Raw genomic sequence first — 115,343 nt, 5'->3', positions numbered from 1 at the left:
ACGATGGTCCTGCAGTACTTCGGACGCGGGCCCGCGCCCGGCGACCTCACCTTCGTCGACCCCGCCGACCCGTGCCCCGCCGTCGACCACGCCGCCCGCGACATGTACGACCACAGCTACCAGGGCACCGGCAACTGGCCGTTCGGGGTCGCCTACGCCGGGCGGTACGGGCTGAGCGGCTTCGTCACCCGCATGCGCTCGCTGGCCGAGGTGGAACGATTCATCCGCGCCGGGATCCCGGTGATCACCTCGCAGTCGTTCAAGGAACACGAGCTCCCGGGCTCGGGGTACTCCACACGCGGCCACCTCATGGTCGTGACCGGGTTCACCGCCGGGGGCGACGTCATCGCCAACGATCCGGCGGCGCAGTCCGACGAGACGGTCAAAAGAACCTATCCGAGGGCCGCATTCGAGAACGTCTGGTTACGCACCACCAGCAGCGGGGGAATCGTCCATGTCATCCACCCGCACGACATCCCACTCCCACCTTCAGAGGGCAACTGGTGATCGACTCTCCTATCACTGCCGTCGACGTCGCACGCGTGGATGACCGCCCGCTCTGGGTGGAGATCGTGCCCGCCCCCACCGGCGAGGAGGTGTGGTGGGACGAGCCGCGCCCGGCCGAGGGCGGGCGGCGCTGCGTCGTGCGGCGCACCCCCGACGGCGCCGTCCGGGACGTCCTGCCCCGGGGGTGGAACGCCCGCAGCCGCGTGATCGAGTACGGCGGGCGGGCGTGGCGCCCGCTCCCCGGCGGCGGGCTGGTGTTCGCCAACTGGGAGGACCAGCGGCTCTACCGCTGCGCGCCGGGAGGCGACCCGGTGCCGCTCACCCCGCCCGGATCGTCCCGCTACGCCGACCTGGTGATCCACGGCGACGAGGTGTGGTGCGTGCGCGAGACCGGCGACGAGCGCGACCTGGTCGCGGTGCCGCTCGGTGGCGGGCCGTCCCGCGTGGTCGTCACGGCACAGCACTTCATCATGAACCCGCGCGTCTCCCCCGACGGCCGCCGGCTGGCCTGGATCGGCTGGGACCACCCGGCCATGCCCTGGGACGGCACCGAGCTCTGCGTGGCCCCGCTGCGGGACGACGGCACCGCCGGGCCGTACCGTGTGGTGGCGGGCGGGCCGCACGAGGCGGTGGCCCAGGCCGAGTGGCGCGACGACGGCGCCCTGTACGCCGTGACCGACCCCACCGGCTGGTGGAACATCCACCTGGTCCCGCTCGACGGCACTCCCCCGCGCAACCTCACCCCCTCGCCCCAGGAGTTCGGCGACGCGGCCTGGAAGCTCGGCTACCAGTGGTTCGCGCTCGCGGGCGACCGCGTCGTGACGATGTACGGCACTGCCGACGGCAAGCGGCTGGGCGTGCTGGACCCCGCCACCGGGAAGATCACCGACATCGGCGGGTCGTACACCTACTGGGCCCCCACGGTGTCGGCCTCCCCCGGCGGGTCGAGCGTGGCCGGCGTGGGCGCCTCGCCGCACAGGTCCTTCGAGGTCGTGCGCGTCGACCTCGCGACCGGCGCCCAGGAGGTGCTCTCCCCCGCCAAGGAGCTTCCCGACCCGGCCGTGCTGCCGGTCCCCGAGGCGATGATCTTCGACGGCGTGCACGCCCACGTGTACCCGCCGGCGGGCGCCGGGACGGGCGCCCCCGCCCCGTACGTGATGTTCGTCCACGGAGGCCCCACGGGCTCCAGCCCGATGGTCTTCGACCTGGAGATCGCCTACTTCACCAGCCGGGGCATCGGCGTCGCCGAGGTGAACTACGGGGGTTCGACCGGGTACGGCAGGGCCTACCGCGAGCGGCTCCGGCACAACTGGGGCGTTGTGGACGTGCGCGACAGCGAGACCGTCGCGCGCGGGCTGGTGGCGGCCGGCCTCGCCGACCCCGAGCGTGTCGCCATCCGGGGCGGGAGCGCGGGCGGCTGGACGTCGGTGGCGGCGCTCGTGCACAGCGACGCCTTCCGCGGCGCGGTCGCCCACTACGCGATCACCGACCCGGAGGGCTGGGCCAGGGAGACCCACGACTTCGAGTCCCGGTACCTCGACGGCCTCATCGGCCCGCTCCCCGAGACCCGCGAGCGGTATCAGGAGCGCTCCCCCGCCCTGCACGCGGCACAGGCGTCCGGGCCGGCGCTGCTCATGCACGGCCTGGAGGACGCCATCGTCGACCCAGGCCAGGCCGAGCGGTTCGTCGCCGCGCTCGACGAGCACGGCGGGCGATGGGCCTACCTCACCTTTCCCGGGGAACAGCATGGCTGGCGAAGAGAGGAAACCATCGTCGCGGCACTCGAGGCCGAGCTCGCGTTCTACGGGCTCATCTTCGGCTTCCCCACTCCCGAAGTGCCGCCGCTGACGCTGAAAGGAAGAACGTGACCGAGGTCGCAAGCATCTGCTCGGACCTGCTCAAGATCGACACGACCAACGACGGGACTCCGGACGGCTCGGGAGAGCGTCCGGCCGCCGAGTACGTCGCGGGGCTGCTCTCCGGCCTGGGCATCGAGCCCACGGTGTTCGAGTCGGCGCCCCGCCGCACGAGCGTGGTGGCCCGCATCCCCGGGGACAGCCCGGAAGCCCTGCTGATCCACGGCCACCTGGACGTCGTCCCCGCCGACCCGGCGGAGTGGAGGCTCCACCCCTTCTCCGGCGAGATCGCCGACGGGTGCGTGCACGGGCGCGGCGCTGTGGACATGAAGGGCACCCTGTCCATGACGCTGGCGCTCGTCAGCGAGTGGGCCCGCAAGGGCCTGCGTCCCAAGCGTGACATCGTGCTGGCGTTCCTCGCCGACGAGGAGGCCACCGGGGAGTACGGCGCGGGCTACGCCGTCACCCGGCACCGCGACCTGTTCGAGGGCTGCACCGAGGCCATCAGCGAGTCGGGCGGCTTCAGCGTGACCGTTCCGGGCGGCACCGGGTCCGCCTCCCGTGAGGGTGACCTGCGCGTCTATCCGGTGGCGGTGGGCGAGCGCGGCACGGCGTGGATGAAGGTCACCGCGCACGGCGTGGCGGGGCACGGGTCCAAGCCGCCGGTGGACAACCCGGTGGCGGAGCTCTGCCGGGCCCTCACGCGCCTGGCCGACCACCGCTGGCCCGTACGGCTCACGCCTGCCGTGGCCTCCCTCATCGACGGCCTCGGCCGGGCCCTTGGGACGACGATCGATCTCGACCGGCTCGACGAGGAGGTCGAGCGCCTGGGCAGGGTCGGCACCCTGTTCAAGGGCGTGATCCGCAACTCGGCCAACCCGACCATGCTGGACGCGGGCTACAAGGTCAACGTCATCCCCGGCACGGCCCACGCGCACGTGGACGGCAGGTTCCTGCCCGGGTTCCGCGAGGAGTTCCTGGAGACGATCGACAAGCTGCTCGGCCCGAAGATCAGCCGGGAGTTCGTCAGCTTCGGCGACGGCGTGGCCTCCCCCACCGAGGGCCTGTTCGACGACCTGTGCTCGGCCCTGCTCGCCGAGGACCCGGCGGGGCGCCCCGTGCCGTACGTCATGACCGGCGGCACCGACGCCAAGTCGTTCGCCACGCTCGGCATCAGGGGGTACGGCTTCGCGCCGCTGCTGCTGGACCCGGCGCTCGACTACTTCGGTATGTTCCACGGCGTGGACGAGCGGGTGCCGGTCGCCGGCCTGGAGTTCGGGGTCCGCGTCCTGGACCGCCTGCTGACGTCCCGCGCGGCCTAGAGGAGCCTTCGCGACCGGCCGGGGCCGGGCGGCGCGTACGCCGCCCGCGCCCCGGCCGGTCGCCCCGGGGAGGCTCAGCTCCCGGGCTTGAGGACCGAGTCGATGATGTAGACGGTGGCGTTGCGGGTCTGCAGGTTGCCGCAGGACACCTCGGCGTTGCCTATCTTGAAGCCGTCACCCGACCTGCTGGTGGTGATCTTGTCGCCCTCCAGGGTGGTGAAGTCGCCCTTCTCCAGGTCGGCGGGGGTCTTGCGCCCCTGGACGACGTGGTAGGTGAGGACCTTGGTGAGCTCGTTCTTGTTCCCCAGCACCTTGTCGAGCTGGTCCTTCGGGACCTTCTTGAAGGCGGCGTTGCTGGGCGCGAAGACGGTGATGTCCGAGGCGGAGTTCAGCGTGTCCACCAGGCCCGCCTTCTTCGCGAGGTCGACGAGGGTCGACAGGTCGGGGATGTGCGTGGCGGCGGTGGCCACCGGCTCGTTGGCGATCTCCGACGGGCTGCCGGGCCCGGAGCTCGGCAGGGACGAGCAGCCCGGGCCGACCGGAGAGGAGGAGGCTGAGGGTGTCGGCGAATGGACGGTCCTTGGCGTCACGGTGAAGCCGTGCGTACCGCTGTCGCTGGTGGCGCCTGCGGTGGTGCCGTAGGCGGCCGTGAGCGACATGGCCGCTACGACCGGAAGGGCGAGAAGACGAGTGTTCATGTGCCTGTCCCCTTTTGTGCTCTTTTGAAGGGCGGTCACCTTGCGGTCCGACTGGTCGCTGGAAGGGTCACCGGGCCTCCATGCCCGTGAAGGGAGGCGGGACGCCGCCCGGCCCGTACGTCCGTGGGACCGCTCGGTCCACCGCGTACCCACGCGACGGCGGCCCCTTGTGAGAAGGCCGGTGCACAGCGGCCCCCGCTCACTCAAGCCGGCCATGGACGGGATCGTTGCCGCACGTCCCCGCACATGACGACCCTCTCATTATCGCCGAGCGCCCACCGCCGCCACCCATGCGCGGGACGGCATGCGACAAAGCGTCGGCCATGTGAACCGCCTGCCCGAGACGAAACCGCCATCCCGCCAGAAGTGGGTCAAGGTTCGGGCGGGGCATGGGCGGCTCACCCTTGTCCGGCCCTGACGGATTCCGACCGATAGTGACTGGACAACGGGTTCCGCGAACCGGCCCGGCGGCCCTGTCAGACAAGGAAGCCGTCCGCGCAGGCGGCCTGGCCAGGCACGTCTTCCCATGGCGCACACCGGTCGCATCCAGTCAGTGAATTGGCTATTTTCGTCCGGACTTGGGCGATGTATGGTCGGCTCACGATCGGATGCAGTCAAGTTCGGTCTTCTTCGGTCTCGGGGGATCCCTTCGTTCCGCCAAGGAGTGAGATGGTCAGACCCTCCGGCTGGGCCCGCCGAGTGATCGCGGCGCTCGTGCTCTCCGCCGCCGCCCTGATAGGGCAGGCTCAGCTCTCACCTCCCGCCGCGCAGGCGGCGCCACCGCTCACCACGCCCTGGACCGCCCAGGTGAGCCAGGACAACCCCCTGCCGGAGTATCCCCGGCCGCAGATGGTCCGCTCCGAGTGGCAGAACCTCAACGGCCTGTGGCAGTTCGCCGGCACCGGGTCGATCGACAGCCCGCCGGTCGGCCAGAACCTCGCCGGGCAGGTGCTGGTGCCCTATCCCATCGAGTCCGGGCTCTCGCGCGTCCAGCGGCACGAGGACCGCATGTGGTACCGCCGCACGTTCACCGTTCCCTCCACCTGGTCCGGGCGGCGCGTACGGGTCAACTTCGGCGCGGTCAACTGGGAGGCGCGGGTCTGGGTCAACGGCACCGCCGTCGCCACCCACACCGGCGGCTACGACCCGTTCAGCGCCAACATCACCTCGGCCCTGCGCGCCGGCTCCAACGAGATCATCATCGGCGTGTACTCGCCCGTCGACGCCGCCGGCGTCCCCATCGGCAAGCAGCGCCGCTCGCCGGGAGGCATCTTCTACACCGCGCACTCCGGCATCTGGCAGACCGTCTGGCTGGAGCCGGTCAACGCCGCCGCCATCACCCGCCTTGACACCACCCCCGACGTCCCCGCCGGGGTGCTCGACCTGGTCGTCCAGGGGGCGGGCGTCTCCGGGCAGGGCGTGCGGGCCGAGGCGCTCACCGGCGGGCAGGTGGTCGGCAGCGCCACCGGCGCGGTCGGCGCGCACCTGCGCGTCCCCGTCCCGAACGCCCGGCTGTGGTCGCCTGACGACCCGTTCCTGTACGACCTGCGGGTGACCCTCACCGGCACCGGCGGCGGGGACGCCGTGACCGGCTACTTCGGGATGCGCTCGGTCGGCAAGGCGATGATCGGCGGCGTGCTGCGGCCGACCGTCAACGGCAGGTTCCTGTTCCAGATGGGCACCCTCGACCAGGGCTACTGGCCGGACGGCATCTCGACCGCCCCGACCGACGAGGCCCTGCGCTTCGACCTCGAACAGCAGAAGGCGCTCGGCTTCAACCTCGTGCGCAAGCACGTGAAGGTCGAGCCGGCCCGCTGGTACTACTGGGCCGACCGGCTGGGCCTGCTCGTATGGCAGGACATGCCCGCGATGCGCACCGGGGTCTCCCCCTCCACCAGCGACCGGGCGAACTTCGAGAGCGAGCTGCGCCGCGTGGTCGACAGCCTGCGCGGCATCACCTCGATCGTGACGTGGATCCCGTTCAACGAGGGCTGGGGCGAGTACGACCCGGCCCGCATCGCCGACCTGGTCAAGAGCTGGGACCCCACGCGGCTGGTGACCAACAACTCCGGCTCCAACTGCTGCGGCTTCGACGGCGGCAACGGGGACGTCATCGACGACCACATCTACGTCGGCCCCGGCGCCCCGCACCGGCCCACCGCCGACCGGGTCGCCGTGCTCGGCGAGTTCGGCGGTCTCGGCCTGCGCAGCCCCGGCCACGAGTGGCCCGGCACGGGCTTCGCTTACGAGATGACGCCGGACGCCGCGACGCTCACCGACCGGTACGTGCAGATCAACGAGCAGCTCAAGCCGCTGATCACGGGCGGAGGGTTGTCGGCCTCCATCTACACCCAGCCCACCGACGTGGAGAACGAGGTCAACGGCATCTGGACCTACGACCGCAAGGTGCGCAAGATGGACGCCGACCGGGTTCGGGCGGTCAACCGCTCGGTGATCGAGTCGGCGGGCGGGCTCACCCTCGACGGGCTGGTCTCCCTGCGGGTGACCACCCCCGGGTACACCGACCGCTACCTGCGCCACAGCGCGTCGCTCGCCCGCACGGACGTGGTCACCTCCACCAGCCCGGACACCCTCAAGCAGGACGCCACCTTCTACGTGCGGCGCGGCCTGGCCGACGGGAGCTGCTACTCCTTCGAGTCACGGAACTTCGCCGGGCACTACCTGCGCCACCAGGACTTCCGCGTGCGCAAGGACCCACGGGACGGCACCACGCTGTTCGACCAGGACGCGACCTTCTGCCTGCGCGACGGCCGCACGGGCAACGGCATGTCGTTCGAGTCCCTCAACCTGCCGGGCTACTTCCTGCGGCACTACTCAGAGGGGGTCTACGTCGCGCGGAGCGGGGGCCCGAACCCCTGGGACGGATCCGCGTCCTTCGCCGACGACACGACCTGGCAGGTGACGGCCCCCTGGTGGCGCAGCGGCGCCGGCCTGACCGTCGGCTCGGCCCTGTCGCTGCGCGTGGCGACCCCGGGCTTCACCGACCGCTACCTGCGCCACAGCGCGTCGCTCGCCCGCACGGACGTGGTCACCTCCACCAGCCCGGACACCCTCAAGCAGGACGCCACCTTCTACGTGCGGCGCGGCCTGGCCGACGGGAGCTGCTACTCCTTCGAGTCACGGAACTTCGCCGGGCACTACCTGCGCCACCAGGACTTCCGCGTGCGCAAGGACCCACGGGACGGCACCACGCTGTTCGACCAGGACGCGACCTTCTGCGCCCAGCCGCCCCGCTTCGGCTCCTCCGGGGTCAGCCTCTCCGCCTCCAACATCACCGGGAACGTCCGGCACTACGCGGAGGAGGTCTACGTCGCCTCCTCCGGCGGTTCCCACGCCTTCGACGCCTCGTCCCACTACGACGAGGACACGACCTGGGTCGTCGCGCCCGCCTGGGCGCCCTGACCCGCCGGGCGGCGGCACCCGGCCCTCCGGCGTGCCGCCGCCCTGCCCTACGTCCAGCAAGTGACCGCGGGCACGCGGACACAGGCATCGCAGGCCGTCAGAACACGGGCATGACACTCCCGCAGGACATCAGCAGGCGGACATCTGGCCCCGGTAGGACATCAGCACGCCGATCAGCGGCACGGTGACCCGCACGGCGACGTGGAAGCGCGGCGGCCTCCGGTCGCGGTCGCCGGCCTCCACCCACGCGTGCGCGAAGACGCGGGGCGAGAACCGGTCGGGCAGCGCGATCTCCCGCCTGCCCGCCCGCAGCACGGCGCCCACCTGCACGACGTTCACCTCGTCCGGCGAGGCGACGGTACGGGTGCGGATCTCCAGCGGTCCGTGCCGCTCCCACCCACAATCGCCGGCGCGGCTCTGGACGCTGATCAGCCTCCGCGCCCCGATGGTGCGCTCCCACCGCTCGGCGACCCGTGCCTCCCCCGTCTCGGGATCCTCCATGGGGGAACGGTGAACGGTCACCAGCGCCGGAACCGCCGTACACGTACGGGGGAACCCGAGCACGGCGCACGCCGCCCTGCCGAGCACCCCCGGACCCCGCCGGACCTCCAGCACCCCCGTGCCCCTGACCGTCTCATCCCCCAGATGAAACCGCCACATCCACGCGTACGCCTCTTCCACCACACCCGCACCCCCTCCGGCCTCCGAAGCCCTCCCTGCGATTCACTTATACGCCCCGGGTTAATACGGGCGCACATTCTCTTTGCCGGAATATGGATATCTGGCTATTTCTATGCGTTCATCGCTCTATAGCCTTTTCGGTTCTCTTGCCCTAGCATTGGCGCCGTGGTCACGATACGTGAGCGACGTCGCAGCGTTCGCAAGCGCCGAAATGGGCAAGAAATACCGCACCAGACGACGACCGGGCCGGCCCCCGTACGGGTGAGCGTTATGTCGGAATCGACTTTCACCGTACGAGGCCACGGCGTGCACAGTGTATTCGAGGAGAGCGTCCGGGCGATAAAGCAAATGCCTGATTTCGAGCACGTTACCGGGATACGCGCGTACGGAAAACGCGTGGTCCTCCACGTGCACACGATGGGCCCGTTCGCGGTCCTGCGGATGCTGGCCCACCGCGGCCCGCGACTGATCAGCGCCCACGTCACCCCCGAGACGCTCGTCGGCAGCATCAAGGGGACCTACCTGGCCATCGGGTTCGTCCGCTGGTACATGAGGAGGGTGTTCGGCCTGGCCACCCTCATATTGTCGGTCAGCGAGGCGACGACGCGAGAGCTCAAGGAGCTCGGCGTGCGGGGCCCGATCATCCCGACGAGCAACGCCGTCGACGAGCGGCGCATCCGGCCGCTTTCCCACCGGCGCGACGAACTGCGCCGCGAGTTCGAATGGGACGACCGGCCGGTCGTTCTCGGGGTGGGTCAGGTGCAGCCGAGAAAGGGCGTCGAGGAATTCGTCTCCTGCGCCAGGAGCCTGCCCCAGCTGAGATTCGTCTGGGTGGGCGGAATTCAGTTCGGCATGCTGTCGGACGCGCGTCACGATCTGACCCGCCTGCGCGCGAGCGCGCCCGCGAACGTGACGTTCACGGGCCTGGTTCCACGGGACAAGGTATTCGAATACTGCGCGGCGGCGGACGTGTTCTTCCTACCGTCCAAGCACGAGACCTTCGGGCTCGCCACGCTGGAGGCCGCCACGGCGGGGCTGCCACTGGTCCTCACGGACCTTCCCTGCTACCACGACTGGCTGAAGGGCGCCTACCTGCACGGGGAGACGGTCACGGAGTTCGTCGGCCTGCTGCGGTGCCTGCAGGACGAGGACGTGCGCGCGAAATGGGCGGAACGGGCCTCGGACACCGCGATGGGATACGACTCCCGGATGCTGATGAACGGTCTGCGCGAGGCCTATCTCCTCGCCGCGACCCGGATCTGAGGCTCCCGGCCGGAAGATCGATGATCAATTCGTGGATCCCCATTTGACTACAGAGAGTGAGGATCGGGGAAGAGGTGGGGCGCGGGCTCCGGCGGGCGGAGGCCGCACCCCACCAAGAAGAAGGGTTCGTCCCCATGGGTTCCACGAAGCGGGCATTCACGCGCTCTGCGCCGGCGCTGACCTCGGCCGTGACGACCGCCGCCCTCCTCTGCGTGTGCGCGCCGGTCGCGCGCGCCGACGCGGCCGCCCCCGAAGAACGCCGGCTCGTCAACCGGATGGACGGCAGCCGCCTGGCCCTGCTGTCCGACGGCACAGGCGAGGGGGCACCGGCGATCACGCTGCGGGCCCCGTCCTGGCAGTACAAGACCGTGAAGTGGACCAACACCTACAAGCCTGACGGCAGCATGGTCATCAAGAACGTCGCCGCCGGCAAGTGCCTCCAGCCCGCCACGGCGAACCCCCAGGCCGGGGACGGCCTGGTGGTCAAGACGTGCGACGGAACGGCCGCGCAGGACTGGACCTACCGGTGGGAGCAGACCGACGGCAACACCGGCGTGACCGCGTGGTTCACCCTCCGTCCCAAGGCGAGCCCGCTGCTGGCGATCACACTCCAGACCTACCAGGGCTCCGGCAGCTGGGACACCCTCTACCTCGACCGCGACCAGAACACCACCGACCGCCTATGGCGCTTCCTCCGAGACGGCTCCACCTGGTGAACCCAGCAAGGAGACCATGACCGGCCGGCTGTCAGGACCTGATGTACCGGCGATGGTCGAGCTCACCGGCTCGGACGCCACGGCGCAGCCTCCCAGTGATCGACAAGCCGTTCCGCAGTGCGGGTCCCTAGCCTCGCACCATGGACGTCGACGAGCGGATCGAGATGTGTCTGAAAGGCTGGTCGAGCGAGCTCGACCTGTCCGGGATCCCTCTGGAGGCGATACCCGAGTCGGTCGGCTCCCTCACCGGATTGAAGGTGCTCCACCTGAGCGGTTGTGAGCTGACCGAGGTTCCGGACTGGGTGCGGAACCTCACCGCTCTCACCATGCTCCTCCTGGAGGGCAACCGGTTGACCGCGATGCCGGAGTGGCTGGGCGATCTCACCGATCTCACCTCGCTCTACCTGGGCGACAACGAGCTGAGCACCCTGCCCGAGTCGCTGGGCCGCCTCACCGGACTCAGGGAGCTCGCCGTGAACGAGAATCGGCTGACCACGCTCCCCGAGTCACTGAGCGGCCTCACCAGGCTCGCCCGGCTCGAACTGAGGAACAACGAGCTGACCGCCCTGCCCGAATGGCTGGGCGGCCTCTCCGCGCTGGTCTGGCTCGATGTGCGCGGCAACGGGCTCACGTCCGTACCGCGACGACGCCGGAAACTCGCCCCGGCCCAGGCCGCTCTTCGCGCGCTCAGCGACGAACTGCGCGCGCTGCGCCGAAGGAGCGGCCAGCCGAGCGTGCGGGAGCTGGCGTCGCGGATCAACGAGCTTCCCAGCGTCGTGCACACGGTGCTGCACTGCCGGTTTCTGCCGAGCTGGGCGCAGGTCGAGGACCTCGCGCGGGCGCTGGACGGGCAGGCCGAGTCGCTGCGGCCACTGTGGACGGCCGCCTACGAGGCATCCCCCGAACGTGCCGTGGTCGACGGGCTGTACCGGCCGTTCGGCGGCGACCCGCTCACCGGCCGAGGCCGGCCACCGGATCCGGTCATCGGCGACTACGCCATCGTCCCTGGGCCGGTGGTGCGAGACGGCCAGGGCCTGGAGTACCTGCTCGGCGGGATCGCCCGCCATCCGGGTGGTGTCTACGCCCTGACCTACCACCCCGACGGTCACCTGCTGGCTACCGCCAACGACAGTCGGGAGGTGTGGTTGTGGGACGCGGATCTCTACAAGGCCGTCACCGGCGCGCTGACCGGGCCCACCCGAGACGTCACCCACCTGGCCTTTCACCCCCACGGCCACCTGCTGGCCGGCGCCGGCGAGGACGGCACGGTGTGGGTCTGGGACGTGGCCACCGGTGACCCCGCCGCAGTTTTCACCTGCGACAACGGCCACGAGGGCGGCATCACGAAGATCGCCTTCCACCCCGACGGTCACCTGCTTGCCGGCGCCGGCGCGGACGGGACGGTGTCGGTGTGGCACCTCGACAGCGGCCGACCGGCCATGAAGCCCTTCGCCTGTCATAACGGACCCGTGTGGGCGATGGCCTTCCACCCCGACGGCCGGGCACTGGTCACCGCAGGCCGCGACCTCGCGGACGAAACCACCGCGACGCTCCGGTGGCACGATCTGAGCACCGGCGCCTCCGAAACCAGTGTCCTGGCAGGTCAAGACATCAGCGACGCCGTGGCGGTCTTCGATCCCGGCGTCACCCAACTCGCCACAGCCGCACCGCGGTGGTACGAGACGCAGGCATCCCGATGGTCCTACACCAGCCTGGTGCGGTTGTGGGACGCGGCCACCGGCGAACCCGCAGGCGACCCGTTCCAGTCCGTCGTCAAGAACGTCTCCGCACTGGCCTTCCATCCCGACGACCGGCAACTGGCCATCGGCGGCTCCAACTACAGCATGTTTGCCCATCGGTTGCAGGTGTGGGATCCGGTCACCGGCGCCTACCGGCTCCTGTTCGCGAGTACGTACGGTCAACCCGATCACGCCTACACACTGGCCTTCCATCCCGACGGCCAGGTCCTGGCCCACGGCGATCTCGAGGCCGGAAACGGCGTCCAGTTCTGGGCCACCACCGCCAAACCGGTCGGCGCCCCTCTCCTTCACACCACTTCGGTGCGGCGGCTGTTCTTCCACCCTGACGGCCGGTCGCTGGCCACCATGGGCTACGCCCAGGCGCTACGGTCGTGGGATCCGATCACCGGCGAACCCCTCAAGGGCCCACCCACCCCGGACCTCCTCGACGTGGCTATCGGGCCAGGCGGCCACCTGCTGGCCACCTTCGACACCGAAGGGGTGGTACGGCTGTGGGACTGGGTCACCCACGAGCCCGTCGGCACCCCGATGGCCGGCCACAGCGTCGACGACTTCGTCATGTCCGAAACGATGATCGCCTTTCATCCTGACGGCCACTTGCTGGCCACCACCGACTTCACCTTCTCCCCGATCACCGGCTACTACGGGATCGTGTGGTTGTGGGACGTGGCCACCGGCGAGTTGGCCGACTTCTTCACCACCGACCCCATCAGGCAGATAGCCTTCCATCCCGGCGGGGAGCTGCTGCTCTACACCAGCGCTGACAGGACGATGATCCGGCATCTGGCCACCGGCGAACTCATCTGCGACCCACTCCCCAGCGGGCCGATCGCCTTCCACCCCGTCAGTCATCTACTCGCCACCAACGAGCACCGCGCGCTGCGGTTGTGGGATCCGTTCACCGGCGAACGTGTCGGCGCTCCCCTCACCGGCGACGTCGACGCCTGCGCGATCGCCTTCCACCCAGATGGCGAAATGGTGGCCACCGGCCACCACGACGGCACACTACGGCTGTGGGACTTGGCCACCGGTGGACTTCTGGGTACTCCCCTCGCCGGACATTACGGCGGTATCGAAGCGCTGGCCTTCCACCCCGACGGCAATCTGCTGGCCAGCTCCGGCGTGGACTGGACGGCACGTCTGTGGATCCGCTGAGGGGCTGACGCTGAGACCTTGGCCGCGACCGCCTGAGCGGGTATGGCGCTGCACGTGGTCGAACCGGGATTGTGAGCACAACCAGGTCCGGTTCCGATTCAAGCGGCGAGGTCAGAACGGTGAAGTCGACCTCCCTGAGCTCAGGGTTGAACGCCCCGGGCTCCACCCCGATCTCTTCGGTGGCGGCGCGGGTCAGAAGTGGTAGGCGAGGATGCGGCCGACCCTGCGGAGGAAGTAGAAGCGGTTCATGACGGCGAGGGCGGCTCGGTAGCCGGTGGGGAAGCGGGACACCTCGGGGACGTCGGAGAAGAAGAGCTCGGAGGCCAGGTGGAGGGCGGGGACGGCGGCGGGCAGCTCGGCGGGGTCGTCGAGACCCCAGCGGAGGGTGGCGCCGGTGGCCCTGATCTGCGGCTGGAAGCGGCTCAGCTTGACCGCGAGGCTGCTCAGCGCGTCGAACACGATGTCCCCCGTGGGGAACCGCTCGGTGACGCGGCGCAGGAGGGTGTGGACCTCCTCCGCGGTGAGGTACATCATCAGGCCCTCGGCGACGACCAGCACCGGCCGGTCGGCGGGGACCTGGTCCAGCCAGGCCGGATCGGTGGCGGGCACGCCGATCATCGTGTAACCGGACCGGGGCGGGAAGAGCCGCTCACGTAGCGCGACGATGTCCGGGTAGTCGACGTCGTACCAGCGGACGGTCTCGGGCGGGTCGAGGCGGTAGACGCGGGTGTCGAGGCCACAGGCCAGGTGGATCACCGTCGTGTCCGGCGCGCGGGCGAGGTGGCCCGCGGTGAGGGTGTCGAAGGTCCTGACGCGGATGGCCACGCTGAGCGCGTCGGTGGAGCGCATCCTCAGCTTCGAGAAGTCGTAGTCGATGCGCTCGACGGCCCGCTCGGCGAGCGGGTCCCGCAACACGGGGTCATCGCCGCGGCTGTGCACGGCCCTGCCGTACAGGGTGGCGAGGAGGGTCTCCTTCTCCTTGGTCAGGTGGACCTTCTCGCTCCCCATCCCTCCAATGTAGACCCGACGCTCACAACGGCCGGGAACGGTCCGGCCGGTGCTCGGGCGGGCCCGCGGGCATGGCCGCATCCGGCCGGGGGCGCTGTCGCCGCCGTGTCTTTACATGCCCATTGCCATGACTGTACGTTGAATTTTGATTACCCACAGTGATCAGGAGGTGAGTCACATGCCGGATGACGGCACCGAGCGAGTGCCCGATCCACGAGTGGCGTTCACGAACGTCACGTCGACCGACACGGGCGAGGTCAGCGAGAGCCCGGGGATGGTCGACCGGGCCGTCGTGGTGGCGGGCGAAGGCGAGCATCTGCCACCGCACTCGGAGCAGGCGATCGACAGCAGGCCGCTCTCCCAGCGGTTCATCGAGCCGGAGGAGTAGTCGACCATGGAGCTGCACTTCCGTAACCAGTACACCTCGAAGGTGTGGGTCGCGATCATGTTCTACAGCCCCGACACCTGCCGCGACTACGGCCAGTGGGGCACCCGGGGCTGGTGGGCGATCGATCCGGGTGGAGAGGCGCACGTCCTCAACACCGGCAACCGGTACGCCGCCTTCTACGCCGAGGCCGCCAACGGCGCGATCTGGACCGGCCCCTACGGCCCGATCTACGTCTACCAGAACGCCTTCGACTCCTGCCTCAACATCGGCAGCACCGCGGCCAGGCGCGTCGGCACCCGCCTGGTCGACATGAACGGCTATTCCGTCTACTACGTGAACCTCACCCCCTGACGGGAGCGCGTCCACGAGCGGCCCCGACACCGTGCCATCGGGGCTCGCCCGCCCGCCGCCACACGTACGCCCTCCTCGCGGGTCACGCACACCACCCCTGACCCCCCGGCCGCGCGTGCCGCGGCCGTGCCCGCCGCGGCGGGGTCAGCGGAGCTTGGGGTCGAGGGCGTCGCGGACGACGTCGCCGAGGAGCAGGAAGCTCAGAACGGTCGCGGTGAGGAACATCGCCGGGAAGACCAGCAGGTGCGGGTACTCCGCGAAGAACACCTGGGCCACGTTCAGCTGGAGCCCCCACGACACGTCCGGATACTGCAGGCCCACGCCGAGGTAGTCGAGCGTGGCCTCCCCCGATATGACGTTGCCCACGTTCAGCATCGCGACCACGAAGACCGGGGCGATGGCGTTCGGCAGGATGTGCTTGATCATGATCCGCCGGTCCCCGGCGCCGAGCGCCCTCGCGGCCTGCACGTAGTCGGTGTCCCGGATGGCGATCACCTGGCCGCGCATGAGCCGGGTCATGGTGGTCCAGCCGAGCAGGACCAGGACGATCGTCATGGCCCAGATCCCGTGCCCGGGGAAGGCGACCAGCACGACCGTCGCCCCGAGGACGAACGGGATGCCGAAGAACACGTCCGTCACCCGGGAGATGATCGCGTCCAGCACGCCGCCGTAGTATCCGCCGAGCAGGCCGAGCACGATGGCGACGAGCAGCGCGGCCACCGTCACCGCGACGCCGATCAGCACGGACGCGCGGGTGCCGTGCACGATCTGCGACCAGTAGTCGCAACCTTGCAGGTCGTACCCGAAGACGGCCCCGCCGCCCGGCCCCTTCTTGGACATCCGCAGGTCGCAGTGCTCGTTCGGGCCGAGCCTTGCGAACAGCGAGGGGAACGCGGCCATCGCGCAGACGACGAGGAGGATGACCACCGAGATCCAGAACAGGACCCGCCCGCGCAGTTCGAGCCAGGCGTCGTACCACAGGGAGCCCCGCATGTTCCGCTCCGGCTTCGGGCCGTGCGAGGTCGCCTCGACGGAGGCCTTCAGGTCAACCACGGCGGATCCTCGGGTCGAGCACGCCGTACAGCAGGTCGACGAGCAGGTTGGCCACGATGAAGATCATCACCAGGAGGGTGGTGACGCCGACGACGACCGGACCCTCCTGGAGCTGGATCGACTGGAAGACCTGCTGGCCGATGCCGGGCAGGTTGAAGATGCCCTCGGTGACCACGGCGCCCGCCATGAGGTTGCCGAAGTCGACGCCGAGGTAGGTGACGACCGGGATCAGCGAGTTGCGCAGGGTGTGCCTGCCGATGATCCTGGACCGCCGCAGCCCCTTCGCCGCGGCCGTGCGGACGTAGTCGGCCCGGAGGTTCTCGACCACGCTCGTGCGGGTCAGCCGGGCGACGTACGCCAGGCCGAAGGAGCCGAGGACCATGCCGGGCAGCAGGTAGCTCGCCGGCCACCCGTCGTCGGTGCCCGCCGTCGGGAAGAGGCCGAGGTCGAGCCCGAGCACGATCTGGGCGGTGTACCCGACGACGAAGACCGGGACGGCGATCACGAACGTCGTCCCGGCTAGCACCGCCGTGTCGGCGAGCTTGCCCCGGCGCAGCCCCGCGATCACGCCGAGGCCGATGCCGACGACCAGCTCGAAGATCCACGCGGTGAGCGCGAGCTGCGCGGTCACCGCCCAGCGGTCCTGGAGCAGCTCGCCGACCTGCTGCCCGGTGAAGGTCTCCCCGAGGTCGCCTCGAAGGAAGACCCCCGCCATGTAGAGGCCGTACTGCACGATGAGCGGGTCGTTCAGGTGGTAGTGCTCGCGCAGCGTCTGGAGCACGGCCTCCGGAACCGGTTTGTCGCCGGCGAGTGCCAGGATCGGGTCGCCCGGAAGGGAGAACACCATGGCGTAGATGAGGAAGGTGGTGGCCACGAAGACCGGGACGGCCTGGAGCAGGCGGTGGACGGCGTACCTCACCGTGCGCCCGGCTCACCGCCGCGGCGGGCCCGAGAGCCCGCGCGAGCTTCGCCGCCGTGCCCGGCCGCGCGGCCGGTGGCGGCACGGGGGGACCCCGGCTGGCCGGGGGCCGTGCGCGGAGTCCCCATCGCGTGCATCCTTACTTGACCGTGATGGTGTCGAGGTTGGGGCTGTACGGGTCGATCAGAACGCCGGTGATCTTGTTGGAGTAGCCGGCCTGATCCTGCCAGTTCCACAGCGGGATCATCGGCATTTCGGCGAGCGCCACGTCCTCGGCCTGCTGGTAGAGCGGGATGCTCGCCTCCATGGTGGACGCCGAGTTGGCCTTGGCGATCAGGTCGTTGAACTGCTTGTTGTCCCAGCCCATGCGGTTGCCCGCGCCCCACATCGACTCAAGGTAGTTCTGGGGGCTCGGATAATCCATGACCCAGTTGTTGCGGTACGGGCCGTCTTCCTTCTTCTCGCGCAGCGTCGACAGGTAGTCGGCGGCGGGGATCTTGCGGAACTGGATGTCGGCGATGCCGAGGTTCTGCTTGAGCTGGTTGGCGACGGCCTGCATCCACTGCTCGTAGCTCGGGTCGGCGTTGGAGAAGTAGAGGTTCAGCGTGCCGGTGAAGCCACCGGCCTTGTCGAACAGCGCCTTGGCCTTGGCCGGGTCGTACGCGCACGCCTCACCGCAGGCGTTCTCGCGGTATCCCGGCACGAGCGGCGCCAGCAGCGAGGCCATCGGTTTGAAGGTGCCGTTGTAGACGGCGTCCACGATGCCCTGCCGGTCGATCGACATCGAGATCGCCTTGCGCATGTCGGGGCTCTGGAACCGCTTGTCGAACGCCGGGAAGCCGAGGTAGTCCATGGTGCCGCTGGCCGTGGGCACGAACCGGTCGCCGAGCAGCTTCTTGGCCTCGGTCGCGCTCTGCGGCGGGATGGTCTGCAGCAGGTCGACCTTGTTCGCCCGCAGGTCGGTGTACGCCGTGTCGCGGCTGGCGTAGATCTTGAACTGGACCGCGTCCGACTTGGCGGGGCGGGGTCCGGCGTATCCGGCGAACTTCTTCAGCTTGATCCGCTGGTTGTGCGCCCAGTCGCCGTCGAGGGCGAAGGGCCCGTTGCCGATCGGCTTCTGGTCGTAGGCCTTGAGGTCGGTGAAGGCCGCCTTCGGCATCGGCGCGAAGCCCGTGTAGGCCAGCGTGATCGGGAACTGGCTGAACGGCGCCGTCAGGGTCACCTCAAGGGTGGTGGGGTCGACGACCTTGAGGCCGCTCAGCTTCTCGGCGGTGGGCTTGGCGCCCTCGGCCTCGGCCTCGGGGTTGAGCTTGTCGTAGCCCTCGATGTTGGCGAAGTAGTAGTTGTTGGTCCACGCGTTCGGGCCGTAGGCGGCGGCGTTCCAGGCGTCGGCGAAGCTCTCGGCGGTGACGGGCTCGTCGTTGTGGAACTTCTGTCCCGGCTTGATCTTGATGGTCCAGGTCTTCTGGTCGTCGCTCGTCACCGACTCGGCCGCCCGCATCCGGGTCTGGCCCTTGGCGTCGATCACGACGAGCGTGTCGAACAGCGCCTGCAGCACCGTGATCGAGTAGCTGCTCGACGTGTTCCCCGGGGTCAGGTGATCGGGCTCGTTGAGCGCCACGGAGAACTGGCCGGCCCCCTGTCCGCCCTGGTCACCGCTGGAACCTCCGCTGGAACCCCCACAGGCGCCCACCGTGAGCGCCGCCGCGAGGAGGACGGCGGCACCTCGCGCCTTCTTCAGGACCGTCACTGTTCCTCTGCCTCTCCGTCGCACCGGCGTGATGCCGGAGAGGCTAAATAGCGTGGCAAGTGTCTGCATCGGCAAACTTACGTATTCCCTGGAAAGATCTGTCTCGGGCAAGCTGAGAGTGGAGGACCGATGGATCAGATCACCCTGAGCGCACGCCACCTCCACGCGTTCACGGAAGTAGGATTCCAGGTGGCGGGCGGATCCGGGGCCCACGGCGCGATGACGGCGCTGCGGAAGATCATCCCGGTGGAGGCGTACGAGTTCGTCGCGTTCGACCCGGCGACGGGGCGCCACCGCAGCCTGGTGTCCTCCGGATACGCGAGGGTCGACGCGGACGCCGCCGAGGAGTACGCCCGCCTCGACCCCTACCGGCGCGCCATGGCCTCCCGCGTCCCGCTGCCCATGGGCTCCCCCGGCACCGAGCTCTACTACCGCAGGCACCTCGCGCCGTACGGCTGGCGCTCGGGGCTGACCGCGCCGCTGTTCGTGACCGAGGGCAGGTACACCGGCCTGCTGCACGTCAACTCCCGCGAGGCGCTCCCGCCCGAGACGACCACCGTGATCAGCGCCGTCTCCAGCGCCCTGGCCCACGTCACCGACCTCACCCGCTGCGTGATCGACCCGCTCGGGCTGCCCCCGGGCTTCCACGCGGTGGCCTTCGAGCGCGGCGGGCGGCGCCGCGCGGTCGCCGGGTGGCCGGCTTCCGAGGCCGTCGGCCGGGAGCCGGCCATGGCCGAGCTGGCCAGGGACTTCATCGACTCGCGTGAGCTGTCGCGGCGCGGGCTGTGGCTCGACTCGTCGGGCCAGTGGCGCGAGGTACGCGTCCACCGCGCCGGGGTGGGCTTCCACGGCGCCATCCAGGGCGCGGTGATCGCCGAGCGGCCGTGCGCCCTGCCGTACGACCTGACGGCCAGGGAGATCGAGGTGCTCACCAGGGTCGCGCTCGGCGACTCCAACCCGCAGATCGCGGCGGTGCTGGTGCTGAGCGTCCGTACGGTGACCACCCACCTGGAGCACATCTTCGCCAAGCTGGGCTGCGACAGCCGTACGCGCCTGACGACCAAGGTCCTGGCCGAGGGACTCTGCCGCCTCGACCTCCCCTGATCACCGAGGGGAGCTCAGCGGGCGACCCGCAGGGCTCCCTGGGGTGTGGCGGGCGAGGGGTTCAGCAGGTCGACGTGCATCTCGAACCACACGTTGTTGGTCCCGGCCTCGCGGATGAAGCCCCAGCGGTGGGCGAGCGCCTCCAGCAGGAGCAGGCCCCGGCCCCCGGTGTCGAGCGGGGAGGAGGGGCGCCATCCGAAGGGAGGGTCGAGAGAGCCGGCGTCCTGGCAGGCGATGCGCACCCAGTCGGCCGCGTAGGACACGCTGAGCGTGAAGGTCCCGCCGCCGCCCGAGTCGGAGTGTACGACCGCGTTGGTGGCGATCTCGCTGGTCAGAAGGACGCAGTCGTCGTGGAGCGGATGCTTCTTCCCGAGCGCGGAGGACACCAGCCGCCGGGCCCTGGCCACCGCGTCGGGATCGCCGGCGAGGTGCATCACGCGATCACTGGCCGAATCCGCCCTGCCGTACCCTGATGAAGTCATGCGACCCCCCCGTTAGTGAGCTGCTCGCGCCCTGTTAAGGACGCCGGGGTCATCTTTAGAGATGTCGCCAAAAGGTAGGAACATGGTCCCCACCGGGAGGGCCTATATGGCCTGCGAGGAGGACTTTTCGGCTTCGGCGCCTTCCGGCGGCGGGGCCGTGTGGTCCTCCTCGACGATGTCGGCGGCGGAGCGCACGATCTGCGGGTCGGGCGAGCCCACGATCTCGTGGTCCTTGTTGGTGTAGTCGAACTGGCTGAGGACATGACGCATGGCCGCGATGCGGCCGCGCTTCTTGTCGTTGCTCTTGATGACGGTCCAGGGCGCGTCCTCGGTGTCGGTGTTGAGGAACATGTCCTCCTTGGCCCGGGTGTACTCGTTCCACTTGTCCAGGGAGGCGAGGTCCATCGGGGACAGCTTCCACTGCCGTACCGGGTCGACCTGGCGGATGATGAACCGGGTGCGCTGCTCGCGGTGGGACACCGAGAACCACAGCTTGATCAGGTGGATGCCTTCCCTGACCAGCATCCGCTCGAAGAGCGGGGCCTGGACCATGAACTCCTTGTACTCCTGCGGCGTGCAGAAGCCCATGACCCACTCGACCCCGGCGCGGTTGTACCAGGACCGGTCGAACAGGGCGATCTCTCCGGCGGCGGGGAGGTGGGCGACGTACCGCTGGAAATACCACTGCGTGCGCTCGCGCTCACTGGGCTTCTCCAGGGCCACCACGCTCGCCCCGCGGGGGTTGAGGTGCTCCATGAACCGCTTGATCGTCCCGCCTTTGCCGGCGGCGTCGCGGCCCTCGAAGAGGATCACCAGCCGGCCCCCGGTGTCCTTGATCCAGTACTGGAGCTTCAGCAGTTCGATCTGCAGCAGCCGCTTGGTCTGCTCGTACTCGGAGCGCGACATCCGTTCGGTGTAGGGGTAGTGCTCCCGCCAGGTGTCCACCACGCGCCCGTCGGCGTACAGCAGCACCGGGTCGTCGTCGTCACTGGAATCGACCCAGAGTCCGGGGGTACGGTCGAGCAGTTCGCTCGACTCGGCGGCCTGAGGATAGAGAACTTCCGAAGGCTCCATACCGCCAGTTTTACATATGTTTGTACCGGTCAGTAGCACAGTGGAGCCGTGCGGGGCCGGAGTCCGGCACCCGCGTCCTGAGTGCCTTTCCGGACCGGCGTCGGCGATACACTGGCGGCCGCAGGTCTCGATCGAAGTACATAGCAGGCGAAAACCGTCCAGGCGCGGCGGCGCGATGCGACCATTGAACCGCAAGGATCACGCGAGTTGAACGCCTCCGTCTTTGACGTTCGGCACAGGGAGCGGCCGGATGGGTCTGAAACTGGCGATCAGCAGTCATCGTGACCCTGATTGCACGCTCGTCGCGATCATCGGCGACCTGGACGCGACCACGTACTCCACCGCCAGGGAACAGCTGCGCGCCCTCGTCGCCGAGGGACGCGACCGCATCGTCATCGACGTCACCGAGCTCGGGTTCTGCGACTCCGGCGGCCTCTGGATCCTGCTTGAGGTCCACCGTCAGGCGGAGAGGGCCGGCGGGTGGGTCCGGCTCGCCGGGGTGAACGGCTTCCTGCGGCGCCTGTTCGCGCTCACCCGGCTGGACGCCGCCTTCACCATCGACGCCGACGTGACCGCCTCGCTGGCCGCCGTGGCCGGTCGGGAGGAACCGGACCTCTAGGGCTTCTCGGCGGCTGCCTTGATCCTCCGCAGGGTGCTGCGCATCCCCTCCACCATGAGGGCCTCGCGGTCCCTGCCGAGGAAGCCGAGGGCGAGCAGCGCGCGCACCGGCGCGACCGGTGACCCGATGTGCTCCCGCCACTCGCACAGCACCGTGCCGTCGCCGTCGGGCATGAGGCGGTAGCCCCAGCGCATCCGTGACAGCTCCACCTCGAAGGTGAACCGGCGGGGGCGCTCCCACTCGACCACGGTGCAGGTGGTCGCCCAGTGGAACGGGCCCCTGCGGTTGCGTCCACGGAACGAGGCGCCCAGCCGCCCGCCCACGCCCGCGAGCCAATGGCCGCCGGTGCTCTCAGGACTCCACTCGCCGTAGCGGGTGACGTCGGTGACGAGGTCCCATACCTTTCTGGGGGGCGCGTCGATCTTCAGGCACACCTCGTCCATGCGGACTCCTCTCGCCTCGATCGGGTCCCACCGCCTTCCCCTCTCCTCCCGGAGCACCCCGGGATGGGCCCGGCCCGGTCGCGACCACGCTCGAAGCGGACGCTCAGCGCACGGTCAGCCCGGCGCTCACTTCCATCATCCATCACTGCGCCGTGCTGAGCAGGCGCACCGCCTCCAGCGCCAGGGCGAGCTCGACGATGTCACGGGGGCGGGACACGGAGCGCCCGGTCAGCTGCTCGACGCGCCGGATGCGGTTGAAGACCGTGTTGCGGTGGCAGTACAGCTGCCCGGCGGCGCGCGCGGCCGAGCCCTCGCATCGCAGCCAGGCCGAGAGGGTGGCCAGCAGCACGTCGCGATCGGCCGGGTCCAGGGCGAGCAGCGTTCCGAGGACCTCGGAGGTCAGGTGGCCCGCCAGCTCGGGCTCGCAGACCACCAGCGCCGAGGGCAGCCGCCGGTCCAGCCGGGCGATCTCCGGCCCGCAGCCCGAGCACGTGCGCATGGCGATCTCGGCGAGCTTCCTGGCGGTGCCCAGCTCGTCGAGCCCCCCGACGACCGGGCTGACCCCCGCCGGGCCGTACACGAGCGGGGTCATCCCCTCGACCAGCTCCTCCAGCGTGCCTTCCCCGAGGGCGACGACGGCCACCTCGTGCTGGGTGCGCATCCGCCACAGCAGCCGCATCGGCCCGAGCGTCGCCGGATGGGCGTCCGCCCCGTGCCGCCCGCCCTCCGTGGCGGGGGCTCCGTGCCCGTCCCTGCCGGGCCTTCCGGGAGCGTGGCAGGCCCGGCCGGTGCGGTGGCCGTAGTGGTCGTGGCGCAGGGGGAGCCTGATTGTGACCACCGCATAACGACCGCGCTCCGGCAGGTCGAGCGCCGCGGCGGCCGACCGGGCCACGGCCGCGTCGCCGGTGCCCTCCAGGAGGTCGTCCAGCAGCGCGTTCACCCGCTCGTTGCTGCGCCCGAGCAGCTCCTTCTCCCGCCGCCTGTAGGTGTCGGCGGCCATCATGGCCTGCCTGTCGATCGCGTGCCAGACATGCGTCGCGGTCCGGACCAGGGCGCCGAGCAGTTCGGGGTGTTCCCGCTCGATCAGCTCCACGAAGCCGGCCCAGGTCACCTGCGCGGACAGCCGGTACATGCGCATCAGTGAGTCCATGGGCAGGCCCTGGTCGGCGCGGCGGCCCGCCATCTTCCTGGCGAACGTGAGGTCGCGGCGCTCCTCGGGCCTCTGCAGGATCGCCTCGATGCCGATCCTCAGGCCCTCCTCGGTGCTCCGCCAGTGATCTTCGAGGGTGACGAGCTTGCGGTACGCCTCGTCGCCCTCGCGCACCCGGGTCACCAGCTCGTCGGTCAGCTCGGGCAGGCGTTCGAGCAGCCGGGCGGCGGCGATGCGCAACACGTGCCGTACCTTCTCGTCGACGTGCTCGTTTCGCTTGGCGGCCATCCTTCAGAGACTGCCACCCGCTCCCATACGGAACAAGGTTCGGTTTCGTTTCGTGACTCGCCGTTGTGCGGGCGCACAACGGCCTTCCCGCGGTGGTGGGCACCGGTCCCGACTTCACCGCCGCATCTGGACGACGGTGCGCATGCGGCGTTTACGTGTGCCTGCACCGACTGTCAGGAGGAACGACATGGACGCCACGGCGCCCCCGCCCGGTGACGCGGGGCTGGCGGTCAGCGAACTGGTGGTGAGCTACGGCCCGGTGCGCGCGCTGCGCGGGGTGTCCCTCCGGGTGCCTTCCGGATCGATCGTCGCCGTCCTCGGCGCGAACGGCGCGGGGAAGACGACGCTGCTGCGGGCGATCTCGGGGACGCTGCGCTTCCACCGGGGAGCCGTGGGCGGCGGGGCGGTCACCTGGGCGGGGACGCGTTTGTCCGGGGTGTCCGCGCCGGGCGTCGTGGCGCGGGGCGTGACGCAGGTCCCCGAGGGGCGGCGCGTGTTCGCGCGGATGACCGTGGAGGAGAACCTCCGCGCCGGCGCGCTCGGCGCCCGTGGCGGCAAGGAGGCCGCGCGGGCACGGGAAGAGGTCCTGAGCCTGTTCCCCGTCCTCGCCGAGCGCGCCCGTCAAAGGGCCGGCCTGCTCTCCGGGGGCGAGCAGCAGATGCTGGCGATCGGCAGGGCCCTGATGGCGCGTCCCGCCCTGCTGCTCCTGGACGAGCCCACCCTCGGCCTCGCCCCTCTGGTCTCCGCCCGCATCGCCGAGACCGTCAAGGAGATCAACGCCCGTGGCACCTCGGTCCTGCTCATCGAGCAGAACGTGGCCCTGGCCCTGTCGCTGGCCTCGCACGCGTACGTCCTGTCGGTCGGCGAGGTGGTGCTCGACGGCCCGACGGCCGAACTGGCGGCGGGGGACGAGGTGAGGCGCCGGTACCTCGGCGTCACCGGCCCGCCGGGCGAGGACCCCGCGCGACCGGCCGGCGAGCCGGGGCGCCGGACGCTGACGAGGTGGTCCCCATGACCACGTCATACCAACCGGACGGTATGCCCCTTCTCGACGTCAGGGACGTCACCGTGCGCTTCGCCGGGCTGACGGCCCTTTCCGGCGTGAGCCTCGCCGTCGCGCCGGGCACCGTACACGCGGTCATCGGGCCGAACGGCGCCGGCAAGTCGACCTTCTTCAACGTGCTGTCCGGGGTGTACCGGGCGACGTCCGGCAGCGTCCGCTTCGGCGACGCCGAGCTGACGGCGCTGCCGCCCCACCGGGTCGCCGCGCTGGGGGTGGCCCGGACGTTCCAGAACATCGCTCTCTCCCGCCACCTGCCGGTGCTCGACAACCTCATGCTCGGACGCCACCGGCTGACCAGGGCCGGTTTCCTCTCCTCCGGCCTGCGCCTGCCGCCGGCCCGCCGGGAGTGGGCGCGGCACCGGGCCCGCGCGGCCGAGATCGCCGCCTTCGTGGGCCTCGGCGACCACGTCGGCACGCCCGTGGGGCTCCTGCCGTACGGCGTGCAGAAACGGGTGGAGCTGGCCCGCGCCCTGTGCATGGAGCCCCGGCTGCTGCTGCTCGACGAGCCCGTGGCGGGGATGAACGGCGGCGAGCGGCTGGACATGGCCGAGCTGATCGTCGCGGTCAGGCAGAGCCTCGGCATCTCGATCCTGCTCGTCGAGCACGACATGGGCATGGTCATGCGCCTCGCCGACCGGGTCACCGTCCTCGACTTCGGGCGCCGCATCGCCGACGGCACACCCGAAGAGGTGCAGGACGATCCCCAGGTCATCCGCGCCTACCTCGGCACGAGCTCCCAGGAGGACATGTGATCACGTTCCTGGAGCTCCTCGTCAACGGGATCTCCATCGGGGCGGTCTACGCGCTGATCGCCCTCGGCTTCGTCGTCATCTTCAAGGCCACCGAGGTGGTCAACTTCGCGCACGCGTCGCTGCTGCTGGCCGGGGGGTACCTCGTCGCCCGCCTCCAGCCGGTGACCGGCTTCTGGGCCGCGCTGCTGGCCGGCGTCGCCTCGGCGGCGGTCATCGGGGCACTGGTGGAGTTCCTCGTCATCCGGCGGGCCGGTGTGACCTCGCACAGCGTGCTGGCGATCGTCACCATCGGCCTCGACATCGTGCTCACCACCGAGCTGACCCGGCAGATCGGCACCGAGATCCTCGCGCTCGGCGACCCCTGGGGCGACTCGGTGGTCCACCTCGGGCCGGTGACGGTCGCCGAGACCCGGATCGTGGCACTGGTCACGGCCGCGGCGCTGATCGCGCTGTTCCTGCTCGCGTTCACGTACACGGGCTGGGGCATCGCGATGCGGGCCACCGCCGAGGACGCGGAGACGGCCTCGCTGATGGGCATCCGGCTCGGCCGCGTCTCCCTGAGCGCGTGGGCGGTGGCGGGGGCGCTGGCGGCGGTCGCCGCGGTGTTCCTCTGCGTGTTCCCGACGCCGGGGCTGGACCGGGGCACCTCCTTCGCGGCGATCAAGGCCTTCCCCGCGGCGATCCTCGGCGGGCTCGACTCCACGACCGGCGCCCTGGCCGGCGGACTGATCGTCGGGGTCACCGAGGCGCTCATGACCGGCTACCAGAACCAGCTCGCCTTCCTCGGGCGGGGCATCGGGGACGTCGCGCCGTTCCTGGTCATGGTCGTCATCCTGCTGCTGCGCCCGGCCGGACTGTTCGGAACCAGGGAGACCGCCCGTGTCTGACCTTCGCAGGAGGCCCGCCGCACGGTTCCGGCTCGCCAGGGTGCCGATCTTGGTGGCGGGGGCGGTGGTGGCGACGGCCGTACCCTTCTACCTGGAGGGGTTCTGGCTGCAGACCGGGTTGTTCGCGATGTCGGCGGCCGTCGGCGCCATCGGGATCAACCTGCTGACCGGCTCCACCGGGCAGCTGTCCATGGGCCACGCCTTCTTCCTGGCGGTCGGCGCCTACGCCTACGTGTACTTCGCCGCCGTCCCCGAGGAGGGAGCGCGGCACGCGCTCGGCGGCCTCGGCCTGCCCACCCCGCTCGCGGCGGTGCTGGCCGTGCTGACGGCGGGGCTCGCGGGCGGCCTGTTCAGCCCCATCGCGGGCCGCCTCAAGGGCGCCTACCTCGGCATCGCCACCCTCGCGCTGATCTTCCTCGGGCAGCACCTGCTGTTCAACGCCGAGTCCGTCACCGGCGGCTACAACGGCCGGGCCGTACCGCCGCTGGAGCTGTTCGGGCTGGTCTTCGCCGACTCCCCCACGCTGGTCATCCTCGACGTGCCGTTCGGTTCCCTGGAGCGCCTGTGGTTCCTCGGGCTGCTCGCGGTGCTGGGCTCCGCCGCGTTCGCGCGCGGCGTGCTGCGCGGCCGTCCGGGGCCGGCCATGAACACCATCCGCGACCACGAGATCGCCGCGGGCGTCATGGGCGTCCCCGTCGCCCGCTTCCGGGCCGGGGTCTTCGTCCTGTCCTCGATGTACGGGGGGCTCGCCGGGGTGATGCTCGCCCTGGTCTTCCAGCGGACCGTGCCGGACCACTTCGGCATGCTGCTGTCGCTGGACTACCTCGCCATGATCGTCATCGGCGGGCTGGGGTCGGTCGGGGGCGCGGTCATCGGGGCGGTCTTCGTCTCGGTGCTGCCCCAGCTCCTCACCCGCTACAGCGACGCTCTGCCGCTGATCGCCGAGCCCGGCTCCGGCGGGGTGTCCCCCGCCGAGGCGGCCCGCATCCTGTACGGCGCGGCCGTGGTCACGGTGGTGCTCTTCCTGCCCGGCGGCCTGGCCGGGCTCCTCGGCAGGCTGCGCGCGACGATCACCGGCCGGACGTCACCCGCCCGCGCCCCGGAGATCCGGCTCTCCTCCTCACCTTCTCCGTCCCCCTCTCCCGACACCAGGAGCTGACATGGGCAAGTTCGGCATCCGTACCGGAGCCGCCACGATGGCGGCGCTCGCGCTGGCGGTCAGCGCCTGCGCGAGCGGCAAGGCCACGGGCGGCGAGCCCGCCACCGGGGGCGACGGGGTGAGGACCGGCCCCGGCGTGACCGCGGACACGATCTCCGTCGGCCTTCTCACGGACCTGACCGGGCCCTACGCGTCGCTCGGCAAGAGCATCACCCAGGCGCAGCAGCTCTACTTCGAGCAGGTCAACGCCGGAGGCGGGGTCTGCGGGCGCAAGATCGCGGGCATCGTGCGCGACCACGGCTACGACGCCCAGAAGGCCGTGGCCGCCTACACCGAGGTGGCGCCGAAGTCCGCCGCGATCACCCAGTTCATCGGCTCGCCGATGGTCACGGCGCTCAAGCGGCGTATCGAGGACGACAAGCTGCTGACGATCCCCATGGCATGGGCCACGAGCCTGCTGGGCGGCCAGGCGATCCAGGTGACCGGCACCACGTACGACCTCGACATGATCAACGGGGTCGACTTCCTCGTCAAGGAGAAGGGCGTCAGGTCCGGCGACAAGATCGGCCACCTGTACTTCGAGGGCGACTACGGCGAGAGCGCGCTCAACGGGTCGAAGTACGCGGCCGGGAAGCTCGGCCTCACGGTGGTGGAGCAGAAGATCAAGGCCACCGACCAGGACATGAGCGCCCAGGTGTCGGCGTTCAAGGACGCGGGCGTCAAGGCGGTCCTGGTGTCGGTCGGCCCCCGGCAGGCGGCCTCCCTGGTCGGCGTGGCCGTCGCCAGGGGGATGGACATCCCGTTCGTCGCCGGCAACTCGGCCTACAGCCCCCAGCTGCTCGGGACGCCCGCCGCCCCCGCGCTGCTGAAGAACTACTTCATCATGACCGCGGCCCCCCCGATGAGCGCGCCGCTCCCCGCCATCCAGAAGCTGGTCGCCGACTACCAGGCCAAGTACGCGGGCCAGCCGGTCGACAGCGGCGTCGGAGCGGGGTACTCGGCGGCGGTGATCGTCGGGGACGCGCTGAAGAAGGCCTGCGAGGCCAGGGACCTCAGCCGGGAGGGCATCGTCAAGGCCCACCGTTCCCAGCCCGCGTGGGAGGGCGGATTCGGGACGCCGATGGACTTCTCGCACGTCGACCAGCCCGCCTCGCGCGCCTCGTACGTGGTCAAGCCGGACAAGTCAGCGGTGGGCGGCGCGGTGATCCTCAAGGAGGCCGCCGTCTCCGGCCTGGCCAAGGACTACCAGGTGCCGGTCGGCTGACCGGCCGCCGCCTGGAGCGGCCCGCCCGGGAAAAAGGCTCCCCCCGGGCGGGCGGCGGCCTTCCCCGCCCCACCGTCAGCCGCCTCGCTCAGCGGAACACTCCGGTGTGGCCAAGGGAGTGAAGTCCGGGCTGCGGGTAGACGGCCAGGCCGTGCGGCCCCGCGTCCACCGGGATCTTCCGTACGAGGTGGCCGTCGTGGGTGTCGAACACGTACACGACGCTGTTGTAGCGGCCGGCGAGCCACAGGCGGCTGCCGTCGGCGGACACGCCGCCCATGTCGGGCGAGCCGCCGCCGGGGATGCGCCAGGTCGCGATCGGCCGGTGCTTGGCGAACGAGACCACCGACACCGACCCTGCCGCACGGTTGGAGACATAGAGGTTCTCGGAGTCCCGGCTGACGTACAGCCCGTGGGCGCCGGCGCCGGTCCTGATGAAGCGCCGCACCTTGAAGCGCTCGGCGTCGACCACCCAGACGCCGCCCTTGGCCATGTCGGCGATGTAGAACATCGTGCCGTCCGGAGAGAGCTTCACATCCTGCGGCATGCTGTGATGCGCCGGCAGGTTGACGACCTCGCTGACCTTCCGCCCGGCCACGTCGACGACCACCAGGTGGCCGGAGAACTCGCAACTGGCCAGGAAGGTCGAGCCGTCGGCGGTGAAGTCCGCGTGGTTGATGCCACGGCACGGCACGTCCACCGACTCGCGCAGCTTGAAGGTCTCCGGGTCGCGGAAGTCGAGCCTGTTCAGCCGCTCGGCCATGACCAGGGCGGTGGTGCCGTCCGGGGTGAAGTACAGGTTGTAGGGGTCCTCGACCTCGATGGGCTTGCCCGGCTTCCCGGTCGCCGGGTCGATCGGCGTGAGCGTGTTGCCGTCGTTGTTGTTGACCCACAACGTCTTCAGGTCCCACGAGGGGACGACGTGCTGCGGGCGCCTGCCGACCCTGAAGTGCCGGATGACCCTGTAGGTCTTGGGGTCGATGACGCTGACCGTGCCGCTCTCGCTGTTGGGCACGTAGACCAGGGACGGGAACCCGGCGACGGCGGGACTGAGCATGCCCGGCCGGTCGTGGGCGTAGACGTCCGCGACCATGGCCTCCTTGGCGCCGCCGTGCGGCTTCCGCTCGGCGGCGGGCGGGGCCTCCGGCGGCGTGGACGGCAGTTCGGCGTCCCGCGGCTGGACCCCGCCGGAACAGGCGGACACCGTCAGCGCGAGGGCGGCCCCGGCGGCGAGCAGCCGGACGACCCCCCGGGTGGTCCTTGTCATCCGCTCAGGGCCTGCCCCTCTGTCATCCCCCCGGCACGTGCCGGCTACGGCCACGCTAGGAGGGGGACGGTCAGGGAACACTCAAACCCGAGTCTGGGGTGGGTTCACCTTCGCCCTGCGGGAGCCCGCCTCGGGGGACACAACACCCGAGCCGGGCCATGCCCGGACAGGAGCGCATACGTACTCCTTGGGAAGGGTTCTCGTGCTTCCTGGAGAGCGCCCGCGCCCGGCTCGGCGGTGGAAAGGCCGGGCGGACGGTTGACACGTTTCAACGCGGTGAACGGAAGTTGAGACCGGCCAGGAGGCCTGTCAACGGATGCGATGAGTAAAACGTTCCACCGAGCCTCGCGCACCTGGCAGCCGTCACCGGGCCGATACCGGCCCTGCGAATGCCTCACCCTTCCCGGAAATGCACGGGGCCGCCGGGCCTCCGCGCCTCCTTACACCCGCGCCTTCGGGAGATCCGGTCATCCAGCCTCGTCGCCCAGTTTCCGACGAGGAGATTGGTCGCTTTGGTCGTTAATATACATATTTCCAGCTGATTGGTTGATTCGGGAGTGATCATAGGAGGTGGCGTTCATCTGGATTCCCGGCGGAACGGCCGGGGCCGCGAGTGGGGCGATCTGGTGGGCGATGACACGGTGGAGTGCGGGCACGAATCCCGGGGCCGCCAGCGCGTGGCGGCGGAGCCTGGACTGCCATTCCGTGACGAATTCGCTCCGGAGATCCGGCACGGCGTCCGCGGAGACGGCCGACAGTTCCCTGCGCGTCTCTTCGAGGGCCGCCTCGACGTCCGGAAGCCGGTCGGGAAGGGCGTCCCGCCACAGGCCGAGCAGCACCGCCCGGGCCTGTCTCCAGTTGTCGCCGGCCATCGCGTTCACCAGCGATGTGGCTTCTGTCCCGTCCAGTCGGTCCACGGTCGCCTCACCCTCCTGACGGCGTGACCTGGCCGCGCCACGCAGGCTCGCGGCCAGTCCCGCGAGCGCGACGACCAGTCCGAGCACGCTCGCGAGCTTGTCGGCGGTGTCGAGGCCCACGACGACGACCACGAGGACGATGGCGGCCGCCGCGCAGAGCGCCGCGCCCACCTTGAACAGCACGCGCCTTGACATGGAGCCATCATCGCCGGGAGACCCCGATCTGTCTCGCACACCAGGCATGGCGTTCTTATCGGGCCCGGGGCCGCGAGCTTTTCCGCGTGCCCGCAACACCATGCCGGCCGATGACCGGATAACGAATCGGCTCATTCTTCCACTCTTTCCTAAAGGTGATTTACCGTTAAGGTTGATGGACGAGCGGGAAGAAGAGCCGCGGATAAACATTCAGGCTCACGCGACGGGTTCGGCGAGCATCAATCAGGCCGCCGGAGATCAGCATTTCCATCTCGAAGACGGCACTCGCGTGCTGCGCCGTACGACGCCCGGCCGGATCACGGATGTCTGCCCCTATCCCGGCCTCGCCGCGTTCGGGCCCCAGCAGTCCGACTGGTACTGCGGGCGCGAGGAGGTGCTGGCCCAGCTCATCGAGCTGCTCGACCGGCGTCGCTCCGGCATCCAGATGATCATCGCGCCATCGGGCGCCGGCAAGTCCTCGCTGCTGGGCGCCGGGCTGCTGCCCAAACTCAAGGAGTCGGCGCTGCCCGGCTCCAGCAGGTGGCCCCAGCTGACGCTGACGCCCGGCGCCCACCCCGCCGACGCCCTCGCCGCGCAGGTCGCCGCCGTCACCGGGACGGTGACGGCGCCCGCCGGCTGCGTCGACGCCCTCGCCCTCCACCTCGCCGGCACACCGGCCATCGTGGTCGTGGACCAGTTCGAGGAACTGTTCACCCTGTGCGCGGAGGAAGGCGAACGGCAGCTGTTCCTCCGCCTGCTCGGCGAGCTCGCCGAGCGCGTCGGCTGGGTCGTCATCGGTCTCCGCGCCGACTTCTACGGCGCCTGCCTGCCTCACCCTCCGCTTCTCGCGGCGCTCCAGGACAACCCGCTCCTGCTCAAGAGCATGACCGTCGAAGAACTGCGCCGGACCATCCTCTACCCCGCACGGCGCGAGGGCTTCGCCGTCGAGTACGGCCTGGTCGAACTGCTCCTGCGCGATCTCGGCGCCGGTCCCGGCGGGGACTACGAAGCCGGCCGGCTTCCCCTCCTCGCCCATGCCCTGCGCGTCAGCTGGCAGCAGCGCGACGGGCACATCCTCACGGTCAGCGGCTACGCGACCACGGGCGGCATCAGCGGGGCGATCGCCACCACCGCGGACCGCACCCTCCGCGAGCTCAGCCCGGCCGGCCAGGCGATGACGCCGGGCCTGCTCGTCCGGCTCGTGAAGCTGGGCGACACCGGCACACCGGACGTCCGCCGCCCTCGCCGGCGCGAGGAGCTCGTCGACGCCAGCCACGACCCCGCGACCGCCCGCGAGGTCGTCGACGCCTTCACCGCCGCCCGGCTGCTCACGTCCGACCTGGAGACCGTCACCATCACCCACGACGAGTTGCTGCGCAGCTGGCCGAGGCTGCGGGAATGGCTCGGCGACAACCGCGAGGACCGGCTGGTCGAGCAGGCGCTCGGCGAAGCCACGACGGCCTGGCACCAGACCAAGGACGTCGACGCGCTCTACCGGGGGGCGCGACTCGACCAGGCGCGCGAGTGGGCCAAGAGGACCGTCAACCCGATCCAGGCGCCCGTCGCGCGGTTCCTGGATGCGTCCGAGCGCCTCCAGCGGAGGACGCTCCGGATCCGCAACGCGATCATCAGCGTGCTCACCGTCCTCAGCCTGCTCGCCACCACGGCCGCGGTGTTCGCGTTCACGCAGGGCAACGAGGCGTTGAGGCAGCGCGACCTCGCCGTCTACAGCCGGGTGCTCACCGAATCGGACCGGCTGCGGAACTACGACCTGTCGATGTCGGCGCAGCTCGCGCTGGTCGCCCACCGGCGGCGGCCCAGCGGCGACACCACCCAGCGCCTCCTCGGCACGCAGTTGTCCGCGCTGTCCATCCCGTTGATCGGGCACACGGACTCGGTGGCGTCGGTGGTCTTCAGCCCGGACGGCCTCACCGTGGCCAGCGCCGGCAAGGACAAGACCATCCGGCTGTGGGACGTCTCCGACCCCGCTGCCCCTGCTCCGCTCGGCCGGCCGCTCACCGACGGCCAGAACGGGGTGACCACCGTCGTGTTCAGCAGCGACGGCAAGCTCATGGCCAGCGCCGACTGGGACCGGGTCTTCCGGTTGTGGGACGTGTCCGACCGGTCGCGCCCGATGCTGCTCAGCCGTACGGACAACGGGGGAAAGCCCGAGGACGACAGCGCGGTCGCGCTGAGCCCCGACGGGAAGACCATGGTGAGCACCGGGGTGGGCAGCGCGATCGACCTCTGGGACATCTCCGACCCGCGCAGGCCCGCCAGGCTGAAGAGCCGGTTCACGAGCGACGCCACGACCGCGGCCCACAGCATGGAATTCAGCGCCGACGGTAACACCCTGCTCGACACGCGCGAGTTCGGCGGGACCGAACTCTGGGACCTCACCGACCGGGAGCACCCGAGGTTGCTCGACAGCCTCGACGCCGGCACCGCCACCTTCAGCCCTGACGGCCGATTCCTCGCGACCAGCGGCAGCCGTAACACCATTCAGCTCCTCGAACTCAAGGGCCGTGCGAAGCCCGAGGCGGCAGGGATCGCCATCACCGGGCACACCAACTCCATCGGCGACATCTCCTTCAGCCCTGACGGACTGCTGATGTCGACCGCGAGCGAGGACCAGACCGTGCGGATCTGGGACATGGCCGATCCTCACTACCCCACCCAGCTCGGCCCCCCGCTGGCGGGGCACACCAACGACGTCAACGCGGCCCGGTTCAGCCCCGACGGCCGCTACCTGGTGACCGCCGGAGCCGACTACGTGGTCAGGCTCTGGGCTCTGCCGCACACCCAGCTCATCGGGCACTCCTCGACGGTGACCTCGGCCGTGTTCAGCCGCGACGGTACCAAGATCGCCACGACGAGCGACGACCAGTCCGTCCGGTTCTGGGACGTTTCGGATCCGGCGGAGCCCAGACCGCTCGGCGGCACGGTCCCCGCCCACCGGGGGGTCTTCCAGACCGAGTCCGCGTGGAGCCCCGACGGCCGGCTGCTCGCCGCGTTCTCGGACTTCGAACACGTGCAGCTGTGGAACGTGTCGGACCTGTCCGCGCCGCGCACCGTCGGCAAGCCGCTGGCCAAGGGCGACGGAGTCGCCCTGTCGCCGGTGTTCGGGCCCGGAGGCCGGGTCCTGGCCTTCGGTGACGGCGAAGGCGCCGTACGGCTCTGGGACGTCGGCCGCCCGTCCGCCCCGCGCCTGCTCGGCACGACCGCCGGGCGCGACTATCCCGCGCTGACCATCGCCTTCGCCCCAGGCGGCCGGTTCCTCGCCATCGGGCACGGCGACGGCTTGGTCGCCCTCTGGGACGTCTCCGATCCCCGGTCACCGCGCCGGCTCTCCGACGGCGACACCGGGTCAGAGCTGACCTCCATGGCGTTCTCGCCGGACGGACGGGTCCTGGCGAGCGTCAACATCGACGAGGCGATCCAGTTGTGGGACGTCTCCGACCCGTGGCGGATGAGATCGCTGAGCGTGCTCCGATCGGCCCACAACGACGCCGTCAACATGGTCGCGTTCAGTCCCGACGGGAAGACCATGGCCAGCGGCGGCGAGGATCGCACCATCCGGATCTGGGACGTCACCGACCCCCGGCGGCCACGAGCGATCGGCGAGCCGTTCAACGGGCACAGCGACGATGTGCGAAGCGTCGCGTTCAGCCCTGACGGCGGCCTGCTCGCCGCCGCCAGCCGGGACAACACCGTGACGATCTGGTCCATGGACGTCAGGACCGCGATCGACCGGATCTGCGCCCTCTCGCGGGCGTCGATGACGAAGGACGCGTGGCGCCGCTACGTCGATCCGAACATTCCGTACGACCCGCCGTGCGCTCCCCGCACCGCGGCGGCGCCCGCGACTCCGGCGTCCTCGTCCTTCGACCTCGCCGGGGTCTGGCACGGCACCTATGAATGCCCTCAGGGCGAGACGTCCCTGCGCCTGACCGTGAGCCCTCCGGCCGCCGGCGGATCGCTCTCCGCCCGGTTCGACTTCGGGCCGACGCCTGGCAACGCCAGTGTCCCGCGCGGCGCTTTCACCGTCCACGGGCGGATCGCCGGTGGTCAGCTGAGACTGCTCCCCGGGCACTGGCTGGAACGGCCCCCGGGGTGGTCGATGGTCGGGCTCACCGCTCCCCTCCAAGACGCGCCGGCCCGTCCCACCCACCTGGAAGGCCACATGCTGAACCCGGCGTGCGGCACTTTCCGCCTGGCCCGCGCGTAGCGCCTCCGGCCCGGCGTTCACGGCCGCCCTTACCTCGTGTCACATCCGGTCGTCGGGCCGGGCCACGAACCTATTTCCCAGCCGTTGACGTGACCGAAGTGCCTATGTAACATTTGGCCAGCACTACGCAAAAATCTCGCAAACTAATGTTACTTTTTTCGCTGTTCCTCGCAACTTCGGGATGCACTGCGTCCGTGCACCTGCCCCCCATACGTGTGCGGTCAAGACGCATGCCTTCAAGCCCGGCCCTGTCGTGCTCGACAAGAGATTGAGGAACGCGAATGAGAAAGACGCACGGACCGTTACGGCTGGTGGCGACCCTGGTCGCCGCCGGCCTGCTCGCCATGGGGGTGGCCGTCCCGGCCTCCGCCGCGGGCGGACCCAACCTGTCGCCGGGCAAGGCGACCCAGGCCAGCAGCTCCTCGGCCGGATACCCGGTGTCGGCCGTCAACGACGGCGACCAGTCCACCTACTGGGAGAGCGCCAACAACAGCTTCCCGCAGTGGGCGCGGATCGACCTCGGCGCCGCCACGAGCGTCGACCAGGTCGTCCTGAAGGTGCCCGCGGCGGCCGTCTGGCAGACCCGCACCCAGACGCTCTCGGTCCAGGGCAGCGCCGACGGCTCCAGCTTCAGCACGGTCGTGGCCTCCGCGAACTACGTCTTCAACCCGGCGACCGGCAACTCGGTGACGATCAACTTCGGCGCCGCGACCTACCGGTACTGGCGCGTCAACGTCACCGCCAACACCGGCTGGCCCGCCGCGCAGATCTCCGAGTTCGAGCTGTACGGGGCCGGTAGCGGCGGCGACAACCAGGCCCCGACCGCGCCGGCGAACCTCGCCTACACCGAGCCCTCGGGCACCCAGATCCAGCTGACCTGGACCGCCTCGACCGACAACGTGGGCGTCACCGGGTACGACATCTACGCCAACAACCAGCTTCGGGCGAGCGTCGGCAAGGTCACCACCTACACCGACACCCAGCCGTCCACGGCGACCGTGAGCTACTACGTGAAGGCCAAGGACGCGGCGGGCAACCAGTCGGGGGCCAGTAACTCCGTGACCCGCACCGGCACCGGCGATCCGGGCACGAACCTGGCGATCGGCAAGGAGATGGTCGAGTCCGGCCACGTGCACACGTTCGTCGCCGCCAACGCCAACGACAACAACGTGGCCACCTACTGGGAGGCCAACTCCGGCGCGTTCCCGAACACGCTGACCGTCAAGCTCGGCGCCAACGCCAGCGTCAGCTCGGTCGTGGTGAAGCTCAACCCCGACTCCTCCTGGGGCACCCGCACGCAGAACATCCAGGTCCTGGGCCGTGAGCAGAACGCCACGACGTACCAGAACCTGGTGTCGGCGGCCAACTACACCTTCAACCCGGCCTCCGGCGGAAACTCGGTGAGGATCGACCTCTCCGCGACCGTGGCCGACGTCCAGCTGAAGTTCGCCGCCAACACCGGCGCACCCGGCGGACAGGTCGCCGAGTTCCAGGTCATCGGCGTCCCCGCGCCGAACCCCGACCTCACCGTCACGAGCCTCTCGTGGGCCCCGGTCTCCCCCATCGAGACCAACGCGATCACCCTTTCTGCCACGGTCAAGAACTCGGGCACCGCCGCCTCCGGCGCGGACAGCGTCAACCTCTACGTCGGCGGCGCGCTGGTCGGCACCGTGGCGGTTCCCGCCCTTCCCGTCAACGGCACCGCCACGGTGACCCAGAACATCGGCACCCGCCCCGCCGGCACGTACACGGTCAGCGCCACGGTGGACGCGGACAACACGGTCTTCGAACAGAACGAGACCAACAACACCCTCGTCGCGGCGTCGCCGCTGGTGGTCGCCGAGGCTCCCGGCCCCGACCTGCAGGTGCTCAGCATCAGCTCCAACCCGTCCAACCCGGCCGTCGGAGCGTCGGTCACGTTCAACGTGGCGGTGAAGAACCGCGGGAACACCGCCGTGGGCGTCACCACCGTCACGCGTCTGGTGGTGGGCGGCACCACGCTCAACACCAACACCGCGCCGATCGCGGCGGGCGCGACGGCCAACGTGGCCGTCAGCGGGAGCTGGACCGCCACCAGCGGCGGCGCCACCATCACCGCCACCGCCGACGCGACCAACGTCGTCGCCGAGACCAACGAGACCAACAACACCTTCTCGCAGGCGATCGTGGTCGGGCGCGGCGCGGCGGTCCCGTGGGTCGAGTACGAGGCCGAATCCGCCAGGTACCAGGGCACGCTGCTGGAGGCCGACCAGCTGCGCACCTTCGGGCACACCAACTTCGCCACCGAGTCCTCGGGCCGGAAGTCGGTGCGGCTGAACAGCACCGGCCAGTTCGTCGAGTTCACCTCGACCAGCCCCTCCAACTCGATCGTGGTGCGCAACTCCATCCCCGACGCGCCGAACGGCGGCGGCATCGACGCCACCATCAGCCTCTACATCAACGACACCTTCGCCCAGAAGCTGAACCTCACCTCACGCCACAGCTGGCTGTACGGGAACACCGATGGCCCGGAGGCGCTGACGAACACCCCCCAGGCCGACGCCCGGCGGCTGTTCGACGAGTCGCACGCGCTGCTCACGCAGAGCTACCCGGCGGGCACCAGGTTCCGGTTGCAGCGTGACGCGACCGACACGGCCTCCTTCTACATCATCGACCTGATCGACCTTGAGCAGGTGGCTCCGCCGGCGAGCCAGCCCGCCGGATGCACCTCGATCACCGACTACGGCGCGGTGCCCAACGACGGGAAGGACGACACGGCCGCCATCCAGCGGGCGGTGACCGACGACCAGAACGGCGTCATCAGCTGCGTCTGGATCCCCGCGGGGCAGTGGCGGCAGGAGCAGAAGATCCTCACCGACGACCCGCTGAACCGGGGCCAGTACAACCAGGTGGGCATCAGCAATGTCACGATCCGCGGCGCGGGCATGTGGCACTCCCAGCTCTACACCCTGACCGAGCCGCAGGACGTGGTGGGCGGCATCAACCACCCGCACGAGGGCAACTTCGGCTTCGACATCGACAGCAACACCCAGATCTCCGACATCGCCATCTTCGGCTCAGGCCGTATCCGCGGCGGAGACGGCAACGACGAGGGCGGGGTGGGCCTGAACGGCCGGTTCGGCCTGAACACCAAGATCACCAACGTGTGGATCGAGCACGCCAACGTGGGTGTCTGGGTCGGCCGTGACTACGACAACATCCCCGCCCTGTGGGGCCCCGCCGATGGACTGCAGTTCAGCGGCATGCGCATCCGCGACACCTACGCCGACGGCATCAACTTCACCAACGGCACGCGGAACTCGCGGGTGTTCAACTCGTCGTTCCGCACCACCGGCGACGACGCGCTCGCGGTCTGGGCCAACCAGGCCGTCAAGGACCAGGTCGTCGACAACACGCACGACAACCACTTCGTCAACAACACCGTCCAGTTGCCCTGGCGGGCGAACGGCATCGCGATCTACGGCGGCTACGACAACTCGATCGAGAACAACCTGATCTACGACACCATGAACTACCCGGGCATCATGCTGGCGACCGACCACAGTCCCCTGCCGTTCTCGGGGACCACGCTGATCGCCAACAACGCGATCTACCGTGGTGGCGGCGTCTTCTGGAACGAGGATCAGGAGTTCGGAGCCATCACGCTGTTCCCGTCGAGCAGGGACATCACCGGTGTCACCATCCGCGACACCGACATCTACGACTCGACCTACGACGGCATCCAGTTCAAGACGGGCGGCGGCAACATGCCGAACGTCGCGATCACCAATGTGAAGATCGACAAGTCCAACAACGGGGCCGGCATTCTGGCCATGAGCGGGGCTCGCGGAAACGCGACGCTGACGAACGTGACCATAACGAACTCGGCCACCGGCAACATCGTGCGGCAACCAGGAACGAGCTTCGTGATCACGGGCGGCTAGCCTTCGACATGAACCTCGCCTGGGCTTAGACGCCCGGAAACGACCAGCCATGCGGCGCGCTCCCGGTCCTTTCACGGGGGGCACGCTCATGGCTGGTCGTGCTCGTCCGGCGAACTCGCCGATCGCGGCAAGATCCTGCGGCGGCTCAGGCCGGTGGCGAAGCGGGCGCGGCCCGCGACGGCGTCCCCCGCGTACGGGCCTGGCCGGAACCCGTTTCCGGTCGTTTCCCCGCCCGCCTCCTGTTTCGGTAACGTCGAGCCCATGCGGCTTCATGTGGGATGCGCGATGTGGACGCACGCGCCATGGCAGGGGCGCTTTCTGCCTCATCCGCTCCCTCCCGGGGAACGCCTGCGGTCCTACGCGACCTGGTGCGACGCGGTCGAGGGCAACACGACGTTCTACGCCACACCGGCGAGGAGCACCGTGGAGTCGTGGGCGCGGCAGACCGGCCCCGACTTCCGCTTCGTGGTCAAGCTGCCCAAGCCGATCACGCACGAGCACCGCCTCACCGGCGCCGGCGAGGAGCTCCGATCGTTCCTGGAGGCCATCGAGCCGCTCGGTCCGCGAGCCCACGCCCTCTGGATCCAGCTACCAGGTTCGTTCGCCCCGGCCGACCTCGGCGCCCTGGCGGGCTTCCTTCGCCGGCTCCCCCGCTCGCACAGGTACGCCGTCGAAGTCCGCCACCGCGCGTTCTTCGAGGACGAACGATCCGAGCGGCTCCTCGAGCGGGTCCTCGCGGGCGCCGACGCCGAGTGGGTCCCGTTCGACACCACGACCCTCTTCCAGAGCCCTCCCACCACCGACGCCGAGCGAGAGGCGTGGACGAGGAAACCACGCGTGCCTCGGCGGACGCGCGCCCTCACCGACCGTCCGATCGTCCGCTACCTCGGCAGGGACGCCGCGGCGAGCACGATCGAGGGCTGGCGGCCGTGGACCGACGCGGTCACCGAGTGGCTGCGCGAAGGCCGCTCCCCGACCATGTTCATCCACACCCCCGACAACGCCGACGCCCTCACCCTCGCCCGCCGATTCCACGCCGACGTACGGGCCCGCCTACCCCAGCTGGATCCCCTCCCCGAACCACTCCCGACAGAACCACTGACCCTCTTCTGACCGCCCGGCCCTTCTGGAGGCCCCGAGGCTTCGCCTGCCCGGATCACCGGGCCGAGCCGTGCGCCTTCTGGCCAGTTCGAGTCAGAAGCCCGGCTCACCGTCGGGCCGATCGGACGAGGGATCAAAATCATCGAAGTGAGGTGGATCGGGGGTGTCGAACCGGCGCACCAATTCGGCAGCCACCTCCGGACGACCGTACTTCGCGGCGTATTCGGCCACTTCCCGGCTGAACAGAGCTCGCTGCGGGTCATCCTCGGGGAAACCCATCCCCCGCAGAAAGGCGTCGAAGTGGTCGGCGGCGGACGCCTCACCTTCCCCAGAGGATCCGGCCGTCCCATCGTGCCGCAGGTTCTGCATCCTGGTATCCGCGGGTGCCACGAAGGCCGGATCCGGCACCAGATGTTGAAATAGCTCGGGGACATCCTCGTTGTTCGCCGCCGAGGAGAGCCGGGCCAGAAGGCCTATGTCCTGCACGGTCTTCTCTACCTGGTCCTCGTTCCTGGCGAGCCACCAGACCACGGCGCTACCCGTGTCCTTCAACACGTCGTTGCCGAGATAGTCCCGCCTGCTCTGCTCCTGTTTCCTCTCGTGCTCCCAGACCGCTTTCTCCTTACGCATCGTGGCCAGTTTGTCGAGTCGTGCCTGGTCATTCTCGGAGAGAACGAGCGTGACCGATTTGGCCATCACCTGCAGGCAGCCTGAGGCCTCGGGCTGCATCCTGCCCAGCGCGCCGTTCAACTCGTGCTGGACGAGCGAAGCCCTTCCCGGTTGCCGTCTCTCTGTGATCGCACGCGCGCGTTGCAGGATCGCCTCCACCGCGAGGGCACCCGGGTTGACGATGGACCTGGTCGCCGGGGCGCCGTCCGGGCACCAGTACACGGTCGCGGAGAACCGGAAGTCGTAGTCGTCCCAGCCGCTTGGCAGAACCACGTCGACTACCCGCCGCTCCTGACGCTCCGACAGCGTCACGGGCAGGTAGCGCAGGGGCGCGGAAGATCTCATTCGGCGCGCGACGGCCCTGAGGAGCAGGACCGCTGCGGTCACGAGCACCAGGGCCAGCACCAGCGACGTCCAGAACGGCAGTGGAGCCAGCAGGACGAGACCGGCAAGAAGCGGTGTGCAGAAGATGGTGAGGTAGACCGTCACCACCTTGCGTCCAGAACTCATGGAGTATCCCCCTGATCCAGGGTCACGGTGATGGTTTACGCGGCGAAGATGCCCAGGACGGTGTTGATCTTCTGCCGGAGGACGTCGACGAGGAGTGCCCGGCGTCGCCGCTCGTCCGGTGTGCCGCTCATGAGATGGGAAACGTCCCGTGCCAGGACGTACAGGCGAGACAGGACGTCCGTACGCTCGCCACCTCCTCCGACCAGCACGTCGAGGAGCAGGTCACGGTGACGTTCGTCGTCCGCGGCTGTGAGCAGCCATTTCCGGACCTGGCGGCTCCATGTCTCATGCTGTCGCCGCTGGAAGACGACGTTCCAGCCGGCGATCAGCTGACCTCGCACGACGGGTTCGGCTATGGGCGCGTGACCGCGAGTCCCGACGTCGGTGAACGGCGCCGGATCGGCTACGTGCAGGAAGAGGTCGACGTCGGCCTGCCACTCTCTCCCCGTGCTTCCGGTGAAGGCGTAGACGAGCCGGTCCAGCATGAGGCGATGGAGACGGGGTGTATCTCCGATCAGTCGCACAAGCGCCTCGCGTGCGTGAGGAGCACCCCGCTCCCTCCTGGCCAGGTGATGGAGACGGACCACGGCCTCGTCCGGATGACGCACCGCCATCACTTCGAAGCACAGTACGACCAGAACCTGGCCGAACCTGTCGGGCAGCCGCATCTGCGACCAGGTGTAGATCTGCCTCCGGAAGAACCGGCCCAGGTCCTTGTGGCTGAGTCCAGCTTCCAGCGCCTTGGCAGCCGCCTGCAGACGAGCATTGGTCGTGGGCTCCCTGGTCCACTGCGACACGGAAGAGCTCACCATGTCCGGGTACCCGTCGCGCAGGCACTGCTCGACAAATCGCTCGACCAGAGTGTCCCGATCGCGGACATCAAGGGCCGCCGTGTCGACAGCATCGGCGACCCATACATTCAAATGGTCACGAAGCTCCGGCATGTGCTTCCAGAAGTGGGCACGAACCGCCGCGTCGTAGCCGAACTGAGTGAACCGCACCCGGCCGGACCCATCGGGTTCCGCCTTGATCTTGGTGAACCGCTCCGCGAGGTCCGCTCCTTCCAGCAAGGAGTGCTGTTCTGGAGGGTGCTTCACCGCCCGCAACAACGAGACGCCGGCCCGGTGGATGCTTTCCGCGCGGGATCCCTGCAGCATGGCCGTGGCCAGTAACAGGGCGCGTTGCGGTCCCTCCCGCAACACGGCGACCTCGTGGGCGACCTCTGTGCCCAGGCCGGTCTGAGCGTCGCCGGCGCTCTTGCACCACTCCGTGAATTCGCCCTTTCCCTGCGACGTCGTTCGCGCGCCGACGATGAGCCCGGCGAAGTCGGCGATCTGCCGGATCGACGGGTTCGTGTCCAGGAAGGCCGACAGAGCCTTGGGCTGGGAGGCGATCTGGGCCCCGGGGACGCCTTCTACGCGCAGATAGCGTCGAACCACCTCCAGTCCCTGCGGGCGGCCGATCTCGACGCGATAGCGATCGAGGTCCGTCCGGACCCTTTCGATCCTGTGCCACGGGAGCACGACCACCAACCGGGCGCCGTGCTCCAGTACGGCCTTGCGCAACGAGGACAACTCGTCCTGGATGTCGGTCCAGAGCTGTTCCCTGATCTCGGAGAGATCCAGCAGCAGCAGGTCGCCGTCGCCGACACGGTCGGTGTCAAGGCGGCGAGGGCTGTCCTCGTCTTCCGGCAGCAGCTCACGGATTGCCTGGGTACCGGAACGCAGTTCGTACAGGAGCATCCAGGCCGCGGTGTTCCGTCCGCTGCCCGGCACTCCGTCCATGAGGACGGTGCCGTGTTCGGCCAGGACCGTCCGCGCCCTGCCGAAGCCCGCCGGATGGACGAAGCACCGCCAGAGCCACAGCAGTTGGTCATCGGCGATGGCCCGCGGAGTCCTCCCCTTGGAGTCAGCGAGCAATATGTTGATGTCGCCTGTTCCCGCATGTACCTGCCCATAGGTGGTCGATACGGAAGAGTTGATCGAGTCGCTCAACGGACGTCATCCTCGTTCCTGCGACGACCTCCGAACTGGTGACGGATCCCGCCCTGGTTGTCTCCAGCGACGTACGTTGCCCCATCTCCAGAAAAGCGCGGGGAGTTGTTGTTGATGTCGCCCTTACCCGTGTGTATCGAGCCCCGGTCGCCCTTGATGACATTGCCGACGTCGCCGGTGACGTCGCGGTTCTGAACGGCCGTGCCGTTCACGTCGCCCACCGAGTTGCTCACGGATCCAGGAGCCGGAGAGGGGGAGGCGGTGGAGTCGGCCTCCTTGAGCGACGGGACGTACTCGGTGATCCTGCGGGCGATGCGCGTGAGACCCGGCTCGGCATCCTGCTGAAGATCCAGTGGCATCGACTGGAGGTCCGCCAACCCGGCCAGTTCCTCGGGCAGATCGGCGGGGTTCAGGCGCTCGGTTCTCCGCCCGTCGAGAACCGGTATGACCGGCACCCCGCAAGCGAACGCCTCGAGGATCTCCCTACGGACCCAGTCGTCCTTGTCGTGCAACGCGGGATGCCTGCTCCATTGAGGGCCGATGACGGCGAGCAGGACGCCGCTACGCCGCACACCGCTGAGCAGTCTCTCGGGATATTTCTCGCCCGGTCTTATGGATGCCGATGCCCGGAAGGCTTTGCCCTCCCCGAAACGACGTACCAGGTCTCTCTCGATCGTGATGGCGGTCCTGTCTCCGTCTCCTGTGCGGTAATTGATGAACACGTCGTGCATGGCGGTTTCCTCCCTAGGGGTTGACGATCTGCAAAGCCGCGTTGAGCTCGGGGGTCAGGGCTCGCACCGACCGGTTCAGCGGGTGGCGGGCCAGAGCACGGGCGAGGCTCCGCAGATCTGCGGCGATGGTCGCGGAACTTACGGTCATGGCGCCATCGAGCAGGCGACCGGTCAGATCGCATGCGTGGTCGACCTCTCCAGCGACGGCGTAGGCGAGCGCTCGGCGAGCGCCGTAACGGACTTGGGTGCGCAGTGCTCGTGACGACACCTGCGCCAACTGGGCGTCCAGGGCCTCCGCCGCTTCCTTTGGGCGCCCCAGGTCATGAAGGCACCAGCCGGTGATCATCGCGACCGAGTCCGACAGGTTCATGCTGCCGATGACAGGGGCATCCGAAGCCGTGGCGTGATGGGCGAACAGCGCACGGGCGACGTCGAGGCTGCGCATACAGGCGTCGTAGTCACCCGCGAGGGCGTGTCCCTGCGCCTCCCGTTGCGCGGCCAAGCCTCGGATCCGCAGGGGAACCTTGCTGGTCTGTGCGCGCCGAGCCAGCTCGACAGTGTGCTCGGCATCCCCGCGATATAGCGTTACGAGTGCGCGACGGACCAGCCCGTACGCGGCCAAATCATGGTCGCCACCGGCGGCCGCAAGGTCGACAGCGCGTTGTGTCCACCACAAGGCTGCCCTTTCGTCGCCGGCCTCCTGCGCCAGCCAGCCGACGTATTCGGCGTACCGGGAACCCAGCTTCAGCAGGTCCTCACGAGTGCTGGAGCCAGCGTGCGCGGACAGCTCACGGAGTAGATGTGTTTGAGCGATGAGCGTAGGGAGCAGCAATCCCGGATTACCCGTCTGGCCGAGTTGCCGGTACTGATCGAACAATGTGCGCGACGCTTCCAGGAACTTCTCGGCCTCGGTACTTGACGACGATGCCGGCCTGCCGATGCTCATTCCCGCCATCGAGGCGGCGCCCGCTATGATCACCTGCCGTCGGCCAACGGGGTGGAACCAACTCCCCCCGTTCGCGGATAACTGCATCAGCCACACCTCCTCATCTCCTGTACTTGCCTCGGTGGGGTCTTCTCCGGAAGGACCTTCGCGCACCATGGCGGTGAACGTGCCTCCGGCGTCGAGCGTGGCGTCGCAGAGTCGAGCCAGCTCGCGGCTCGGTGCCTTGGCACCCGTCTCGACCTTGCTCAGCTGACCCTTGCTGTAATGCACGAGCTGGGCGAATTCGGTAAGGGTGAGGCCGGCGGCGAGACGCCGACGGCGAAGTTCTGCTCCGAACTGAACCAGCCGTTGAACCACGTGGACCTCCGTCACTGTGAGTCCGAACAGCTGTGAGCCACCGCTTGCAACAGTGCGGCAGCCGACGTCGAACGGACAAGGGCGATGCCGGTGTTTCCCGTTTCCCGATTTGAAGACGACAAGAAATCGTCATTGGCGCCGATACGTATCCCCGATTCGGTTCCGGGACTCCACCCGGATCGGGTCAAATCCGACGCAGAGAGCAGCCATCGTGAAGACTTGACAGATTCTTTGACGCACTAAATTGCATTAAAAGCACATATAGGCACCTTTGATGATAAAGGAACAGCCAACGGGCCGCCTAAGGATGGACGCACCCGATCCACACGGCGCCCGAGTCCCTTCACAACCAGATCCACCTGGTCTTGCCGCCGGAAGATATTGCCCCTATGGATGGGTGCGCCTCGCGCAGATCCCGCGCCGTCTGCTCACGCAGGAGTCCGTCGGCTTTCACTCTCGATCCGACGAACCCTAATCTTTAGCCATGAGAGCTTGGCACGACGCCCATATGAGGTTTTTCGTTGACCTGCGCTGAACAAATAGCCCGAGACGGACAACTAAATGCCGACCTGACTAGTCTTTCCGTCACAACCGCACCAGAAGTAAGCCGACGGGCTAGCCTGAGGTTCTCGCACTGCGATCGGTGGGATTGCGTTTGATGAGGGTGCGCAAGCTTCAGACGTGGCATGAGGAGTGCTCCGCTGGAAAGCGGATCAAGGATGACGGTCAAGGCCTTTTCGAACGCGTGGCGTCAAAGCGGATCCTGGTCAGCCGGTCGGCGGCGGGGCGGTCGAGGACGGTGACGCCGGCGGCCGAGGGGAGGCCGTGGGCGCGGGCGCTTCCGATGAGCACGTGCCAGCGGCGGCAGTGCCGGGCGAAGGTGGCCGCGGTGACGACCCGCCCGCGTGAGTACTGCCCGGCACGGGCCGTCTGCGGCGGGATGTCGAGGAGGATCACGTGCATGGCGGCGCCACGACGCCGGGCGAGCCAGGCGAAGCCGTACAGGATGTGCGGCCAGGTGCCCCTGGTGTGCGCGACGACGGCGTGCCCGCGCAGCACCGCGCGCGCGATACGCGACACATGGGTGGCGTGCACGATGGGGGTACGGGCCCGCGTGGGGACCGGCCCGAGGTAGCGCGCCCACCAGTTGCGCGCCTGGCGGGAGTCGATCACCCGCACGCCTCCGGCCACCACAGGCTCCGTCTCGTCACCTTTCAGTCCGTACAGGCGGGCGAGCAGCGTGCTCTTGCCGGCTCCTGGCAGGCCCGCGAGCAGCACCAGCGACCCGGCGGGATAGCGCAGTTCGCCGACGGACGCCATGGCCTGGACGTGCTGCCGCTCGTGCTCCGGCCGTGGGATGGTCGGCTCAGGGATCATTGGCTCTCGTCCTCTGCTCGGGAGCCCGATGGGGAGCGAGCGGAGTCCACCGGTCCAATCGGGCCCGTTGACATGAGGAACGCACGGAGCCCGCGAAGAGTTTCGGGACCGGCCTCTGTCCAGCCCACCGGCGCCCTTGACAGCGACATTTAACATGATTTCAATTAAGTCATAAAGAATGATCTGAAGGCATGCCGAAGTGCGGAATGCCTGGTCATCGCTGTGCCTGCGAGTGGAACCGTCGTTGTCGAAAGATAGAGGAACACGCGTATGACCAGGAGCACCATGGCGGACGCGGCCCGGGCACGGACGTGGCTGCTCGCCTTGTTCGCCGTAGTATTCGGCCTCACTGTCATCCCGGCCGCCGGTGGCGCACAGGCGGCGATCGCCCCGAGCTTCAAGGTGCTCGCCTTCTACAACGGCACCTGGGACGCGGCCCACATCAACTTCGTGCAAGAGGCCAACCGGTGGTTCCCGCAGGTGGCAGCGCAGAACAACTTCTCCTATACCGCCACCAACAACTGGGACCAACTGAACGCCGGCAACCTTCAGCAGTACCAGGTGGTGCTGTTCCTGGACGACCTTCCCCAGACCGCCGCTCAGCGATCGGCGTTCGAGCAGTACATGCGCAACGGCGGAGCGTGGATGGGATTCCACGTGTCCGCGTTCAACACCGATCCCCAGACCTGGCCCTGGTATCACAACCAGTTCCTGGGCACCGGGGCCTTCAGGTCCAACACCTGGGGACCCACCTCGGTCGTCCTGCGCACGGAGAACGCGACCCATCCCTCGACCGGACGGCTGCCGGCCACCTTCACGTCCTCGGTCAGCGAGTGGTACAGCTGGAACAACGACCTGAGGAAGAACCCGGACATCAATATCCTGGCGTCCATCGACCCGTCGAGTTTCCCCGTCGGGACAGATCCCAACCAGTCGTGGTACAGCGGCTACTACCCCATCATGTGGACGAACAAGAACTACAAGATGCTGTACGCGAACTTCGGCCACAACGCGATGAACTACGACACCAACACCGGGCTGTCCTCCACATTCGCCAGCGAGGTGCAGAACCGGTTCGTCATCGACGGCCTGCTGTGGCTGGGCGGAGCGGGCACTCCGCCGCCGTCGGACACCATCTCCCCGACGGCCTGGTACAGCCTCGCCAATCGCGGGAACGGGAAATGCGTGGACGCCCGGGCGGCGGCCTCGTCGAACGGCACCGCGATCCAGCAGTACACCTGCAACGGCACCTTCGCCCAGCAGTTCCAGGTCCAGCCGACCAGTAACGGCTTCGCGCGGATGAACAACCGCAACAACAGCGCCCAGGTGATCGACGTGACCGGTGTGTCCACGGCCGACGGCGCCCCTCTTCAGCTGTGGACGTACGGCGGCGGCAACAACCAGCAGTGGCAGGCGCTGTCCGAGGGCGGCGGCTACTACCACTTCGTCAGCCGCCTCAGCGCGAAGTGCCTGAGCGTGCCGGGCGCCTCAACGGCCGACTCCGTCCAGCTGGTACAGCGCACCTGCGACGGCACGCCCGCGCAGTCGTTCCGGATCTCCCAGCAACCCTAGGCGCGGGGGATCATCGCGCGGGCGGGGCGTGCCGGAAGGCGAGCCCCGCCCGCGCCATGGATCAGAGCGCGCCGGTCTCGATCGCGGCCTTGAGTCCCGCTTGCGTCTGCTGGTGGGAGGCGACGCCGTTCGTGACGACGAAGTCGATCAGCGAGGCGTCGGCTTCGAAGGTGAGGTGCTCGGTGACCTGGGTCGTCCCGCCGGGCAGCTTCTTGAAGACGATCTTCTGGTGGGTGACGACGTTGGGCTCCGACCAGGTGTCCGTCTCGTAGTAGAGGTCCTCCTGGTGAATGCGCTGTTGCGCGTGCGTCTTGCTGGTGACGATCGTTCCCTGGTACGGGATGTCCTCGATCGCCGTGAAGTTGATGTAGCGGATGTCGCGCCGGCACCACTCCTTGTGGGTGACGACGCGCTTCAGGAACGCGGCCCTGCCGATGTGGTTGCTGATGATCGAATACTTGGCGAAGACGCGTTGCACGGGAGCGTTGATCTGGATCGAGATCTGGGCCGTGTCCCGGCTCCGCCCCACCCCGGGAACGGGAGGCGCGGTGTCGTAGAACTTGTAGGTGTCCCACGCGGTCTGCCACTGGAGGGCGAGTTCGGCATCGCTCTCAGGCGTGTCCGCGCGGGCTGGGCTGGTGAAGGCGGTGAGGGCGAGTGTCGCGGCGAACAGCGGGGCCGCGAGAAGTCGCAGGAGCTTCTTCACATACACCTCAAGAAGAGACAGTAGATGCAAATGATCTTCTATCGCACATGACCGCCCTTGAGAACCCCTTACCGGCGAAGCGGTGTGAATCACCCGTTGCGGCTCGCTGGGAATCCCCGCCCCGATGCCCTACCAGGCGACCTGTGAGATGCCGCCGTCGTTCAGAACGGTGGTGACATGGGCGCCGTCGCTCAGGCGGATGCGCTCCAGGCTCCCCGGGAATCGAGCGATGAGGTACCGGCCGGACTCATCCATGGCCAAGGACAGAATCGAGTCCTTGACCGTCGGCCGGAGTGCCAACTCTCGGATGAGCTCGCCGCTTGGGGAACTGATTTCCTGTACCAAAGTGGAGCGGTGCCCGTCCTTTTCGGTTCTCGACAGGGGCACATAGGCCGCGGATCCGTCTGGGCCGAGAACCGCAGAACCACTCACGTACGAGGCGAGACCGTTTTGAGTAGCGGTTCCCCAAGCGGGATGCCTGGCTATCTCGGGCGCGTCGTTGATATCGAGGCCTGTGCTGGTGCTGTCAAGGACCCGCACGCTTACGTCGCCCGTGCAGGCCGCCCCGTCCGGCGGTGCGTTCCCGCACGGGCTCAGCACGGTCATGACAAGGTGCTTCTCGTCCGATGCCCAGGAGATCTCCGATATCCACGAACTCGTCTTCCGGGCCAAGGGGAATTCGTACACCCTGCTTTTGGACAGATCTCTGACGGTGAGACGCGCTCCCGCGGAACCGTCGCCGCCGAAACCCCCGAAGTAGGCGAGCTTCGAGCCCGACCAGGACATCGCCATGGCGATCGTCGCGGGGGTGAAGCCGTACGGCAGCGTCAACGGCTTGACCAGCGACACCGAGCCGTCCGACGCCAGGCCCGCACGAAAGAAGTGCGGAATCCTCCTTTCATCGGTGGCGGAGAAGATGAATCCCCCTCGTGCGACACTGGAGATCTGGTCTATCTCCAGGCCCTTGGGTGCGACGATTTCGTCGAGCCGCTTCCCTGTTGCCGACTCGTATGTGGCCACCGCGCGCCCGGAGCGGTTGGCGACGAAGAATTCCGGCCCTCCCAGGTCATCGTCCCCCGTGATGTCGTGCGCTTCCCCTGGAAGGTCGCCGGCCGCGATCTCGGGTGTCTCCCCGCACCCCATCAGTGCGGTAAGGAGGGTTGCGGCAACCAGCAACGATCTGGAAATTGATTTTCCCCGCAACGGTCCTGACCGGCCTTTCCTGATGGGCGGCGCACCGTGTCCGCCGCTGGGCACAGTTCCGCGGCCAAGACGCTAACGCTCGACGCCCCGGTTCGCACCGAAAACCCCGACTCCTGGCGGGCCTGCGGCCTCGTGGAGCGGCTCGTTCACCGCCGAGGCCGGGGACAGCTCAACCCGGAAGGCGCCGGCACCAGTGATGCGGGCACATCGGACGGCCTCCGGAGTCCCGGCGCGCGACGCGCTCGACCCGCGTAACGAAAAGGCCAACGTCGACGAGGCCGGTCGGCCGGGGGCCGAGGAGCCGCTTGCTCGGGAGCCGGAAGCCCGCGCATGTCGCCGAGCCGGGGCTCCCCTCTGTGCGCCATGCTCGCCGGAAACTCTCGCGGGCCTGGTACAGCCGGAACCGTACGGCCCGCCGGGACGCCGAGCATCTGCCCCGCGGCCTGCCCGTACAGGCCTTCCAGGTGGCGCGGCGTCAGCATCGCGCGGTGCTCGGGCGACAGCCGGTTCAACCCGTCGCGGATGCCGGCGGCCGGCGCCGCATCGTCCGTTCCGCCTTCCGCCGTGTCCGATTTGACGTAATGTGCATTATCGGGTTGTCCAAAACTGGGTGTAACCCATTAACCGGAATTGCGGCTTCCCCGTACATATTTGCCCATCGGGCAATCCGGACACGTCGTTCCTCTAACGATCCGTACTTTCGTCGATGACAGATTTAACAAATCGCCTATATCATCGCCGTTCGTCGTCTGTAGGCGATCTTGCGAGCCTGTCGCAGGCCCTCGGTGTGCCCTCTCTCCCCCCATCTCTCGGAGTTCCGGATGTCCCTCACAGAGCAACGGCCCAGTGCCGTCTCCGCCGCGCTGGCCAAGGATCGGCTCGGCGTCCCATCGGTCGTGTTCTTCGTGGTCTCCGCGGCGGCACCGCTGATGGTCGTCGCGGGTTCGGTCCCGACGGCGTACGCGGTGACGGGCGTCATCGGCGTGCCGTTCGCGTTCCTGATGCTGGGCGCGATCTTCGCGCTCTTCGCCGTCGGGTACGTGACGATGGCCAGGCACGTGGTGAACGCGGGCGCCTTCTACGCCTATGCCGCCCAGGGGCTCGGCCGGACGCAGGGGGTGGCGACCGCGTGGGTGGCGCTGCTGGCCTACAACGCGCTGCAACTGGGTCTCTACGGCATCATCGGGTCGGCCGCGGAACCGCTTCTCCTCGACTGGTTCGGCGGCTCGCCCGCGTGGTGGGTGATCGCGCTGGTGGCGTGGGCGCTGACCGGCCTGCTCGGGCTGCTGCGGGTGGACGTCAACGGCAAGATCCTCTCTGTCCTGCTGGTCAGCGAGATCGCCGTAGTCCTGGTGTTCGACATCGGTGACCTGTTCAACGCCGCCCCGAGCGGCATCAGCTTCGAGGGCTTCGCCCCCGGCTCGCTGTTCGTGCCCGGCGTGGGCGCCGCGCTCGCCACCGTCGTCGCCGGGTTCGCCGGCATCGAGTCGTCGGTGGTCTTCGCCGAGGAGTCCAAGGACCGCAACAGGACCGTGCCCATCGCCACCTACCTGGGCATCACCATCATCGCGGTCCTGTACGCGATCTCCGCCTGGGCGCAGACGGTACCGCCAGGGCCGGGCGGAATCGTCAAGGCGGCGACCGAGCAGGGGCCCACGCTGATCTTCGACCAGGCGTCCGCCCACTTGGGCTCTGGCGTCGCGACCATCGGCTCCGTGCTGTTCGTGACGAGCAGCATCGCCTGCATGATCGCCTTCCACAACACCACGGCCCGCTACATCTTCGCTCTGGGCCGTGAGAACGTGATCCCCTCGCTGTTCGGGCGGACCTCGGCCCGTACCGGCGCTCCGGTGGCCGGATCGGTGCTGCAGACGGCGCTCGGGCTGATCGTGATCATCGTCTACGCGATCTTCGGGCTCGACCCGGTCACGAAGCTGTTCTTCACCTTCGGCGCCTTCGGCGGCCTCGGGCTGCTGACCCTGCTCACCGTCACCTCGATCGCGGTGATCGTGTACTTCTCACGCAACCCCTCGGGGGAGACGGCGTGGCGGACGCGCATCGCACCGGCCCTGGCCGCCCTGGCGCTATGCCTGATCATCGGGCTGACGCTGATCAACTTCGACACGGTCCTCGGGGTCGCGCCCGACTCGCTCATCCGCTGGATCCTGCCTGGCATCTTCGTCGTCGCGATCATCTTCGGCGTCGTGTGGGGCCGTGTGCTGAAGGTGACCAGGCCGGAGGTGTACGCCAACATCGGCTTCGGCGCGCAGGCCGTGACCGGAGGCTCCAAGTGACGGCCGAGATCACCCGGCTGACGGCCGCGGACGCGGCCGGCGAGATCATCGCCGACACGTTCAGCCTCGATGAGATCACGAGCTGGCTCATCCCGCCGGTGGAGGACCGGCTGCCGATCCAGCGGCGGTTCTTCACCATGCACACCGCCCACGCGCTCGACCACGGCACCGTCTACGGGATCCACGAGTCGGGCGAGCTCTCCGGGGTCGCGGTCTGGTTCACCGCGCCGTTCCCCGAGATCCCCGGCCAGGAGGAGGAGATCGCCTCCTTCTCCGGGGAACACGCCGGACGCTTCGGCGTCCTCGGCGAGCAGATGGACAAGCTGCACCCGCACGAGCCGCACCACTACCTGGCGTTCATCGCCCTGGTACGAGGACGGACCGGCCGGGGCCTCGGCAGCCTGCTGCTGGAGGAACACCACCGGCGGCTCGACGCCCAGGGGATGCCGGCCTACCTTGAGGCGAGCAGCGAGGCCAGCCGCCGGCTGTACCTGCGGCACGGCTACGTGGACATGCCCGAACTACTCCGGCTGCCCGACGGCCCGGTCATGTACCCGATGTGGCGGGCGCCGTCGCCTCAGACGCCCTCGGTTTGACGCCCGCCGACGCCGGCTTCGCCGACGACCTCGACGCGGCCCGCCGGACCCCGCCCCCCTTCGGCGGCTGACACCCGGCGGCACATCAGGGTGGTGCGCCCGGGGCGCGGCACCTGGCATACGGAACGGCCTCCCGGCTACGACCGGGAGGCCGTTTGCTTTTGCCGGACGGCCGGACGGCCGGACGTACACGGGCTCGGGCTCGGACACGGCTCGGACACGGCTCGGACACGGCTCGGACACGGACACGGGCTCGGACTCAGACTTGGGCTCGGCGGGCTCCTGGTGATCACGCCGTTAGCCACTCTGAGTGAATTACGAAAGGTTTCGGAAAGTTCATCCACGTTACAGCAGCTTAACGCCGACTTAAACGGTTAATGCACCCGAAACTTTTCAGCAATATATTGACACATTTCGCCGACCTCCGAAGAATGAGGCCCAGGCGAGATCCTCCAACCTTCGCCCGGGTTCCCAGCGGCATAACCACAGCTCAACGCCGTTCGGCGCCTCGGTGCCGACGCGGCGGGCGGCGATGCCGCGCGTACGTCCATGTCCCGATCACGTGTTCCACGGGAGGAACCAACATGATCGACAATGCCGTCCCCCCCGGCAGAGCCGAAAAACGACGTTCACTCACCCGAAACGCCATCGTCATCGCCGCCGTCGGCATCATCGGCGCGGCCTTCGCGTTGACGCTGCCGACATCGGCCGACGCCGCGAGCACGCTGGGCGGCCTGACGCCTCTGCTTAGCGCTGGTAGCTGCAGCGCGGGATACGTCGGCCTGACCTTCGACGACGGCCCCAACCCGAGCAACACCAACACCCTGCTGAACACCCTGAAGTCCAACGGCGTGCGGGCCACCCTGTTCAACATCGGGCAGAACGCCCAGAACAACACGGCCCTGGTCAAGGCACAGCAGGACGCCGGCATGTGGATCGGGAACCACAGCTGGACCCACCCGCACCTGACCCAGATGAGCAGTTCGCAGATCCAGTCGGAACTGCAGCGGACCCAGCAGGTCATCCAGCAGGTCACCGGAACCGCGCCCAAGCTGTTCCGCCCCCCGTACGGGGAGACCAACGCCACGCTCAAGTCGGTCGAGCAGCAGCTCGGCCTCACCGAGATCATCTGGGACGTCGACTCCCAGGACTGGAACGGCGCGAGCACCGCGCAGATCGTCCAGGCCGCCAGCACCCTGCAGAACGGCCAGATCATCCTCATGCACGACCAGTACGCGACCACGATCGCCGCGATCCCCCAGATCGTGCAGAACCTGACGAGCCGCAACCTGTGCGCCGGCATGATCTCGCCGTCGACCGGCCGGGCCGTCGCCCCGACCGGTGGCACCGACCCGACGCCTACGCCGACCCCCACGGTCACCCCTCCCCCCGGCGGTGGCAGCTGCACGGCCACGATCTCGCAGGGTCAGCAGTGGAGCGACCGGTTCAACCTGTCGGTAGCGGTCTCGGGCAGCAACTCCTGGATCGTCACGGTCACGGTACGCAGCCCGCAGAAGATCATCGCCACCTGGAACGGATCCCCGACGTGGGACTCCACCGGCAACGTCATGACGATGAGGCCCAACGGCAGCGGAAACACCTTCGGCTTCACGATCCAGCACAACGGGAACTGGACCTGGCCGGCGGTCTCCTGCCGAGTGGGCTGACCCCCGCGCGCGAGACCCCGCACAGCACCCGGTGACCAGGTCGTGTGGTGCGGCGATTCCCGATCGCCGCACCACACGACCTTTGGCTTGACGCGGGTCGGCCAGGCGTCGAGCATCGTTGACGGCGCAGGAGTGACAGATGCGCGCCCAACCGTCAGGTTCGGTGCGTCCAGACTCACTCAGCCGGGTGAGCAGGCGCTTGACGAAACAAATGAACGGTCATTTAATTCGCTTATGGGGCGTATCGCTGGCGTCACCGCCGCCGAGACGCGTCAACGGTTGTTACGAGCGGCCGCCGACGTGTTCGCCGAGCGCGGGTACGACGGCACCCGCGTGGCCGACATCGCCGCGGCCGCGCAAGTGAGCAACGGCGCGCTGTACGCGCACTTCGGCTCGAAGGCCGAGCTGATCGTGTCCGCGCTGCGGGCGCACGGGCGGCAGCTCCTGGCCGGCCTGTTCGCCGCCGACCCCGACCGGTCGATCACCGATGTGCTCCTCGTGATCGGCCGCTGGCTACCGCGCCGTCGCGACGTTCCCGGTTACCTCATCGTCGAGGCGCTGGTCGCGGCCCGTCGCGACGAGGACGTCGCCCGTCCGATGCGCGACTACGTCGGCGAGCGGGCCGACTGGATCGCCGACCTGGTACGCGTGGCCCAGGGCGGTGGCGAGCTGGATCCCGCGCTGTCGCCGGACGCGCTGGCCCATTTCTGCCTGCTGCTGGCGATGGGCAGCGCGCTCATCACGCCCAACCTGCACGCCGTCGACGACGGGGAATGGTCGGCGTTGCTCACCCGTGTCGTGGGCGCCCTCGCCCCACCGACGACATCACCGCACACAGAGCGGAGCATCCGCAGTGAAAGTACGAATCGGTCCTGAGCGCTGCCAGGGACACGGCCGCTGCTACGACCTGGCCCCCGACCTGTTCAAAGAGGACGGCGAGGGCTACGGGCAGGTCATCGGTGACGGCGTCGTGCCACCGGGCGACGAGCGCACGGCACGCCTGGCCGTGTCCAACTGCCCGGAGCGAGCGATCGACCTCAGCGAGGACGCGTGAGATGACCGTCGACGACCGCTTCACCCGGGACTTCCGGGAGACCCGCCCGGACGCTCCTGTCGGCACTCGCAACGAGGTCATCACCGGCCCGGTCTCCGACTGGGCGACCGGCTTCTCGCACCTCGAACCCGAATGGGCGGAAGATCCGTATCCCATCCAGGACGACCTGCGGCAGCGGTGCCCCATCGCGCACACCGACCGCTTCGGCGGCGGCTGGCTCCCGACGCGCTACGAGGACGTCGCGGCGATCGCCTACGACACCGAGCGCTTCTCCTCGCGGTCGATCATCATGAGCAACTTCCGGCCGCCCCGCGAGCTGGCGCCGGTCGGCGGCACGCCGCCGATCTCCTCCGACCCGCCGTTCCACCACGACGCGCGCAAGCTGCTGCTGCCGGCGTTCACCAAGAGCGAGGTCACCAAGCGGGAGGCGGCGACCAGGGCCTTGTGCCACAGCCTCATCGACGAGTTCGAGGGACGGCCTGTCGTCGACGCGGCCCGCGACTACGCCCAGTACATCCCGATGCGGGTCATCGCGGACATGCTCGGGTTCCCGCCGGAGGACGGCCCGCGGTTCCGTGAGTTCATCGAGAACGCGCTCGAAGGCGTCAACCTGCCGACGGACGAGCGCGTCGCGCGCATGGGGCGGTTGTTCGACTACCTGCTCGCGCAGATCCGCGACCACCTCGACAACCCGCGTGAGGACCTGACGACGTACCTCATCAACGCCGAGCTGTACGGCGACAAGCTCGACCCGTCCCACGTGGCCGGCACGATGGCGCTCCTGCTCATCGCCGGCATCGACACCACCTGGAGCGCCATCGGCGCGTCGCTGTGGCATCTGGCCAAGACCCCGGGCGACCGCGAGCGCCTGGTCGCCGAGCCCGAGCTGCTGCCGACCGCGATGGAGGAGTTCCTGCGGGCCTACGCGCCCGTCACCATGGCGCGGCTGGTCAAGGAGGACATGCGCTGGAACGGCGTCGACATGAGGGCCGACGACTGGATCCTGCTCTCGTTCCCCGCGGCCAACCGTGACCCGGAGCAGTTCGACCGGGCGGACGAGGTCGTCATCGACCGCCAGGTCAACCGGCACGCCGCGTTCGGCCTCGGCATCCACCGCTGCGTCGGCTCGCACCTGGCGCGCATGGAGCTGCGGGTCGCCCTCGACGTCTGGCTGGAGCGGATCCCGGACTTCACCCTGGCGGACCCGGCGGAGGTGACCTGGTCCGCCGGCCAGGTACGCGGCCCCCGCGCGCTCCCCCTCCGCATCGGCTGACCTCGTCGGGTCACGCGGAGCGGCCGAGGGCCGGCCGCGCGGCCACCACGCCGGCTCATGGGAGCCGCTCGGCGGAAGGCGCCTGGTGGCGCCGCACCCCGTTGTGGAACCTTGACCGGCCAGGTGGCCGCCTCGGTGCCGGCCGGACCCACGGCAGCCATTGCACCTTTTGCCCACTTTTGTAAGACATAATTGTCTTTTTGTGCATTCGAATTATGACGTAATGGTGAACGGAAGCGGAATTATCACTACTTCTCGCAAGCCTCGCCCCACCTCGTCGTGATAACTTCCATAATTCGGTTGGGGGCGCCGACTTATGGCGATACGGGGCGAGCTTTCGAGGAATCAAATGAAGCGTTGGATCGGCGTCGGGCTGGCGCTGCTCCTCGGTGCCGCCGTGGTGGTGGCGATCGTGTTGGGGAACCGCGGCGGTGGCACGGAGACGCGGGAGCCCGCCCTGGTCCGCGGGGTGATCGGATCGGAGAAGAAGCCGTTCTTCGACGATCAGAGGGTGCGGGCGGTCTTCGCCCGGCACGGCCTCCGGGTGGAGGTCGACACCGCCGGCTCGCGCCAGATCGCGGCCTCGGTGGATCTGAAGAAGTACGGCTTCGCGTTTCCCTCCAGTGCTCCGGCGGCCGAGAAGATCAAGCGTGACCAGGGCGCCACCCGCACGTTCGCGCCGTTCTCCTCCCCCATGGCGATCGCCACGTTCAAGCCGATCGTGGACGTGCTCACCAAGGCGGGCGTCGTGCGCGATTCCGGCCAGGGCTACCAGGTGCTCGATATCCGGAAATATCTGGATCTGGCGGCCAAGGGCACGCGGTGGGACAGGCTGCCGGGCAACACCGCCTACCCGGCGCGCAAGCGCGTGCTGCTCACCACCACCGACGTGCGCACCTCCAACTCCGCGGCGATGTACCTGTCGATCGCCGGCTATGTGGCCAACGGCGACGACGTCGTCACCTCTGACGCGCGGGCCTCCAGGGTCGCGGAGGCCGTCGCCCCGCTCTTCCTCGACCAGGGGTACTCCGAGACCTCCACCGAGGCACCGTTCGAGGACTACCTGTCCCTGGGGATGGGGAAGACGCCCATGGTCATGGTCTACGAGGCGCAGTACGCCTCGCGGCTGTTCGCAGGGGACGGCTCGATCCGCCCCGACATGCGGCTCATCTACCCCTCGCCCACGGTCCTCAGCAAGCACACGCTCGTACCGCTCAGCCCGCAGGGCACCGAGGTCGGCCGGCTCCTGCAGGAGGACCCGGAGCTCGGGCGCCTCGCCGCCCTGTACGGCTTCCGCACCGCCGCCGCCAAGGCGTTCGACGACCTGGCGGCCAAGGTCAGGGCGCGGCTCCCGGCCGGCCTGATCGACGTGGTGGAGCCGCCCGACTACGAACGGCTGGAGGGCATGATCGCCGCGATCGACCTGCTCTACCGGTCCGGCTCGGTCCCCTCCCCAACCCCCTGACCTCACCTTCCCCCCTGCGAGGAGAGACCACCGTGAGCGATCTCGTGCTCAGCCCGCCCGAACCCGTGGCCAAGGTGCCCACGGAGAAGGCGGCCACCATGCTGCCGGTCCCGGAGGGACGCGCGTCCGAGCTGGACGAGAAGGCCAGGGGCTTCGCCGAGGAGCTGGGCGGACTGGACCCCCGGTCGCCGGAGTTCACCCGCAAGGTGCGCGACATCACCTCCATGGGCGACTCGGAGATCCGGGCCTCCTCCCAGGTGGCGAACCGCATGCTGAAGCGCCCGGTGGCCGCGCTGGCGTCCGCCAAGGGAGAGGGCAAGGACGCGCAGGCGGCGGTGGCGGGGCAGTTGGTCGCTCTGCGCCGCACGATCGTCGACCTGGACCCCAAGCACGCGTCCAACCCGGCCAAGAAGCTGCTGGGACTGATCCCGTTCGGCGATAAGCTGCGCGACTATTTCGCGAAGTATCAGTCGGCGCAGCGGCACATCGACGACATCATCCGTGCCCTCAAGTCCGGGCAGGACGAGCTGCTCAAGGACAACGCGGCCATCGAGGGCGAGAAGACCAACCTGTGGGAGTCGATGAAGCGCCTGCAGGAGTACGCCCTACTCGCCGCCGCACTCGACTCCGCGGTGGAAGACAAGATCACGCAGGTCGAGGCGGCCGACCCCGAGAAGGCCACCGCCCTCCGCTCGGACGCGTTGTTCGGCATCCGGCAGAAGCACCAGGACCTGCTCACGCAGCTCGCGGTGTCCGCCCAGGGGTACCTGGCGCTGGACCTGATCCGCAGGAACAACCTTGAGCTGATCAAGGGGGTGGACCGGGCGACCACGACGACGATCGCGGCGCTGCGCACGGCCGTGACCGTGGCCCAGGCCCTCGCCGACCAGAAGCTCGTGCTCGACCAGATCACGGCGCTGAACAGCACCACCTCGGATCTGATCGTGGCGACCAGCGAGATGCTGCGCACGCAGGCGGCCGGCATCCAGACCCAGGCGGCGTCCACCACCGTCGACATGGACGCGCTGCGCCAGGCGTTCGACAACATCTACACCACCATGGACATGATCGACACGTTCAAGGCCAAGGCCGTGGAGAACATGGCGATCACCGTGGACAACCTGACCATCGAGCTCGACCACGCGCGCACGTACCTGGAGCGCTCCCAGCGCGGCGACGAGCAGGCGCTCCCCCGATGAGCGAACCGTCGCCCGGCGTACGCGCGGGTTCCCGCCCGCTCAGGCGGGCGATCGCCGTGCTGACCCTGCTGACGGCGGTCGCGTGCGGCGGTACGGACACGCCCGGCACCCCCGCGGACGGTCCTGACGCGCTGCGCGTCCTCGCGGGAAGCGAGATCAAGGACCTGGAGCCGCTGCTCAGCCGGGCCAAGGACGCCGTCGGCGTGCGGGTCGTCCTGTCGTACGCCGGAACGCTCGACGGGGCCGACCAGGTGGCGAGCGGCGGCGCGGACGGGACGTACGACGCGACGTGGTTCTCCTCCAACCGTTACCTGTCGCTGATCGACGGGGCGACCGCCCGGCTCTCGACCCAGACCAAGGTCATGGTCTCGCCCGTGCTGCTCGGGCTGAAGGCGTCCAAAGCGCGCGAGCTGGGCTGGGACCGCAAGCCCGTGACCTGGAACGACATCGCCTCGGCCGCTCGCGCCCACAAGTTCACCTTCGGCATGACCAGCCCCGCGGCGTCCAACTCCGGATTCTCGGCGCTGGTCGGCGTGACGGCGGCGCTGTCGGACGCCGGGGAGGCCCTGGACAAGGCCCAGATCCACGCGGCGACGCCCAGGCTGAAGGAGTTCTTCTCGGCGCAGACGCTCACCGCCGGCTCCTCCGGGTGGCTCGCGGACGCGTACGCCAAGCAGGGCTCGGTGGACGGACTGGTGAACTACGAGTCCGTGCTCCTCGGCCTCAACGCCTCCGGCAGGCTCACCGAGCCGCTCACGCTGATCTACCCGAGCGACGGGGTGGTGACGGCCGACTACCCGCTCACGCTCCTGAGCTCCGCGACCCCGGGCAAGAAGGAGCTGTACGGGAAGCTCGCCGCCTGGCTGCGCGGGCCGGAGATCCAGCGGGAGCTCATGACCACGACCTACCGCCGGCCGATCGTCCCCGAGGTCGGGCCGGACCGGCGTTTCGGGTCCGCGCCGCTGGTGGAGCTCCCCTTCCCCAACCGGCGCAGCGCGGCCGACGAGCTGATCGGCGTCTACCTCAACCAGGTGCGCGAGCCGTCGCGGACGCTGTTCGTGCTGGACACCTCCGGCTCGATGGAAGGCGACCGGATCGACGCCCTCAAGCAGGCGCTGACCGCGCTGTCCGGCGCCGACACCTCCGCCAGCGGGTCGTTCTCGCGCTTCCGCGACCGCGAGACGGTCACGATGATCCCGTTCAGCGGGGCCCCAGGCACGCCGCAGACCTTCACGCTGCCCGACCGGAACCCCGAACCCATGCTCCAGCGGATCCGGTCGTACGGCGAGGCGCTGCGCGCGGGCGGCGGCACGGCGATCTTCGACAGCCTGCGGGCCGCCTACGAGGAGGCCAGGTCGTCGCCATCGGAGGATTTCACCTCGATCGTGCTGATGACCGACGGCGAGAACACGGACGGCGGCTCGTACGACGACTTCGCCAGCTACTACGCGTCGCTGCCCGTGAAGTTCCGGACCTTCGTCGTGCTCTTCGGCGACAGCGACGCCGACGAGATGCGGCGGATCGCCCAGCTCACCGGTGGAGCGACCTTCGACGCCCGGAAGGGGTCGCTGGCCGCCGCCTTCAAGGAGATCCGTGGCTACCAGTAGTCCCGGCGCGCGGATCCTCGCCTACGCCGGCTCGACCAGGAACATCGCCGGATGCGCCCTGGCGCTCGCCGGGGTCGTCCTGGTCTTCCTGGGCGTCGCCGGGACGTTCTGGCCCGTCGTGGTGGCCGGGCTGTACGGCGTCGGGGCGCTGCTGGCACCGGCCGACCGGGTGAGGCTCACGATCTCGCACGCGGAGGTGGAGTCCCGGCGGCTGCACGCCGACCTGGACACCCTGCTGGCCAAGGTCGGCGGGGGCCGGTTCCCCGGCGACGTGGTGGCGAGGACCGGCGCGCTCGCCGAGGTGCTGCGCGACATCCTCAGGCGCGCGGACGCGCTCACCTCCTCACCCGACCATCTGTACATCGTCTCGCAGACGATCAGGGACTACCTGCCGTCCAGCCTGGAGGCGTACGCGAACCTGCCCCGCTCGTACGCGCTCACGCGGCGCGGCGAGCGGGAGCGCAGCGCCCACGAGGAACTGCTGGCCCAGCTCGACCTGCTGGACGCCCGGCTGCGCGAGGTGGCCGAGTCGGTCTACCGGGGCGACGAGCAGGCCCTGCGCGACCAGGGCAGGTTCCTGCGGGACCGGTTCGGCGGCTCCGGCCTGGACCTCTGACCGTCCAGATCCTCTCGAAAAGGAACGTCATGAGACCGAGCCGGTTCCGCGCCTCCAGGCTGGGCGGCGTGCTTCTCCTTTGCGCCGCCACCCTGACCCCGGTACCGGCTCCCGCGGGCCTTCAGGGCGAAGCGCATCCGGCGCGCAGCCGATCATCATCGCCAACTACGGCACAGGCACGCCGCAGGAGGCCGCCGACTGGGTCAAGTACGCCAACGTCACCAAGGCGTACGGCGTGAAGTACTGGGAGATCGGCAAAGAGAACTACGGCAACGGCCACTACGGCACCGCCTGGGAGGCCGACGACCACGCCGGCCATGGAGGCCGACAGAATGGCAGACCGTCAACAGCGGCTGGAGCAGCACACTCTGACCCCGAAGCCGGACCGGACTCGGATCACTGTTCCTCTGGGATCCGGGGCCGGCGTTCGAAAATCGCTCGCCCCTCGCGCCCACTCCACGTCACCATGGCCATAGCCGTGAGTATTCGGAGGGGCGGATGGCATTGCTCGGATCACCTGACTCCCCCGCGGACCAACCGTCCGCCCGGAGGTCGGCCGTTCTGCTGGCACTTCGGTATTACAACGGGGAACTGCTGAGGCAGTGGCGGATCGCCGTGCCCGCGCTGATCTCGCCGGCGGTGGGGAACATCTGCCTGTTCTACCTGGCGCCACTGGCGGTCGGCGGCATCGTGGGGCGTCTGTCCGACGGCGGGGACGGCACCCTCGCCGTGCTCCTGCCGTACGTGCTCGGCTTCGGCGCGTGGCTGCTCGTGGGCGAGGCGCTGTGGCGGGTCGGTCTGCACTTCGTGTTCCGCACCGAGGCACGGGGCATCGAGCGGCTCGGTGTGACGGGCATGGAGAAGCTGCTGGTCAAGGACGCCGCGTTCTTCCACGACAACTTCGCGGGCTCGCTGACCAAACGGGTGCTGAGCTTCTCCAGCGGGTTCGAGGGTTTCGTGGACACGCTCACGTTCTCGGTCATCGCCAAGGTGGTGCCGCTGGCGTTCGCCTCGGTGGTGCTGTGGCGGTACCACCCGCTCCTGGTCTTCGTCCTCGTGGGCCTCATCGCCGTCACCGGCTTCCTCGTCACCCCGCTCATCCGCCGTCGCCAGAGGCTGGTGGACCGGCGCGAGGCCGCCAAGGTACGGGTGTCCGGGCACGTCGCCGACGTGCTGGCCAACATGGACACGGTCCGCGCGTTCGCCGCCGAGGACCGCGAGGCCCTGGAGCACCGAGCCCGGCTCGCCGAGCAGCGCAGGCTGACGCTCCGTTCCTGGGACTACGGCAACCTCCGGGTGGACACCGTCGTCTCACCGCTGTCGATCATCACCAGCACCGTCGGCCTGCTCCTCGCCGTCACCCTGCGCGGTGGCCTGGGCGTCGAGGCCATCGTGGTGACGTTCACCTACTACGCGAACACGATCAACCTCATGTTCGAGTTCAACCAGATCTACCGTCGCCTGGAGAGCGTGCTCACCGAGGCCGCCCAGTTCACCGAGCTTCTCCTCACACCGCCGGGCGTGGTCGACCCGGACGACCCGCAACCCCTGCGCCCGGCCGACGCGGGCGTCCGCTTCGAGCGGGTGACGTTCGCGCACGCCGGCAATCCGCTCCTGTTCGACGGCCTGGACCTGGACATCACCACCGGCACCAAGATCGGCCTGGTCGGCCGGTCCGGCGGCGGCAAGACCACTCTCACCCGGCTGCTGCTCCGCCTCATGGACATCGACGGCGGCCGGATCCTGATCGGCGGGCAGGACATCACCCGGCTCAACCAAGCCGACCTGCGCAGCCTGATCGCGTACGTCCCCCAGGAGCCCGCCTTGTTCCACCGGTCGTTGCGCGACAACATCGCCTTCGCCCGGCCGGGGGCCACCGACGCCGAGGTCCACCAGGCCGCACGGGCGGCGCACGTCACGGAGTTCGCCGAGGCGCTGCCGGAGGGCTTCGACACGCTGGTCGGGGAGCGCGGCGTCAAACTCTCCGGCGGCCAGCGTCAGCGCGTCGCCCTCGCCCGCGCCATCCTGCTCGACGCGCCGATCCTGCTTCTGGACGAGGCCACGAGCGCGCTGGACTCGGAGAGCGAGATCCTCGTGCAGGAAGCCCTCTGGGGCCTGATGCGCGACCGTACCGCCCTCGTGGTCGCGCACCGGCTGAGCACCGTCGTCCGCATGGACCGCCTGGTCGTGATCGACCAGGGGCGCATCGTGGAACAGGGCAGTCACCGCGAACTCCTCCAGGCCCAGGGGCCGTACGCCCGTCTGTGGCACCACCAGTCCGGCGGCTTCCTGGTCGAAGAGAGCACCTCGGACGCCGTCAACCGCTGACGCGCGCCGAGTCCTTCGATCTTGGGGATGCCCGAACCACTGCCGGGCCGCAACTTTCGCCCTTTCGGTGAAAGTTTCACGGGCGCGGCGTCGTCCTCCCAGATTGCCGGGGCGAACCGGTCGCGGTGTTTGAGGTCCTGAGGCCCACGTGCCTACGGTGCCGTTATCAGCACAGTGATTCGGTCGAGGAGTCCATCATGCGCGCCCGCGTCGTCCCTGCTCTGATTCTGGCTCTGCTCGCGCTCGTCGTCACCGCTCCCGAGGCGCGCGCCCAGGTGGTGGGCGGCTTCGACTTCTCCCGGGCGCAGGTCTCCGTCACGGGCCTTCAGGTGCCCTGGGGCCTGGCGTTCCTGCCGGACGGCAGCGCGCTGGTGTCCGAACGCGACACCGGACGCATCCTGCAGGTGCGGCCGGGCCAGACGCCCACGGCGGTCGCCACCGTCAGCGGGGTGAGCGCCTCGGGTGAGAGCGGCCTGCTCGGCATCGCCGTGTCACCCACCTACGCCCAGGACGGCTGGGTGTACGCGTACTTCACGAGCACCGCCGGGGACAACCGCCTGGTCAGGCTGCAACTGACCGCGCCTCAGACGCAGACGGTGCTCTTCTCCGGGGTCCCGAGCAACACCTTCCACGACGGCGGCCGCATCGCCTTCGGGCCGGACGGCATGCTCTACGTGGCGACCGGCGACGCCGGCAACTCCGCCAACGCCCAGAACGTCAACAGCCCCGCAGGGAAGATCCTGCGTATGACGCCCACCGGGGGTGTGCCCGCGGACAACCCGATCGCGGGCTCGCGCGTGTGGACCTACGGCCACCGCAACGTCCAGGGCCTGACCTGGGACCCCCAGGGCAGAATGTACGCCGCCGAGCTGGGGCAGAACACCTGGGACGAGGTCAACCAGATCGTCGCGGGCTCCAACTACGGCTGGCCGACGTGCGAGGGCACCTGCTCCAACCCCTCCTTCCGCAACCCGATCGTCACGTGGACGACCGCCGAGGCGTCGCCCAGCGGGCTGGCCTTCGCCGGCAACACGCTCTTCGTCGCCGCGCTGCGCGGCCAGCGGCTCTGGACGGTGCCGCTGAGCGGCGCCGGTACGCCCGGCACCCCGCTGGCCGAGTTCACGTCCGCCTACGGGCGGCTCCGCACGGTCGCGGTCGGGCCGGACGGCTGGCTCTGGGTGACGACCAGCAACAGGGACGGCCGCGGCACCCCGGTGGCGCAGGACGACCGCATCGTCCGCGTCCCCCCGGCCACCACCGGGGGCGACACCAGCCCGCCGACCGCGCCGACCGGCCTCGCCGCGTCGGGGACGACCTCCACCGGCACCACCCTGACGTGGACCGCGTCCACCGACAACGTGGGCGTGACCGGCTATGACGTCCTGCGCGCGCCGGGCGCGTCCGGCGGCGCCTTCGCGCAGGTGGGGACCTCCGCCACCACCTCGTTCGCCGACACCGGGCTCACCGCGAACACCACGTACCGCTACCAGGTCCGGGCCCGCGACGCGGCGGGCAACCTCTCGCCGGTGTCGAACACGGCGACCGTCACCACCCCGCCCGGCGGCGGGGGCACGGGCGGATGCTCGGTTACGGCGACCGTCCAGTCGCAGTGGGGGAACGGGTACGTGATCCAGCCGGTCACGGTCGCCAACACCGGCACCTCGGCGATCAACGGCTGGACGGTGACCTTCACCCTGCCGAGCGGCCACACCGTCACCGGCTCGTGGAACGCCACGCTGACCGTCAGCGGGCAGACCGTCACGGCGAAGAGCGCCGGGCACAACGGCGCGCTCGGCCCCGGCCAGAGCACCACCTTCGGCTTCCAGGCGAGCCGTCCGAACGGCGACACCCAGACGCCCTCCGGCTACCGGTGCACGAGCCCCTGAGACAACTCGCGCCCCCCGGCCACGCCGGGGGGCGGCCCTGCCCGTGACTCGGTCGAGGAAGCTCGACGTTCCCTCGCCCCCGGACCGTCCGGTCCGTCTCACATTCCCGCCTCCAGCACCCCGGCCGGGGGCGTGCGGTGCCCGGCGGCGAACGCGGAGTCGAAGCCCGCCGGGCCGAGCCGGTCTCGCAGGGCCGCCGGGAGGGAGGGGTCAGGGACCAGGTCCTGCCGGTTCGCGGGGTCGAGTCGTCCGGCGGCGCCGAGCAGGGCGGCGGCGCGCTCGAAGTCACCGGCGGCGCATTCGGCCCCGGCGAGCAGGCGCAGGCCGATCGCGGTGAGGCGCAGATCGAGGCCGACGGCGATCCGGGTGCCTTCCGCGAAGTGCCGCCGCGCCTGATCGTGCTCGCCGCCGAAGGACGCTGCGCGGCCCAGGCCGAGGAGGCAGCGGACCGCGCAGCGCAGGTCACCGATCCGCCGGAACTCGGGGAGCAGGGCGCTGAACCGGGCGCGCGATCGCGTGGTCTCCGAACTGCTGGTCGAAGATGGCCCGGTACTGCTCGGCGTGCAGCCGTTCGTGGTCGTTGCCGCTGGTCCTGGCCAGTCGCGCGGCCTCGGCCAGCCAGCTGGGCACGTCGTCGAGGTGAACCCGCTCCTCGATCGCCCGTTGGGCCATCTGGTTGAGGCACTTCGCGCGTTTGACGTGGTCGCCCTGCCGGCCGAACAGCTCGGCGGCGTGGGACAGCCGGGCGAAGGCGGCTTCGGCGTCGGCGGCGAACCCGAGGCCGGCCAGCGCCAGGGCGCGGTGCCAATCGTCGCCCAGTCGCTGGAAGAGCATGGGCGAAATGACGGACGCTGTCGAGCAGGCGGTATTCGGTGGACTCGTCCTGGCGGGAACTGATCAGCGACCGGTCCAGCAGGCGCGAGAAGACGCGCAGGAGGTCGCTTGAGTCCAGCGGCGGGTAGGCGAGGACCTGCGTCGCCGTGTCATAGTCGAACTCGCCGGGGAACACCGAGCAACGTTCCAGCAGGAGCCGTTCGTCCTCGCTCAGCAGCTCGTAGCTCCAGGTCAGCGCGCCCTCCAGGGTGCGGTGCCTGTTCGGCGCGCCGTGTGCTCCATCGGTCAGCAGGGCGAACCGGTCGTCCAGACGGGCCAGCAGCTCGGCCGGGGTGAAGAACCGGATCCGGGCGGCGGCCAGTTCGACCGCCAGCGGCAGGCCGTCCAGCCGATGACAGATCGTCGCGACCTGCCGCGCGTTGCCGGGTGTGACCTCGAACCCGGGCGAGGCGGCGGCGGCGCGTTCCGCGAACAGCCAGGCGGAGCCGACGCTCCGCACGGCCGCCGGGTCGTCCACTTCGGCGGGCAGCGGCAGCGGCGGGATCTCGTAGACGACCTCCCCCGCCAGATGGAGCGCTCCATGGCTGGTGGCCAGCACGTGCGTGTCGCCGGTGGTTGTCAGCAGATCGGCCAGCAGATCCGCGACGGTGTCGGTCACGTGCTCGCAGTTGTCCACCACGAGCCAGTGCCGCCCCTCGGCGAGGGTCTCGCGGATCAGTGTGCGCAGCCGGTGCTCTCCGCCGACGACGCCCAGCGCGTCGGCGAGCACCCGCTCCGCCGAATCTCCGGGAGACAGCAGCGCGAGATCGACCAGGACGGCCGGCGGGAGGGTGGTCACCGAGTGTGCCAGGTGCAGCGCCAGGCGGGTCTTTCCGGAGCCGGGCGGTCCGGTCAGTGTCACCATCCGGTGCTCGTCGAGGAGCCGGCGCAGGTCGCGGATCTCCCTGGTCCGGCCGACGAACGACGACAGCGGCTTGGGCAGCACGCCGCGGGGCTCGCGACCGGCGCGGAAACGGGCCGCCGCGTCGACCAGGGCGAGCCGGTTGGTGCCCCCGAGTTTTCGCAGCAACGACTACGCATCGAGCTTGATCCTTTCGTCGTACGAGATGTGCGATGACGCCGTCGCGAGGGTGGCCGGGCGGCGGGGGCACCTCCCGGTACCTGTCGCAGGCGCCGTGGCGTCCGTGGCAGAGATGTCGGTGCGGGGTCGCACGTCCGGAACGCGAGCGCCGCCGACAGAAACACGGCGAGAGCCGCCTCGCCAGGCCTGGCGCTCGCCGAGGCGGCCGGCTACGGCCGCCGCCCCGGCGAGGGATCGTGGGTCAGACGCGGGTCCAGCGCTGGTTCGCGGCGCCGCTGCAGGACCAGATCTGCAGTTTCACGCCGTTGGCGGTGGAGTAGTTCGGCGCGTCCAGGCACTTGTTCGCGCCGACCGCGGTGATACTCCCGTCGGTGTTGAAGCGCCACTGCTGGTTGGTCTGACCGTTGCAGTCCCAGATCTGCACCTGCGTGCCGTCGGCGGTGCCCGCGCCGGTCAGGTCCAGGCACTTGCCGCCGTACTCGCGCAGCTCACCCGCGCTGGTCAGGGTCCACCGCTGGTTGGTCTGACCATTGCAGTCCCAGATCTGCACCTGCGTGCCGTTGGTCTGCGAGGCGCCGGTGACGTCCACGCACCGGCCCGAGCCCACCCCGCGGATCGCACTGGTGGAGGAGGGTGCCGGGGTGGGGGTGCCGGGCTGGTCGATGCTGCCGGGGACGGATTGGAGTGCGGTGTACCAGGCGGCGGCCATTTTGTCGTAGCCGCCGGAGGTGGGGTGGATGCCGTCGATGAGGTCGGCGGTGGTCAGTTTGCTGTGCATGTCGACCAGGTGGACGTGCTTGCCGTTGTTGACCTTGGTCTGCACGATGCCGGGGACGGCGGCGTTGAAGGTGCGGGCGGCGGATTCCTGGCCGGTGTTGGACAGCGGGATGATCGTGGCGACGAAGACGTGCGCGTCGGGGGTGGTGGCGGTGATGTGGTCGATGAGGGTGGAAAGCCGCTGGGGTGCGGTGGAGAGGTTGTAGTTCTGCAGGACGTCGTTCGTGCCGATGTGCAGGAGCACGGTGCGCGGGTTGTAGGTGCGCAGCCAGCCGGTGATGTTGGCGTCGATCTGGTCGATGCGCCACCCGGGATGTCCCTCGTGGTCGTGGTCGCCGAGGTTTCCGGGCCCGTTGTACTGCGATCCGACCAGGTCGATCGTGTAGCGGCCGGCGGCCAGGCGCTGCCACAGTCCGATGCGGTATCCGCCCGGGACCTGGGTCCCCTCGGTGATCGAGTCGCCCAGCGGCATGACCCGCACCCCGCCGTTGGACTCCGCGCCGGCGACACCGGCTCCCAGCACCATGCCCAGCGCCACCACGGCCACGGTCAGGGCCGCTGCGGTGAACCGTCGTCTCCACCTACGCATGCTCTATCCCCTCGGGCGGCTGCGAGCAGGCCCAGCCCGTAGTCATTGTTATCGCTAACATCTTTGGCATCAGCTTTCTCATGGGCGAATGCCGTGAGGTGGTGCGATCTTTGGGGCAGGGCCCGGCGCACGGCCGGCTTGCCTGCCGTTCCCTGCGGCTACGAAATCGCCGCAGGCCACAAAGGCCAGCTCCTCGGACTCTTCTGTCGCGCGGAGAGCCTTCCATCAGAGATCGGCGACCGTGAGGGCGGATCACAGGGACGTGGTGTCCATCCCGATCTCGCCGCACCCCGGTCAATGGTGCGCTTTATGAGTGATGACGATTGTTATCGCTAACATCGCGCGTGCGGATCACTTCCCCCCTCTGTCGGGTGGCCGGAGGTGGTGGTGGGGCGAAGCAAACACGAGGCGGCTTGGGGTCGTCAAGGGGACGAGTCGACGTCTTCCGGCCGGTGCGGTGGCCGAGGGCGACTCACCTGGAAGTATCCGGGTGGCCGCACATGCCCGGTGAGGACGTGGTGGTGGAAGTTTCATCGATGTGTCCCGGCGGGCGACGGGACGACCGTGCCGGTGCCGCGCGCCGAGGCCGCCGCAAACTTTCAGGAGCTGGTACGGACGTCGAGGTACGTCAGAGGCCGCGTACACAGAGCCGGGAGGTCGAAACTTTCTTGGAGGCCTTGACACATTTCGGAAATGTTTCCACACTGAGTCCCCAAGGCGGCCCTCCCTGCCAGTTGGTGGTGCTCTGCAGGGGTCGCCGTTCACGACGCCCTCGTGGTGCGCGTCCCCGTTCTGGGGCGCGGCGTCGATTCCGCGGGATGTCTCCGCGTGTCCCCCCTTCACTGTGATTCAGTTATGGAGGCTCAGGCAATGGGCACTTCTACCGCCCCACCCCCGCCTGGAACCCGTCGGTCCTTCCGTGGCTTGCGCCGGGCCTTGGCCGCCGGCGTTGTGGGCGTGCTCGGCACGGTCACGGCGCTGGCGATGACGGTTCCCGCCGGTGCCGCGGCGAGCACGCTCGGCGCGGCGGCCGCGCAGAGCGGCCGGTACTTCGGCACCGCCATCGCCGCGGGCAAGCTCGGCGACTCGGCTTACACCACGATCGCGAACCGCGAGTTCAACATGGTGACGCCCGAGAACGAGATGAAGATCGACGCCACCGAGCCCCAGCAGGGCCAGTTCAACTTCACCAACGGCGACCGGGTCTACAACTGGGCCGTACAGAACGGCAAGCGGGTCCGTGGGCACACCCTGGCCTGGCACTCCCAGCAGCCGGGCTGGATGCAGTCAATGTCCGGCAGCGCGCTGCGCCAGGCGATGATCAACCACATCAACGGCGTGATGGCCCATTACAAGGGCAAGATCTACGCCTGGGACGTGGTCAACGAGGCCTTCGACGACAGCACCGGCGGCCGGCGTAACTCCAACCTCCAGGGCACGGGCAACGACTGGATCGAGGTGGCCTTCCGCACCGCGCGGGCCGCCGACCCCGCCGCCAAACTCTGCTACAACGACTACAACATCGACAACTGGACCTGGGCCAAGACGCAGGGCGTCTACAACATGGTCAGGGACTTCAAGTCCCGCGGCGTGCCGATCGACTGCGTCGGCTTCCAGGGCCACTTCAACAACAACAGCGCCTACAACAGCAACTATCGCACCACCCTGTCGAGCTTCGCCGCCCTCGGCGTCGACGTGGCCATCACCGAGCTGGACATCCAGGGCGGCTCGGCCACGACCTACGCCAACGTGACCAACGACTGCCTGGCCGTGCCACGCTGCGTCGGCATCACCGTGTGGGGCGTACGCGACAGCGACTCCTGGCTCGGCGCGAGCAGTAGCCCGCTGCTGTTCGACGGCAACGGCAACAAGAAGGCCGCCTACACCTCGGTCCTCAACGCCCTGAACGCCGCCAGTCCCAACCCCTCCCCGACCCCGACGGTCACTCCGACGACGACTCCTCCGCCTGGTGGCGGTAGCGGGCCGATCAAGGGGGTCGCCTCCGGCCGGTGCGTGGACGTGCCCAACGCCACCACCACCGACGGCACCCAGCTGCAGATCTGGGACTGCAACGGTCAGACCAACCAGCAGTGGACCTACACCTCCGCCGGCGAGATCAAGGTGTACGGCACCAAGTGCCTGGACGCCGCCGGCACCGCCAACGGAGCCAAGGTGCAGATCTACTCCTGCTGGGGAGGCGACAACCAGAAGTGGCGCCTGAACTCCGACGGGTCCATCGTCGGCGTCCAGTCCGGGCTGTGCCTGGACGCCATCGGCGCGGGCACCGGCAACGGCACCCAGCTCCAGCTCTACTCCTGCTCGGGCGGCAACAACCAGAAGTGGACCTGGACCCGCTGACCCACACCGGCAGGGGCCGGCCCTGACCACCGGCCCCTGCGAGGGGCAGTACCTCCACCAGGGTCCGAACCCCAACGCCGGCGGGACGACACCCTCCCGTGGCGGTTGGGCCTGCCGACCCAGACGCTGATGATCCTCCCCTTCCTCGTGAAGGAGGCCTCCGGTGCGGCGGGCCCCGCCGCACCGGAGGCCATCTCCTCACGGACCTGCCCATCAGGCCGGCCCCGAGGGGCCTTCACTCGCGCCTGCCCGTGAAGTGGTCGATGAAAGTTTCGTGTCCGTCGGGGATCGCCAGCCGGAGTGGCCCGCTCCTGGTCAGTCTTTTGGTGCTGGATGGGGCGCTGGCGGGCCGACGCCGTCCAGGTCGGCGAACGCGCGCTGGCACGGCTACGCAAGGGCGTCGAGCAGGCCAGCAGCACCCTCGGGACCGGCTTTCTCAGGCATCCGGCCAACGACCGGCTGCGTTCGGCCTGGGTGACGGCGGCGCAGTGGATCTTGGAATTGAACATGGTGCGCAGCATGAAGAGCACTCCTGGATGTCGGCCCCCTGCCTGCGTTTGTGCAGGTCAAGGGCTATTTCCTCAGCATAGGCGGCGGCGCTCTCGGTGCTCCGTGACCATCGTCACGCGTCAGGCACACGGCAGCCGGAGCAGTTCGTCGCGCAGCTTGCGGACGGTGCCAGTGTTGTTGCCGAACTGGTTGATGGCCGGTGCGCCGCGGAAGGCGGGGGCGTAGCCGTGCTTGAGGAAGTTGGCGAACGAGCCGCTGGCGCTGAGGTCGACGAAGAAATGGTGGTCGGGCATGGTGAACTCGGACGCCATCAGTTCGTCGAACCGGACGGGGCGGCGGATCACGTCCCACAGGTACTCGTCCCAGCGCTGCGGTGTCCCCAGGCGGGCGGCGAGCATCGAGGAGTGGACGGGGAGCCGCGGGGTTCCGGGAGTGATGCCCCTGGCCAGGGAGAGGCAGTCCGGCCGGATCGTGTCGAGGAGGGCGGAGTGGAAGGCGTGGCGCACCGGCAGCCGGACCGTGATCACGCCTTCGGCGTCCAGGGCCTGCTGGAGGTCGGCGAGCCGGGCCTCGGCGCCGCTGACGACGAAGTTGCGATCGTAGTTGACGGCCGCGAGGGCGATGTCATCGAAGAGGTCGCGGCGCATCCGGAAGAGGTCCGGGGAGTGCAGGACGGACAGCATGCCACCGTCCGGGCACCGCTCCTTGAGCAACCGCGCCTGGCTCGTCACGAACCGCAGGCCGTCCTCGAAGGACATGGCGCCCGCCACCGTGGCGGCGATGTACTCGCCGAGGCTGTGGCCGAGCACCGCGTCGGGGTGGATGCCCTCGGCGCGGAGCATCTCGGTGAGGCTGTAGCCGATGCTGTAGAGCGCGGCGTGCGAGGTAAGCATGTCGTCGAGGGGGCGGCCCTTGCGCGAGTCGTCGTAGACGGCGTCCAGGAGCGAGGTGCCGCCCGTCGCGCGGTGTGCCGCGTCGCAGCGGTCCATGGCGCTGCGGAACACCGGGTCGGTGTCGTACAGCCCCCGGCCCATCTGGTGGTACTGGGTGCCCTGGCCGCCGTACATGAAGACCAGTTCGGTGCGCGGCCTGGCACGGACCGCGGCGGAGACCTCCTGCGGTTCGGTGTCGGCCTCGACGGGCAGCGGGTCCTTGAGGATCTGGGCGCTGAGCTTGGTGAGCACGTTGCCCGGACCGATCTCGTGGAAGTCCCGGTGGCCCTGGGCGATCAGCCAGGACATCGACTCGTACCAGCGGACGGGGCTGGAGATCTGGTGGGCCAGGCAGTCCGCGTAGCCCTTGGTGGGGTACGGGCGCGCGGTGTAGTTCGCCACGACGGGGAGGGTGAGTTCCGCGAGGTCGAAGCCGACGAGGTAGAGCGCGAACTCCTGCTGTACAGCCGTCATGCAGCGTGAGTGGAAGGCCGCGCTCACGTTGAGCGGGATGAAGCGGGCGCCCGCCTCGGTGTAGGCGGCGCGCAGTTCGGGGGCGTGGATCTCATCGTACTCGCCGGACAGGATGCACTGCTTGCGCGAGTTGATGTTGGCGATGTCGACGTTCCGGAACGGCAGGCCGGACAGGATCTCGCGGACGCGCCCCTGGTCGAGGTTGACGACGGCCGCCATGGCGCCCTTGGGGGCCTGGCTCATCAGCTCGCCTCGCTTGGCGACGAGCCTGAGGCCGGTGGCGAAGTCGAACGCTCCGGCGGCGAACAGAGCGCAGTACTCGCCGAGGCTGTGTCCGGCGACGACGGTGGGCAGTTCGCCGCGTTCGGTGGTCCGGTCCAGGTAGGTGAGCGAGTTGACCACGTACAGCGCCGGCTGGGTGTACTGCGTCTGGCTCAGCACCCGGTCCGGGTCGCGCAGGCACAGGTCCTCGATGGAGTAGCCGAGTACGTCGTCGGCCTGGGCCACCAGCTCCGGGAACTTCTCGAACAGCCCGGTGCCCATGCCCTTGTGCTGGGAGCCCTGGCCCGGGAAGACGTAAACCGATTTCATGTGCTCACCTCGCTGTGTCGTGTGACGTGCCGGTGTGGGCGCCAAGCGTGCGGCCGAGCAGGGCCGCGGTCTCGCGCATCATGTGGTCGGCGAGGGCGGCCACGTGCCGCCCGCGCCACGAGGCCAGCGGGGTCCCGCGGACCCAGGCGTTGAACGCGCCCAGCGCCGGGCCGCAGTGGATCTGGTAGTCCACCTTGTACTCGGGGCGGCCGGCCAGCGCCAGGCGGGTGGAGTGGACGAAGTACCAGCGGAACACCAAGGCCATCTTCTGCTTCGGGTTCCGCTCGATCTCCGCGAGGCGCTCCGGGAACCGCCGGGCCAGATGGGCCCGGGTCTCCTCCCATACCTCCTCGAGCGGGCGCTTGAAGTACTTCTGCTCCAGGGTGGCGCGGGTCCTTGCGTCCAGGTCGTCGAGCGAGTCGTGGCGCACGTACAGCTCGTACAGCTTCTGGGCGCGCGCCGGGAACAGCAGGCCCTTCCTGGCCACCTGCATCCTCGCCCCGACCTCGAACATGTCGCCGGCGGGCGCGTAGTCGGTGTCGTGCACGCCGAGGTCCTGGAGGATGTCCTTGACCGCGTCGCTGGTGCCTGCCTCGACCGTGCACTGGTTTATGGACCCGGTCACGATGAAGTCCGCGCCGAGGGCGAACGCGGCGAGGGCTGCCTGCGGGGTCCCGATGCCGCCGGCGGCTCCGAGCAGCACCGGCTCCGCATAGCCCTCCTCGCGGGTGACGCGGTCGCGCAGTTCGCTCATCGCGGGCATCAGCACGTAGGCGTTGCCGGCGTCGGTGTGGCCCGCGGAGTCGGCCTCCACGCACAAATCCGAGGCCAACGGGACCCGCCTGGCGAGTTCGGCCTGGTCGGGGGTGATGTGCCCGGCGTCCAGCAACTGGCGCACCAGCTCCGGCGGTGCGGGCCGCAGAAACCGCTCCGCCACCTCGATGCGGGAGACCTTGGCCATGACGCGGTGCTGCTCGCGCACCTCGCCGTCGCGGCCCCGGGAGAGCCCGGCGAGGCGGTAGCGGACCAGCGGGAGCGACGGCTGGATGTAGGCGGAGGCCTCGACGCAGCGCACGCCGTGGTCCAGGTAGAGCTCCACCAGCCGCGTCTCCAGCTCGGGTTCCTGCGGAGAGCTGAGCAGGTTCGCGCCGTACGGCTGTCCCTCGTCCAGCTCCTTGCGGATGCGGCCGAGGGCGTCGTCGACGGCTTCCGGGCTCAGCCCGCCCGTGCCGAGGAAGGAGAGCATGCCGGCCCGGCCCATCGCGGTGACGAGTTCGACCGAGGCGATTCCCTTGTACATGGCACCGGCCACGTAGGTGCGGGTGACGCCGTGCGCCGCGCGGAAGCGGGGGTTGCCGAGGTCCTGCGGGGCGAGGGGTGTGCGTACGGCGGTCTCGGTCGTCGCGGGGGCGGAGGCCGTGCCCGGGCTGGGCTCCGGCGGATTCGGCTGCGGGCCCGTCTCCCACGGGAACAGGCCCTCCTCCGCGTACCGCTGGATGGCGCGCACGTTCATCGGGTCCTCGAAGACCTCTCGGTTGGTGGCGAGTGCGGCGGATTTCGTCTGCTCAGGGATCGGGGACAGCTGCCGGAGATACGCCTTGTAGCGCACGACGGCGGGCTTCGAGAGCCGGGTCAGGCGCTTGAGGTGTGTGCGCAGCAGGCCCTCGCTGTCCGCTCCGCACGCGTCGACCAGCCCCCATTCGCGGGCGCGTTCCGCATCGACGGTTCGGGTGGTGCCGGCGAGGTAGTGCGCGTGCTGGAACCCGGTGCGCCGGATCAGGAAGGGCAGTACGACGGCGGGGATGAGGCCGAACAGCAGCTCGGAGAGGCTGAAGGTGGCGCCCTCGTCGGCGATGACGATGTCGCAGGCCGCCACGATGCCGACGCCTCCGGCGTTGGCCTTGCCCCGGACGTGGGCGATGGTGACGAGGTCCGCGTACGCCAGTTGCCGGAACAGTTCGAACAGCGGCTCCGGGTCGGCCGCGGTCGGTCCGCCCTCGCGGGCCGCCCGGCTGATGGCGTCGAAGTCGGCCCCGAAGCAGAACACCTCGGGCAGTCCCTCCAGCACGAGGACGGTGGCCGGCGAGGCCGCCGCGCGGGCCAGTACGTCGGTCAGCTCGCGCACCATCGCCGTGTTGAGGGCGTTGCCCGCCTCGGGCCGGTGCAGTCGCACGAACCAGGCGTTCCCCTGCTCGCGCACCTTCAGCGTGCCGTAGGTCAGTCCACCCATGCGTACTCCCGGTGGAACTCCTTGATCGACTGGAGCACCAGCCGCGGTCCCGCGCCGTCCGCCGGGCGGGTTGCGGGGACGAGGCTCTGGTTGACTGTCGCGTTCCGGGTGCCGAAGCGGACGAAGTCGCTCTCGGACAGCAGGCGTTCGTACTCGTCGACGGTCAGCCGGTAGCGGGCGTCGAGGTGCGCCTCGATGCCCATCTCCTTCAGCCGCGTCGCGCCGTCCGGTGTCACCACGCCGCTGTAGAACTCCGAGCAGCAGCCGGAGCCGTAGGAGAAGCAGCCGATCCGCTGCGGGCTGTCGAAGCCACCGTTGCACACGGTGCTCGCCAGCGACAGGAACACCGTGGCGCCCATGATGTTGCCGACGCGGCGGCAGTACGTCAGTCCGGGCGCCACCCGGCGCTCGAAGTCCTCGGCGATCTCGGTGCCCCTGGCCTTGGCGATCTTGCGCATCATCGTGCGGTGGGCGCCCTTGACCATCCCGCCGAACGGCGTGTGGAAGGCGAGATACTGGAAGGAGCCGCGGTAGTCGGCGCCCTCGACCTTGCGCTCGTAGGCCCGGTAGGCCTGTTCGCAGCAGTCCAGGTAGGACATCAGCGACAGGTCCACGTCGCCGGACTCGCTGTCGGGTGCGGGGCGGCAGGTGTCCATGACCTCGTAGCCGTAGTAGCCGCTGGCGCCCACATCGAGCTGGAACACGTGGGGGACGTCGCTGACCAGCATGGCCACGGCGCCGGCGCCGCCGCTGGGTTCGGCGTAGGACCAGTCCTGGGCCGAGGCGTCGGCACCGTCCTCGAGGAGGTAGCGCGAGATGTCGGTGGCGAGGACCAGTGCCTTGGCTCCCGGTGAGGTCTGGGACAGGATGAAGTTGCAGGCCATCTGCAGTCCGGCGGTGCCCGCGTAGCAGGCCTGCTTGAGCTCGAACATACGGCAGTTGCGGCTGAGGCCGAGCTGGTCGTGGAGGTAGGCGCTCACGGACTTCGAGAAGTCGATGCCCGACTCGGTGCAGGTGATCAGCAGCTCGATGCGGTCCCTGCCCTCGGGGCTCATGCGGTCGAGGAGGGGGCGGGCCGCGTTGGCGCCGAAGGTCACCGGGTCCTCGAAGGGGAGGGCGACCGTCTTTTCCTGCATCAGCAGGTTGTCCAGCCGCTTGGGGTCGAGTCCCCGACGCTGCGCCAGTTGGGCGACGTCGAGCACTGCCGAGCCGCCGAACACGTTCATCGCTTCGATTCCGACGCGGGACATGACCTTTACGCTCTCCGTGATTCGTACGTGCTCATGCACAGTGCCGTGTTGATGCCGCCGAAGCCAAGGCTCAGACTCAGGCAGTGGCGCACCTCCGCCTCGACGGCCTCGCCGCGCACCCAGCGCAGGGAGTCGTCGACCGGGTCGTCGAGGTTGCGGGTGGGGTGCAGCCGGCCGTGCCGCATCTGCAGCAGCGTGGCGACCGCCTCCACCGCGCCAGCGGCGCTGAGTCCGTGGCCGGTGATCGACTTGGTGGCGTTGACGGCGGCGCGGGTGAGCCCGCTCGCCCGCAGCGCCTGGGCCTCGGTGCGGTCGCCGACGGGCGACGCGGTGCCGTGCGGGTTGACGTAGTCGATGTCCGCTGCGGCGAGCCCCGCGTTGCCGAGGGCCTGCCGGATCGCCCGGACCTCGCCCTCAAGCGAGGGGTTGGGGCCGCGGTTGCCGTCGAGCTGCACCGACCAACCCGCCAGTCGCGCGTAGGGGGCGTGCTCGCGCGGTGGGCGCGCGCCGCGGCGTTCGACGACGAGTGCCGCGCATGCCTCGCCGAACACGAAGCCGTTGTGTGCCGTGTCGAAGGGGCGGCAGGCCGCTTCGGGGGCGTCGGCGCAGTCCATGGGTGCCATGGCACCCATGGACTGCAGTCCCAGGAGTTCCCAGTACGACAGGTCCGCCAGGGCGCCGAGGGCGATGCAGACGTCGACCCGGCCGGACGCGACGGCCTCGGCCGCCTCGATGATGGCGAGCTGGCCGGAGGCCGAGGCGCCGCCGACTGTGTGGGCCAGGCCGCGGATGCCGAAGACTGCCGTGGCCAGGGCACACAGGTCGGTGTCCAGGTAGGACATGCCGTAGCCGGGCCTGAGGAAGCGTGGCTTGGCGCGGTGCCTGTCGTGGGCCTGCACCAGTTCGCGCTGCTGCACGTTGCTGCCGCCGACGATGAGGCCGACGCGGGAGGCGTCGGCCTCGTCGAGACCGGCCTCCGTCCAGGCTTCCTCCAGGGTGGCCAGGGCCACCTGGGCCGTGAGGGACGCGGTGCGCAGATCGCGGGCGGCCACCCGGGCGGGCGGGGCGAGCGAAGGGATCTCCGCGCCCACGAACCGGCTGTCGAGCTGCCGGCCGGGGCGCCGCAGCACGGCGAAGCGGTGGTCCCCGGCGAACAGCGCTCGCGTGAACTGCTCCTTGCCCTGCCCGACGGCCGTGGTGACGCCCAGCCCGGTCACCACGATCTCGGCGACGTCACGCACGCTTCTGGGCCCTCACGGAGGTCTTCTCGCTCAGGTGCTGCGCGAGTTCGCCCAGGTTCTGCGGGCCGAACGTATCGACCAGGGGTATCTCCAGGTCCAGCCGCTCCAGGACGAGCATGACGATCTCCGCCCGGTCCATCGAGTTCGCGCCGAGCCCCTCCAGCGAGTTGGACTCCGTGAAGGCGTGGCCCTCCAGCTCGGGCAGGACCTCCACGATCGCCTCGGTGATCAGGGGCAGGATCTCTTCGCTTCTCATCTTCACCATCACTTGCCTCATGCCGCCGGGTCGCGGCGGGTTGTCAGTCAGAACTTTGTGTCCCGCGCCACGGCGCGGAGTGCGGCCAGGTCGGCCCCGGGACTGGTCACGATCTTCAGCAGCAGCCGTTCGTAGAGCGCTGCCATCGTCCGCGCGGTCCTCCTGGCGAACAGGTCGGTGCTGTACTCCAGGTGGCCGTGCAGCCCGGCGGGCGTCTCGCGCAGCACAAGGTTGAGGTCGAACTTCGCCGGCCCGTCGCCCGAGCGCACGGGCAGCGTGGCGAGGTCCGGGCCGGTACTGTGGCGTGGCGCCGGGGTGGGAGCCGGGATGAGATTGAACATCACCTGGAACAGCGGCGAGCAGGCGGGGTCCGGGTCCGCCGCCAGCGCCTCGGAGAGGGCGGCGAACGGGACGTCCTTGTGCTCGTGGCCCTCGGCGGTGACCCGCTTGGCCTGCTCCAGCACCTCGTCGAAAGTCCGGCCGGGTGCCACGTCCAGGCGCATCACCAGCACGTTGACGAAGTAGCCCACGAGGCGTTCCAGGTCGGGGTGCGGGCGGTTGGTCACCGGGGAGCCGATGGCCAGCTCGCGGTCCTCGGTGTACATGCCGAGGAGCACGCCGAACGCGGACAGCAGGGTCATGTAGAGGGTGACGCCGCGTTCCTGGCTGTGCCGCTGGAGCTGCCCCAGGAGTTCGGCGGGGACCGTCACCTCGACCGTCGATCCCTGGTGGGACTTGACTGGGCCGCGTCGGTAGTCGGTGCGCAGCGACACGCAGGCGGGGAGGCCGGCGAGCTGCCGCCGCCAGTAGGCCGTCTGGCGGTCGAGCTCGGCCGGGCCCACCGCCTCGTGCTGCCAGTGGGCGAAGTCGGCGTACCGCAGCGGCAGTTCGGGCAGTTCCGGCTCGTCGCCGCGGGCCAGGGCGGTGTACGCGGCGTTGAGTTCCGCGAGGAGGATGCCGGTGGACCAGCCGTCGAAGATGCCCCAGGGGCGGGTGACGACGGCCACGTGCTCGTACTCGGAAAGGGCCAGCAGGTGGACGTGCAGCATGCACCGGTCGGCCGGGGAGAACGGCCGCGCCCGTTCCGCGCGCAGCAGCTCGGCGACCGCGGCGTCCCCGTCGACCTGCTCCACGACGACGGCGAACCCACTGTCATCGTTGACCCGCTGTATGTAGGTGTCGCTGTGGGCGTGGTAGCTGGTGCGCAGCACCGCGTGCCGTTCGACGAGCAGTTCGAAGGCGCGCGCGTACGCCCGGCGGTCCAGCCTGCCGACGATGCGGTAGGCCATCTGCACGTTGTCGTAGGCGGAGCCCAGGTTGTCGTGCCGGTTGAGGAACCACAGCTCTCGCTGCTGCAGCGACAGCGGCGCCTCGGGGCCGGTTCCGCTGCGCGGCAGCGGCGCCAGGGCGGGTGTGGCGGGAAGCTGCTCCTGCCAATCCAGGGTCGTGGCCATCTCCGCCACGGTGGCGCCGCCGAGGATCAGTTGCAGCGGCAGGTCGCGGCCGGTCTCCTGCTTGACCCGGACGGTCAGCCGGGTGGCGAGCAGGGAGTGGCCTCCCAGGTCGAAGAAGCCGTCCTGGAGGCCCACCCGGCTTAGGCCGAGGACGTCCGCGACGAGCCGGCACAGTTCGTGCTCGGCTTCGGTGCGCGGTGCGACGTACGACTCCCTGGCCACGTCGGCCTCGTCCGGAGCGGGCAGCGCCTTCTTGTCGACCTTGCCGTTGGGCGTGACCGGGAGTTCCTCCAGGGCCACGAACACGCTCGGCACCATGTAGTCGGGCACCTTGGCCGACAGGTGCTCCTTGAGCACGCGGGCCAGCGCCTGGCTCGTCCGGCCGATCTGCGGCGTGTTGGCCAGATGGGAGCGGCGGTACGAGGCTCGGGCCCGGACGCGCGGCAGCTCGCCCTTGCCGAGGACCAGGTCGAGGCCGTCGGGGCGGTCCTGGGACCAGGTGGCGGCCACGCGGTAGCCGAGGTCATCGGCGTACCGCAGGGTCTCTTCGAGCTCCCGCACCGCCGCGGCGGCCGTCGCGGACAGCCGTACGCCGGCGGGCAGCGGCTCCACCTGGTGTGCGGCGGACCAGCGGGCGAGGCCCTCGGCGACGGCGACGTCGTCCGCGATGCGCGGGTTGGCCAGGCCGACGACGCCGAACCGTTCGGGGGCGCCGTTCTCCAGCAGCGTCCGCAGTGCCGCGGGGGTGTCGGCCTCCAGCCAGGTGGGCGGCTCGGCCGGGGCCGACTCGCCCTTGGTCAGCACCACGTCGTAGCGGTAGCTGAGCATCTCGTTCTCGCCGAGTCCGCGCTTCACCCGGAGGTCGATCGCGCCGATCTCGGGGAAGCGTTCGCCGAGGCCGGCGAAGAAAGTGGGGCTCACCAGGAGTTCGCCGTCCTGTCGGCGGCGGCGCCGCACCTGCTCGGCCAGCGCGGCGGCGGAGAGGCGCACCGGGGTCCGGCTGCGTTCCACCGCGCAGGCGTGGGCGGAGAACAGGTCGAGGTTGCGCACGTCGCCGACGAGAATGTGCCCGCCGTCCTCGACGAGCGGCAGGATCCGGGCGATGGCCTCTTGCAGGTACTGCCGGTTGGGGAAGTACTGCACGACGGAGTTGAGGACGACCGTGTCGAACCGCATGCCGGCCAGTGCTGTCACGGACAAGGCGTCGCCCTGGGCGAGCGTGACGTGAGACCAGCCGCGCCGCCGCACTCCTGCACCCACTCCGGCGAGCGCGGACGCCGAGATGTCCACGGCGTGCACCGCCTCGCAGGCGTCGGCGTAGCGATACAGCAGCAGACCGGTGCCGCAGCCGATCTCCAGCAGCCGCTTGGGGCGTAGCTCCTGGATCAGGCCGACGGTGCCGTCGATCCACTCGCGCATCTCGGGCTCGGGGATGGGCTCGCCGGTGTAGCTGCTATTCCAGCCGACGATGTTCAGCTCGGCCGCGCCGTCGGCGGCTTCGGCGTACTGGTCCTCGAAGAGCCGCTGCCACTGGTCGAGCTGCTCGGCGTTCTGCTCCTCGGCGGCGGTGTCCAGCCATGCGTCCGTCGGGCGCACATAGGCGATCAGCTTGCCGCCGTCGCCGTGGGCCTGGGTGGTGACCACGGCGCTGTGCACCGCGGGGTGGGTGTGCAGCGCGCTCTCGATCTCGCCGAGTTCGATGCGAAAGCCGCGCACCTTCACCTGGTCGTCAACGCGGCCGACGAACTCCAGGGTGCCGTCCGGGAGTCGGCGCACCAGGTCGCCGGTGCGGTACAGCCGCGCGCCGGGAGCGGTGTCGAACGGGTCGGGGACGAACCGTTCGGCGGTCAGCTCCCGATTGTCCAGGTAGCCGCGTGCCACGCCGGCGCCGCCGACGCACAGTTCGCCGACCACTCCGCAGGGCACCAGCCGCATCCGGTCATCGGTGACATGGGCGGTCGACTGCACGATGGGCCTGCCGATCGGGATGACCGCGTCCTCGGCGAGGTCCCGGGGGATCACATGGCAGGTCGAGGCGATGCTGTTCTCGGTGGGGCCGTAGGCGTTGACGACCGTCAGGCCGGGGTGGGCGGCGTACAGCGCGCGCACGTCCTTGGCAGAGAACACCTCGCCGCCCACCCCGAGGTAGGTCAGCGGCAGCCGCCGGTGCCGGGACGCCTCGGTGAACGCGGGCAGGAACGCGGCCGACAGGGCCAGCATCGTGACCCCGGACCGCTCGATGCGGTCGAGGAGCTGGACGACGTCCTTGGAGTCGCCGTCGTGCAGCACCAGCCGGGCGCCGTTCAGCAGCGGGCCGAGCACTTCCTGGGAGCCCACGTCGAAGGAAATCGACGAGTGGTGGAGGACCACCGTGCGCTCGTCGGTCGGGAAGTAATCGCGGTTGCGCACCAGCCGGACCACACCGCGCTGTTCCACCAGGACGCCCTTGGGCCGCCCCGTGGAACCCGAGGTGAAGATCACGTAGGCGAGGTGCTCGGGGGTGGTGCCCACCTCGGCGCGGGACGGGTCGGTCTCGGGCCGGCCGGCGAGCACCTTGGTGCCGTCCCCGGCCGGCTCCCCGGTGTCGAGGTGCACCACCTGGTCGGCGCCGTCGAGCAGCGCGGCGGGCAGGTGGGACTGGCTGAGCACGATACGGGCGCCGGAGTCGCGAAGGATCGTGCGGACGCGCTCCTCCGGGTAGCCCGGGTCGATCGGCACATAGGCGCCGCCCGCCTTGAGGATGCCGAGCAGGCCGGTCACCGTCTCCAGGGACCGCTCCGCGCACAGGCCGACGAGCGTGTCGGGGCCGACGCCCTGCTCGCGCAGGTAGTGCGCCACGCGGTTGGCCCGGGCGTTGGTTTCGGCGTACGTCAGGGTCCGGGAGCCGTGCTCGACGGCGACCGCGTCCGGCCGTAGCCGCACCTGTTCCTCGAACAGGTCGGCCAGGCAGCGGTCGTGCGGGTACGGCCGGTCCGTGTCGTTCCAGTCGGTCAGCAGCCGCGAGCGCTCCGGGGCGGGCAGGATGTCGATGGCCAAGGCCTGGGTGTCCGCCCCGTCGTCGGTGGCGAGGGCCGACACGATGGCGGACACGGCGGCCTCGACGTAGTCGATGAGCGCCTCGACCGAGATCGAGGCGTCGGCCTGGGCGTTGAGGGAGAGTTCAGCGCCGGTGTCGTCGACGGACAGGCCCACCGGGTAGTTGGTGCGGTCAACCGAGCCGAGCCAGCGCACGCCCTGGGCCTGGGCACCGGGCATGCCGGCGTCGTCCTGTCCCGGCTCGAAGTGGCGGAAGTTGAGCATCGAGCTGAAAAGCGGGACGTCGCCATCCAGGCCGCTGCAGCGCTGTGCCAGGATCAGCGAGCTCTGCTCGTGGGCGATCAGCTCCTTCAGTGCGGTGTCGATGTTGGACACCAGCTCCCGGACGCTCTTGCCGGCCAGCCGGACGCGCAGGGGCAGGGTGTTGATGAAGTTGCCCAGCATCCGCTCCACGCCCGGCACGCCCTGCAAACGGCCGGACAGGACCGTGCCGAAGACCACGTCGTCGCGTCCGCTGCACACGGCCACCACGACGGACCAGGCCGCGTGGAACAGCGTGGCGGGGCTGATGCGCAGCCGCTGCGCCTCGGCGCGCAGGTCGCGGGTGAGGCCCGGGGGCAGCGAGCGGCGCAGTTCGCGCACGCCGCGCCCGTCGCCGCGGACGTCGGTCAGGCCGAACGGCGTCGTCGGCTCGGTCACGTCCGCGAGCCGGTCCCGGAAAAACGCCTCCGCCTCGCCCGCGGCCAGCTGGTGCAGCGTGTGAGCGACGAAGTCCCGGTACGGGGCCGGCGGCGCGAGTCGCTCCAGGCGTCCCGACATGTGGGTGACCAGCTCTTCGAGGATCAGCCGCAGCGAGGTGGCGTCCTCGATGAGGTGGTGGGCGCTCAGCAGCAGGAAGCGGCGGGTGGAGTGCGGGTCCTCTGCGATCACCAGGTCCAGCAGTGGCGCGTTGCCGAGCGTCATCCGCCCCGGGCGCTCCAGAAGGGCCCGGGCCTGGGACTCGGCGTCGGCGGCGGGGTCGAGCGTGCGGCGCCGCACGCGCAGGCGAGCCTCGCGGTGGACCACCTGGACGGGTTCGGGCAGGCCGGCGGTGAGCACGGCGGTGCGCATCACGTCGTGGCGGTCGATCAGCGACTGCAGGGCGGCGACGAACCGGTCGCTCGTCTCCTCGTCCTCGGCGGCGAGCAGGATCGGGATGACGTAGGGATCGTTGTCCGGATCGATCAGGTGGTGGAAGAGGATGCCCTCCTGCGACGGGACGAGCGGGTAGATGTCCCGCACGTTCGGGGCGCCGCCCGGCACCGTCGCCACGACCGCGTCGATCTGCTCCTGAGTGAGGTCGACGAGGGGCAGCATGTCCGGGGTGATGCGCGCGCACCGCTCCGGTATGCGGTTCGGCGGGACGGTGAAGGCGGTACCGGTCCCCGCCGCGTCGATCTCCTGTGCCAGGCGGGCCAGTGTGGGGGCGTTGAACACCGAGCGCACGGTGACGTCGAGGCCGCGTGCCTTGAGGCGGGCGATCAGGACGGTGATCAGCAGCGAGTGGCCGCCGAGCGCGAAGAAGTTCTCCTGGGCGCCGATGCGCACCTGGTCGAAGCCGAGCAGCTCGGCCCAGATCTCTGCAAGCACCTGCTCCGTGCCGGGGCGCGGGGCGACGTAGGCGTGCTGGGCGTAGGCGTCGATGCCGGGGGCGGGCAGGGCCTTGCGGTCGAGCTTGCCGTTGGACGTGACCGGGAGGGTCTCCAGGGTGACGAAGGCGCTGGGCACCATGTACTGCGGCAGGGTGCGTTCCAGGTGGGCGGCGAGTTCGTCACGGCCGGCGGCGGCCGCGCCGTCGGCGACGACATAGGCGACCAGTTGCTGGTTGCCCGGCTGGTCCTCCCGGACGACGACGGCACAGGAGCGCGCCGCGGGGTGCTGCGCCAGCCGGTGTTCGATCTCGCCGAGTTCGATGCGGAACCCGCGGAGTTTGACCTGGTCGTCGACGCGCCCGAGGAACTCCAGGCTGCCGTCGGCGAGCCTGCGCACCAGGTCTCCGGTCTGGTACATGCGGGCGTCCGGCTCGTCACCGAACGGGTTCGGCACGAACCGCTCGCGGGTGAGGTCGGGATTGTTGAGGTAGCCGCGGGCCAGGCCATCGCCGGCGATGTACAGCTGGCCGACGCATCCGATGCCCTGCGGCTCCAGGGCCTCGTTGAGGACGTGGAGCTGGATGTTCTGGATCGGCCGGCCGATGGGGACGGTGTGCAGCGGCCGATCGTCGGGGCAGGTCCAGTGGCTGACGTCGATGGCCGCTTCCGTCGGCCCGTACAGGTTGTGCAGCGGTGCCGTGTGGCGGGCGTAGTGGCGGGCGCACAGGTCGGCGGGCAGGGCCTCGCCGCTGCAGAAGACCTGGCGGACGGAGGTGCAGTCGGCCCAGCCCGCCTCGTCGACGACCGAGCGGAGCATGGACGGCACGAAGTGCAGCGTCGTCACGCCGGTCCGCCGGATGAGCGAGACCAGGTGGTCGGGGTCCTTGTGGCCCTCCGGCTCGGCGACGACCAGACGGGCGCCGGCAATGAGCGGCCAGAAGAACTCCCAAACGGAGACGTCGAAGGTGAACGGCGTCTTCTGGAGCACCACGTCGTCGGGCCCGAGCCGGTACTCGTTCTGCATCCACTCGATGCGGTTGACCACCGCCCGATGCTCGACCATGACGCCCTTGGGGCGGCCGGTGGAGCCCGAGGTGTAGATGACGTACGCCAGGTGGCGGGGGCCGGCCGCGACGGGCTCGGCGACGGGCACCTCGCCGTCGGCGCCGGGTATCCGGCCGTCGGTGTCGAGGGGGAGCAAATGGCGGACGCCGGCCGGGGACTGGGCGGCCAGGTGCGGCTGGGTCAGGACGACCTCGACGCCGGAGCTCTCGACGACGTACGCGGTGCGTTCGGCCGGGTGAGTCGGCTCCAGCGGCAGATAGGCGCCTCCGGCCTTGAGGATGCCGAGGATCGCGGCGACCATCTCGGCGGAGCGCTCCATGTACAGGCCGACGACGGTGTCCGGGCCGACGCCGTGGCGGCGCAGGGCGTGGGCGACGCGGTCGGCCCGCGTGTCCAGTTCGCGGTAGCTCCACTCGCGGTCGCCGAAGACCACGGCGGTGCGCTTGGGGTGGCGCGCCACCGCCTGCTCGACCAGCTCGTGCAGGCAGCGGTCGTTCGAGTAGGGACGCCGGGTGTCGTTCCAGGCGACGAGCACCTGGTGCCGCTCGGCCTCGTCGAACATGCCGAGCCGGGAGATCCGCTCCCCCGGGTCGTCGGCGACCGCGGCGAGCAGCCGGGTGTAGTGGCCGACGAAGCGCTGGATCGTGGCGCGCTCGAACAGGCTGATGTTGTACTCGACGGCGCCGACCAGGCCGTCCGGTGTCTCGCGCAGGTCGAGGGTGGCGTCGAACTTGGTGATGTCGAAGTCGAACTCGACCAGCGACACCTCGAGTTCGCCGAGCCGGACGTCCCGCTCGGTCTGCCGCTCCTGGAGCACGAACATCGTCTGAAAGACCGGCGAGTGGCTGAGGCTGCGTTCCAGGCGCAGTGCGTCGACCACGGCCTCGAAGGGCACGTCCTGGTGGTCGTAGGCCTGCAGCGCGGTCTCCTTGACCCGGGCGAGCAGCTCGGCGAACGTCGGATCGCCCGCCAGGTCGGTGCGCATGACGAGGGTGTTGGCGAAGAACCCGATGAGTCCCTCGGCCTCCAGGCGCTTGCGGCCCGAGACGGGGGTGCCGACGGTGATGTCGGTCTGGCCGCTGTAGCGGTGCAGCACGATCAGGTAGACGGCGAGCAGCGTCATGTACAGGGTGACGTCGTGCCGCTCGCTGAGTTCCTGGAGCCGCCGTAGCAGGTCCGGCGGGCAGCTGAACCGCTCGTGGGCGCCCTGGTAGGTCTTCGTCTCCGGGCGCGGCCGGTCGGCCGGGAGGGTCAGGCGGGCGTCGACGCCGTCCAGGCGCTGCTTCCAGTAGCCGACCTGGCGTTCCTGCACCTCGTCGACGAGCCACTGGCGCTGCCACTCGGCGTAGTCCGCGTACTGGACGGGCAGCGGCTCCAGCGGGGACGGCCGGCCGGCGGAGTACGCCTCGTACAGGGCGACCAGGTCGCGGAAGAAGACGCCGAGCGACCAGCCGTCGGAGACGCTGTGGTGCATGGTGACCATCAGGACGTGCTCCTGCTCCGCCTGGCGCAGCAGCCTCGTCCTGATCAGGCAGTCGCGCTCCAGGTCGAAGGGGGCCACCGCCTCCCGCTCGCAGATGGACCGCAGGTGCGCGGGGTCAGCCGCCTTCTCGTAGGGAACGGAGAATTCGGCGCCGTCACCGATGTGCTGGTAGGGCACGCCGTCGCGGTCGACGAACCGGGTGCGCAGCACCTCGTGCCGCCGGACGATCTCCTCCAGGGCGCGTTGCAGCGCCGGACGGTCGAGCGGGCCGAGCAGCCGCAGCGCCATCGGGATGTTGTAGTACGCGCTGGTTCCGTCCAGCTGGGCGAGGAACCACAGGCGCTGCTGGGCGTAGGACAGCCGCACGGGCTCGTCCGCGGAGCGGGCGGCGGGCGGGATGGTGTCGAGCGCGGAGAGGTCGACGCCCTGCTGCTCGAGCAGCGCCCGCAGGGCGCGCTGCCGCTTGGCGGGCAGCGACCTGATCTTCCGGATCAGGTCCTGCGCGCTGTCTTCGTTCACGGTGGTCATCGTGGGCCCGGGCTCCTAGTTCTGGCTTTCCAGAGCGTCCAGCTCTTCGTCGCTCATACTCTCGATCAGTCCCAGGCTCTCCCGGATCCGATCCACATCGAACGGGTCCGCGCCCGCCCATACCGGAGCACATCGCTCCAGCTCAGCGGCCATGCCGGCGAGCGTCGGGCGTTCGAAGACGGCCTGGATGGGCAGCTCCGCGCCGGTCTGCTGCTTGAGCCGGTTGACCAGTCGGGTCACCAGGAGCGAATTGCCGCCCAGGGAGAAGAAGTTGCTGTCCACCGACAGCCGGGAGGCGTCCGTGCGCAGCAGTTCGGCCCAGACCTCGGCGACGGTCCGCTCCGCGTCGGTGCGGGGGGCGACCAGGCGCTCGCGGTGCTGCTGCCTGCTCTCGTGGGCGGGCAGGGCGCGGCGGTCGAGTTTGCCGTTCGGGGTCAGCGGCAGTGCGTCCAGCAGGACGTGCGCGGCGGGCAGCATGTACTCGGGCAGGGCGTCGCGCAGGGCGGCCTGGACGTCGGCCAGCAGCGCGGCCTGTCCGGACCAGCGGGGTTCGGCCGGGGCGGCCGGTTCCGCGGGGCGCTCGTCGTCCTCGCGTACGGCGTAGACGTTGTAGAGCGGGGTGTTCCGCAGGAGCCGGTTGTCCTGCTCGCTCACCACGGTGAAGCCGAGGGCCCTGAGCAGGGTCTCCACCTTCTCCAACTGGCCGTCGACGTCGTGGAGTTCTACGACGAGCTGGCGGATCCTGGGCCAGTCGCGCCAGTGGATGCCCTTGAGCACCTCGTACTCGGCGTTCTCGACGTCGATCTTCAGCAGGTCGACGCGGTCGATGCCCTGCTCGGCGATGACCTCCGAGAGCGTCCGCAGCCGGCAGGTGAACTGCTCGCTGTCGAGGCGGGCGTCGACGACCTCGTCGACCAGTTCGTCGCCGGCGACGGCACCGTCCTGCGTCAGCTCCTCCTGGTTGCGCAGGTAGGACCGGACCATCTCGTGCGCCTGCTCGGCGGTGGTGCGGCTGCTGGAGATGACGGTGTTGTGCCGGTAGAAGGTGAAGGTCTCCTCCTTGGCCTCGGCGGCGAGACCGCAGTCGAACACCGTGGCGTCGAGCCCGTGCAGGGCGACGTTGCGCCGCAGCGAGTCGAACACCGGCGGGATCGGCTCGAAGGCGTAGATCCGGGCACCGGGGCAGCGCAGGCCCGCGAACAGCGTGAACAGGCCGATGTTGGCGCCCACGTCGACGATGCAGTCGCCGTCGCGCAGGGTGATGCCGTTCCTGAGGTACTCGAGGTTGGTGAAGATCTCCTCGTAGACGAAGTCGGTCTCGCTGCGGTTCTGCTGGAAGACCGTCACGCCGTTGGGCAGTTCGTACGTCCGCTCCAGTGCCTCCGGCTCATCGCGGGCGATCCGGACCAGCTCGCGGACCGCGTGGGCGTGCCGCGCCGAGGGCACCAGGTAGGACACGAGCCGCTTGTCGTGCTCACCGTAGTCCCGGACGACTACGCGGGCGTCGTCGATGCCCGGGTGCGCGCCGAGCCTGGCCTCGATCTCGCCCGGTTCGATGCGGAAGCCGCGCACCTTGACCTGGTCGTCGTTGCGTCCCAGGTATTCTAGGGTGCCGTCGGGCTGGATGCGGGCCAGGTCGCCGGTGCGGTACATGCGGGCGCCGGGTTCCGGGCTGAACGGGTCGTCGAGGAAGCGCTCGGCGGTCAGTTCGGGGCGGTTGAGGTAGCCGCGCGCCACTCCCGCGCCGCCGACGTACAGCTCGCCGATGGCACCGATCGGCGCCGGTCGGCCGTGCCGATCGAGGACGTAGGTACGCAGGTCCGGAATGGGCTCGCCGATGGGGCTCACGGTGCTGTCGGCGTCGGCCTCGGTCAGCGGCCGGTGGGTGACGTGCACGGTGGTCTCGGTGATGCCGTACATGTTGACCAGGTCGGTGCGGCGGTTGACGGCGCGCCGCATCCAGGGCCGCAGCGAGGTGACGTCCAGCGCCTCGCCGCCGAAGACGACCGTGCGCAGCCGGTGCGGCGCCGGGTCCTCGCCCTGGGCGGCGATCAGCTGGCGGAACGCGCTGGGCGTCTGGTTGAGCACGGTGACGCCGGACTCGCACAGCAGCCGGTAGAAGTCCTTCGGGCTGCGCGTCGTCGCCTGCGGCACGATCACCAGGCGGCCGCCGTGCAGCAGCGCGCCCCAGATCTCCCAGACGGAGAAGTCGAACGCGAAGGAGTGGAACAGCGTCCACACGTCGTCGCCGTCGAAGTGGAACCACGGCTCGGTCGCGGTGAACAGCCGCGTGACGTTGCGGTGTTCGACCATCACGCCCTTGGGTGTGCCGGTGGAGCCCGAGGTGTAGATGACGTATGCCAGGTGTGCGGGGGCGACGCCCACGGTGCCGGACGGCAGGCCGGTGTCAGGAAGCCCGCGCCAGAGGTCCTCGTCGGCCCGTACGTCGATCACGGGGATGCCGGGGGCTTCGAGCCCGTCGGGGAGCGGGCCGTCGACGAGCAGGGCTATCGGTGCACTGTCCGCCAGCAGGTACCGCAGCCGGTCCACCGGGGAGGCGGGGTCCAGCGGCACGTACGCGCCGCCGGCCTTCAGCACCGCCAGCAGGGCCACGACGATCTGCTCGCTGCGCGGCAGGCAGAGGGCGACGAGGACGTCGGGGCCGACGCCCAGCTCGCGCAGATGGCGGGCGAGCCTGTTGGCCCGCGCGTTCAGCTCCCGGTAGCTGAGGGTGGTGCCGTCGTGGGAGAGCGCGACGGCCTCGGGTGTGGCGGCCGCGGTCTCCTGGAACCACTCGTGCAGGCAGCGGTCGACCGCGGCCGCGCGCGGCAGCCGGTCGCCGTCGTCGAGCAGTCGGCGGCGCAGCGCCTCGGGGAGGACGGGGACCTCCAGCGCGGAGCACGGCTGTTCGTCGGCCAGCGCGTCCATGACGCCCGCCATGGCGGTCTCCAGGTAGGTGATGACCAGGTCGGCGTCCTGAGCGCGGTCGATCTGGGCGTCGATCGAGAAGGAGTGGCCCAGGTCGTCGACCGACATGGCGACGGGGTAGTTGCTGCGCTCGATCACCCCGGCCGGCGAGGTGACGCCCACGCGCTCCAGCTCGGCCTCGTCGATACGGTCCGTGGACTCCAGATGCCGGAAGTTGAAGATCGCGTTGAACAGCGGGGTGTCGCGCGGGACTCCGCTGTGCCGGTGGATGGCGGCCAGCGGGGTCTGCTCGTGGCGTACCAGTTCGCGCAGCGCCCGGTCGGTCTCGTCGACCAGGTCGCGGACGTCCCGCCCGGTCAAGTCGATGCGCACGGGCAGCGTGTTGATGAAGTTGCCCAGCATCCGCTCGATGCCCCGCGGGCCCTGGAGCCGGCCGGACATCACAGTGCCGAAGACGACGTCGTCCCGTCCGGCGCAGGCCGCCACGACCAGGGCCCAGCCCGCGTGGAACAGCGTGGCCGGACTGACTCTCAGCTCCTTGGCGCGGGCCCGGACGCGCCGGCCCAGCTCCGGGTCGAGCGGCCTGCGCAGGTCGAGGACCCGGCGGCCGTCGCCGTGCACGTCCTGGAGTCCGAACAGGACGGTGGGCTCGGTGACGTCGCTCAGCCGGGCCCCGAAGTACGCCTCGGTGTCGAGCGTGCGGGCCCGGTGCGCGGTGTGGGCGATGAAGTCGCGGTACGGCACCGGCTCGGGCAATTCGGCCTGCCGGCCGGTGAGGTGGGCGACCAGTTCCCTGAACAGGAAGCCCAGCGAGGTGGCGTCGTCTATGAGGTGGTGCAGGTTGAGGACGGCGTGCCACTGACCGCTGTCCGGGTCCTGGATCGCGCGCAGCCGGATCAGCGGCGCCCGGTCCAGGCGCATCGCCTGGCCCTGGGCGAGGATCTCCTGGATTTCGTCCTGGACGGCGACGCCCGGGGTCGACTTCAGCTCGTTGATGCTGAGTTCGGCGTGGCGGACGACGACCTGGACGGGCTGCGACAGTCCCTTGGTCAGCACCGCGGTGCGCAGTACGTCGTGCCGGTCGACGACCGCCTGGAGGGCGCCCGCGAACCGGTCCAGGTGGTCCCGGCTCGCGAAGGAGAAGACGCCGGAGAGCACATAGGGGTCGCGGCCGCCCTCCTTGAGGTGGTGGAAGAGCATGCCTTCCTGGAGCGCCGCCAGCGGGTAGACGTCCTGGAGGTTGGCGGCGCCGCCGGGCACGGCGGCCACCACGGTGGCCAGCTCGTCCTCGGTCAGCTCCACCAGCGGCAGCATGTCGGGGGTGACCCGGGTGCAGCCTTCGGGGATGCCGCCCTCGGGGACGGTGAACGCCTCGCCCTCGGGGGCCTGTTCGATGACGGAGGCCAGCTCGGCGAGCGAGGCGGCGGCAAAGACCGCGGAGAGATCGCAGTGCAGGCCGGCGGCCCGCAGCCGTGCGGTGAGCTTGGGGATGAGCAGTGAATGGCCGCCCAGCGCGAAGAGGTTGTCTCGGACGCTGATGCGGTCGGCGTCGAAGCCGAGCAGGTCGGCGCAGGCGGCGAGCAGGGTCCGCTCGGTGGCGGTGCGCGGGGCGACGTACTCACGGACGGCGTACGCGGTGGTGTCCGGGGCGGGCAGCGCCTTGCGGTCGAGCTTGCCGTTGGGGCTGAAGGGAAGTGCGTCGAGCCGGACGAGGGCGCTGGGGACCATGTGCTCCGGCAGTGCCTGCCGGAGGTGGCCGACCAGTTCGTCGTGCAGCTCCGGGGTGAGTGTCCCGTCGTCGGGGCCGAGGACGACGTACCCGACGAGCACGTCCTCGCGAGCCACGACGGCGCAGGCGCGCACGCGCGGATCCTGGCCGAGCCGAGCCTCGATCTCGCCGAGTTCGATGCGGAAGCCGCGCAGCTTCACCTGGTTGTCGATGCGGCCGAGGAACTCCAGGACGCCGTCGGGGCGGCGGCGCACCAGGTCGCCGGTGCGGTACATGCGGGCGCCGGGTTCGTCGTCGAACGGGTTCGGCACGAAGCGTTCCCGGGTGAGGTCCGGGTTGTTGAGGTAGCCGCGGGCCAGGCCGACGCCGGCGATGTGCAGTTCGCCCGGGCAGCCCACGCCAGCCAGGCCGCCGGCGTCGTCGAGGACGTGGAGCTGGATGTTCTGGATCGGGCGGCCAACGGGGACGGTGCCGGATGTCTGGTCGGGCGGGCACGTCCAGTGGCTCACGTCGATGGCCGCTTCCGTCGGCCCGTACAGGTTGTGCAGCGGGGCGCGGTGCACGGCGTAGTGGCGCGGGGGCAGTTCCGGCGGCAGGGCCTCGCCGCTGCAGAAGACCTGGCGGACGGAGGTGCAGTCCGCCCAGCCGTCGTGCTCGACGATCAGCCGCAGCATGGATGGCACGAAGTGCAGCGTCGTCACCCCGGTCCGCCGGATGAGCGAGACCAGGTGGTCGGGGTCCTTGTGGCCCTCCGGCTCGGCGACGACCAGACGGGCGCCGCTGATCAGCGGCCAGACGAACTCCCAGACGGAGACGTCGAAGCTGAACGGCGTCTTCTGGAGCACCACGTCGTCGGGGCCGAGCCGGTACGCGTTCTGCATCCACTCGATGCGGTTGACCACCGCCCGGTGCTCGACCATGACGCCCTTGGGGCGGCCGGTGGAACCGGAGGTGTAGATGACGTAGGCGAGGTCGCCGGGGCCGGCCGCGGCGGGCTCGGCGACGGGCGGCAGCTCTGCTTCGGCGAGCAGACGGCCGTCGGTGTCGAGGTGGAGGATCTCGGATGCCTCGATGCCGACGTGGGGCTGACTCAGCACCAGTCGGGCGCCCGAGTCCGCCAGCATGTAGGCGAGGCGGGCCGCCGGGTAGCCCGGTTCGAGGGGCAGATAGGCGCCGCCGGCCTTCATGACCGCCCACAGGGCGATCACCATCTCCAGTGACCGCTCCATGCAGACGCCGACCACAGTGTCGGGGGTGACGCCGCGCCGACGCAGCTGGTCGGCGAGCTCGTCGGTGCGGGCGCCGAACTCGGCGTACGTCATGGTCCGGTCGCCGAACACCAGGGCGGTGCGGTCGGCGTGGCGCCGCACGGCGGCGGCCAGCAGGTCGGGCAGGCTCCGGTCGGCGGAGTACGGGGTCCGGGTGTCGTTCCACTCGACGAGCAGCCGCCGGCGCTCCTGGTCGGACAGGTGCGAGGCGTCGGCGAGCGCGCGCTCGGGTGCGGCCAGCAGCGCCTCGAGCAGCTGCGTGTAGTGGCGCAGGAACCGCTCGACGTCGGGTGCGGCGAAGCGGTGGGCGTCGTACTTCAGGTGCAGGGCGTAGTCGTCGGCGTTCTCGAAGACCTCGAGTTGGAGCTTGAACTCGCCTTCCTGGGAGATCTCCTCGAACCGCATGGCGCGGGCCAGGCCGAGGTCCAGGACCTCGTCGGCCACATGCATCATGCGCTTGTTCTGGAAGACGTAGGAGACCTGGAAGACCGGTGAGGTGGCGGGGTCGGTCTGCAGGTTCAGGTCCCGCACCATGCACGGGAACGGGTAGGCGGCGTGGTCGAGTCCGTCGGCGAGGACGAGGGACAGTTCGCGCAGGTGGTCGGTGAGGGGCAGGTCCTCGCGCGGGCCGAACCGCACCGGCACCATGTTGACGAAGTACCCGACCGAGTCGGCGAAGGCGAGGTCCGGGCGGCCCATCGAGGGCACGCCGACGACGAGGTCGCGCTCACCGCTGTAGCGGCGCAGCAGCAGCTGGTACACGCCGAGGAAGAACACCGCGGGCCGTACGCCGTTGGACGCGCACCACTGCCGCACGCGGGCGCTCGTGGTGCGGGGCAGGGTCAGGCGGATGGTCTCACCGGCGGGTGCGGTGCTCGGGGCCGGGCCGCGTTCGATGCCGAGGCGCAGGGTGGGCAGCGGGCCCTGAAGCGTCTTGGTCCAGAAGGCGCGGTGCCGCTCGCCCTCGGGGCCGGCGAGGAAGTCCTCCTCCCAGCGCACGAACGCGTCGTGGTTGTCCCGTGCGGGGCACGTCCAGCGGGTGCCGCTGCGCACGGCCTCGTAGGCGGAGATCAGGTCGCGCAGGAAGAGCGGCGTGGAGGCGCCGTCGAACACCAGGTGGTGGAAGACAAGCAGTACGACGGTGTCCGCGCCGTCGACCTCGAACACGTGCGCCCGCGCGAGCGGGTCCTCGGCCAGGTCGAACGGCGCCTTGGCCTGCCGGCGCGCCTCGGCGAGGAGTTCCTCGGCGGACCGGCCGGAGAGCCGCTCGTGCCGGAAGCCGGCCGGGCGGTCGGGCCGCGCCACCAGGTAGGGAGTGCCGTCCTCAGTCACGACCGCGCTGCACAGCAGGCTGTGGCGCGCGACGGCCAGCTCGAAGGCCTGGCGGAAGCGTGCGACGTCGAGCGGTGCGAGCAGGCGGAAGCAGACCGGGACGTTGTACACGCCGGAGTCCGGCTGCAGCCCGTGGAGGAGCCACAGACCCTTCTGCCCCTCGGACAGCAGGCGCCGCTCGGGCTCGGCCGTCGGCCGCTCGTAGAAGGCGAGCACGTCGTCCGCGGAGAAGACGCCTGCCTTGAAGCCTGCGAGTATCTGGTCCTCGTTCACGCGCGCGGTGCTTCCTTCATGAGTGCCTTGAGATCTTCGAGGGTGACGTGCCCCTCCCGGAATTGCTCCAGCGCCCTGGCCCTGGCGGCCCTCAGGCCATCGCCCTCGTCCGGGACGTCCGGACGCGAGGGGCCGGCCGCCGGTTCCCTCGTCTCGGGTGCGGATCCGGCCGAGTGCTTGGCCGCGAGCCTGGCGGCGAGGCGTTCGAGGGTGCCGCACTCCAGGATTTCGCGCGTTGACAGGTCCAGGCCGAGGTCGGCCCGGAGCCTGCGCTGGAGCCTCGACCACAGGATCGAGTCCACGCCGAAACCGTGCAGGTCCTTGTCCACCGGCAGTTCGGCGGCGTCGAGTCCGAGCGCTTCGGCGAAGAAACCGGCGAGGTCGCCGGTGAGGTCGCCGCCGGGGGCCTGCGTATCGGGCTGGTCCGAGGGTGCCGGGGCGGTCGGAGCGGCCTGATCGGCCGGGGCGGCCGGTGCCGCCGGGTCCTGCGGGAACCAGGTGCGGCCGATCCAGTACCGGTCGCGCAGGAAGGCGGAGCCCGGCAGCGGTACGAGCCGCCGGCTGCGCCCCTGGTGCAGTGCTCTCCACGGCACCTGGACCCCGGCGACCCACAGTCCGGCGAGCCGGTCGAGGTCGCCGTCCTGGAGCAGGGCCGTGAGGAAGGCTTCGCCGCGGACCCCGGACAGGACGGCCGGCAGCGGGTGGGCGCCGCTCTCGGCGTTGCCGTGGTAGACCGGCGTGGTGCAGGGCCGGCCGGGCTCGCCGACGTCCAGGAAGTGCGCGAGGGCGTCCCGCAGTTCGGCCCGAGAGCCGACCACGGCGGCGAACCGCTCGGGCAGGGCCTCACGGCCGGTCTGGAGGGCGTAGGCGAGGTCCGCCAGGTCCGTCGAGTCGTCGCGGTCCAGGAAGTCGAGCAGATGCCGGGCCGTGGCGCGCAGCCGCTCGGGCCCCTGGGCGGACAGCGGGATCAGCTGGGCCGCGGCGGGTTCGGCCGCCGGCTGCGGTGCCCGGGGCTCCGGGGCGGCCTCGATCACCAGGCTCACGTGACTGCCGCCCGCGCCCACGGAGTTGACGAGCGCGCGGCGGGGTGCCGGGCGGCCGGAGTCCGTGCCGTGCGGTCGGCGCGGATGCCATGCCGTCAGGCGCTCGCAGAGCTCCAGCGGGGTGTCGTCCCAGCGCAGGTTCGGGTTGGGCGCGCCGGCCGCCGCGAGCGGGGTCAGCTCGCCGTGCCGCAGCTGGAGGACGACCTTGGTGAGCTGGGCGATGCCGGAGGCGGCCTCGGGGTGGCCGAGGTTCGACTTCACCGAGCCGAGCACGACCGGTTCGGACACGCCGCCGAACACCTCGCGCAGGGCGCTGACCTCCACGGCGTCGCCGAGTGCGGACCCGTTGGCCGCCACCTCGACGTAGCCGATGGACTCCGGTGCCGCGCCCGCGCGCTCCAGGGCGCGACGCATCACGGCGACCTGGGTGCGGTGGCTGGGCGCCATGAAGCCGGCCCCGCGGCCTGCGTGCACGGAGGCGCTGCCCTTGATGACGGCGTGGACCGTGTCCCCGTCGCGCAGTGCCGCCGCCAGCGGCTTGAGCAGCACGGCGCCGACCGCCTCGGCGGGCAGATAGCCGTCGCCGTCGCGCAGGCTCCGGCTGCCCGGGTGGCTGCCGAGCATCTGGGCCTGGGACAAGGCGATGTACTTGTCCGGGTGAACCGTGAGGTTGACGCCGCCGACGATGGCGAGTTCGGCCTCGCCGCGCAGCAGGTCCGCGCAGGCGAGGTGGACGGCCTGGGCCGACGAGGAGCACATGCTGTCGACAGCGAGGCTTGGGCCCTCCAGGCCGAAGAAGTACGACACCCGGTTGGCGATCATGTTGTACGAGGTGGCCGAGGTCAGCGCCGCGCGGGCGGCGTCCGACTCCTCAGCCCGGTACATCTGGTACATCGAGCCGACGTAGACCCCGACCCGGCGCCGGTAGCGCCGCTCGATGGTCTCCTGCGTGACGCCGCTCTGTTCGAGCAGCTCCCACGCCGTCTCCAGGAATAGCCGCTGCTGCGGGTCCATCGTCTCGGCCTCGCGGGGCGAGATGCCGAAGAACAGCGGGTCGAACCGGTCGATCCCGTCGAGGAATCCGCCCCAGCGGCAGTAGCTGGTGCCCACCGCGTCCCGGTCGGCGTCGAACAGCGCGTCGTGGTCCCAGCGGTCGCCGGGCACCTCGGTGACGCAGTCCTTGCCGGAGCGGAGGTTGACCCAGAAGGCGTCGAGGTCCTCGGCCTGCGGGTAGCGGCCGGCGACGCCGATGATCGCGATGTCCTGGCCGGTTTCGGCGACAGGAGACGGGCTCGGGTCGACCGCGGTGTCCGCCACCGTGGCGGGCGCGGTCCGCGGTGCCTGCGGCCGGGGCGCGGGCGTCTCCCCGAACAGGTCCCGCAGCGCGTCCACGTGCCCGGCGACGAAGTGGCCGGCCAGTTCACGCACGGTCTGCAGCTCGAAGAAGAGCGTCTTGGACAGCGGGCCGAACGACTTCTCGAAGCCGGCGATCAGGTCGGTCGCCACGACCGAGTCCATGCCGTACCGCTCCAGCGGTGTGTCGGCGTCGAGACGGTCGGGGCCGAGCTTGAGGGCCGTGGCGATCCGCTGCCGGAGGTAGCGCACCGTCCGCTCCTCCAGACCGGCGGACCCGGCATCCGCCGCGGTCGGCTCGGCGGCCTGCGGCCGCGGGCGCGCGGTGTCCTCACGCTCCGTCAGCCTGGGCAGCAGGGCGCTGCGCCGACCCGAGACGACCACGAGCCGCCCCTCGTCGAGGCCGTTGTCCTGCGCGGCGATGCCGACCCGCAGGGCGTGCAGCGCGCTGTCGGTGTCGAGCGGTGCGAGGTCCATCCGCCGGAGCTGCTCCTTGGTCACGTCGTTCACCTGCATGCCACCGTCCTCCCAGAGTGGCCAGTTGACGGAGAGGGTCGTACCGCTGCGCAGGCCGCGGCCGGCGAGACGGTTGCGACGGGCCGCGAACGCGTCCATGAAGGCGTTGCCCGCCGCGTAGTCGGCCTGGCCCGGGTTGCCGAAGGCGGCGCTGGTGGAGGAGAAGCATAGGAACAGCTCCAGCGGCTGGTCCTTGCTCGCCTCGTCCAGGTTCACCAGCCCGCGCACCTTGGGCGCGAGCACCCGCTCGGCGTCCTGCGGTGCCTTGCCGGCGAGGAGGCCGTCGCTGATCACGCCGGCGCTGTGCAGGATGCCGGTCAGCGGCCCGTGGACGTCCGTGACGCGGGCGATCAGCTCCTGGACCGCATGCGGGACGGTCACGTCCACCCGCTGGTGGTCCACCCGCAGCCCGGCCGCCCGCAGCTCGTCCAGCGCGCGCCGCCGGTCCGCGTCGAGCGGGGAGCGGCCGGTGAGGACCACGGTGGCGTGGTCGACCGACGAGGCGATCTCCCGTGCCGAGACGAGGCCCAGGGCTCCGGTGCCACCGGTGATCAGGTAGACGCCGCCGGTGCGCCAGGGGGCGGCGGCCGGGCGGGCGGGCGTCACCTCCGTGAGCCGCCTGACCTCGCGTCGGCCGTCCCGGTACCGGATCTCCGGTTCAGTGGGGTGGGCCGCCTCGGCGCGCAGGCGCGCGACGACCAGGTCCGGCGTGGCCCCGTCGAGGCAGTCGACGTACTGCGTGTGCAGGCGCGGGTTCTCCAGCCGTGCCGTCTTCAGCAGGCCGGTCAGGCCGGCGAAGCACGCCTGGCGGTCGGCGTCGCCGGGCTCGCCGACGACCACGACCTGGAGCAGCGCCTCGCAGCGCAGGCCGTGTTCGAGCATGCCGCGCAGCAGGCCGAGCAGGTGGCGGCTCACGCCGACGTACTGCTCGTCCAGCGCTCCGGTGCCGAGGTCCACGAGGTCGTACGAGACCATCTCGGGCAGCGCCCGCGCCAGCGCGTCCCGCGCGGCGGCGTCGAGCCGTCCGACCAGGACGACGTGGTGCTCGGTGAAACCGGCGTGGCGGGGTGCGCCGCTCTCCTCGGCGGCGTCCCACACAGGGCGCAGGAGCAGCAGGTCGGCAGGCGGCTGCGCAGCGACGGCTGCGCCGTCGGTGTCCAGCCAGTACCGCTCACGGGCGAACGGATACCCTGGCAGGCTAATGCGCCGCGCGGGCGCGCCCGCCGGGCGCAGCGCCTCCCAGTCGACGGCAAGCCCGTCGGCCCAGTGGCGCAGGAGCGCCGTGTGGTCGCCTCGCTCCCAGAGGTCGCGTACGGCTGTCTGCGCGTCGTCGGCCGTGAGCGGCGCCGGTTCGCCGGGGCGGACAGTGCCGCGCTGCCAGGGGCCGTGCTGCGCCGGGCTGTCGGCGAACGCGTGCAGGGTGCGCCGGAGCGAGGCGATGGAGTCCGCCGTGAAGGCGAGGCGTTCCTCCATCGCGACGCGCCCGGTCTGGAGCGTCCAGGCGACCGCCGGAAGATCGTCTTCGGTCAGTTCGGCGGCCCGGGCGGCGAGGCGCCGGGCCTGCTCGACGAGCTGGTGCTCGCTCTTCGCGGACAGCAGGATCAGAGCCGGCCACGGGTCCTCGGGCGCCGTCGGACGCTGCGGGGCTTGCGGCTCGTACTCGGCGATGACCACGTGGGCGTTGGAGCCGCCGGCGCCGAAGCTGGAGACTCCGGCGACCCGCGGGAGCTCGCGCCGCTCGCCGTCGGTCTCGACCATCGGCGGCCGCCACGGCTCCAGGTGCTGCTGCACCCGGAACGGAGTGCGCTCGAAGTCGATGTGCGGGTTGAGGGTGGCCGAGTGCAGGCTGGGCACCAGTTCGCGGTGCTTCATCTGCAGGAGCACCTTGGTGACGGCGGCGATGCCCGCCGCGCTCTCGCAGTGGCCGATGTTGGACTTGACCGAGCCGATCGCGCAGTGCTCCGGCAGCGTGCCGTCGCCCGCCTTACGGAACGCCTTGACCAGGCCCGCGATCTCGATCGGGTCGCCCAGGGACGTGCCCGTGCCGTGGGCCTCCAGATAGCCGAGTTCGCGCGGGTCGGCTCCGGCCTCGTCCAGCGCGCGGGCGATGACGTCGCCCTGCGCGATGGGGCTGGGCACGGAGAAGCCGTGGGTGCGGCCGCCGTGGTTGAGCGCGCTGCCCTTGACGACACCGTAGATGTGGTCGCCGTCGGCGATCGCGCGGTCCAGGGGCTTGAGCAGGACGGCGCCCACGCCCTCGCCGGGGACGTAGCCGTCGCCGCCCTCGCCGAAGCTGCGGCACCGGCCGTCGCTGGCGGTGAACCTGCCCTGGCCGAGCATCAGGTACTTGTTGGGGTGGACGCTGACGTTGACGCCGCCCGCGATCGCCGACGCGCACTGCCCGCTCCTGATCGCCTCGCAAGCGAGGTGGATGGCGGTGAGCGAGGACGAGCACATGGTGTCCACGGCCATGCTCGGCCCGTGGAAGTCGAAGAAGTACGAGACCCGGTTGGCGATGGACGCCGGGTTGCCCGACAGCGCGACCTGGTGGCCGCGTGCCTGCGCCTGGGCGCCGTGGAGCTGGTACTCCTCGTACATCACGCCGACGAAGACACCCACCTTGCCCTCGGGTTGGAGGGCGCCGGTGTTGTCGTCCGCGGACCGCCGGGCAAGCAGCTCGCCGGTGTAGCCGGCGTCCTCCAGGGTGTGGTGGACACACTGCAGGAAGAGGCGTTCCTGTGGGTCGAGGTACTCGGCCTCGCGCGGGGAGATGTGGAAGAACAGCGGGTCGAACTCATCGACACCGTCGAGGAATCCGCCCCACCTGCCCCCGGAGGGGTACTGGCGGTGGTCCCAGCGGCTCGCCGGGACCTCGCGGATGCAGTCGCGTCCGGAGCGGAGGTTCTGCCAGAACTCGTCGAGGTCGGCGGCCTCCGGGTAGCGGCCGCCGACACCGATGATCGCGATGTCGGTCGTGGACGGGCGTGCGCTGTCCGCGGATTCGGGGGTGACGGTCGCGGTCTGTGCGGGTGCCTGGTCGCGCACGTCCGGCTCGCGCGTCGGCGCCGCGGCCGCGGCGCCGAGCGCCGCGCGCAGTCGCTGCGGGTACTCCTCGGCGAAGTGGTCGCTGAGCGCCCGGATGGTGCGCACCTCGAAGAACAGGGTCTTCGGCAGCGGGCCGAACGGTCCCTCCAGATGGCGGGTGAGTTCCATCGCCATCATGGAGTCCATGCCGTAGAGCTCCAGCGGCGTGTCCACGTCGAGGCGGTCCGGTGCCACCTCCAGCGCGGTGGCGAGCTGTTCCCGCACATAACGCAGGGCGCGGACGCCGAACGGCTCCTCCGTGCGCGCCGGGGCGGGGGCGTCGCCGGCCGGTTCGCCGCGAAGCACGCGTGCGCTCAGTCCGGTCAGCTCCGCGCACACCTGTCCGCGCGCGTCGAGCAGGGTCACGTCGAGCTTGGCCGAGGCGGCGCCGAGCCGGCTGCCGTCCTGGTGCCTGATCCAGGCGTACGCCGTCACCGGCGTCGGCGCGGTCGCCTCCAAGCGCTGCAGGGCGAACGGCAGGGCGGGCCTGCCGCCCTGGGCGCCGGCCCGGTCGGCCGTCAGCCCGAGCCCGAGCGTGGCCTGCAACGCACCGTCCACGATGCTCGGGTGCAGGTGGTACGACGCCGGGCTCTGCGCCTCCGCCGGGAGGCGCAGTTCGGCCAGCACCTGGGGCCGGCCCTCGGGGTCCGTGCCCGTGCCGAGCCAGGTCACCGACCGGTGCGCGGGGCCGTACTCCATGCCGACGCGCGTGTAGCGGTCGTAGATGTCGTCCGCGGTGAAGACAGCGGCGGCACAGGCGGCCCGCAGGTCGTCGAGCGGCGGCACCCGGGTGTCGGGCGTGGCGGTGAGCCCGGCCCGCCCCTGGCTGCACAGGACGCGCCGGCCGTCGCCGTCGACGCTGTACAGGGCGTACTCGTAGGCGTCGTCGGACACTGGGCGCACGTCGAGGCTCAGTTCCAGCCCGTCCGCGCCGCACACCGCGGGCCGCAGCCACACGACGTCGTCCAGGCGTACGCGGCCCGCGTGGTCCTCGCCCACCAGGCGGGCGATCGCCGCGCGCGCCATCTCCAGATGCGCGGCGCCGGGCAGAACCTTGCTGCCCCGCACCCGGTGGTCGCGCAGGAAGGGCTCGCTTCCGTCGAGGCGCGTCTCGTACCGGGTGGTCTCGCCGTCCGGCAGGGCGCGCCGCAGCATGGGGTGCGAGCCCGCCGGGGCGGCCGGTTCGGCCGCGTCCATGGCCGTCGGCCGGGCGCCGCGGCCCGCCCAGTAGCGCTCGTCCGCGAACGGGTAGGTGGGCAGTCCGGTGCGCCGCGGGCGCGGTCGGCCCGCGTACAGCCGCTCCCAGTCCACCGGGTGTCCGGTCGCCCAGTGAGCGAGCACCCGGTCGTACTCCCCCGCGTCGATCCACCGGCGGGACGCGGCGAGCCGCTCGGCGTCGCGTGCCGCGGCCGCGGCGGCGCCGCGGGGCACGGAACCGCGGTGCCAGCCCTCCGGGGTGGCCGCGCCGCCAGCGACCGGCGCGAGCCGCTGTCGCAGCTCCGCGAGCGAGGACACACGGGTGGCGAGGCGCTCCTCCATGGCGTCACGGCCCGTATGCAGGGTGTACGCCAGGTCGGTCAGCCAGGGCGTGGCGACCCGGTCGTCGTCCAGGTGGGCCAGCAGGTTGCGGGCCTGGGCGGCCAGTTGCCCGCCGGTGCGGGCGGAGAGGACGACCAGCGCCGGGGTCTCGTCGACGGCAGGCTCCTCGCGGTGGGTGCCGCCCCGGTACTCCTCCAGGACCACATGGGCGTTGACCCCGCCGAAGCCGAACGAGCTGACCCCGGCACGGCGCGGCACCTCGGCGCCGTCGGCGTCCCGCAGACGCTGCCAGGGCCGGCGTTCCCGCACGACCTGGAACGGGCTGTCGGTGAAGTCGAGGTAGGGGTTGAGGTCGTGGCAGTGCAGGCTTTCGACCAGTTCGCCGTGCCGCATCTGCAACAGGGTCTTGATCATGCCCGCGACACCGGCGGCGAGTTCGAGGTGCCCGATGTTGCTCTTGACCGAGCCCAGGCCGCAGGTGGCGGGCTCGCCCAGGCTGTCGGGCGTCTCGTCGGCGAGCGCGGCGAAGGCGCTCTTGAGCGCGCCCAGTTCGACGGGGTCGCCCAGCTCGGTGCCGGTGCCGTGCGCCTCGACGTACGTCACGGTGCGCGGGTCGATCCCGGCCCGGCGGTAGGCCGTCTTGAGCAGGTCGGCCTGCGCCTGCGGGTTGGGCGCTGTGAGCGAGTGGGCGCGGCCGCCGTGGTTCTCTGCGGTGGCCAGGATGACGCCGTGGATGCGGTCGCCGTCGCGCTCGGCCAGGGACAGCGGCTTGAGGACGAGGATGCCGACGCCCTCGCCGCGCACATAGCCGTCCGCCTGTGCCGAGAAGGTCTTGCAGCGGCCGTCCTCGGACAGCATGCCGGCACGGCTGTAGCTGATGTGCAGGTCCGGGCTGACGATGGTGTTCACGCCGCCCGCCAGCGCCAGGTCGCTGGCCCCGCTGCGGAGCAGTTCGACCGCGCGGTGGACGGCGACCAGCGAGCTGGAGCAGGCGACCTCGACCGGCTCGCTGGGCCCGTGCAGGTCGAGCAGGTAGCTGACCCGGTTGGGCCCGATGGAGCCGGAGACGCCGGTGGCGGCGTAACCGTCCCCGGTGTGCCGCCCGTCGAGCAGCAGGCTGCCGTAGCCGCTGGGCGCGGTGCCGATCAGGACGGCGGTGTTGCTGCCGGCCAGGCTGGACGGCGCGTGCCCCGCGTCCTCGAGCGCCTGCCACACATGGGTGAGCAGGAGGCGCTGCTGCGGGTCCATGGCGGTCGCCTCGCGCGGCGAGATGCCGAAGAAGAGCGGGTCGAAGCGGTCCACGGCGTCGAGGAAGCCGCCCCAGCGCACGGGCCGCGGGCCGGCGAGGTTCTCCGGGTCGTCGTGCAGGGCGCGCCAGTCCCAGCGGTCCTCGGGTATCTCGGTGATGCAGTCCCGGCCCTCCCTGAGGTTGTCCCAGAAGGCGGTGAGGTCGGGCGCCTGCGGGAAGCTGCCGCTCATGCCGATGACGGCGATCGGCTCGGTCTCGCGTCTCCTGGGCGCGGCGGGCAGGGCAGGCGTGGGGCGGGGCGCTTCGGCGGACGGTGCTTGTCCCTCGCGCTCCTGAACGGCCGCGGCGGGCTCGGTACGGGCCGTGCCGTGGATGCGCGCCAACTCCTCGCCATACGTGTCGACGAGGTGGGCGGCGAGGCTGCGGAGCGTGCGGTGCTCGAAGAAGACGGTGGGGGCGAGCGTCAGTCCATAGCGGTCGTTGAGGCGTCCGGCCAGCTCGGTGAGGCTGATCGAGTCGAACCCGTACTCCCCCAGCTCCTCGTCCGCGTCGATCTCCTCGACGGGGAGGTTCAGTTGGGCGGACACCTCCGCGGCGACCGTCTCTGCGACGGCGGCGAGGTCCGCTGCGCCGGGCGGCGTGGGCTGCGCGCCGACCCGGGACGGGGCGGACGCGCGCCGGCCCGCGAGGTGTCCGGCGAGCCTGCGCGGTGTGGGGTGCTCAAAGAAGACCGTGGGGGCGAGTGCCAGACCGTGCTTGTCGTTGAGCCGGTCCGCCAGCTCGGTGAGGCTGATCGAGTCGAAGCCGTACTCCCCCAGTTCGCCGTCCGGCTCGATCTCCTCGGCAGGGATTCCCATCTGCGCGGCGATCTCCTCGATCAGCGCGTGCTCCCAGTACGCCGCGTCCGGACCGCCGGCCTCGGCGACGGGGGCAGCCTCTAGCGTGGAGCCGGTCAGGGGCGCGGTCTCCGGCTCCGAGCCGACCAGGGGCCTGGTCTCCGGCGCCGATTCGGTCAGAGGCGCGAGGCGGCCGAGCAGGGCCTCCCTGTCGCCGTGCAGCACCAGGGTCCGCTCCCGGCCGGCGGCGAGCAGCGCGCGCAGCGAGCGGAGTCCGTCCGGCGTGGCCAGCGGCGTCACCCCGAGCCGTGCCAGCCGGTCCAGGCCCGCGGCGTCGACGCGCATGCCGCCGTCGGCCCACAGCGGCCAGCTGACGCTGACGGCCCGGCCGGAGCGGCGGCCCTGCGCGGCGAGTTCGTTGCGGTGGGCGACGTAGGCGTCCAGGAAGCCGTTGGCCGCCGCGTAGTCCGCCTGCCCGGCGCTGCCGAGCGCGGCCGCGTTGGACGAGAAGACGACGAGCCGGTCGAGCGGCAAGTCGCGGGTGGCCTCGTCGACGTGGACGAGCCCGGACACCTTGGAGGCGAGGACGGCGTGGACGTCCGCGTCCGACTTGCCGGCGATGAGGCCGTCGCGCAGTACGCCCGCGCAGTGCACGATCCCGTGGAGCGCGCCATGACGGCGCCGCACGTCGTCGATCAGGTCCCGGACGGCCGCGCGGTCGGTGATGTCGGCCTGGCGGTACTCGACCGTGATGCCGGGCCCGCGCAGGCCAGCGAGCGTGCGCTCGGTGTCCGGTGTGGGCGCGGAGCGGCCCACGAGGACCAGCACGCCCTCGTCAAGGCCGCTCGACAGGTCGCGGGCGAGGTGCAGCCCGAGACCGCCGAGACCGCCGGTGATCAGGTGGACGCCGCCGTTGCGCCACGGCGAGGCCGCCGCGTTCTCGGGGGCGGTCACGGGGAGTTCGGCCAGGCGTCGTACGTACGTCTCGCCGCCGGTGTGGCGGATCTCGGCCTCGCGGGGGTGCCGCAGGCCGGCGCGGATCGCCTGGGCGAGGGCCTCCGGCGACGGCGCGTTGAGGTGTTCGACGTACTGCGTGCGCAGGCGGGGGTGTTCGAGGTGGGCCGTACGCAGCAGTCCGGACACGCCGGCCATGAGGCGGGCCTCGGGCGCGTCGTGGCCGGCCACGACGACCTGGAGGAGGTGGTCCCGTGCGGCGCCGGGGGCGGTCAGTGCGCGTATCTCGGTCAGGAGCGTCCGCGTCAGCCGCAGGTAGTCCTCGTCCGGCGCGCCCGCCCGGGTGCGGAACGTGCGCAGTTCGGCCTGGCCGGGCAGGACAGCGGGCAGCGCGCGGGCGAGCGAGCCGTCCGGGTCCTCGCCGACGAGCCACACCGTGTGCCCGGCGCCGCCGGTCGGGGCGTCGCCCGGCTCCGTGGCGGCGCGATTCACCGGCTCCCAGCGCGGCTCCAGCCACAGCAGCTCGCCCTGGGGTGCGGTGTCGTCCGCGCACGGGTCTTCGGGGTTCAGCCAGTAGGGGTCGGCCGCGAACGGGTAGGTGGGCAGGGAGATTCTGGCGGGCCGGCCGGTCTCGAAGAGGGTGTCGAAGGGCAGGGCCCGGCCCTCGGCGTACTGCTCGGCCAGTGCCTCGAGGTACCGCTGGTCGACCTGGTCGGCGGCGCCGGCCGGCTGCCCGGAGGAGCCGCTCGGGGGCCGCTCCGGCTTGCGGTCACCGCTGCGTACGGCAGGGTCGGCGCCGGTCCGCAGCCAGTTCTCCAGCGCCTCGGTCACCTGCGCGGTCGTGCGGGCCACCAGGGCCAGGCGGTGGCGGAAGTGCTTGCGGCCCAGCAGCAGCGTGCAGCTCAGGCCGCGTAGGCTCTCCTGCGGGTGCTCCCGGAGGTGGGCGAGCAGCCGCCGCACCTGCTCCCGCAGTTGTGCGTCGGTACGCGCCGACAAGGCGACGAGCCGTGCGCCGGGCGCGTCCCGCTCGTCGCGGTGCGCCGGGCTCGACGGGGCCTCGGCAAGCACGAGATGGGCGTTGGTCCCGCTGTAGCCGAAGGAACTCACCGCGGCGAGGCGGAGCTTGCCCCGGCCCGGCCAGGCGCGTTCCTCGGTGTTCACGTAGAACGGCGTGCCGCTCAGGTCGATGTGCGCGTTCAGACGGTCGTAGTGGATGGTCGGAGGCAGCGTCTGGTGCTTCAGGGCGAGTACGGCCTTGAGGGTGCCCGCGACGCCCGCGGCGCAGGCGCTGTGCCCGATGTTGCTCTTGACCGAGCCGATGGCGCAGTACGAGGTCCGGTCGGTGTGGGCGCCGAAGCTCCGCACGAGGCCGTCGATCTCCACGGGGTCGCCGAGTGCCGTGCCCGTGCCGTGCGCCTCGACCAGCTCGATGTCGGCCGGGTCGATGCCGAACCTGTCGTACACCCGCCGCTGGAGTTCGGCCTGGGCCTCGGCGTTCGGGGCGGTGATGCCGTTGGAGCGGCCGTCCTGGTTGACGCCCCAGCCCTTGATGACGGCATGGATCCGGTCGCCGTCCGTCAGGGCGTCCGGGAGCCGCTTCAGCAGGAGCATGCCGACGCCCTCGGCGGGGACGAAGCCGTCCGCCCGCTCGTCGAAGGCGTGGCAACGCCCGGTGGGCGACAGCGCCCGCAGCTGGCTCATCGCCACGTGGACCCCGGTGCCCGGGATGACCCAGACGCCGCCGGCCAGGGCGGTGTCGCTGTCGCCCAGGCAGAGGCTGTCGCAGGCGGCGGCGAGCGCCACGAGCGACGACGAGCACGAGGTGTCGATGGACAGGCACGGGCCCTTGAGGTTCAGGGTGTACGAGATCCGGCTGGCCATGATCGCGCTATTGGTGCCCAGGTTCTGATGGGCACTCAGCCCGCTCTCGTCGACCCGGCCGCCGTAGCCGTTGACCGAGCAGCCGATGAAGACGCCGCAGCGCGTGCCCGAGAGCGTCTCGGGGTTGTGACCGGCGTCCTCGACGCAGCGCCAGCTCTCCTGCAGCAGCAGGCGCTGCTGCGGGTCCATGACCTCGGCCTCGCTGGGCGAGATGTTGAAGAACAGGGGGTCGAAGTGGTGCGCGTTCTCTAGTACGCCCATCCACTTGCTGTACGACTTGCCGGGCGTCCCGGGCCGCTCGTCGTAGAAACGGCCCACGTCCCACCGGGACGGCGGCACCTCGGTCACACAGTCACGGCCGGCGACGATGTTGGCCCAGAACTCGTCGAGGTCGGCGGCCTTGGGAAAGGCGCCGGACATGCCGACGACGGCGATGTCGACGAGGTCGACGGACGGGCGCGGGGTGCCGGCGGAAGCGGTGGGCGTCGGGGACACCGGGGGCCCGGCCGGGGCCGTCTCCTCGGCAGCGGCGGGCTCGGGCGTGGCCGTGGCCCTGGCCTGTGCTTCCGACTCCGTCTCCGCCTCGGGGAGCGACGCCCCGTGTTCTCGCGTCAGGTACGCGGCCAGCTCGGCGATGGTCGGGTGGCCGTACACCGTAGTCGCGGAGAGCGAGAGCCCCAGGCGGGTGTTGACGGACCTCGTCCAGGTGACGCCCGTGATGGAGTCCAGGCCCAGTTCGACGAACGGTGTGTCGTCGTCGATGTCGGACTCGCCGAGTTCGAGTTCCCTGGCGAGGCTCGCCCGGAGCCACACGGCCAGCGCGTCCTCGGCGGAGCCGGACGCGGGTGCGGCGTCCGCGGGTTCGCCGTCCGTGCCGTGCAGGCAGGCGGCCACGTGCGCGGCCAGGTCCGCAACCGTCGGGTGGCTGTAGACCTGCGTGGCGGAGAGCGCGAGCCCCAAGTGCGTGTTCAGCTTGCGCGTCCACGTCACGCCGGTGATCGAGTCCAGGCCGATTTCAACGAAGGGCACGTCGTCGGCGACGTCCGACGCGGGCAGCTCCAGCTCGTCCGCGAGGCTCTTCCGCAGATAGGCGGCGATGGCGTCGCGCGCCCCCGCGTCGTGAACGCGGGTGGCCGAGGGCCGGGGGGTGACGGCACTCATCAGATCTCCCATGAGGCCCCCGATCAGGGCGGCCAGCTCGCCGAACGTGGGGTGACCGCACACTTCGGCCACTGTGAGGGACAGCCCGAGGGTCCGGTTGATCTCGCGCAGCCACACGACGCAGGAGATCGAGTCCAGTCCCAGCTCCACGAGGGGGAGGTTGTCGGGGCTGGAGGCCGGATCGGTTCCCAGAACGCCGCCCAGCGTCTCTCGCAAGAACCGCCGCAGGTCACTCTTGGTGCGGATCTCTGTACCTGACGGTCGTGTCATCGTTCCGCGCCCCCGTTCGCCTCGGCTCGCCCGCCGGGGACGGAAGCGCGTCCCGGGGTGGTGCCGGTGATGCGGCGGATATGCCTGGTCAGCGATGCGTTGAGCGCGTCGGGGTCCTCCAGCATCGCGAAGTGCCCGACGCCCTCGACGAGTTCGACGTCGACCCCGCGGCGCGCGGCCGAGTCCGTGTCCGTTGGCATCCAGGAGGTCGAGTTGACCAGGGCCAGCGGAACGCCGGGGTTCCGGGGCAGCCGCTGAAGGTACATCAGCATCTCCCGGAACGCCGCCGACACGATCTCCGCGCCCACGTGCGCCCGCGTCCGCTCCACCAGCTCGACCAGGTCCGCCCGGCGCGTGCCGGGGAACAGCTCCTCGGCACGTACGGGATCTTCGGCGAAAGTCCGTACAAACCGGTCGATCTGGGCCTCGCTCAGCGGCCGCGGGTCGAAGGTGTGCAGTGTATCCACGCCGATCATGCCCCGGACCCGGCCGCCCAGCAGGGGCTCCGCGGCCAGCATGACGGGCCCGCCCAGGGAGTGACCGACGAGGATCACGTCCTGGGCACCGACGTGGTCGACGACGGCAGCCACGTCGGCTGCGAACGCCTCGACGGTCCAGCGCCGCCGGTCGCGCCCGGACCAGCCGTGCCCGGCGAGGTCGAGGGTGACCACGGTGAAGTCCTCGGCGAAGTGCTCGACCTGGCGGTCCCAGTACGACTGGTCGCAACCCAGGCCGTGGACGAACACCAGGGCGGGGGCGGCGCCGCGCCTGCCCCGCACGCGGTGGTGGACGGGGATGCCGTCGGCGCTGCGCACGACTGCCCCGGCTTCGTCCGGGGCGGCATGGTCCGGCTTGCGCGCGATGATCCCCACGTGCTCCATGTCGGGCCCGGGAGCCCCGTACGCGCCCTGGTCCACGCCGACCGCGCCGAAGTACCCGGCCCGCTCCACGACGAACCCGGCGGCCTCGCACTCCCTGCGGAACACCTCCGGGTCGAGGGCGTTGATCAGGCTCGGTCCGCCGACGACGTGCGCCGGGTCGAAGTGGGTCGCGACATCGGGGATGTAGCCGGGCCACGGGTCGCCGGCCCGCCTGCGCTCCTCGTACTCCGCCGCCTTGGAGGCCCAGTAGCCGAAGTAGGGCGAGTCCGTGCTCAGGAACACCTTCCCGCCCGGCACCAGCCAGCGGAACATCTTGCGCAGCGTCAGCCGGACGTCCTCGGGACCGAGGAAGTGCATGACGCGGCCGGCATGGACCGCCGTGAAGCGGCCGTCGGCGAAGTCGACGTCGGGCAGCACGCCGCGTTTCAGCGTCAGCCGCTCCCTGGCCTCGTCGTTGACGCGCTGTCCGAGGATGTCCAGGTGCCTGCGCTCCATGTCCAGCGCGACGACGCGGGCTCCGCGCTCCAGCGCGGCGATGCTGGCGACGCCGTACGCGCAGCCCAGGTCCAGCACCTCGCCGCCGCACCGCCCGGCGTACTCGGCGAAGTCCGAGGAGTACGGGACCAGGTGCTCCACCATGACGCCGGTGCGGTTCAGGGTCGCCACCATGCCGCCGAAGCCGATGCCCGCAGCCGACTTCAGGTCGTCCAGGATGTCGTGCGCCAGGGTGACCGGGCGCGTGGCAGCCGGCTGCTCCGACGCGGGGTCGGCAGTGGCGGACAGCGCGGTCAGCGTCACCGCGCGGCGGGGCCGTGCGGTGGCGTCGTCGAGCCGGTGCGGCAGCCGGGTCACGTCGGTTAGCACGACTCGCCGGGCCGCCGGTGCGCCGCTGAGGGCGGGCCGGGGCACATCCGCGACGGGAGTGCCCTGTGGCGCGGGGCCGGAGGGGGCCTGCGGCGTGGCGGGCTCGTGGGCGGCCGCCGGTGCGGAGGCGGCTTCCTGCCGTACCCAGTAGCGGTTCTGGGCGAACGGATACGTGGGCAGGCGCAGCCGCGTCGGACGGGGTCCGGCGGTCGGCAGTGCGTCCGGGCAGGACACGTCGTGCCCGGCCACGTAGAGCCGCGCCAGCGCGGTCAGGGCCGTCCTGCGCTCGGTCGCGTCCAGCTGTCCGTCCCTGACCCGGGCGGTCCAGGAGGCGACGTCCTCGCCTCCCGTACCCGCGGAGAAGTCACGGGCCACCGTGCCCGCGAACCAGGCCGGGTCAGGCGTGCTCCCGCCGTCGCGCCAGGCGCGCCACAGCGCAGCCGCCTCGTCGAGGGTGTCCACGACAACCGCGCAGCGGTGCCGGAAGTGGTGGCGGCCGCTGAACAGGGTCCGGTTGAGCTGCGGCAGATCGGCGTCCCGCAGGTCCCCGCTGTCGATCCGGTCGAGAAGGCGGTCCACCAGCTCGCCCAGTGCCTCCTGGGTCTTGGCCGAGAGCGGCAGCAGGTGGGTGGTGGCGCGCGGGGCGCGCACCGGCGCGGGGGCCGTGTGCTCGCGTACGACGACATGGGCATTGGTGCCGCTCATGCCGAACGCGCTGACCGCGCCCATGCGCGGCCGGCCCTCCGTCACCCACGGCTTCGTCGCGGTGTTGACGTAGAACGGGCTCTCGCCCCAGTCGATGTACTCGGTCCCGTCGCGGTAGTGCAGGCTCGTCGGGATGATGCCCCGGCGAACCGACTCCGACAGGCACATGAGACCCACCAGGCCGGAGGCGGCGAAGGTGTGGCCGAAGTTGGTCTTCGTCGACGTCAGCGCGCAGAACTGCCCTTCGCCGGCGGCGCCGCGGGCGTGGAAGGCGGCCCGCAGCGCGTTCACCTCAACCGGGTCCCCGAGCTTCGTGCCCGTGCCATGGGCGACGACATGGCCCAGGTCCCTCGGGTCGATCCCGGCGCGCTCGTAGACGGACTCGATCAGCTCGCGCTGAGCCTTCCCGGCGGGCGCGGTGATGCCGTTGGTGCGGCCGTCGTAGTTGAGGCCGCTCGCGGCGATCACGCTGTGGACCGGGTCACCGTGCGCCTCGGCCGCGTCGAGCGGGCGCAGCACGAGGGCCGTGACCGCTTCACCGGGGACCATGCCGTCGGCGCGCCGGTCGAAGGTGAAGCAGCGTCCCTCGGGGGACAGCATGCCCGCCTTGTCCATCGCCGCGAGTGCCTCGGGGGTGAGGACGAGGTTCGCGGCGGCGACGACGGCGATGTCGCACTCCTTCTGCCGCAGGCTCGTGCACGCCTGGTGCAGGGCCACGAGGCCCGACGAGCAGGACGTGTTGACCGCCAGCACCGGACCCTTGAGGTCCATGAAGTACGACAGCCGCGCGGCGAGGACGCCGTCGTGGTTGGAGGTGACGTTGCCGCCGTCCTTAACCAGCAGCTGGTAGTCGCCCTGCTCCACGCCGACGAACACGCCGACGCGGCGGCCCTCGAGCTCCTCCGCGCCCAGGGCAGCGTCCTCCAGCGCCTTCCAGCACTCCTGGAGCAGATGGCGCTGGCGCGGATCGAGTGTCCGGGCCTCCTTAGGCGCGAACTCGAAGAAGGCGGCGTCGAATTCGTCCGCCCAGTCGATGCTGCCCATCCAGGGGTAGCGGTCGTCCGGGCCGTCAGGTGCCGGGGCGTCGCCGAAGCGCACGGCCGGCAGCCGCTTGACCATGTCCCGGCCCTCGGCGAGGGCGTCCCAGAACTCGGCGACCGAGCGGCAGCCGGGGAAGATGCCGCTCATGCCGATGACGGCGATGGGCTCGTCGCGCCCGGCGGGCGTGGGGGCGGGCGGTTTCGGCTCGGTGGGTTCCGTGGCGGTCTCCTGCGCGGCAGCGGTGCCGGGCTGTGCGTCGAGGGACTGCTGTCCGGCCAGATGCTCCGCCAGGCGCTCGACCGTCGGGTGGTCGTACAGCACGGTCGGCGGCAACCGCAGGCCGAGGCGGTCCGACAGCTGGTGGGCGAGCTGGGTGAGGCGCAGCGAGTCCAGCCCGAGGTCGACGAAGGTGCTGCGGTCGTCGAGCCGGTGCGCGGGGACCTTCAGGACCTGCCGCACCACGTCGCGGACGGTCTCGGTGAGGTCCGGCCGGGGTGCTCGCGGGGCGGGCTTGCCACCCTGCTCCGCCGCCGGGCGCGGCGGTGCGGACGGGTCAACGGCAGGCCGTTCGAGGGCCACGGACGGGGCGGCGGCACGCCGTTCGAGCGCCGCCGACGGGGCTACGGCATGCCGGACGAGCGCCGTGGCCCGTGCGGCCGGTGCGTGCAGCACCAGCGGAGCCGCGTGTCCCGCCGTCAGCAGCCGCTCCAGGATGCCGAGGCCCTGTGCGCTGTCCAGGGGCCGCTGGCCGCTGGAGGCCAGGTAGGCGTCGGCGAAGGCACGGCCGGTGCTCCGCTGGGCAGCCGCGCCCATCCCGCCTTCCGTCCACAGGGGCCACTGCACGGCGATGGTCGCGACCCGCGACGCGTCGTCGCGCAGGGCGCGCGCGTACGCCGCCTGGAAGCGGTTGGCCACCGCGTAGTCGCAGCTGCCGAAGTCGCCCAGGACGGCCGCGCTCGACGAGAAGTGGCACACGAAGGCCGGCGGACGCAAGCCGCTGCGCAGCGCGCGGTCCAGCGCGAGGGTTCCGCGCACCTTCGGCCCGAGGACCGCCTCGAACGACTGACTCGTCTTGTCGAGCAGCGACGCGGCCTCGGCGGCGCCCGCGGCGTGCAAGACCCCGTCGAGCGCGGGCAGCGTGGCCAGCAGCCGGGCCACGGCGTGCGGGTCGCTCATGTCGAGCCGGTGGCAGACGACGTCTCCGCCGTGCCGGCGCAGCGTCCCGGTCCAGGCCTCGTCGGCGGGCCGCAGCGGGGAGCGGCCGACGAGGACCAGGTTGGCGTGGTACGTCCGCGCCAGGTGC

The 115,343-nt window shown here is 70.4% G+C and carries 63 protein-coding genes and 1 pseudogene (2 of these 64 cut by a window edge); 33 read left to right on the top strand and 31 right to left on the bottom strand.

Annotation, left to right across the window (positions count from 1 at the left end):
• The 3 genes in view from ACGFIV_RS15445 to ACGFIV_RS15435 are tightly spaced (each overlapping or abutting the next) and all read left to right on the top strand, a layout consistent with a single transcriptional unit that may run on beyond the window.
• A protein-coding gene (locus ACGFIV_RS15445) for a C39 family peptidase (RefSeq protein ID WP_392835269.1) crosses the window boundary here: on the top strand, positions 1–507 show its 3' end. It extends 612 nt beyond the left edge of the window; only the last 507 of its 1,119 coding nucleotides appear in the window; its start codon lies off the left edge, out of view; it ends in the stop codon at positions 505–507.
• Positions 504–2,375 carry a prolyl oligopeptidase family serine peptidase gene (locus ACGFIV_RS15440; protein WP_392835266.1) on the top strand — a complete coding sequence of 624 codons (1,872 nt, stop codon included), beginning with the start codon at positions 504–506 and terminating at the stop codon, positions 2,373–2,375. Before ACGFIV_RS15445 ends, ACGFIV_RS15440 begins: the two co-directional genes overlap by 4 nt.
• On the top strand, positions 2,372–3,685 hold the full coding sequence (locus ACGFIV_RS15435) for a M20/M25/M40 family metallo-hydrolase (protein WP_392835263.1): 1,314 nt from the start codon (positions 2,372–2,374) through the stop codon (positions 3,683–3,685). The genes ACGFIV_RS15440 and ACGFIV_RS15435 overlap by 4 nt, the downstream gene beginning before the upstream one ends.
• Before the next feature lie 74 nt (positions 3,686–3,759).
• Here the strand turns inward: ACGFIV_RS15435 and ACGFIV_RS15430 are convergent, their stop codons facing one another.
• The gene (locus ACGFIV_RS15430; RefSeq protein ID WP_392835260.1) at positions 3,760–4,383 is read right to left on the bottom strand and encodes a fasciclin domain-containing protein; all 624 of its coding nucleotides are present in this window, start codon (positions 4,381–4,383) and stop codon (positions 3,760–3,762) included.
• Between the two features lie 669 nt (positions 4,384–5,052).
• Between ACGFIV_RS15430 and ACGFIV_RS15425 the strand changes: the two genes are divergently transcribed.
• Positions 5,053–7,806, top strand: coding sequence for an AbfB domain-containing protein (locus tag ACGFIV_RS15425; protein ID WP_392835257.1), 2,754 nt, complete (start codon positions 5,053–5,055; stop codon positions 7,804–7,806).
• 129 nt (positions 7,807–7,935) lie between these two features.
• Here the strand turns inward: ACGFIV_RS15425 and ACGFIV_RS15420 are convergent, their stop codons facing one another.
• Entirely contained in the window at positions 7,936–8,490 is a 555-nt protein-coding gene (locus tag ACGFIV_RS15420) for a DUF4166 domain-containing protein (RefSeq protein ID WP_358560010.1), read from the bottom strand.
• Between the two features lie 345 nt (positions 8,491–8,835).
• Between ACGFIV_RS15420 and ACGFIV_RS15415 the strand changes: the two genes are divergently transcribed.
• The 3 genes from ACGFIV_RS15415 to ACGFIV_RS15405 all read left to right on the top strand — a co-directional run bounded on the left by ACGFIV_RS15415 (position 8,836) and on the right by ACGFIV_RS15405 (position 13,381).
• Entirely contained in the window at positions 8,836–9,750 is a 915-nt protein-coding gene (locus ACGFIV_RS15415; RefSeq protein ID WP_358560008.1) for a glycosyltransferase, read from the top strand.
• Positions 9,751–9,884: 134 nt separating this feature from the next.
• Positions 9,885–10,466 carry an RICIN domain-containing protein gene (locus ACGFIV_RS15410; RefSeq protein ID WP_392835252.1) on the top strand — a complete coding sequence of 194 codons (582 nt, stop codon included), beginning with the start codon at positions 9,885–9,887 and terminating at the stop codon, positions 10,464–10,466.
• Positions 10,467–10,606: 140 nt separating this feature from the next.
• Entirely contained in the window at positions 10,607–13,381 is a 2,775-nt protein-coding gene (locus ACGFIV_RS15405; protein WP_392835250.1) for a hypothetical protein, read from the top strand.
• 192 nt (positions 13,382–13,573) lie between these two features.
• Here ACGFIV_RS15405 and ACGFIV_RS15400 read toward each other — a convergent pair whose 3' ends face one another.
• Entirely contained in the window at positions 13,574–14,389 is an 816-nt protein-coding gene (locus ACGFIV_RS15400) for a class I SAM-dependent methyltransferase (protein ID WP_358558936.1), read from the bottom strand.
• A 178-nt stretch (positions 14,390–14,567) separates the two neighbouring features.
• On the opposite strand from ACGFIV_RS15400, the gene ACGFIV_RS15395 reads away from it, so the two are divergent.
• Complete coding sequence (locus ACGFIV_RS15395; protein ID WP_358558938.1) at positions 14,568–14,777, top strand: hypothetical protein; 210 nt, start codon at positions 14,568–14,570, stop codon at positions 14,775–14,777.
• Between the two features lie 6 nt (positions 14,778–14,783).
• Complete coding sequence (locus ACGFIV_RS15390; protein ID WP_358558940.1) at positions 14,784–15,128, top strand: DUF1036 domain-containing protein; 345 nt, start codon at positions 14,784–14,786, stop codon at positions 15,126–15,128.
• A gap of 144 nt (positions 15,129–15,272) precedes the next feature.
• On the opposite strand, the gene ACGFIV_RS15385 is transcribed toward ACGFIV_RS15390, so the two are convergent.
• The 3 genes from ACGFIV_RS15385 to ACGFIV_RS15375 form a co-directional block, all read right to left on the bottom strand.
• Positions 15,273–16,181, bottom strand: coding sequence for an ABC transporter permease (locus ACGFIV_RS15385; protein ID WP_392835246.1), 909 nt, complete (start codon positions 16,179–16,181; stop codon positions 15,273–15,275).
• A complete protein-coding gene (locus ACGFIV_RS15380) occupies positions 16,174–17,100 on the bottom strand; it encodes an ABC transporter permease (protein ID WP_392835243.1) in 927 nt (308 codons plus the stop codon). Before ACGFIV_RS15380 ends, ACGFIV_RS15385 begins: the two co-directional genes overlap by 8 nt.
• Before the next feature lie 139 nt (positions 17,101–17,239).
• The gene (locus ACGFIV_RS15375; RefSeq protein WP_392835240.1) at positions 17,240–18,850 is read right to left on the bottom strand and encodes an ABC transporter substrate-binding protein; all 1,611 of its coding nucleotides are present in this window, start codon (positions 18,848–18,850) and stop codon (positions 17,240–17,242) included.
• Between the two features lie 129 nt (positions 18,851–18,979).
• On the opposite strand from ACGFIV_RS15375, the gene ACGFIV_RS15370 reads away from it, so the two are divergent.
• On the top strand, positions 18,980–19,954 hold the full coding sequence (locus tag ACGFIV_RS15370; RefSeq protein WP_358558948.1) for a LuxR C-terminal-related transcriptional regulator: 975 nt from the start codon (positions 18,980–18,982) through the stop codon (positions 19,952–19,954).
• Positions 19,955–19,968: 14 nt separating this feature from the next.
• Here ACGFIV_RS15370 and ACGFIV_RS15365 read toward each other — a convergent pair whose 3' ends face one another.
• Both ACGFIV_RS15365 and ppk2 read right to left on the bottom strand, forming a co-directional pair.
• Positions 19,969–20,436: an ATP-binding protein gene (locus tag ACGFIV_RS15365; protein WP_358558950.1), complete on the bottom strand. Its 468-nt coding sequence runs from the start codon at positions 20,434–20,436 to the stop codon at positions 19,969–19,971.
• 102 nt (positions 20,437–20,538) lie between these two features.
• A complete protein-coding gene (ppk2, locus tag ACGFIV_RS15360; RefSeq protein WP_392835235.1) occupies positions 20,539–21,510 on the bottom strand; it encodes a polyphosphate kinase 2 in 972 nt (323 codons plus the stop codon).
• 250 nt (positions 21,511–21,760) lie between these two features.
• Between ppk2 and ACGFIV_RS15355 the strand changes: the two genes are divergently transcribed.
• Positions 21,761–22,129, top strand: coding sequence for an STAS domain-containing protein (locus tag ACGFIV_RS15355; protein WP_358558954.1), 369 nt, complete (start codon positions 21,761–21,763; stop codon positions 22,127–22,129).
• Here ACGFIV_RS15355 and ACGFIV_RS15350 read toward each other — a convergent pair.
• Together ACGFIV_RS15350 and ACGFIV_RS15345 are read right to left on the bottom strand one after the other, a co-directional pair.
• Positions 22,126–22,572: an SRPBCC family protein gene (locus ACGFIV_RS15350; RefSeq protein ID WP_358558956.1), complete on the bottom strand. Its 447-nt coding sequence runs from the start codon at positions 22,570–22,572 to the stop codon at positions 22,126–22,128. The genes ACGFIV_RS15355 and ACGFIV_RS15350 overlap by 4 nt on opposite strands.
• Before the next feature lie 142 nt (positions 22,573–22,714).
• A complete protein-coding gene (locus ACGFIV_RS15345) occupies positions 22,715–24,010 on the bottom strand; it encodes a helix-turn-helix domain-containing protein (RefSeq protein ID WP_358558958.1) in 1,296 nt (431 codons plus the stop codon).
• Between the two features lie 187 nt (positions 24,011–24,197).
• Between ACGFIV_RS15345 and ACGFIV_RS15340 the strand changes: the two genes are divergently transcribed.
• The 5 genes from ACGFIV_RS15340 to ACGFIV_RS15320 are packed head-to-tail and all read left to right on the top strand — an operon-like array spanning position 24,198 to position 29,135.
• Positions 24,198–25,025: an ABC transporter ATP-binding protein gene (locus ACGFIV_RS15340; protein ID WP_358558960.1), complete on the top strand. Its 828-nt coding sequence runs from the start codon at positions 24,198–24,200 to the stop codon at positions 25,023–25,025.
• Positions 25,022–25,825, top strand: a complete 804-nt coding sequence (locus ACGFIV_RS15335) for an ABC transporter ATP-binding protein (RefSeq protein ID WP_358558962.1) — start codon at positions 25,022–25,024, stop codon at positions 25,823–25,825. The genes ACGFIV_RS15340 and ACGFIV_RS15335 overlap by 4 nt, the downstream gene beginning before the upstream one ends.
• The gene (locus ACGFIV_RS15330) at positions 25,822–26,712 is read left to right on the top strand and encodes a branched-chain amino acid ABC transporter permease (RefSeq protein WP_358558964.1); all 891 of its coding nucleotides are present in this window, start codon (positions 25,822–25,824) and stop codon (positions 26,710–26,712) included. The genes ACGFIV_RS15335 and ACGFIV_RS15330 overlap by 4 nt, the downstream gene beginning before the upstream one ends.
• Positions 26,705–27,871, top strand: a complete 1,167-nt coding sequence (locus ACGFIV_RS15325) for a branched-chain amino acid ABC transporter permease (RefSeq protein ID WP_392835229.1) — start codon at positions 26,705–26,707, stop codon at positions 27,869–27,871. Before ACGFIV_RS15330 ends, ACGFIV_RS15325 begins: the two co-directional genes overlap by 8 nt.
• A 1-nt stretch (position 27,872) precedes the next feature.
• Positions 27,873–29,135 (top strand): ABC transporter substrate-binding protein, encoded by a 1,263-nt coding sequence (locus ACGFIV_RS15320; protein ID WP_392835226.1) that lies wholly within the window; start codon positions 27,873–27,875, stop codon positions 29,133–29,135.
• Between the two features lie 88 nt (positions 29,136–29,223).
• Here the strand turns inward: ACGFIV_RS15320 and ACGFIV_RS15315 are convergent, their stop codons facing one another.
• Together ACGFIV_RS15315 and ACGFIV_RS15310 are read right to left on the bottom strand one after the other, a co-directional pair.
• Positions 29,224–30,399, bottom strand: coding sequence for a YncE family protein (locus ACGFIV_RS15315; RefSeq protein ID WP_358561758.1), 1,176 nt, complete (start codon positions 30,397–30,399; stop codon positions 29,224–29,226).
• Between the two features lie 467 nt (positions 30,400–30,866).
• Positions 30,867–31,511 carry a hypothetical protein gene (locus ACGFIV_RS15310; RefSeq protein ID WP_358561761.1) on the bottom strand — a complete coding sequence of 215 codons (645 nt, stop codon included), beginning with the start codon at positions 31,509–31,511 and terminating at the stop codon, positions 30,867–30,869.
• Between the two features lie 175 nt (positions 31,512–31,686).
• Here ACGFIV_RS15310 and ACGFIV_RS15305 point away from each other — a divergent pair, with 175 nt between their 5' ends.
• From ACGFIV_RS15305 to ACGFIV_RS15295, 3 genes are all read left to right on the top strand, one after another.
• Positions 31,687–35,739: a WD40 repeat domain-containing protein gene (locus ACGFIV_RS15305; RefSeq protein ID WP_392835222.1), complete on the top strand. Its 4,053-nt coding sequence runs from the start codon at positions 31,687–31,689 to the stop codon at positions 35,737–35,739.
• Between the two features lie 281 nt (positions 35,740–36,020).
• Complete coding sequence (locus tag ACGFIV_RS15300; RefSeq protein ID WP_358559439.1) at positions 36,021–39,662, top strand: CARDB domain-containing protein; 3,642 nt, start codon at positions 36,021–36,023, stop codon at positions 39,660–39,662.
• Between the two features lie 261 nt (positions 39,663–39,923).
• On the top strand, positions 39,924–40,775 hold the full coding sequence (locus tag ACGFIV_RS15295; protein ID WP_358559441.1) for a DUF72 domain-containing protein: 852 nt from the start codon (positions 39,924–39,926) through the stop codon (positions 40,773–40,775).
• 81 nt (positions 40,776–40,856) lie between these two features.
• Here ACGFIV_RS15295 and ACGFIV_RS15290 read toward each other — a convergent pair whose 3' ends face one another.
• From ACGFIV_RS15290 to ACGFIV_RS15270, 5 genes are all read right to left on the bottom strand, one after another.
• Positions 40,857–41,924, bottom strand: coding sequence for a hypothetical protein (locus ACGFIV_RS15290; protein WP_392835218.1), 1,068 nt, complete (start codon positions 41,922–41,924; stop codon positions 40,857–40,859).
• Between the two features lie 53 nt (positions 41,925–41,977).
• Positions 41,978–43,861 carry a hypothetical protein gene (locus ACGFIV_RS15285; protein ID WP_392835215.1) on the bottom strand — a complete coding sequence of 628 codons (1,884 nt, stop codon included), beginning with the start codon at positions 43,859–43,861 and terminating at the stop codon, positions 41,978–41,980.
• A 71-nt stretch (positions 43,862–43,932) separates the two neighbouring features.
• On the bottom strand, positions 43,933–44,667 hold the full coding sequence (locus ACGFIV_RS15280; protein ID WP_392835212.1) for a toll/interleukin-1 receptor domain-containing protein: 735 nt from the start codon (positions 44,665–44,667) through the stop codon (positions 43,933–43,935).
• A 13-nt stretch (positions 44,668–44,680) separates the two neighbouring features.
• Positions 44,681–45,970, bottom strand: a complete 1,290-nt coding sequence (locus tag ACGFIV_RS15275) for a helix-turn-helix domain-containing protein (protein ID WP_392835209.1) — start codon at positions 45,968–45,970, stop codon at positions 44,681–44,683.
• A 726-nt stretch (positions 45,971–46,696) separates the two neighbouring features.
• Positions 46,697–47,347, bottom strand: a complete 651-nt coding sequence (locus ACGFIV_RS15270) for an AAA family ATPase (protein WP_358560184.1) — start codon at positions 47,345–47,347, stop codon at positions 46,697–46,699.
• A gap of 270 nt (positions 47,348–47,617) precedes the next feature.
• On the opposite strand from ACGFIV_RS15270, the gene ACGFIV_RS15265 reads away from it, so the two are divergent.
• The gene (locus ACGFIV_RS15265; protein ID WP_358560183.1) at positions 47,618–48,919 is read left to right on the top strand and encodes a ThuA domain-containing protein; all 1,302 of its coding nucleotides are present in this window, start codon (positions 47,618–47,620) and stop codon (positions 48,917–48,919) included.
• Positions 48,920–48,980: 61 nt separating this feature from the next.
• On the opposite strand, the gene ACGFIV_RS15260 is transcribed toward ACGFIV_RS15265, so the two are convergent.
• Entirely contained in the window at positions 48,981–49,625 is a 645-nt protein-coding gene (locus ACGFIV_RS15260; protein ID WP_358560181.1) for a hypothetical protein, read from the bottom strand.
• Between the two features lie 129 nt (positions 49,626–49,754).
• Entirely contained in the window at positions 49,755–50,801 is a 1,047-nt protein-coding gene (locus ACGFIV_RS15255) for a hypothetical protein (RefSeq protein ID WP_358560179.1), read from the bottom strand.
• A gap of 848 nt (positions 50,802–51,649) precedes the next feature.
• On the opposite strand from ACGFIV_RS15255, the gene ACGFIV_RS15250 reads away from it, so the two are divergent.
• The 12 genes from ACGFIV_RS15250 (at position 51,650) to ACGFIV_RS15195 (ending at position 66,813) form a co-directional block, all read left to right on the top strand.
• The gene (locus ACGFIV_RS15250) at positions 51,650–53,122 is read left to right on the top strand and encodes an APC family permease (RefSeq protein WP_358560177.1); all 1,473 of its coding nucleotides are present in this window, start codon (positions 51,650–51,652) and stop codon (positions 53,120–53,122) included.
• Positions 53,119–53,718: a GNAT family N-acetyltransferase gene (locus tag ACGFIV_RS15245; protein WP_392835201.1), complete on the top strand. Its 600-nt coding sequence runs from the start codon at positions 53,119–53,121 to the stop codon at positions 53,716–53,718. Before ACGFIV_RS15250 ends, ACGFIV_RS15245 begins: the two co-directional genes overlap by 4 nt.
• 584 nt (positions 53,719–54,302) lie before the next feature.
• Positions 54,303–55,385, top strand: a complete 1,083-nt coding sequence (locus ACGFIV_RS15240; RefSeq protein ID WP_358560173.1) for a polysaccharide deacetylase family protein — start codon at positions 54,303–54,305, stop codon at positions 55,383–55,385.
• Between the two features lie 234 nt (positions 55,386–55,619).
• Positions 55,620–56,261 carry a TetR/AcrR family transcriptional regulator gene (locus ACGFIV_RS15235; RefSeq protein ID WP_358559002.1) on the top strand — a complete coding sequence of 214 codons (642 nt, stop codon included), beginning with the start codon at positions 55,620–55,622 and terminating at the stop codon, positions 56,259–56,261.
• Positions 56,239–56,439, top strand: a complete 201-nt coding sequence (locus ACGFIV_RS15230; protein WP_358559000.1) for a ferredoxin — start codon at positions 56,239–56,241, stop codon at positions 56,437–56,439. Before ACGFIV_RS15235 ends, ACGFIV_RS15230 begins: the two co-directional genes overlap by 23 nt.
• Position 56,440: 1 nt before the next feature.
• Positions 56,441–57,712 carry a cytochrome P450 gene (locus ACGFIV_RS15225; RefSeq protein WP_392835196.1) on the top strand — a complete coding sequence of 424 codons (1,272 nt, stop codon included), beginning with the start codon at positions 56,441–56,443 and terminating at the stop codon, positions 57,710–57,712.
• A gap of 349 nt (positions 57,713–58,061) precedes the next feature.
• Positions 58,062–59,177: a hypothetical protein gene (locus ACGFIV_RS15220; protein WP_392835194.1), complete on the top strand. Its 1,116-nt coding sequence runs from the start codon at positions 58,062–58,064 to the stop codon at positions 59,175–59,177.
• Positions 59,178–59,209: 32 nt separating this feature from the next.
• Positions 59,210–60,376 carry a toxic anion resistance protein gene (locus ACGFIV_RS15215; RefSeq protein WP_392835191.1) on the top strand — a complete coding sequence of 389 codons (1,167 nt, stop codon included), beginning with the start codon at positions 59,210–59,212 and terminating at the stop codon, positions 60,374–60,376.
• On the top strand, positions 60,373–61,983 hold the full coding sequence (locus ACGFIV_RS15210; RefSeq protein WP_358558992.1) for a VWA domain-containing protein: 1,611 nt from the start codon (positions 60,373–60,375) through the stop codon (positions 61,981–61,983). The genes ACGFIV_RS15215 and ACGFIV_RS15210 overlap by 4 nt, the downstream gene beginning before the upstream one ends.
• On the top strand, positions 61,970–62,599 hold the full coding sequence (locus ACGFIV_RS15205) for a hypothetical protein (protein ID WP_358558990.1): 630 nt from the start codon (positions 61,970–61,972) through the stop codon (positions 62,597–62,599). Before ACGFIV_RS15210 ends, ACGFIV_RS15205 begins: the two co-directional genes overlap by 14 nt.
• Before the next feature lie 498 nt (positions 62,600–63,097).
• Positions 63,098–64,927 carry an ABC transporter ATP-binding protein gene (locus ACGFIV_RS15200; RefSeq protein ID WP_358558988.1) on the top strand — a complete coding sequence of 610 codons (1,830 nt, stop codon included), beginning with the start codon at positions 63,098–63,100 and terminating at the stop codon, positions 64,925–64,927.
• A 197-nt stretch (positions 64,928–65,124) separates the two neighbouring features.
• Positions 65,125–66,813, top strand: a complete 1,689-nt coding sequence (locus ACGFIV_RS15195) for a PQQ-dependent sugar dehydrogenase (RefSeq protein ID WP_392835187.1) — start codon at positions 65,125–65,127, stop codon at positions 66,811–66,813.
• A gap of 462 nt (positions 66,814–67,275) precedes the next feature.
• Here the strand turns inward: ACGFIV_RS15195 and ACGFIV_RS15190 are convergent, their stop codons facing one another.
• The 3 genes and pseudogenes from ACGFIV_RS15190 to ACGFIV_RS15180 all read right to left on the bottom strand — a co-directional run bounded on the left by ACGFIV_RS15190 (position 67,276) and on the right by ACGFIV_RS15180 (position 70,094).
• Positions 67,276–67,647, bottom strand: a complete 372-nt coding sequence (locus ACGFIV_RS15190; protein WP_392835368.1) for a hypothetical protein — start codon at positions 67,645–67,647, stop codon at positions 67,276–67,278.
• Positions 67,648–68,299: 652 nt separating this feature from the next.
• A pseudogene (locus ACGFIV_RS15185) lies at positions 68,300–68,551 on the bottom strand (AAA family ATPase); the annotation flags it as partial.
• A 418-nt stretch (positions 68,552–68,969) separates the two neighbouring features.
• Entirely contained in the window at positions 68,970–70,094 is a 1,125-nt protein-coding gene (locus ACGFIV_RS15180) for a ricin-type beta-trefoil lectin domain protein (protein WP_392835184.1), read from the bottom strand.
• Between the two features lie 936 nt (positions 70,095–71,030).
• On the opposite strand from ACGFIV_RS15180, the gene ACGFIV_RS15175 reads away from it, so the two are divergent.
• A complete protein-coding gene (locus tag ACGFIV_RS15175; RefSeq protein WP_392835181.1) occupies positions 71,031–72,452 on the top strand; it encodes an endo-1,4-beta-xylanase in 1,422 nt (473 codons plus the stop codon).
• Positions 72,453–73,081: 629 nt separating this feature from the next.
• On the opposite strand, the gene fabD is transcribed toward ACGFIV_RS15175, so the two are convergent.
• The 9 genes in view from fabD to ACGFIV_RS15130 are tightly spaced (at most 47 nt apart) and all read right to left on the bottom strand, a layout consistent with a single transcriptional unit that may run on beyond the window.
• On the bottom strand, positions 73,082–74,959 hold the full coding sequence (gene fabD, locus ACGFIV_RS15170) for an ACP S-malonyltransferase (RefSeq protein ID WP_358552113.1): 1,878 nt from the start codon (positions 74,957–74,959) through the stop codon (positions 73,082–73,084).
• 4 nt (positions 74,960–74,963) lie between these two features.
• Positions 74,964–77,189 (bottom strand): enoyl-CoA hydratase/isomerase, encoded by a 2,226-nt coding sequence (locus tag ACGFIV_RS15165; protein WP_392835178.1) that lies wholly within the window; start codon positions 77,187–77,189, stop codon positions 74,964–74,966.
• Positions 77,177–78,439: a hydroxymethylglutaryl-CoA synthase family protein gene (locus ACGFIV_RS15160; protein ID WP_358552117.1), complete on the bottom strand. Its 1,263-nt coding sequence runs from the start codon at positions 78,437–78,439 to the stop codon at positions 77,177–77,179. Before ACGFIV_RS15160 ends, ACGFIV_RS15165 begins: the two co-directional genes overlap by 13 nt.
• Positions 78,440–78,444: 5 nt before the next feature.
• Positions 78,445–79,680 (bottom strand): beta-ketoacyl synthase N-terminal-like domain-containing protein, encoded by a 1,236-nt coding sequence (locus ACGFIV_RS15155; protein WP_358552119.1) that lies wholly within the window; start codon positions 79,678–79,680, stop codon positions 78,445–78,447.
• Positions 79,673–79,936 carry an acyl carrier protein gene (locus ACGFIV_RS15150; RefSeq protein ID WP_358552121.1) on the bottom strand — a complete coding sequence of 88 codons (264 nt, stop codon included), beginning with the start codon at positions 79,934–79,936 and terminating at the stop codon, positions 79,673–79,675. Before ACGFIV_RS15150 ends, ACGFIV_RS15155 begins: the two co-directional genes overlap by 8 nt.
• Before the next feature lie 47 nt (positions 79,937–79,983).
• The gene (locus ACGFIV_RS15145) at positions 79,984–89,124 is read right to left on the bottom strand and encodes an amino acid adenylation domain-containing protein (RefSeq protein ID WP_392835173.1); all 9,141 of its coding nucleotides are present in this window, start codon (positions 89,122–89,124) and stop codon (positions 79,984–79,986) included.
• A gap of 24 nt (positions 89,125–89,148) precedes the next feature.
• Entirely contained in the window at positions 89,149–96,663 is a 7,515-nt protein-coding gene (locus ACGFIV_RS15140) for an amino acid adenylation domain-containing protein (protein ID WP_358552125.1), read from the bottom strand.
• Positions 96,660–110,549: an SDR family NAD(P)-dependent oxidoreductase gene (locus tag ACGFIV_RS15135; protein ID WP_392835169.1), complete on the bottom strand. Its 13,890-nt coding sequence runs from the start codon at positions 110,547–110,549 to the stop codon at positions 96,660–96,662. The genes ACGFIV_RS15140 and ACGFIV_RS15135 overlap by 4 nt, the downstream gene beginning before the upstream one ends.
• Positions 110,546–115,343, bottom strand: partial view of an amino acid adenylation domain-containing protein gene (locus ACGFIV_RS15130; RefSeq protein ID WP_392835166.1) — the 3' portion only. Its footprint extends 17,198 nt past the window's final position; only the last 4,798 of its 21,996 coding nucleotides appear in the window; the start codon falls outside the window, past its right edge; its stop codon occupies positions 110,546–110,548. The genes ACGFIV_RS15135 and ACGFIV_RS15130 overlap by 4 nt, the downstream gene beginning before the upstream one ends.

This window comes from Sphaerisporangium sp. NPDC049003 (genome assembly GCF_043197795.1).
In the GTDB taxonomy this organism is placed as follows: domain Bacteria; phylum Actinomycetota; class Actinomycetes; order Streptosporangiales; family Streptosporangiaceae; genus Sphaerisporangium.
Note: the sequence above shows the minus strand (reverse complement) of the source record. Positions and strands in the feature narration are given on the sequence as shown.

Coding starts and splice junctions, on each gene's coding strand:
- ACGFIV_RS15340 (WP_358558960.1), top strand. CDS start 24,198: ATGGACGCCACGGCGCCCCCGCCCGGTGACGCGGGGCTGGCGGTCAGC.
- ACGFIV_RS15315 (WP_358561758.1), bottom strand. CDS start 30,399: ATGACAAGGACCACCCGGGGGGTCGTCCGGCTGCTCGCCGCCGGGGCC.
- ACGFIV_RS15265 (WP_358560183.1), top strand. CDS start 47,618: ATGACCAGGAGCACCATGGCGGACGCGGCCCGGGCACGGACGTGGCTG.
- ACGFIV_RS15270 (WP_358560184.1), bottom strand. CDS start 47,347: ATGATCCCTGAGCCGACCATCCCACGGCCGGAGCACGAGCGGCAGCAC.
- ACGFIV_RS15400 (WP_358558936.1), bottom strand. CDS start 14,389: ATGGGGAGCGAGAAGGTCCACCTGACCAAGGAGAAGGAGACCCTCCTC.
- ACGFIV_RS15150 (WP_358552121.1), bottom strand. CDS start 79,936: ATGAGAAGCGAAGAGATCCTGCCCCTGATCACCGAGGCGATCGTGGAG.
- ACGFIV_RS15355 (WP_358558954.1), top strand. CDS start 21,761: ATGGGTCTGAAACTGGCGATCAGCAGTCATCGTGACCCTGATTGCACG.
- ACGFIV_RS15190 (WP_392835368.1), bottom strand. CDS start 67,647: ATGCTCTTCCAGCGACTGGGCGACGATTGGCACCGCGCCCTGGCGCTG.
- ACGFIV_RS15350 (WP_358558956.1), bottom strand. CDS start 22,572: ATGGACGAGGTGTGCCTGAAGATCGACGCGCCCCCCAGAAAGGTATGG.
- ACGFIV_RS15405 (WP_392835250.1), top strand. CDS start 10,607: ATGGACGTCGACGAGCGGATCGAGATGTGTCTGAAAGGCTGGTCGAGC.
- ACGFIV_RS15425 (WP_392835257.1), top strand. CDS start 5,053: ATGGTCAGACCCTCCGGCTGGGCCCGCCGAGTGATCGCGGCGCTCGTG.
- ACGFIV_RS15335 (WP_358558962.1), top strand. CDS start 25,022: ATGACCACGTCATACCAACCGGACGGTATGCCCCTTCTCGACGTCAGG.
- ACGFIV_RS15410 (WP_392835252.1), top strand. CDS start 9,885: ATGGGTTCCACGAAGCGGGCATTCACGCGCTCTGCGCCGGCGCTGACC.
- ACGFIV_RS15345 (WP_358558958.1), bottom strand. CDS start 24,010: ATGGCCGCCAAGCGAAACGAGCACGTCGACGAGAAGGTACGGCACGTG.
- ACGFIV_RS15165 (WP_392835178.1), bottom strand. CDS start 77,189: ATGGGTGGACTGACCTACGGCACGCTGAAGGTGCGCGAGCAGGGGAAC.
- ACGFIV_RS15365 (WP_358558950.1), bottom strand. CDS start 20,436: ATGACTTCATCAGGGTACGGCAGGGCGGATTCGGCCAGTGATCGCGTG.
- ACGFIV_RS15280 (WP_392835212.1), bottom strand. CDS start 44,667: ATGCACGACGTGTTCATCAATTACCGCACAGGAGACGGAGACAGGACC.
- ACGFIV_RS15225 (WP_392835196.1), top strand. CDS start 56,441: ATGACCGTCGACGACCGCTTCACCCGGGACTTCCGGGAGACCCGCCCG.
- ACGFIV_RS15250 (WP_358560177.1), top strand. CDS start 51,650: ATGTCCCTCACAGAGCAACGGCCCAGTGCCGTCTCCGCCGCGCTGGCC.
- ACGFIV_RS15295 (WP_358559441.1), top strand. CDS start 39,924: ATGCGGCTTCATGTGGGATGCGCGATGTGGACGCACGCGCCATGGCAG.
- ACGFIV_RS15305 (WP_392835222.1), top strand. CDS start 31,687: ATGGACGAGCGGGAAGAAGAGCCGCGGATAAACATTCAGGCTCACGCG.
- ACGFIV_RS15135 (WP_392835169.1), bottom strand. CDS start 110,549: ATGACACGACCGTCAGGTACAGAGATCCGCACCAAGAGTGACCTGCGG.
- ACGFIV_RS15415 (WP_358560008.1), top strand. CDS start 8,836: ATGCCTGATTTCGAGCACGTTACCGGGATACGCGCGTACGGAAAACGC.
- ACGFIV_RS15370 (WP_358558948.1), top strand. CDS start 18,980: ATGGATCAGATCACCCTGAGCGCACGCCACCTCCACGCGTTCACGGAA.
- fabD (WP_358552113.1), bottom strand. CDS start 74,959: ATGAAATCGGTTTACGTCTTCCCGGGCCAGGGCTCCCAGCACAAGGGC.
- ACGFIV_RS15195 (WP_392835187.1), top strand. CDS start 65,125: ATGCGCGCCCGCGTCGTCCCTGCTCTGATTCTGGCTCTGCTCGCGCTC.
- ACGFIV_RS15160 (WP_358552117.1), bottom strand. CDS start 78,439: ATGTCCCGCGTCGGAATCGAAGCGATGAACGTGTTCGGCGGCTCGGCA.
- ACGFIV_RS15240 (WP_358560173.1), top strand. CDS start 54,303: ATGATCGACAATGCCGTCCCCCCCGGCAGAGCCGAAAAACGACGTTCA.
- ACGFIV_RS15395 (WP_358558938.1), top strand. CDS start 14,568: ATGCCGGATGACGGCACCGAGCGAGTGCCCGATCCACGAGTGGCGTTC.
- ACGFIV_RS15320 (WP_392835226.1), top strand. CDS start 27,873: ATGGGCAAGTTCGGCATCCGTACCGGAGCCGCCACGATGGCGGCGCTC.
- ACGFIV_RS15220 (WP_392835194.1), top strand. CDS start 58,062: ATGAAGCGTTGGATCGGCGTCGGGCTGGCGCTGCTCCTCGGTGCCGCC.
- ACGFIV_RS15310 (WP_358561761.1), bottom strand. CDS start 31,511: ATGTCAAGGCGCGTGCTGTTCAAGGTGGGCGCGGCGCTCTGCGCGGCG.
- ACGFIV_RS15210 (WP_358558992.1), top strand. CDS start 60,373: ATGAGCGAACCGTCGCCCGGCGTACGCGCGGGTTCCCGCCCGCTCAGG.
- ACGFIV_RS15235 (WP_358559002.1), top strand. CDS start 55,620: ATGGGGCGTATCGCTGGCGTCACCGCCGCCGAGACGCGTCAACGGTTG.
- ACGFIV_RS15200 (WP_358558988.1), top strand. CDS start 63,098: ATGGCATTGCTCGGATCACCTGACTCCCCCGCGGACCAACCGTCCGCC.
- ACGFIV_RS15390 (WP_358558940.1), top strand. CDS start 14,784: ATGGAGCTGCACTTCCGTAACCAGTACACCTCGAAGGTGTGGGTCGCG.
- ACGFIV_RS15300 (WP_358559439.1), top strand. CDS start 36,021: ATGAGAAAGACGCACGGACCGTTACGGCTGGTGGCGACCCTGGTCGCC.
- ACGFIV_RS15430 (WP_392835260.1), bottom strand. CDS start 4,383: ATGAACACTCGTCTTCTCGCCCTTCCGGTCGTAGCGGCCATGTCGCTC.
- ppk2 (WP_392835235.1), bottom strand. CDS start 21,510: ATGGAGCCTTCGGAAGTTCTCTATCCTCAGGCCGCCGAGTCGAGCGAA.
- ACGFIV_RS15180 (WP_392835184.1), bottom strand. CDS start 70,094: ATGCGTAGGTGGAGACGACGGTTCACCGCAGCGGCCCTGACCGTGGCC.